This window comes from Sorangium sp. So ce1504, assembly GCF_051521635.1.
GTDB classification, from domain to species: Bacteria; Myxococcota_A; Polyangia; order Polyangiales; family Polyangiaceae; genus Sorangium; species Sorangium cellulosum_B.
Genome location: NZ_CP150365.1, coordinates 8,093,112 through 8,208,454, shown reverse-complemented (window position 1 = coordinate 8,208,454; position 115,343 = coordinate 8,093,112). Strand labels below are relative to the sequence as shown.

General features: G+C 71.3%; 93 protein-coding genes (2 of these 93 cut by a window edge). 44 read left to right on the top strand and 49 right to left on the bottom strand.

From position 1 onward, the window contains the following. On the top strand, positions 1 to 1,773 hold the 3' portion of the coding sequence (locus WMF39_RS30735) for a protein kinase domain-containing protein (RefSeq protein ID WP_437740056.1). The gene continues 444 nt to the left of window position 1, outside the view; only the last 1,773 of its 2,217 coding nucleotides appear in the window; the start codon falls outside the window, past its left edge; the stop codon is at positions 1,771 to 1,773. Between the two features lie 65 nt (positions 1,774 to 1,838). Here the strand turns inward: WMF39_RS30735 and WMF39_RS30730 are convergent, their stop codons facing one another. The 4 genes from WMF39_RS30730 to WMF39_RS30715 form a co-directional block, all read right to left on the bottom strand. Further along, on the bottom strand, positions 1,839 to 2,414 hold the full coding sequence (locus WMF39_RS30730; RefSeq protein ID WP_437740055.1) for an HPF/RaiA family ribosome-associated protein: 576 nt from the start codon (positions 2,412 to 2,414) through the stop codon (positions 1,839 to 1,841). A 76-nt stretch (positions 2,415 to 2,490) separates the two neighbouring features. Beyond that, positions 2,491 to 2,790 (bottom strand): hypothetical protein, encoded by a 300-nt coding sequence (locus tag WMF39_RS30725; protein ID WP_437740054.1) that lies wholly within the window; start codon positions 2,788 to 2,790, stop codon positions 2,491 to 2,493. 671 nt (positions 2,791 to 3,461) lie between these two features. After that, complete coding sequence (locus WMF39_RS30720) at positions 3,462 to 4,520, bottom strand: hypothetical protein (protein ID WP_437740053.1); 1,059 nt, start codon at positions 4,518 to 4,520, stop codon at positions 3,462 to 3,464. 54 nt (positions 4,521 to 4,574) lie between these two features. Further along, the gene (locus tag WMF39_RS30715) at positions 4,575 to 6,188 is read right to left on the bottom strand and encodes a DUF4215 domain-containing protein (protein ID WP_437740052.1); all 1,614 of its coding nucleotides are present in this window, start codon (positions 6,186 to 6,188) and stop codon (positions 4,575 to 4,577) included. Between the two features lie 292 nt (positions 6,189 to 6,480). On the opposite strand from WMF39_RS30715, the gene WMF39_RS30710 reads away from it, so the two are divergent. Further along, positions 6,481 to 7,449, top strand: a complete 969-nt coding sequence (locus WMF39_RS30710; RefSeq protein ID WP_437740051.1) for an ornithine cyclodeaminase family protein — start codon at positions 6,481 to 6,483, stop codon at positions 7,447 to 7,449. Positions 7,450 to 7,458: 9 nt separating this feature from the next. On the opposite strand, the gene WMF39_RS30705 is transcribed toward WMF39_RS30710, so the two are convergent. From WMF39_RS30705 to WMF39_RS30680, 6 genes are all read right to left on the bottom strand, one after another. Then, positions 7,459 to 8,667, bottom strand: a complete 1,209-nt coding sequence (locus WMF39_RS30705; RefSeq protein WP_437740050.1) for a formylglycine-generating enzyme family protein — start codon at positions 8,665 to 8,667, stop codon at positions 7,459 to 7,461. An 875-nt stretch (positions 8,668 to 9,542) separates the two neighbouring features. Further along, on the bottom strand, positions 9,543 to 9,845 hold the full coding sequence (locus WMF39_RS30700; RefSeq protein WP_437740049.1) for a hypothetical protein: 303 nt from the start codon (positions 9,843 to 9,845) through the stop codon (positions 9,543 to 9,545). 85 nt (positions 9,846 to 9,930) lie between these two features. After that, positions 9,931 to 10,995, bottom strand: a complete 1,065-nt coding sequence (locus WMF39_RS30695; protein WP_437740048.1) for a hypothetical protein — start codon at positions 10,993 to 10,995, stop codon at positions 9,931 to 9,933. Positions 10,996 to 11,255: 260 nt separating this feature from the next. Further along, the gene (locus WMF39_RS30690; protein WP_437740047.1) at positions 11,256 to 12,860 is read right to left on the bottom strand and encodes a serine/threonine-protein kinase; all 1,605 of its coding nucleotides are present in this window, start codon (positions 12,858 to 12,860) and stop codon (positions 11,256 to 11,258) included. 31 nt (positions 12,861 to 12,891) lie between these two features. After that, positions 12,892 to 13,038: a hypothetical protein gene (locus WMF39_RS30685; RefSeq protein WP_437740046.1), complete on the bottom strand. Its 147-nt coding sequence runs from the start codon at positions 13,036 to 13,038 to the stop codon at positions 12,892 to 12,894. Positions 13,039 to 13,210: 172 nt separating this feature from the next. Next, complete coding sequence (locus tag WMF39_RS30680) at positions 13,211 to 13,954, bottom strand: formylglycine-generating enzyme family protein (RefSeq protein ID WP_437740045.1); 744 nt, start codon at positions 13,952 to 13,954, stop codon at positions 13,211 to 13,213. A 1,192-nt stretch (positions 13,955 to 15,146) separates the two neighbouring features. On the opposite strand from WMF39_RS30680, the gene WMF39_RS30675 reads away from it, so the two are divergent. Continuing rightward, positions 15,147 to 16,100, top strand: a complete 954-nt coding sequence (locus WMF39_RS30675; RefSeq protein WP_437740044.1) for a hypothetical protein — start codon at positions 15,147 to 15,149, stop codon at positions 16,098 to 16,100. Positions 16,101 to 16,480: 380 nt separating this feature from the next. Here the strand turns inward: WMF39_RS30675 and urtE are convergent, their stop codons facing one another. The 5 genes from urtE to urtA form a co-directional block, all read right to left on the bottom strand. Continuing rightward, positions 16,481 to 17,182, bottom strand: coding sequence for an urea ABC transporter ATP-binding subunit UrtE (gene urtE / locus WMF39_RS30670; RefSeq protein ID WP_437740043.1), 702 nt, complete (start codon positions 17,180 to 17,182; stop codon positions 16,481 to 16,483). A 5-nt stretch (positions 17,183 to 17,187) separates the two neighbouring features. Next, positions 17,188 to 18,015, bottom strand: coding sequence for an urea ABC transporter ATP-binding protein UrtD (gene urtD / locus WMF39_RS30665; protein ID WP_437740042.1), 828 nt, complete (start codon positions 18,013 to 18,015; stop codon positions 17,188 to 17,190). Positions 18,016 to 18,096: 81 nt separating this feature from the next. After that, complete coding sequence (gene urtC, locus WMF39_RS30660; RefSeq protein ID WP_437740041.1) at positions 18,097 to 19,230, bottom strand: urea ABC transporter permease subunit UrtC; 1,134 nt, start codon at positions 19,228 to 19,230, stop codon at positions 18,097 to 18,099. A gap of 14 nt (positions 19,231 to 19,244) precedes the next feature. Then, the gene (urtB, locus tag WMF39_RS30655) at positions 19,245 to 20,141 is read right to left on the bottom strand and encodes an urea ABC transporter permease subunit UrtB (protein ID WP_437740040.1); all 897 of its coding nucleotides are present in this window, start codon (positions 20,139 to 20,141) and stop codon (positions 19,245 to 19,247) included. A 134-nt stretch (positions 20,142 to 20,275) separates the two neighbouring features. Further along, positions 20,276 to 21,502, bottom strand: coding sequence for an urea ABC transporter substrate-binding protein (gene urtA / locus WMF39_RS30650; RefSeq protein WP_437740039.1), 1,227 nt, complete (start codon positions 21,500 to 21,502; stop codon positions 20,276 to 20,278). Between the two features lie 856 nt (positions 21,503 to 22,358). Here urtA and WMF39_RS30645 point away from each other — a divergent pair. Together WMF39_RS30645 and WMF39_RS30640 are read left to right on the top strand one after the other, a co-directional pair. Then, the gene (locus WMF39_RS30645; protein WP_437740038.1) at positions 22,359 to 23,021 is read left to right on the top strand and encodes a hypothetical protein; all 663 of its coding nucleotides are present in this window, start codon (positions 22,359 to 22,361) and stop codon (positions 23,019 to 23,021) included. A 491-nt stretch (positions 23,022 to 23,512) separates the two neighbouring features. Next, positions 23,513 to 24,043: a hypothetical protein gene (locus WMF39_RS30640; RefSeq protein ID WP_437740037.1), complete on the top strand. Its 531-nt coding sequence runs from the start codon at positions 23,513 to 23,515 to the stop codon at positions 24,041 to 24,043. Positions 24,044 to 24,249: 206 nt separating this feature from the next. Here the strand turns inward: WMF39_RS30640 and WMF39_RS30635 are convergent, their stop codons facing one another. The 3 genes from WMF39_RS30635 to WMF39_RS30625 are packed head-to-tail and all read right to left on the bottom strand — an operon-like array spanning position 24,250 to position 28,929. Continuing rightward, a complete protein-coding gene (locus WMF39_RS30635) occupies positions 24,250 to 26,061 on the bottom strand; it encodes a hypothetical protein (RefSeq protein ID WP_437740036.1) in 1,812 nt (603 codons plus the stop codon). 1 nt (position 26,062) lies between these two features. After that, positions 26,063 to 27,304: a tetratricopeptide repeat protein gene (locus tag WMF39_RS30630; protein WP_437740035.1), complete on the bottom strand. Its 1,242-nt coding sequence runs from the start codon at positions 27,302 to 27,304 to the stop codon at positions 26,063 to 26,065. Between the two features lie 5 nt (positions 27,305 to 27,309). Continuing rightward, a complete protein-coding gene (locus tag WMF39_RS30625) occupies positions 27,310 to 28,929 on the bottom strand; it encodes a protein kinase domain-containing protein (protein ID WP_437740034.1) in 1,620 nt (539 codons plus the stop codon). A 361-nt stretch (positions 28,930 to 29,290) separates the two neighbouring features. On the opposite strand from WMF39_RS30625, the gene WMF39_RS30620 reads away from it, so the two are divergent. From WMF39_RS30620 to WMF39_RS30585, 8 genes are all read left to right on the top strand, one after another. Then, the gene (locus WMF39_RS30620) at positions 29,291 to 30,226 is read left to right on the top strand and encodes an ATP-binding cassette domain-containing protein (RefSeq protein WP_437740033.1); all 936 of its coding nucleotides are present in this window, start codon (positions 29,291 to 29,293) and stop codon (positions 30,224 to 30,226) included. Continuing rightward, on the top strand, positions 30,226 to 31,284 hold the full coding sequence (locus WMF39_RS30615; protein WP_437740032.1) for an ABC transporter permease: 1,059 nt from the start codon (positions 30,226 to 30,228) through the stop codon (positions 31,282 to 31,284). Before WMF39_RS30620 ends, WMF39_RS30615 begins: the two co-directional genes overlap by 1 nt. A gap of 321 nt (positions 31,285 to 31,605) precedes the next feature. Further along, positions 31,606 to 32,313, top strand: a complete 708-nt coding sequence (locus WMF39_RS30610) for a hypothetical protein (protein ID WP_437740031.1) — start codon at positions 31,606 to 31,608, stop codon at positions 32,311 to 32,313. Beyond that, positions 32,310 to 33,530 carry an ATP-binding protein gene (locus WMF39_RS30605; protein WP_437740030.1) on the top strand — a complete coding sequence of 407 codons (1,221 nt, stop codon included), beginning with the start codon at positions 32,310 to 32,312 and terminating at the stop codon, positions 33,528 to 33,530. Before WMF39_RS30610 ends, WMF39_RS30605 begins: the two co-directional genes overlap by 4 nt. Before the next feature lie 90 nt (positions 33,531 to 33,620). Beyond that, positions 33,621 to 33,800 (top strand): response regulator, encoded by a 180-nt coding sequence (locus WMF39_RS30600; RefSeq protein WP_437740029.1) that lies wholly within the window; start codon positions 33,621 to 33,623, stop codon positions 33,798 to 33,800. Next, positions 33,800 to 33,967, top strand: a complete 168-nt coding sequence (locus tag WMF39_RS30595) for a hypothetical protein (RefSeq protein WP_437740028.1) — start codon at positions 33,800 to 33,802, stop codon at positions 33,965 to 33,967. Before WMF39_RS30600 ends, WMF39_RS30595 begins: the two co-directional genes overlap by 1 nt. Positions 33,968 to 34,216: 249 nt before the next feature. Continuing rightward, entirely contained in the window at positions 34,217 to 36,970 is a 2,754-nt protein-coding gene (locus tag WMF39_RS30590; protein WP_437740027.1) for a beta-propeller fold lactonase family protein, read from the top strand. A gap of 316 nt (positions 36,971 to 37,286) precedes the next feature. Then, positions 37,287 to 38,645 carry an LLM class flavin-dependent oxidoreductase gene (locus WMF39_RS30585; protein WP_437740026.1) on the top strand — a complete coding sequence of 453 codons (1,359 nt, stop codon included), beginning with the start codon at positions 37,287 to 37,289 and terminating at the stop codon, positions 38,643 to 38,645. Between the two features lie 65 nt (positions 38,646 to 38,710). Here WMF39_RS30585 and WMF39_RS30580 read toward each other — a convergent pair whose 3' ends face one another. After that, the gene (locus WMF39_RS30580) at positions 38,711 to 39,370 is read right to left on the bottom strand and encodes a TetR/AcrR family transcriptional regulator (protein WP_437740025.1); all 660 of its coding nucleotides are present in this window, start codon (positions 39,368 to 39,370) and stop codon (positions 38,711 to 38,713) included. A gap of 47 nt (positions 39,371 to 39,417) precedes the next feature. Between WMF39_RS30580 and WMF39_RS30575 the strand changes: the two genes are divergently transcribed. Together WMF39_RS30575 and WMF39_RS30570 are read left to right on the top strand one after the other, a co-directional pair. Next, positions 39,418 to 40,299 carry a CPBP family intramembrane glutamic endopeptidase gene (locus tag WMF39_RS30575; RefSeq protein WP_437740024.1) on the top strand — a complete coding sequence of 294 codons (882 nt, stop codon included), beginning with the start codon at positions 39,418 to 39,420 and terminating at the stop codon, positions 40,297 to 40,299. A 139-nt stretch (positions 40,300 to 40,438) separates the two neighbouring features. Then, positions 40,439 to 41,698 carry an AAA family ATPase gene (locus WMF39_RS30570; RefSeq protein ID WP_437740023.1) on the top strand — a complete coding sequence of 420 codons (1,260 nt, stop codon included), beginning with the start codon at positions 40,439 to 40,441 and terminating at the stop codon, positions 41,696 to 41,698. Between the two features lie 54 nt (positions 41,699 to 41,752). Here WMF39_RS30570 and lysA read toward each other — a convergent pair whose 3' ends face one another. From lysA to WMF39_RS30535, 7 genes are all read right to left on the bottom strand, one after another. Then, complete coding sequence (lysA, locus tag WMF39_RS30565) at positions 41,753 to 43,060, bottom strand: diaminopimelate decarboxylase (protein WP_437740022.1); 1,308 nt, start codon at positions 43,058 to 43,060, stop codon at positions 41,753 to 41,755. Between the two features lie 193 nt (positions 43,061 to 43,253). Further along, positions 43,254 to 44,810, bottom strand: a complete 1,557-nt coding sequence (locus tag WMF39_RS30560; RefSeq protein WP_437740021.1) for a phospholipase D-like domain-containing protein — start codon at positions 44,808 to 44,810, stop codon at positions 43,254 to 43,256. 13 nt (positions 44,811 to 44,823) lie between these two features. Beyond that, entirely contained in the window at positions 44,824 to 45,045 is a 222-nt protein-coding gene (locus tag WMF39_RS30555) for a hypothetical protein (RefSeq protein ID WP_437740020.1), read from the bottom strand. Positions 45,046 to 45,321: 276 nt separating this feature from the next. Further along, on the bottom strand, positions 45,322 to 46,332 hold the full coding sequence (locus tag WMF39_RS30550; protein ID WP_437740019.1) for a hypothetical protein: 1,011 nt from the start codon (positions 46,330 to 46,332) through the stop codon (positions 45,322 to 45,324). Positions 46,333 to 46,689: 357 nt separating this feature from the next. Then, positions 46,690 to 47,466, bottom strand: coding sequence for a hypothetical protein (locus tag WMF39_RS30545; protein WP_437740018.1), 777 nt, complete (start codon positions 47,464 to 47,466; stop codon positions 46,690 to 46,692). A gap of 546 nt (positions 47,467 to 48,012) precedes the next feature. After that, positions 48,013 to 49,218 (bottom strand): glycoside hydrolase family 11 protein, encoded by a 1,206-nt coding sequence (locus WMF39_RS30540; RefSeq protein WP_437740017.1) that lies wholly within the window; start codon positions 49,216 to 49,218, stop codon positions 48,013 to 48,015. Between the two features lie 834 nt (positions 49,219 to 50,052). Further along, the gene (locus WMF39_RS30535; RefSeq protein ID WP_437740016.1) at positions 50,053 to 51,420 is read right to left on the bottom strand and encodes a sigma-54 interaction domain-containing protein; all 1,368 of its coding nucleotides are present in this window, start codon (positions 51,418 to 51,420) and stop codon (positions 50,053 to 50,055) included. Between the two features lie 179 nt (positions 51,421 to 51,599). Here WMF39_RS30535 and WMF39_RS30530 point away from each other — a divergent pair, with 179 nt between their 5' ends. The 4 genes from WMF39_RS30530 (at position 51,600) to WMF39_RS30515 (ending at position 54,015) form a co-directional block, all read left to right on the top strand. Beyond that, the gene (locus tag WMF39_RS30530) at positions 51,600 to 51,923 is read left to right on the top strand and encodes a 4Fe-4S dicluster domain-containing protein (protein WP_012238179.1); all 324 of its coding nucleotides are present in this window, start codon (positions 51,600 to 51,602) and stop codon (positions 51,921 to 51,923) included. Between the two features lie 109 nt (positions 51,924 to 52,032). Next, complete coding sequence (locus WMF39_RS30525) at positions 52,033 to 52,728, top strand: hypothetical protein (protein ID WP_437740015.1); 696 nt, start codon at positions 52,033 to 52,035, stop codon at positions 52,726 to 52,728. Then, a complete protein-coding gene (locus WMF39_RS30520) occupies positions 52,725 to 53,267 on the top strand; it encodes a hypothetical protein (RefSeq protein WP_437740014.1) in 543 nt (180 codons plus the stop codon). Before WMF39_RS30525 ends, WMF39_RS30520 begins: the two co-directional genes overlap by 4 nt. Before the next feature lie 70 nt (positions 53,268 to 53,337). Then, a complete protein-coding gene (locus WMF39_RS30515; RefSeq protein ID WP_437740013.1) occupies positions 53,338 to 54,015 on the top strand; it encodes a hypothetical protein in 678 nt (225 codons plus the stop codon). On the opposite strand, the gene WMF39_RS30510 is transcribed toward WMF39_RS30515, so the two are convergent. Next, on the bottom strand, positions 54,016 to 54,492 hold the full coding sequence (locus WMF39_RS30510; RefSeq protein WP_437740012.1) for a helix-turn-helix domain-containing protein: 477 nt from the start codon (positions 54,490 to 54,492) through the stop codon (positions 54,016 to 54,018). It abuts the gene before it with no gap. 268 nt (positions 54,493 to 54,760) lie between these two features. Between WMF39_RS30510 and WMF39_RS30505 the strand changes: the two genes are divergently transcribed. Both WMF39_RS30505 and WMF39_RS30500 read left to right on the top strand, forming a co-directional pair. Continuing rightward, complete coding sequence (locus WMF39_RS30505) at positions 54,761 to 55,417, top strand: FMN-binding negative transcriptional regulator (RefSeq protein ID WP_437740011.1); 657 nt, start codon at positions 54,761 to 54,763, stop codon at positions 55,415 to 55,417. Positions 55,418 to 55,471: 54 nt separating this feature from the next. Further along, on the top strand, positions 55,472 to 55,777 hold the full coding sequence (locus WMF39_RS30500) for a hypothetical protein (protein WP_437740010.1): 306 nt from the start codon (positions 55,472 to 55,474) through the stop codon (positions 55,775 to 55,777). Between the two features lie 573 nt (positions 55,778 to 56,350). On the opposite strand, the gene WMF39_RS30495 is transcribed toward WMF39_RS30500, so the two are convergent. Beyond that, positions 56,351 to 57,670, bottom strand: a complete 1,320-nt coding sequence (locus tag WMF39_RS30495) for a hypothetical protein (RefSeq protein ID WP_437740009.1) — start codon at positions 57,668 to 57,670, stop codon at positions 56,351 to 56,353. On the opposite strand from WMF39_RS30495, the gene WMF39_RS30490 reads away from it, so the two are divergent. Further along, entirely contained in the window at positions 57,657 to 58,868 is a 1,212-nt protein-coding gene (locus WMF39_RS30490; protein WP_437740008.1) for an AraC family transcriptional regulator ligand-binding domain-containing protein, read from the top strand. The genes WMF39_RS30495 and WMF39_RS30490 overlap by 14 nt on opposite strands. Next, on the top strand, positions 58,852 to 58,989 hold the full coding sequence (locus WMF39_RS30485; protein WP_437740007.1) for a hypothetical protein: 138 nt from the start codon (positions 58,852 to 58,854) through the stop codon (positions 58,987 to 58,989). The genes WMF39_RS30490 and WMF39_RS30485 overlap by 17 nt, the downstream gene beginning before the upstream one ends. Positions 58,990 to 59,495: 506 nt before the next feature. Here WMF39_RS30485 and WMF39_RS30480 read toward each other — a convergent pair. Next, a complete protein-coding gene (locus WMF39_RS30480; protein WP_437740006.1) occupies positions 59,496 to 59,768 on the bottom strand; it encodes a hypothetical protein in 273 nt (90 codons plus the stop codon). Between the two features lie 58 nt (positions 59,769 to 59,826). On the opposite strand from WMF39_RS30480, the gene WMF39_RS30475 reads away from it, so the two are divergent. Continuing rightward, positions 59,827 to 59,976, top strand: a complete 150-nt coding sequence (locus tag WMF39_RS30475; RefSeq protein ID WP_437740005.1) for a hypothetical protein — start codon at positions 59,827 to 59,829, stop codon at positions 59,974 to 59,976. A gap of 116 nt (positions 59,977 to 60,092) precedes the next feature. Here the strand turns inward: WMF39_RS30475 and WMF39_RS30470 are convergent, their stop codons facing one another. Then, positions 60,093 to 61,994 (bottom strand): DUF4215 domain-containing protein, encoded by a 1,902-nt coding sequence (locus tag WMF39_RS30470; RefSeq protein ID WP_437740004.1) that lies wholly within the window; start codon positions 61,992 to 61,994, stop codon positions 60,093 to 60,095. 670 nt (positions 61,995 to 62,664) lie between these two features. Between WMF39_RS30470 and WMF39_RS30465 the strand changes: the two genes are divergently transcribed. From WMF39_RS30465 to WMF39_RS30440, 6 genes are all read left to right on the top strand, one after another. After that, positions 62,665 to 63,951 (top strand): ABC transporter substrate-binding protein, encoded by a 1,287-nt coding sequence (locus WMF39_RS30465; RefSeq protein WP_437740003.1) that lies wholly within the window; start codon positions 62,665 to 62,667, stop codon positions 63,949 to 63,951. Positions 63,952 to 63,962: 11 nt separating this feature from the next. Beyond that, entirely contained in the window at positions 63,963 to 64,859 is an 897-nt protein-coding gene (locus tag WMF39_RS30460; protein ID WP_434045986.1) for a carbohydrate ABC transporter permease, read from the top strand. A 116-nt stretch (positions 64,860 to 64,975) separates the two neighbouring features. Continuing rightward, a complete protein-coding gene (locus tag WMF39_RS30455; RefSeq protein WP_434048845.1) occupies positions 64,976 to 65,743 on the top strand; it encodes a carbohydrate ABC transporter permease in 768 nt (255 codons plus the stop codon). Next, complete coding sequence (yicI, locus tag WMF39_RS30450; RefSeq protein ID WP_437740002.1) at positions 65,740 to 68,094, top strand: alpha-xylosidase; 2,355 nt, start codon at positions 65,740 to 65,742, stop codon at positions 68,092 to 68,094. Before WMF39_RS30455 ends, yicI begins: the two co-directional genes overlap by 4 nt. After that, entirely contained in the window at positions 68,091 to 71,066 is a 2,976-nt protein-coding gene (locus WMF39_RS30445; protein WP_437740001.1) for a glycoside hydrolase family 3 C-terminal domain-containing protein, read from the top strand. The genes yicI and WMF39_RS30445 overlap by 4 nt, the downstream gene beginning before the upstream one ends. A gap of 363 nt (positions 71,067 to 71,429) precedes the next feature. Further along, positions 71,430 to 72,392 (top strand): helix-turn-helix domain-containing protein, encoded by a 963-nt coding sequence (locus WMF39_RS30440; RefSeq protein ID WP_437740000.1) that lies wholly within the window; start codon positions 71,430 to 71,432, stop codon positions 72,390 to 72,392. Positions 72,393 to 72,666: 274 nt separating this feature from the next. Here the strand turns inward: WMF39_RS30440 and WMF39_RS30435 are convergent, their stop codons facing one another. The 4 genes from WMF39_RS30435 to WMF39_RS30420 form a co-directional block, all read right to left on the bottom strand. Further along, positions 72,667 to 72,816, bottom strand: coding sequence for a hypothetical protein (locus WMF39_RS30435; protein WP_437739999.1), 150 nt, complete (start codon positions 72,814 to 72,816; stop codon positions 72,667 to 72,669). A gap of 68 nt (positions 72,817 to 72,884) precedes the next feature. Continuing rightward, positions 72,885 to 73,889 (bottom strand): VOC family protein, encoded by a 1,005-nt coding sequence (locus WMF39_RS30430; RefSeq protein WP_437739998.1) that lies wholly within the window; start codon positions 73,887 to 73,889, stop codon positions 72,885 to 72,887. A gap of 329 nt (positions 73,890 to 74,218) precedes the next feature. Then, positions 74,219 to 75,049, bottom strand: coding sequence for an NAD(P)H-binding protein (locus WMF39_RS30425; RefSeq protein WP_437748051.1), 831 nt, complete (start codon positions 75,047 to 75,049; stop codon positions 74,219 to 74,221). A 223-nt stretch (positions 75,050 to 75,272) separates the two neighbouring features. Continuing rightward, positions 75,273 to 75,974 (bottom strand): helix-turn-helix transcriptional regulator, encoded by a 702-nt coding sequence (locus tag WMF39_RS30420; protein ID WP_437739997.1) that lies wholly within the window; start codon positions 75,972 to 75,974, stop codon positions 75,273 to 75,275. Between the two features lie 496 nt (positions 75,975 to 76,470). Between WMF39_RS30420 and WMF39_RS30415 the strand changes: the two genes are divergently transcribed. After that, a complete protein-coding gene (locus tag WMF39_RS30415) occupies positions 76,471 to 76,650 on the top strand; it encodes a hypothetical protein (RefSeq protein WP_437739996.1) in 180 nt (59 codons plus the stop codon). 619 nt (positions 76,651 to 77,269) lie between these two features. On the opposite strand, the gene WMF39_RS30410 is transcribed toward WMF39_RS30415, so the two are convergent. Next, positions 77,270 to 78,763: a serine/threonine-protein kinase gene (locus WMF39_RS30410; RefSeq protein WP_437739995.1), complete on the bottom strand. Its 1,494-nt coding sequence runs from the start codon at positions 78,761 to 78,763 to the stop codon at positions 77,270 to 77,272. 112 nt (positions 78,764 to 78,875) lie between these two features. Between WMF39_RS30410 and WMF39_RS30405 the strand changes: the two genes are divergently transcribed. Beyond that, a complete protein-coding gene (locus WMF39_RS30405; RefSeq protein ID WP_437739994.1) occupies positions 78,876 to 82,898 on the top strand; it encodes a protein kinase domain-containing protein in 4,023 nt (1,340 codons plus the stop codon). Positions 82,899 to 83,099: 201 nt separating this feature from the next. Continuing rightward, complete coding sequence (locus WMF39_RS30400) at positions 83,100 to 83,975, top strand: hypothetical protein (protein ID WP_437739993.1); 876 nt, start codon at positions 83,100 to 83,102, stop codon at positions 83,973 to 83,975. Between the two features lie 80 nt (positions 83,976 to 84,055). Here the strand turns inward: WMF39_RS30400 and WMF39_RS30395 are convergent, their stop codons facing one another. Further along, entirely contained in the window at positions 84,056 to 85,144 is a 1,089-nt protein-coding gene (locus tag WMF39_RS30395) for a TolB family protein (protein WP_437739992.1), read from the bottom strand. A 406-nt stretch (positions 85,145 to 85,550) separates the two neighbouring features. Between WMF39_RS30395 and WMF39_RS30390 the strand changes: the two genes are divergently transcribed. The 3 genes from WMF39_RS30390 (at position 85,551) to WMF39_RS30380 (ending at position 89,137) form a co-directional block, all read left to right on the top strand. Next, complete coding sequence (locus WMF39_RS30390; RefSeq protein ID WP_437739991.1) at positions 85,551 to 86,183, top strand: hypothetical protein; 633 nt, start codon at positions 85,551 to 85,553, stop codon at positions 86,181 to 86,183. Positions 86,184 to 86,323: 140 nt separating this feature from the next. Continuing rightward, positions 86,324 to 87,910: an SNF2-related protein gene (locus WMF39_RS30385; RefSeq protein WP_437739990.1), complete on the top strand. Its 1,587-nt coding sequence runs from the start codon at positions 86,324 to 86,326 to the stop codon at positions 87,908 to 87,910. Between the two features lie 312 nt (positions 87,911 to 88,222). Next, entirely contained in the window at positions 88,223 to 89,137 is a 915-nt protein-coding gene (locus WMF39_RS30380; RefSeq protein WP_437739989.1) for a hypothetical protein, read from the top strand. Positions 89,138 to 89,266: 129 nt separating this feature from the next. On the opposite strand, the gene WMF39_RS30375 is transcribed toward WMF39_RS30380, so the two are convergent. After that, positions 89,267 to 90,646 (bottom strand): cytochrome P450, encoded by a 1,380-nt coding sequence (locus WMF39_RS30375; RefSeq protein WP_437739988.1) that lies wholly within the window; start codon positions 90,644 to 90,646, stop codon positions 89,267 to 89,269. A 67-nt stretch (positions 90,647 to 90,713) separates the two neighbouring features. Next, positions 90,714 to 92,171 (bottom strand): hypothetical protein, encoded by a 1,458-nt coding sequence (locus WMF39_RS30370; protein WP_437739987.1) that lies wholly within the window; start codon positions 92,169 to 92,171, stop codon positions 90,714 to 90,716. 523 nt (positions 92,172 to 92,694) lie between these two features. Between WMF39_RS30370 and WMF39_RS30365 the strand changes: the two genes are divergently transcribed. Next, the gene (locus WMF39_RS30365; RefSeq protein ID WP_437739986.1) at positions 92,695 to 93,885 is read left to right on the top strand and encodes a hypothetical protein; all 1,191 of its coding nucleotides are present in this window, start codon (positions 92,695 to 92,697) and stop codon (positions 93,883 to 93,885) included. A 27-nt stretch (positions 93,886 to 93,912) separates the two neighbouring features. On the opposite strand, the gene WMF39_RS30360 is transcribed toward WMF39_RS30365, so the two are convergent. Beyond that, positions 93,913 to 94,452 carry a hypothetical protein gene (locus WMF39_RS30360; RefSeq protein ID WP_437739985.1) on the bottom strand — a complete coding sequence of 180 codons (540 nt, stop codon included), beginning with the start codon at positions 94,450 to 94,452 and terminating at the stop codon, positions 93,913 to 93,915. A 281-nt stretch (positions 94,453 to 94,733) separates the two neighbouring features. Between WMF39_RS30360 and WMF39_RS30355 the strand changes: the two genes are divergently transcribed. Further along, on the top strand, positions 94,734 to 95,357 hold the full coding sequence (locus WMF39_RS30355) for a hypothetical protein (protein WP_437739984.1): 624 nt from the start codon (positions 94,734 to 94,736) through the stop codon (positions 95,355 to 95,357). A gap of 158 nt (positions 95,358 to 95,515) precedes the next feature. Here the strand turns inward: WMF39_RS30355 and WMF39_RS30350 are convergent, their stop codons facing one another. From WMF39_RS30350 to WMF39_RS30335, 4 genes are all read right to left on the bottom strand, one after another. Next, positions 95,516 to 96,946, bottom strand: coding sequence for a B12-binding domain-containing radical SAM protein (locus WMF39_RS30350; RefSeq protein WP_437739983.1), 1,431 nt, complete (start codon positions 96,944 to 96,946; stop codon positions 95,516 to 95,518). 258 nt (positions 96,947 to 97,204) lie between these two features. Beyond that, the gene (locus WMF39_RS30345) at positions 97,205 to 99,229 is read right to left on the bottom strand and encodes a CocE/NonD family hydrolase (RefSeq protein ID WP_437739982.1); all 2,025 of its coding nucleotides are present in this window, start codon (positions 99,227 to 99,229) and stop codon (positions 97,205 to 97,207) included. Positions 99,230 to 99,354: 125 nt separating this feature from the next. Next, a complete protein-coding gene (locus WMF39_RS30340; RefSeq protein WP_437739981.1) occupies positions 99,355 to 100,677 on the bottom strand; it encodes a restriction endonuclease subunit S in 1,323 nt (440 codons plus the stop codon). Then, entirely contained in the window at positions 100,674 to 102,137 is a 1,464-nt protein-coding gene (locus WMF39_RS30335; protein WP_437739980.1) for an N-6 DNA methylase, read from the bottom strand. The genes WMF39_RS30340 and WMF39_RS30335 overlap by 4 nt, the downstream gene beginning before the upstream one ends. 143 nt (positions 102,138 to 102,280) lie before the next feature. On the opposite strand from WMF39_RS30335, the gene WMF39_RS30330 reads away from it, so the two are divergent. The 3 genes from WMF39_RS30330 to WMF39_RS30320 are packed head-to-tail and all read left to right on the top strand — an operon-like array spanning position 102,281 to position 104,283. Then, on the top strand, positions 102,281 to 102,967 hold the full coding sequence (locus WMF39_RS30330) for a hypothetical protein (RefSeq protein WP_437739979.1): 687 nt from the start codon (positions 102,281 to 102,283) through the stop codon (positions 102,965 to 102,967). Then, positions 102,964 to 103,854 carry a DUF4159 domain-containing protein gene (locus WMF39_RS30325; protein WP_437739978.1) on the top strand — a complete coding sequence of 297 codons (891 nt, stop codon included), beginning with the start codon at positions 102,964 to 102,966 and terminating at the stop codon, positions 103,852 to 103,854. Before WMF39_RS30330 ends, WMF39_RS30325 begins: the two co-directional genes overlap by 4 nt. A gap of 6 nt (positions 103,855 to 103,860) precedes the next feature. Beyond that, a complete protein-coding gene (locus WMF39_RS30320; RefSeq protein ID WP_437739977.1) occupies positions 103,861 to 104,283 on the top strand; it encodes a hypothetical protein in 423 nt (140 codons plus the stop codon). A 34-nt stretch (positions 104,284 to 104,317) separates the two neighbouring features. Here the strand turns inward: WMF39_RS30320 and WMF39_RS30315 are convergent, their stop codons facing one another. After that, entirely contained in the window at positions 104,318 to 105,631 is a 1,314-nt protein-coding gene (locus tag WMF39_RS30315; protein WP_437748050.1) for a PAS domain-containing protein, read from the bottom strand. Positions 105,632 to 105,878: 247 nt separating this feature from the next. Between WMF39_RS30315 and WMF39_RS30310 the strand changes: the two genes are divergently transcribed. Further along, the gene (locus WMF39_RS30310) at positions 105,879 to 108,269 is read left to right on the top strand and encodes a glutamine amidotransferase (protein WP_437739976.1); all 2,391 of its coding nucleotides are present in this window, start codon (positions 105,879 to 105,881) and stop codon (positions 108,267 to 108,269) included. 33 nt (positions 108,270 to 108,302) lie between these two features. Here WMF39_RS30310 and WMF39_RS30305 read toward each other — a convergent pair whose 3' ends face one another. From WMF39_RS30305 to WMF39_RS30285, 5 genes are all read right to left on the bottom strand, one after another. Further along, entirely contained in the window at positions 108,303 to 109,388 is a 1,086-nt protein-coding gene (locus tag WMF39_RS30305; RefSeq protein ID WP_437739975.1) for an SMP-30/gluconolactonase/LRE family protein, read from the bottom strand. Between the two features lie 547 nt (positions 109,389 to 109,935). Beyond that, complete coding sequence (locus WMF39_RS30300) at positions 109,936 to 111,471, bottom strand: hypothetical protein (RefSeq protein ID WP_437739974.1); 1,536 nt, start codon at positions 111,469 to 111,471, stop codon at positions 109,936 to 109,938. 132 nt (positions 111,472 to 111,603) lie between these two features. Further along, entirely contained in the window at positions 111,604 to 112,686 is a 1,083-nt protein-coding gene (locus tag WMF39_RS30295; protein ID WP_437739973.1) for an ABC transporter substrate-binding protein, read from the bottom strand. Further along, a complete protein-coding gene (locus WMF39_RS30290; RefSeq protein WP_437739972.1) occupies positions 112,686 to 113,468 on the bottom strand; it encodes an ABC transporter permease in 783 nt (260 codons plus the stop codon). Before WMF39_RS30290 ends, WMF39_RS30295 begins: the two co-directional genes overlap by 1 nt. 177 nt (positions 113,469 to 113,645) lie before the next feature. After that, positions 113,646 to 113,777, bottom strand: a complete 132-nt coding sequence (locus WMF39_RS30285; RefSeq protein ID WP_437739971.1) for a hypothetical protein — start codon at positions 113,775 to 113,777, stop codon at positions 113,646 to 113,648. 445 nt (positions 113,778 to 114,222) lie between these two features. On the opposite strand from WMF39_RS30285, the gene WMF39_RS30280 reads away from it, so the two are divergent. Then, positions 114,223 to 114,864 (top strand): HAD family hydrolase, encoded by a 642-nt coding sequence (locus WMF39_RS30280; RefSeq protein WP_437739970.1) that lies wholly within the window; start codon positions 114,223 to 114,225, stop codon positions 114,862 to 114,864. 161 nt (positions 114,865 to 115,025) lie between these two features. Continuing rightward, positions 115,026 to 115,343: the 5' portion of a hypothetical protein gene (locus WMF39_RS30275; RefSeq protein ID WP_437739969.1), read on the top strand. Its footprint extends 645 nt past the window's final position; only the first 318 of its 963 coding nucleotides appear in the window; its start codon is at positions 115,026 to 115,028; its stop codon lies beyond the right edge, outside the window.

The following is a 115,343-nucleotide window of genomic DNA, read 5'->3' as shown; positions in this document are numbered from 1 at the left end:
GATCTGAAGCCGGAGAACATCATGGTGATCGACGACGAGCTCGCCCCCGGGGGCAGCCGCGTCAAGATCCTCGATTTCGGCATCGCGAAGGTCCTCTGGGGCGGCCTCCCCGAGGTGCTGGAGCTGGACGCGAGGGGCTCCCTCGCGCCAGCGTCCGTGCCCCCGCTCCGCACCGAGCTCTCTGCGCCGACGGCGCCGACGGTGGGGATGGCGCCCGACCCCGAGAGCGCCGCCGGCTGGGCGGGGATCGCGAGCGGCCCTGCGAGCGACGCGCGCACGACGGCGGAGCGCGAAGAGAGCTCGACGGCGGAGAGCGACCCGCGCGAGGACGACGCGCTCCGGAGCCTTCCTCGCGTGAGCCTCGAGAGGCCTGCGATCCAGGTCTTCCCCGCGCCGGTCGAGATCCCGCCCGGGGTGGTCTCTTCTGCTGCAGGGCGCGTGTCCATCGAGCCCGCCGGGCCCGCGTCGAGCGGCGGGGGCGCGGGACAGCCCACGATGCCGTTCACGCAGGAAGGCGCGTGGGGCCTCGGGACGAGGAGCTACATGGCGCCGGAGCAGGAGCGCCACTCCGGGAGCGTCGACGTCAAGGCGGACGTCTACTCCCTCGGCGTCATCCTCTACGAGCTGCTCGAGGGGCAGACGCCCGACGCGCCGCGCGGCGCGTGGCCGCCCCCGATGAGCGCCGCCACGCCGCCCGATCTCGTCGCCCTCGTCCACCGGGTGCTGTCGTTCGACCCCGATGCGCGGCCGCGCATGGCGGAGGTGGCGACGGCGCTGCACCGGCTCGGCCGGGCGAAGAAGGAGCTCGACGAGGCGCTCTCGAGGTGGGTCGCGAGCGGCAGGGCGCCGAGGCTCCTGCCGCGCGGAAAGGCGCTGCACGAGCTGTCCGCGTGGGCCCGGGACATCGACGACCTCTCGGGCCTGGAGCGCAGCTTCCTCGACGCGGCCCTCGGCGCGGAGGCCCGCCGCGAGCGGCTCACGCGGGTGCTCCTTGCGCTCGGCGTGGTCTTCCTGATGGGCATGGTCGCGACGACCACGGTGTTCTGGGTGCAAGCGACGCGGGCGCGGGCAACGGCCGAGGCCGCCGAGCGCGCCGCGCGGGAGCACAGCCGCCTCGAGGCGGCCGCGAACTCCTCCGCGCAGGAGGCCCTCGCGAAGATGACCGAGGCGCAGCGCGCCACCGAGGAGGCGCTCGCGCTCGCGATGAGGGCGAGCGACGACGCGAAGAGCGCCAACTCCGCCAGGGACTCGATGACCGAGGCGAAGCGCCTGGCCGAGAGCGCCGAGCTCCGCGCGAGGCGCGCGGCGCAAGCCGCGGCCGCCGCGAAGGCAGAGGCGGACGAGCGCTACGAGCAGTCGAGGAGCGCCATGGAGCGCGAGATCGCCGGGCTCGAGGGCGACCGCGAGCGCCTGTCGGCGCGGCTCGGACAGGCCGAGGACGAGCGCGAGAGGGTGAGGGCCGCCCTCGGCTCGAGAGAGCACGAGCTCAGGGCTGCCCTGTCGGAGCTGAGGCGCGAGTCCACGCGCGTGGGCTTGCTCGAGCGCAGGCTCGACGAGGCCTCCGCGCAGATCGACGCGCTGGAGAGGCAGAACGAGGAGTGCGCCCTGCGGCAGCGCAGGGCGCAGCCGCAGCCAGAGCCTCCCGCCGACGAGGACATGCCCCCTGCGAAGGAGGAGAGAGAGGAGAGCGCGACGCCGCCGGCCGAGCCTCCGGCGGACTCGAGGCCTCGGCCGGCGCCCCGCTGGCGGTGGCGACGCGATACGACGATATAGCCGCCGCCTCGGCGGACAGCGGGAGGCGGGGCTCGCGCCGCGCGCCCGAGCCCCGCGCGTTCGGGCTAGCTGAGCGTAGGTATCTCCTCGCTGCCACGGTTGCCGCCGCGCGCGTCCACGACGCGCACGCTGCTCGCCTGAGGCCCCTCGTTGCCGTCCTCCTCGGTGTAGGCGACGCCCATGCCGACCCTCAGCTCGGAGAACGGAGCCGATACGATGCTTCGCTCGTGGAAATAGATCTCCCGACCATCGATCGTCGTGATGAACCCGTAGTCGTTGAACAGCTTCGCGATGACGCCGGCCGTGTCCTGCGCCGGGTGTGCCTTCACCTCGCTCCGGTGCTCGTCCGCGAGCTTCTTGAGCTGGCGACCGGCGCGCTGGAACACGTCGCGCACCGCCGCCGGCAGCAGGTTCCTCGCGGCCCGCTCCTCGCTCACGATCTCGTGCTTGCCGGCCACGTGGAGGTCGACGCGCACGCGGTACTCTCCGCCCGTGCCCATGCTCGCGTGGTCGCGCTCGACCACCACCGCGCAGCTGTTGATGTGGTCGTTGAAGCGCTCGATCTTGTTCGCTTGCTCCCGGATCAGCTCCTCGAGCGAGGGGCTTTTGCCGATGTGTCGGAAGGTGAGCTCCACTTGCATGCTCTCTCCTTTCATCCTGCGTCGCTGGGACGCCTCACTGCAGTCGCTATGGGTCGCTGATCCGTATCAGCCGATTTCAGCACGTGGGTGGGAGTTCCGGTCCAGGCGCCGGGCGCTGCCCCGGCCTCGCGGCTCTCCGCGCGATCGCTCGGAGAGCGCGCCGCTCCGGGGCTGCCCGATCGACGGCGTCGCGCGGCAGCCGGGCCTCCTCAGGCAAGACCGGGATCTCCCGGAGATCGGCCGAGGCGACGCCCCGCAGCCGACGCGTCGGCTCCTCGATGTCCTGCGCGCGCTTCACGCCGGGATCCAGGGGGGAGGGCCCGCCCCCGAGGTCCTGCCCGCCCACGTGGCTCGGCTTCATATCACGCTGTAGCATCGTCGGTATGCGTCTGCTTCGCCGGAGGCGCAGGCTCGGAGGGATTGGCCCTGCGACCGTGAACACCTCGCGCGTGCTCGGCGTGATCAGGTAGCAAGTTCGCTGCCATGGCCGCTCAACCGAGCAACAGCCGCGCGGCGCGCTCCTTCACGGTCGAGCGCGCCAGGCGCGCGCGCGGAGGCGCAGGCTCTGCGCGGAGCGAGCCAGTTCTTGCGTCCCTCGTGCATCTCCAGGGTGGCAAGGGGGTGTGGCATGAAGCGACGGGGCGCCCTCTCCTGGGGCAGTTTGCGACGTGCGGCGCGCTTCACGTCGTTCCATGGCGTCTCGTCGGCGCTCCATGCGTGTCGGGTCCGGGAGCGGTGCCGCCCGCTCCTGACGAGCTCTGCCACCAGGGGGCGCCGCGAGGGGCGGCGGCCACGACGGGCCCTCACGGAGCGCGGAGCGACGCGAAGGCCCGCCCGCCGTGCCGATCGGGAGCACGTGCGCACGGCGCGTCGTTGTGTCGTCGTGCGGCGCAGGAGCAGCGACAGGATGGCGTGCACGAGGGCGAGCGCCCGCGCCGCGAACGTCGCTGCACAGCCGGCTCGCGCTCCTCCGCTCGGCCTGCCACGTGCGCCCGAGCTCGCCTTCGTGCTCGCCGTTGGCTCGAGCTCGCTCCTCGGCGCGCCGCTTCAGCGGATCTCGAAGACGTAATCCGTGTCGTAGGTGCGGACGAAGAGCTTGCCGTCCTTCTCGACGAGGAACTCGGGGCCGCTCTTCAGCGGCAACTTCGAGACGACCTTGCCGGTGGCGCGCTCGAGGATATAGAGGAAATCCGGCTCGGCCGTGAAGCCGTATCCGCAGAGGAGGTGATCTCCATGCAAGACGAAATTCTCGGCGTTGCAGACGAGCGGCGCGCTCTGCCAGAGGAGCTGTCCCGAGGCGAGCTCGATGGCCGACAGGTAGGCGTTTTTGCCCTTCGATGAGGCCGCATACGTCCTGTGCCCCGACGAGACGTAGAGCACGCCGTCCTCGACCGCGGCCCAGCCGATGCTGCCCTTCACGAAGTCGGCTTCCTTGGGATCGAACTCAGGCGGCATGAGGAAGCTCTCGAAGTCGAAGAAGGCGACGATCGAGTGCGCCGCGTCGAGGATCGCGGCGAAGCGCGCCTCGGCGAAGTTCGGGCCGTAGAGCAGCGCGCTGTGGTCCCCGTGGCCGATCGCCTTGACGAGCGCTTGATCGCGGTAGCGCTCGGGAGCGAAGGAAGGGAAGGTGTCGCTCGCCCCGCGCGCGTCCGCGCTCGGCGCCGGCGTGATCATCGGCAGCGCGAGGCCGTTCGTGGTGAACCATGCCGCCTCGTCCGTGATCTGGTTCTTCTTCTCGGCGACCTTCACGAGGCGCGGCGCGGCGGAGCTTCCGGTCGGCGCGCGCCGGAAGAGCGCCGCGCCGAACGGCGGCGGCGGGAGCCTCACCGGCGACCGGCTATCGAGCGACGCGCCGTCGCCCGCGGCCACCAGCGCCGGCTGCCCGTTGCCGCCGCGGGGGGGCGGCGCGGGCCGCGGCGGCGGGGCGCCGTCGTGAGGCGCCGACGTCGCGGCGCTGGCGCTGGCCGCGCCGGGGGGCGCCGCGGCGTCCTGGGAGGCGCGGGCGGGGGGCGCCGAGGCCGGCTGGCACGCGCCTACGGCGAGCAACGCGGCGGCGAGCCAGCGCGCGGGGCGAGGTGGCTGAGGCGGAGGCGGGGCGGCGAGCACGCGCGCAGCGTACCGCATCCGCCCCGGCGAGAGGGCGCTCCCAGGCGCGGGAGCTCAGCCGGCGGGCGTGAAGGAGAGGTTGAGCGTGTAGGGGCCGGCGTCCGGCGAGTTGTACGGCTCGACGAAGATGAACAGCGGCACGCCGCCGTCGACAGTGATATCGGTCCTCTCGTCGCGGCCTTTGATCTGCTCCTCCATGCACGCCAGCTGGCGGCCCGTGCAGCCCGCCCGTACGTAGAAGCCCTGGTCGGTCTCGGAGGACAGCACCACCCTGAGCCTGCCAGCGCTCGGCGGCGTGACCGCGTGGATCCCCTCCCGCATCCCGGGCCTGGTGCAGGTGCCGTCGAACACCATCGTCCCGCTCGTCGTGTCGCCCCGGTTCTCGCCCAGGACGGCCACGGGCGCGTCCGCGCAGATGTCGTCGAGCTCCCAGGTGCACTCGGCGGAGCAGCCGTCGCTGCTGACGGTGTTGCCGTCGTCGCACTCCTCGGGCCGGCTGACGGTGCCGTCCCCGCAGGTGGCCGGAGAGAACGAGAGCTCCAGCGTGTACGGCCCTGCGCCAGCGGACGTGACGGCGTCGACGAAGATCGGCACCTCCTGGTCCTTGCTCACGACGATCGCGATTTCAGGCCCGGCACCCGAGGGGGCGATCTTGTCCTGGCAGGCGAGCTCGGTGGATCCGTCCGCACACGCCGTGCGGGCGTAGAGGACGTGATCCCCCGCTCCTGACTGGAGCACGACGCGGAGCGTGCCCGACTGCCCAGCGGGGGGCGTGAACAGGTGGACCTCCTCGGGCCCCACGCCCCCGCAGGTGCCTTCGAACACGCGCGTGCCCAGCGACGTATCGCCCTCGATCGTCGCCGTCGTCGCCGGCGCCGCGTCCGCGCAGGCTGCGTCGACGAGCGGGCGGCAGGTCGCGGTGCAGTCGCTGTCCGCGCAGTCGACGCGCTCGTCGCCCTCGTCGTCCTCGCCGTCGGAGCAGTCCGTCTCGCCGAGCTTGCAGAGGCCATCCAGCGTGTCGCACACGCCGAGCGTCCGGCACTGCGAGTTCTCGGTGCACCCAGGGATGCACGCGGTGAGCTCGCCCCTGATCTCGCCGCACCGGTAGCCGTCGCGGCAATCGTCCGGCCCGCTGCACAGAAGGAGGCACAACCCCAGGCCCTCGCCGAAATCTTCACAGAAGCCGCCGTTGGGACAGTCTCCCACGGCGGGATCGCACTGGCCCGCGCAGGCTCCGGACGGCCATCCCCACTCGCGCTCGGTGATGCAGTAGTCCTCGGGGCAGGCCGCATCGGAGGTGCACGCCGCTCCATAGGGCGTGGGGCTCGCTCCGCCGGAGCCGCCGGTGCCCGTGGGCTCGGCGCCACCCGCGCCGCCGGTGCCCGTGGGCTCGGCGCCACCCGATCCGCCGGTGCCCGTGGGCTCGGCGCCACCCGCGCCGCCGGTGCCCGTGGGCTCGGCGCCGCCGCTGCCGCCCGAGCCCGCGGGCTCGGCGCCACCGCTGCCGCCCGTGCCGGTCGCGCCCGACGCACCGGCGCCGCTGCCCGTGGGCTCGGCGCCGCCGGAGCCGCCGGCGCCACCTTCGCCACGTTCGCCGTCATCGCCGCCGCACCCAGCGGTCGTCGAGAGCGCGAGCACAAATAGACCTGCAACGAGTCGTACGTTCATCCACCCGCTCCACCAGAAGAGAGATTGTCGAGACGTGAGATGCACTCCACCCCACGGCGCAGCGCCGCACCATCTTCAGTGCAACGGCTTCGCCTGCCAACCCCTGGTTCACGGCATCCGTGTTCGTTGGCGCGCTGCGTTTGCCGCGGGCTCGTCATGCGCGATCCGCGCCGGACAGCGGGCCGTTTCGCGGAAAGAAGGCGTACCGAGGCGGCGCGCGTAGCATGCGAGCCCACCGGCCCGCCGCCGGAACACGTGCGTTCGGTGGCACCCTCGCGTACGGTCGCGTCCGATGAAGCCCGAAAAGACACTGCTCCTCTCCCAGTCCGATGTGGCCTCTCTCCTCGCCATGGAGGCGGCCGTCGCCGCGGTGGAGGCGGCGTTTGCGGCGCATGGCCGCGGCGAGGCTGCGATGCCGCCGAAGGTCTATCTGGGGCTCCCGGCCCACGACGGTGATCTCCGTGCGATGCCGGCCTACGCCGACGGCGCGGCTGGTGTGAAGTGGGTCAACTCGCACCCGAAGAATCCTGCGCGCTTCGGTTTACCGTCCGTGATGGGGCTCTACATCCTGAGCGATCCGGCCACAGCGGTGCCCCTCGCCGTGATGGATGCGACGCGCCTCACGGCGGTGCGGACGGGCGCGGCGGCGGCGATCGCGTCGAAGCACCTCGCGGGGCCGAACCCGAGGACGCTCGGCTTCATCGGTTGCGGCGTGCAGGCGCGCTTCCTGGTCGACGCCCACCGCGCCGTCTACGGCGATCGGCTCGAGGTGCTCACCGCGGACGTGTCGCGCGAGGCGAGCGAGCGGTTCGCGGCCGAGTCGGGCGGGCGCGCGGTCTCGGTGGAGGAGGCCTCCGGCTGCGACATCCTCTGCACGTCCACGCCCGCCCGCGCGCCGGTCGTGCAGCGCGCGTGGGTCCTTCCGGGGGCGCACATCAACGCGATGGGCGCCGACGCGCCCGGCAAGCAGGAGCTCGATCCGGGCATCCTCCGGGACGCGCGCGTGATCATCGACGACTGGCACCAAGCGACGGAGAGCGGCGAGATCAACGTGCCGCTGCATGCGGGCGTCCTGCGCCGCGAGCACATCCAGGGGACGCTCGGCGAGGTCGTCGCGGGTAAGCTGAACGGGCGCGGCGACGCGGCCATCACCGTGTTCGACTCGACCGGGCTTGCGATCCAGGACGTCGCGCTCGCGCGGGTCATCTACGCCGCCGCGCGCGAACGGGGCGCCGGGACGGCGTTCGACTTCTTCGGCTGAGCGCGGCCGCTACGGCGTCCTCGCGCACCGCACGCCGAGGCTGTAATAGGGCGCCGACGGCGCGACGCTGACCCGCTCCGACGTCAGCAGATAGCTCGGCGTGCCGAAGCTGCTCCCGCCGCGGACCACCCGCTTCGAGGTGTCCGTCAGGCTGGCGCAGTCGACGCATTCTGCCGGATAGGTCCCGTACCCATCCAGCACCCACTCCCGCATGCTCCCGCCGAGATCCGCCTGCGTCCACCGCCCGTCGCCCTTCGGCGAGCGGGACCCGACGTGCGCGATGTCGCTGAAGTCGCTCTGGAATGTGCAGCCGGGCGCCGCGCTCTCCCTGCAATCGTAGGAGGCGTAGCTCGCGTCGATGGTCGTCGACTCCGGCGGATTCGACCACGGATACTGCCGCTGCTCGCCCCCGCCGGCCGCCGCGTAGTTCCACTCGGCTTCTGTCGGGAACCGGCCCCCGTCCCACGCGCAGAACGCGAAGGCGACATACCAGCTCACGCAGTTCATCGGCAGGTGCTCCTGGGCGCCCGCCTCCTCCGTCCACGTCCGCATGTCCGCGTTGTCCGGATTGCACATCACCGCTGCTCGCAGCGCCGCCGCGTCCGGGGGCAGCTCGTTGTTCCAGGCCGGGTTCCACCCGCTCCCCTGGATGCCCGGGCGCGCTCCCGCGTCGGCCGCGGGCTGGCTGCCGGGGTACGCCTCGACGAACTTCCGGAACCTCCCCACCGTCACCTCGAAGCGATCCAGGCGGAAGTCGCTCACCGTCGCTGGATATGCAGCATCGTTGCCGCGGTCGAATGTCCCCCCGGGCACCACCGCGCTCGCGCAGCAGCTCTCGCTTTCGCCCGGCCCGCACGTCGATGGCAGCCCTTCGCAGCTCGGGGGCGTCGTGCACGTCCCTCCGCTGCACACGGGCGCCTCCGCAGGACACGGCTCCGGGGCGTCCCACTGACCGCGGTCGTTGCACCGCTCTAGCCGGTTGTCCGAGCACCGCGCGTCGCCGCGCGTGCACTCGCCGGCGCCGGCGCCGCCGCCGCCGCTGCCATTGCCGGCGCCGCCGCCGCCCGAGCTTGCGTCGCCTCCGCCGGAGACGGTGTCGCCGCCTGCGCCTTCGAACGGGTGATAGTCCTTGTCCAGCCCCAGTATCGCCGTGCAGCCGCTTGCCATGAAGGCCGATGCCGCCCACCACCACCACCGACGCGTGCGCTTGCTCTTCATATCTCCTCTTTGGCCGCTCTCCCCGCGCTGTCCACCGCGGCGCGCGCCCGCGATCTTACCCGGCGACGCGCGCGGCTGCGCCGCCTCCAGCGGTATGGCCGCGCTCGACGCTCTTCACTCTTTTGGAACGAGCGGGTCGGCGTGACGACGGCCGCCCTTTGCGGCCGACCTGCAGCCTCCCCGCTGAGGGATCCCTCACATCTGTGGCGGAGTTTAACGGTTGGGCGTCACGGAGATCGAGATCTTGAGCTTCAAGTAGGCTCGAAGCGAGAAATTATGCCTGTCGAGTGAGTGGTCGTCGTCGCTGACCGGAGTTGTCTCGGTAGGAGGCGACCAGCGAGCCTAGCGCGTTTCCCGTTGGTCGGAGCGACATCATGACGACGCGCGCGACGAATTCGATCAAGCTTGCCCCTCACGAGAGCCAGCCCCGGCGCTGTCGACGCAGACCGAAGGATCTGCGTTTCGGTATGGGGCTTTCGGCCACGCACATCCATGATGCCCAGCGGCGTGATCGCTTGCTGCTCGCTGCCATCGCGAACGCACTTCCGACGTTGCTTGGGGCTGCTGCCGAGGAGGCGGATCTCGACCGGTTTCTCAGGGTGAACACGGTGAAGCGTCGCACCATTCACGCTTCCGCCAGGGGGCCTACGGGTACGGCTGCATCCCGACGATGCGAGAAGAGTGGCTGCGTCCACTCCTGATCGGCGCCAGGAGCCTGCTGGCGGTAGCGTTTCCCAGCTCCGTTCACGTTCGCCAGCGTCAGCAGCTCCCTTGCGCGCCGAGGACTGCCCCCGCCGGCCCTGCCCCCAGCACGCCTGCGCTGATCCACCGCCGGCTCGATCCGGCTGCCGGGCCGGCTCCGGGGCGGCGTGGGTTCAGACGGGCGCTGGGCCGCCGCCGTCCTGCGCCGAAGCCGCCGGCGGCGCCGCGGCGGGCGCGGGTGCAGGCGAGGCTTCGGGCGCAGCGGCCGGCGGCGCGGGGGCGGTTTGGGGCTGGCGCGCGGATGTGCCGCGCTCGGCGGAGACGGCCGGGAAGCGCTCCGCGGCGGCGGGGTCGTCCCGCTCCAGGTAGCGGCCGAGGTGGAGGAGCTCGACGTAGGCAGAGAGCCAGTAGGTATACGCCCGCTGCCGGAGCGCTGACGGACGCCGGGTGGGCCGCGGGAGGCGGCGCCGTTCCACAACGTGCGCCAGTCCGGCTGGCCTGTGGACGAAGAGGCAGTCCAGTTCCCCAGGAACTGCTCTTACGAAGGCGCTATCGTCGGCGTCAGAAGCGCCCTCGCGCGCCGAACATGGCCCCTTTTGGCCCTGCCTCCAGCACGCCTGCGCTGATCCACCTCGGGCTCGCGGTGACCGCCGGTGGCGCGGTCTTCGGCTCGGTGAGGTACAGGACGAGCGCCGTCCCGGCCCCGACCAGGCCCACCGCGAACCCGATCGTGCTCACCGTGGCCAGCATGTTCGCGCTGTCCCCGGCGTCGCGCCCTGTCGTGTCGCATGCCTTCGGGTCCGCGGCCTGGATCCCGCTGCCGCAGTGCTCGTCGATGGTGTCCTTCTTGCCGAGCACGATCGCGCCGGTGATGCCGCCCAGCACGAGGCCTGCCGCGCCGAGCCCGCCCGCCAGATAGAGAGCCGTTCGGCGGCCTGCGGGAACCTCCGGCGCGCCCGGCGGGGCCGGCGCGGGCGCCGGCACGATCGCGGGTGCCGGGGATGTCGGAGGGGACGCGGGGGCCTGGGCGGCCGGCGCGTCCTTCAGCGCCAGCGTGAGCTCCTTCGTCTCGCCCGCCGCGATCGTGACGTGTTGTTCCCGGACGGGCCCTCCCGGCGCCTGGATCGACACCCGGTGATCTCCGGGGTCGACCGGCAGCGCGACGCCCAGCGCGGCCTCGCCCAGCACGGACCCGTCGCGCCGGACCACGGTGCCTGCCGGCGCACCCGGCGGCAAGGAGAGCGCGAGCCTCGGAATCTGGGGCGAGAGCCGGTCGCGCTCCTCCATCGCGAGCTTCGGCCGCTCGCCTTGACGGGCCTGCTCGGCCGGCTTCATCCGATCGAAACGCGCCAGGTAGTCCTTGAAGCGCGCGACCGCCGTGGCGATGCGGCCCCATCGGGCCTCGCAGGACGCCAGCGTGAAGAGCGTGCCGGGCTGAGGGTCGATGCGCTCGCTCTCGGCGAGGGCCTTGCAGCCCGTCTCGTAACGGCCTGCCTGCATGTCGGCGAGCCCCCGCTCGAAGAGCGCCTCGGCAGCGGCGATGTCCTGCGCCGCCGCAGGAGCCGAGAGGGAGAGCACGCCGAGGGCGGCGAGGAGAGGGGCGGAGCGGCGGAGACGAGGGGGCATGCGCTGGCACTCGGCGGGTGAGGAGAGAGCGGGAGACGCGCCGTCACGAGCGCGGTGGGCGGGCGGATTGGAGCACGACGGCGGAGAGGTGGGAAGGAGGGGAAGGAGAGGGGAACGGGGCGCTGTGCCGTGCCTTCATGACGGCGCTTGAACCGCTCGCAGACGAGGACACGCTCGGCCCGCAGGGGGCGAGCCGGCGTTGCCACCGAGGCGGAGCTCGGCGCGCAGGGGGCGAGCCGGCGCTGCCACGGAGGTGCAGCTCAATACCGGCCGTACGGGGAGGGGGAGGTGGATGTCGTTTGCTGCGGCGCGGGCGGCTTCTTGTCGCCCGAGGGCGGCCTGGGGCCCGATGCCGATGGCTTGGCCGCGGGCTCCCGTGGCGGCGCGCCCGGGCGGAGCGTTGTCGGCGCGGGGGCCGTGGAGGCTCGCACCACCGCCGTGGACGGCGCGCGCGGCGCCGTCGCCGGGGGGCGAGGAGGCGTCGCTGCGGCGGTCGGTTCCGGCGCCGCGGGGGCCGGCTCGGGCGCCTGCGCGAGGGCCGGCTCGGGCGTCTGCGCGAGGGCCGGCTCGGGCGCCGACGCGGGCGCCGGGACCAGGGTCGGCTCGGGCGCTGCCGCCGTCGACTCCGGCGCCGCCGCAGCCGTCGTGACGGCTGCCGCGGCTGGCTCGACGCCACGGCTGGCGCGCAGCACGAGCCAGCCGCCGCCCAGCAGCACGAGGAGCCCCAGCCCCGAGAGCCCCGCAACGAGCGGGGCGCGGCTCGGTGTCAACGACCTGGACAGCATGCCGGACACCGCGGCGCCGGTCGAGCTCCCCACGTGCGCCGGACCGGACGAGCGCGCGTCGCGCTCCGGGCCCGCGCTCGTCCTCGTCGCCGCCACCGGCTCGGCCGTGAAGAGGGCGGGGGCCACCGCCGCGGTGGCGGGGGCGGTTCCGGGCCAGGACGGCGCGCTCGGGAACGTCGCCCGGCTGCCGCCCGCCGGGACGCCGAGCACGTCGCCGAGGGCCCGCACCGCCTCCGTGGCCCGCTGGAACCGCGCCGCGGGATCGACCGCCGTGGCCCGGGCGAACCACGCGTCGAAGGCCGGCGGCAGCGCCACGCCCATCGCGCGCGCCCGCTGGACCGGCGGCTCCTGCGGGCCGCGGACGGCGATCATCGCGAACGCGAACACGCCGTCGACGCTGCTCGCCTCGGGATCCCAGTACGAGGCGCCCACGAGCAGCGTATAGGCCATCATGCCGAGCGCGAAGACGTCCGCGGCGCCGGTGAGCCTCGCGCGGCCGTGGAACTGCTCGGGGGGCATGTAGAGCGGCGTGCCGAGGCTGCTCGTGGTGCCCGCCGCGGTCGCGCCCTCGGCGACGAGCTTGGCGATGCCGAAGTCGAGGATCTTCACGCGGACCGAGCCGTCCTCGCGCTGCGACAGGAAGAGGTTCGCGGGCTTGAGGTCGCGGTGCACGATGCTCGCCGCGTGGGTACGGTCGAGGGCCAGCGCGGTCTGGTAGAGGTAGGTGACGGCCTCGGCGGGCGGCAGGCGGCCGGCGCGCTTGATGCGCTCGCCGAGCTCCTCGCCGCGGAGCAGCTCCATGACCAGGAACGGCATGCCGGTCGCCTCGTCGACGCCCGCGTCGAAGACATCGACGATGTGCTCGCTCTCGACCTTGGCCGCGATGCGCGCCTCTTGCTTGAAGCGGGCGCGCATCTGCTCGCTCTGGAAGAGGTGAGCGTGCATGACCTTGAGCGCGCGGCGGCGCTCGGTCTCGAGGTGAATCACCTCGTGGACGGCCCCCATCGCGCCGGCGGCGATGAGGCGCTCGACGCGGTAGCGGCGCGCGAAGACCGTCCCCTCCGCAAGGATGACCGACACGAGAGGAGGCTCACGCGCCGGGCGGGCGGCGTCAAGGGGACGGGAGCCGGTACGAGGCCTCGACGAGGTGCTCGGTGACGTCGAGGCAGGCATGGAGGAGGCGGTCGCCGACCGTGAAGCGGTGATCGCGGGGGAACTTGGCGACCCGCTCGGCCATCCAGGCGAGGAGCGATTCCATCCGGGCCGCGATCACCGGCGCTGCTGCCGGGCCGGGGCTCCGCCCCCGGACCCCCGGCTTCCCGCGCTACGGCTGCCATCGCCCGACATCGGCGGGGATCCGTGCTCGAACAAGGGTTCAAGGATCAAATTTCAATGGAAGTGATACATTAAGCAATATCTGTGTCATTGTCCTACGGTGTCTTCGCGCACCGGGCCCCGGTGCCTTCGCTGCGGTCCGACGGGAGGCGGCTGTTGCGGCTGGAAGAGAGCGGGTGCGATGGGGGGTCGCTCCAGCTCCCGCCCCGGATCACCCGGACCGAGGCTGTGGTGAGATTCGCGCAATCGTTGCATTCGCCTGGTGGGTACGGACTCGCGAACCCATCCAAGACCCACTCCCACAGGTTCCCGGACAGGTCTGCCTGACCCCACTTCCCATCCCCCTTCGGCGACCGCGAGCCGACCAGCTGGAAGTCGCTGAACGCGCATGACCGCGGCATGACCGCATCTCCCATGCAGTCATATACCGCGTGGCTCGCATCGATGGTGGTGTCGCTGGCTGACGTCGACCACGGATACGGCCTCTGCTCGCCTCCTCCCGCCGCCGCGTAGTTCCATTCCGCCTCCGTCGGCAGCCGACCCCCATCCCACGCGCAGAACGCGAACGCCACGTACCAGCTCAGGCAGCTCATCGGGAGGTGCTCGTTCGCTCCGGAGTCATCCGTCCATGTCTGGTAGGTCGACTCGCACTTCACCCCGGCCTTCAATGCCGCCGTATCCGCGGGCAGGCTGCTGTCCCACGCTGCGTCCCACCCGCTCGCCGCGATCTTCGGGTGCTCTCCTGCTCCTGCTGCCGGCTTGCTCCCGGGATATGCTTCCACGAACTTGCGGAACCGGCCCACCGTCACCTCGTACCTATCCAGCAAGAACCCGCTCACCGTCGCTGGATACCTCGTATCGTTGCCACGGTTGAACGTCCCTCCTTCGACCGCCGCTCCCGTCGCGCAGCAGCTCTCGTCGCCCCCAGGACCGCACGTCTCCGGCAGACCGACGCAGCTCCGTGGTACGCACTTCCCTTGGTCGCACGCTGGCGCTGCCGCTCCACACGGCGCCGCATCCTCCCATTCCCCGCGCTCATCGCAGCGCTGTGGCCGGTTCTCCGAGCAGCGCACGTCCTCCGGGCCGCACTCCCCGACGCACTTGCCCTCTACACACGTCTGATTCGCGCACGCCTTCCCCTCGGGCGTGCACTCGTCCCCGCCTCCAGCTCCCCTGGCGCCTCCCATCCCGCCTCCAGCCGCCCCTCCGGCGCCGGCTTCTCCGCCAGCTCCGCTCCCGCCGCTGCCTTCTTTTTGCACGTAATAACCGTCCTCCAGCCCCGCCACCAGCCCACAGCCGCCCGCCGTCGCCGCCCACGCCGCCCACAGCCATTTCGCGCCCGTCCTCTTCGCCATGGCTCGTCGTACCGCCGCCGCGTGCCCGATGTCCACCGCCGCGCGTGCTCGGCCTCACGCCCTGCTGCGCGAGCCGCATGCGTGCGCCTCGCGGCGCATGCCCCCGCGGCTCGCGGAGATGCCACGGCATCTTCGTCTCGAGCGAGCCGAGCGCCCAGATGGATTGCGTCAGGCAATCCGGAGCCCCGCCGGCGGCGAGCCGCTCGATCAGCACGGCATCGAGGCTCACGCAATTACGCGCGACCTGTCAGAATGATGTCTCTATTTCTCCCGAGCAGCGCGGTCACTTCGCGGGTCGCCGGAGCGCGACATGCGCTGAACTTGGCCGCGTGCGCGCCCCCGTGACAGCCACGCCGCGATGCCCTCCATGGCCCATGAGGTCCTCGTGGGTCTCCGCGCCGTGCGCTCCCTGGCTCCCGTTGAGGTGTTCCCGCTGCGCAGTGCCGTGGCCGGCTCGACGGCGTGCGCCTCATCGAGGCCTACCGTCGCGCTGCTCTCGGGCGCTGTCGCTCCGCGGCCGCTCCGACCGAGCGTGACGTGTCGCCCGCGGCGCCGGGGTCGGGTCACCCGCTCTCACGCGCTTGCGCACAGGGTTGCGAATTCATCTCTCTTTATCTGCCGTGCAGATCGCTTATTTGAAGTGCGTCGCCGCCGGTGAGTTGATATCAAGACCGCCGTGGGCAAGCTTGACGGGTTCGCGAAGCTGACCTTCGCCGAGGACACCCCGCGCGTCACCGACGGCTCCGCCGCATGGCACCGGCCGCCCGAGGTGCGACTCGAGCGCGTTCAGGCCGACGGTTACCTCCGTGTGCTGCGGCCTGACGGCCTCGCTCGTCTCGCCGCGCCCTGGCCGGCGGCGTGCGACCATGACGAGGTGCTCGTCGAGATCAAGATGGCCGGCGACCACGTCGACATCGGGGAGATCAAGCGCGCGACGCTGCGCAGGCTGGCGCGCGAGATCGAGCGCATCTACGCGTGCGAGCCGCTCTGGATGGGCGAAGAGCCCCTCTGGGTCGTCGCTCCCCGCTTGCCGTCGTGGCTGTACGTTGCGCGGGCGCCGGAGCGGTTCTCTCCTGGCTGCTACCGCGTCGGGCCGTCGCCGTTTCAGTTTCTCTGGATCGCCGCCAACGAGCTACCGCTGTGCGATGAGCTCGTGCCGTTCCTGGTGGCTCGCTCCGGACAGGCCCTTGACGAGTTCGCCCGGTGGGTGGCACCGCGGCGGGAGGTGGAATGGGTGATCTCTATGCTAGAGTACCTGCCGATGTCACCGCAGACCCGTGAGGACTTGCTGCGACGCTTCGCTCGCTCCGACGACCCGGAGATCGAGGCGCGCAGGCAGTGGATCCTTCGCGCCTTGCTCGCCGATAGCCCGGAGGTCAAGGCACAGCTCATCCAGGAGGGGATCGAGCAAGGGATCGAGCAAGGGCTCGAGAAGGGCCTCGAGAAGGGCCAGGAGCAAGGCCGGCTGACGGAAGCGCGCGCGGCGCTCCGCAGGGTCCTGGCGCGGCGTGGGCTTGCGCTCAGCGCGGCGCTAGAGGCCCAGATCGACGCCTGCTCGGAGCCGGCCGCGCTGGAGCGGTGGCTTGACCAGGCGGTGACCGCGACGAGCGCCGAGCAAGCGCTGGCGTAGCCTCGTGCTCGCGGCTGGCTCCGCATCGACCGCCCCTGGCGAGCACCTCCACGCCTCCCGGGGGAGCACCTCGACCTCCACGTAGGACAGCTGGATGAGCTCGCGACGCCCGCGTTCTCGGAGGAGAGGACGCGCGACGCTCTGCCGGCTCGCGCGCGAGAGGCCGCCTCGGTGCCGCTGTGCCCGACCTCGACGATGCGCAGTTTCATCCCGTTCAGACAGTGCGGATCCATGGCGTCCTGCCACCGGGCGCGGATCTGCTTGCGGATCTCGCCCCCGCGTCTCGTTCGGCGTGCGCCCGATCTCGTCGTCGAGCTCCGCCACGCCCTCGGCTGCACCCTCCCTCCATGTCGCCTCCGCTCGTGGACTCGAAGGGGCCCTCACACCGCCAGAAACTCCCTCGCGATCTCGTCGTCGAACTCCGCCACGCTCCCCCGCCGCACGATCCCGCCGTTATCCATGATGAAGTACTCGCTCGCCGTCGAGAGCGCGAAGTCCAGGAACTGCTCCACGAGCAGGATCGCCATATCCCCCTTCTGTCCGAGCCCCTTTATCACCTCCCCGATCTCCTGCATGATCGACGGCTGGATCCCCTCCGTCGGCTCGTCGAGCAAGAGCAGCTTCGGCTTCCTCAGCAGCACGCGCGCGAGGGAGAGCTGCTGTTGCTGCCCGCCGCTCAGCGTCCCTGCCGCCCGCGCGTGAAACTTCCTGAGGATGGGGAACATCTCCATCATCTCTTCCAGCGCCGCCGGGCTAGGCGTCGGATCGCTCTTCGCCTCGAAGCCCATGAGCAGGTTCTCTCGCACCGTCAGGTAGGGGAAGATCCCTCGCCCCTGCGGCACATAGCCTATCCCCGCGCGCGCCCTGTCGCTCGGCGACCTCGCCGTGAGGTCCGCCCCGTCGAGCGTCACCTTGCCGCGCCTTGGCTTCAGCACGCCCATGATCGCCTTGAGCAACGTCGTCTTGCCGACCCCGTTGCGGCCCAGCAGGCACGACACCCGCCCTGGCGCGACGTCCAGGCTGACCTGCGACAGGATGCAGCTCTCCTCGTAATAGACCGCGAGATCCTCGACAACCAGCATGCTCGCTACCGCTCCTCCGCCTGAGCCTCGGCCGGCTCCTTGGCCCCGCCCCGCGCGCGCCCCGCGTCGTGCGCCCGCCCGAGGTAGACCTCGATCACCTGCGCGTTGCCCTGGACCTCCTCGACCGGCCCCTCGCACAGCCGCCTGCCGGCGTGCAGCACCGTCACCGTGCTCGCGTAGCGCCGCACGAACTCCATGTCGTGCTCCACCACCAGCACCGACCGCTGCTTCGCGATCTCCTGGACGAGCTCCCCCGTGCGGTCGCGCTCGCGCCGGGTCATCCCCGCGACCGGCTCGTCGAGCAGGAGCAGCTTCGGCTGCTGCACGAGCAGCATGCCGATCTCCAGCCATTGCCGCTCCCCGTGCGCGAGCACCGCGGCCCGCACGTCCGCGCGCCGCCGGAGCCCGACGCGATCGAGCGTCTCGGCGATCTCCCTCTCTTGCGGCGCTGACAGCCCGCGGAGCAGCCCCGGCGCGCTCTCCCGGAAGCCCATCGCCGCCTCCAGGTTCTCGAGCACCGTGAGGCTCCCGAACACCGCCGGCGTCTGGAACTTCCGCCCGATCCCGAGCCGCACAAGGGCGTGCTCCGGCAGGCGATTCACCTCCACGGCCTCCTGTCCGGACTCCCCACCTCCGTGGAACACCACACGTCCGCTCGACGGCTTCGTCTTGCCGGTCAGGATGTCGAGCAGCGTCGTCTTCCCCGCGCCGTTCGGCCCGATCAGGAACCGGAGCTCCCCGCGCTGGATGGAAAAGTCGAGCTCGTCCAGCACCTTGAAGCCGTCGAAGCTCACCGTCACCCGCTGGACCTCGACGATGTTGCCGCGGCTCATCGCGCTGCTCCTCTCCTCGTTTCCGCGTTCGATTCCGCGCTCGTTTCCGTGCTCGCTTCCGCTCATCTCCGCGCCTCCCCCTCAGCGACCGGTCGTCGCCGGCGCCTCTGGGCCCGCCGCCGAATCGACCTCATCCCCGCTCGCCGGCCCCGCCGCGCCGCCCGTGTCGCGGCGCGAGAGCTTCGCGGCGTGCCGCTGCAGGAAGCCCGAGACGCCCTTCGGGAGCAGCATGACCGACGCCGCGAAGAGCGCGCCGAAGCCGAGCTGCCACACCTCGGGGTACGACTCGCTCAGCGCGCTCTTGCCCAGGCTGACCAGGATCGCCCCGACGACCGCGCCGATCAGCGTGCCGCGCCCGCCGACAGCCACCCAGGTCACCATCTCGACGGACGGGATCACGCCCATCGAGGAGGGCGAGATGAGGCCGACCTGGCAGACGAACAGCGCGCCCGCGATGCCCGCCATGCCCGCCGACAGCGCGAACACCAGCGTCTTCAGCGTGACCGGGTTGTAGCCGAGGAAGCGCACCCGGTTCTCGTCGTCCCGCATCGCCACGAGCAGGCGCCCGAAGCGCGACTGGGTGAGCTTCCGGCACAGGAGATAGAGCGCCCCGAGGCAGAAGAGCGTCACGAAATAGAGCACCGTCTGCGTCCCGGCTGCCCCCCGCGCGAAGCCGAAGATCGTCTTCAGGTTCGTGATCCCGTTCGTGCCGCCCGTCACCGCCTGCTGGCCGATGAAGAGGATCGACGCGATCAGCGTCAGCCCCTGGGTGATCAGCGAGAAATATACCCCCTGGACGCGGCTCCGGAAGACGAGATAACCCACCGCGGACGCGACCGCCATCGGCAGGAGGACGACCGCGCAGAGGGCCACGACCGGCGAGCGGAACGGCTCCCAGAAGATCGGCAGCGCCTCGAGGCCGCTCCAGCTCATGAAATCGGGCAGGCGCGAGCCGGACGTCTCCAGCTTCAGGTACATCGCCATCGCGTAGCCGCCGAGGCCGAAGAAGAGCCCCTGCCCGAGGCTCAGCATCCCGCCATAGCCCCAGATGAGATCGAGCCCCAGGGCGACGATGGCGTACGTGAGGAACTTGCCGAGCAGGTTCAGGCGGAAGTCGGAGAGCGCGAGCGGCGCGACGAGGAGCGGCAGCGCCACGGCGAGCGGCGCTCCCCAGGTCCAGACGAAATTGCGAAGGGCAGAGTCTCGAGGGGCCATGTCCGTGTCCTCTCCTATCGTGTGCGCAGGGCGAGCAGGCCTGTCGGACGCCACTGCAAGAAGGCGATCACCAGCGCGAACACGAGCGCCTTGCCGAGCGACGCCGTCGTCGAGAGCTCGAGCAGCGTGTTCGCGACGCCGATCACGAGCGCGGCCACCACCGTGCCAGGCAGCCGCCCGAGGCCCCCGAGGATGACCACCATGAAGGCGTCGACGATGTAGTTCGTCCCGAGCGACGGCCCGATCGAGCCGAGCTGCGTCAGCGCGCACCCGGCGATCCCGGCGAGCCCGGCGCCGAGCGCGAACGTCGCGGCGTCGACCCGGCGCGCGCGGACGCCGAGGCACGAGGCCATCTCGCGGTTCTGCATGACGGCCCGCAGCCGCCTGCCGCCCGCGGAGCGGTGCAGGTACGTGTAGACCGCGGCGATGCACGCGATCACGAGCGCGATGAGGAAGACCCGCTTGTAAGGCAGCTGCGCGCCGCCCGAGAGCGCCACGCCGCCGCTCAGCCACGACGGGCTCGAGACCTGCACGTTGGACGCGCCGAACAGGCTCCGCGCCGCCTGCTGCAGCACGAGCCCGACACCCCACGTGGCGAGGAGCGTGTCGAGCGGCCTGCCGTACAGGAAGCGAACGATCGAGAGCTCGAGCACGAGCCCGAGCACGCCGGCCACGAGGAACGAGGCCGGCAGCGCGAGCAGGAACCAGAGCCCGGCCTCGGTCCCCCCGACGAGCGGCGCGACGTGGTGCCCGATGACGTACGTCGTGTAGGCCCCCGCCATGATGAACTCGCCGTGGGCCATGTTGATCACGTTCATGAGCCCGAAGGAGAACGCGAGGCCCATCGAGATGAGCAGGAGGATCGAGCCCAGGCTCAGGCCATTGAAGGCGTGGAGGAGAACTTCGTTCATTCTAGAGCACCCAACCGATCGAGACGCCGCGCACAGTGAGGTTCGGGCCGCGGAGGCGCGGAGGGCATCCTGACGAGGCCCCGCGCCCTCCGCGGCTCCGTGGTCCGGGCTTCAGGCTTCGCGCTCGCGCCCCGCTACTTCGCGGCCAGCTCCTTCGCCCAGGGATACGCGCTCAGGTACGGATCCGGCTGGACCGGCTTGCCCGAGCTCCACACCTCGTCGATGAGGCCGTCCTTCCGGACAGCGCCGATGCGGACCGTCTTCCAGGTGTGCTGGTTCTTCCCGTCGAGCCGGACCAGGCCCTCGGGCGCGTTGTACTCGATGCCTCCGGCCTTCACGGCCTCCTTCACCTTGGCGACCTCGGTCGACTTCGCCTTCTCGACGGCCATCTTCCACAGGTAGACCCCGAAGTAGCCCGCCTCGATGGGGTCGTCCGTGACGCGCGCGGCGCCGTATTTGGCCTTGTACGCGTCGACGAACTTCTTGTTCTCTGGGGTGTCCGTGGTCTGGTAGTAGTTCCACGAGACGAGGTGTCCGGCGATGTTCTCGGCGCCGATGCCGCGCACCTCCTCCTCGGCGACGCTCACCGAGAGGACCGGCAGCTTGTCGGCGGTGTAGCCGGCGTCCTTGAACTGCTTGAAGAACGCCACGTTGCTGTCGCCGTTCAGCGTGTTGAAGATCGCGTCCGGCTTGGCCGCGCTGATCTTGGTGATGATCGTGCTGACCTCGGTCCCGCCGAGCGGCAGGTACTCCTCGCCGGCGAGCTCACCGCCCTTCGCCGCGAGCTGCGCCTTGATGATCTTGTTGGCCGTGCGCGGAAAGACGTAGTCGGAGCCGAGCAGGTAAATGCGCTTCTTGCCCTTCTCGAGCAGGTAGTCGACCGCGGGGACGATCTGCTGGCTCGGCTCGGCGCCGGTGTAGAAGATGTTGGGCGACTGCTCCAGCCCCTCGTACTGGACCGGGTAGAAGAGCAGGCCGTTCAGCTCCTCGAACGAGGGCAGCATCGCCTTGCGGCTGGCGCTGGTCCAGCCGCCGAACACGACCGCCACGGCGTCCTGCTGCACGAGCTTCCTGGCCTTCTCGTTGAACGTGGGCCAGTCGCTGGCGCCGTCCTCGACCACGGGCACGAGCTGCTTGCCGAGCACGCCGCCCGCCTTGTTGATCTCCTCGATGGCGAGCAGCGTCGCGTCCTTCACGGCCACCTCGCTGATCGACATGGTGCCGCTCAGCGAGTGGAGCACGCCGACCTTGATGGAGCCGCTGTCCGAGGCGGGCGCCACGGGCGCCGTCCCGGGCGCCGGAGCCTCGTCGTTCGCCTTGCCGCAGGCAGAGAGCAGGGCCGCGCCGGCGAGCGCCGCCATCGCGACGCAGAGCGTACGACGCCGAGAGGTGCCCGCCGCCGGCCGATCCTCAACGTCCAACCCAGACGTGTACATATTCAACGCATCCTCCTTGGGTGCCGAGGGCGCGTCCAATGCCCTGCATCGACGCGGCGCGGCGATTCGACTGCACAAGAGCCGTTGGGAGTTCGGGAGCCGGCCAGTGAAGACTCCCGGCTGGACACACCCGATGGCCGCCCTGCACAGCAGAACGCGGTCCCCGGACAAGGGCCAGCCACACGACGTCGTGGTGAAAGGCCTTATGCCGAGTGCCATGTTTCGTAGAGGTTTCGTCGACGTGAAATGTCGCCCGGCCGGCAGGCGCCGTGCGTTTTCCGCAGGCCGTTTGGATTTCTGGCCACAAAGCGCGTCGAGCGATCCATCGTTGTTCTCGTTCCGCTCGAGTTTTCGCCCCGGTTACGGCTCCGCTGTGATGCACCGCACGCGAGGGCGAGGCGCGCGGGGCGTCGAGCGTGGGGTCGTTGGGCGCGCACGCGCGGCCTCGCCCGGGGTCGTCACGCCCGATGTCGCTTGAGCCGACACGGTGTGGGGGACTCTGGCCGCTGCGCGCACGAGCGCTGCGAGCTCCGGCGCTGTGGCGAGCTGTTGCGATGAGGTGTGCTCTCCAGTGCAGTAAAAAACTTGTATCAAGAGCGGTAAATGGCGAGTACACTGATAGATGCTGTCTGCGCCCTGTGCTCGGTCGACACGGAAGGCAGGCGGGGTGGAGCCTATGAGAAGCACGGATCATTTGCCCGGCGAGACGGATGGCCGATCCACGAGCGGCGGAGCGGCGCCGGACGGCGTCGCAGCCGAGCCGCGGGACGAGAATTCGGTGGTGATCTCCCTGAGCGCGCTGCTCGCGGTGGAGAAGGACGCCTCCACCAAGAGCGGCGCGCGGGCCGATCGCGGCGCGAGGAGCTCCGGGATGGAGGATACCCACGGGTCCCCCGCAGGCGACGGAGAGCGCAGCAGCTATCTCGAGATCTTTCCGTTCGGCGTGCCTTCCGAGCTGCCGGCGTTCAGGCCGCCGGATCTCACGCCCGTGCCCTCCGAGGTCCCGATCGACCTGCGCCCGCCGCGCGCGCGGCGGGCCGCGGGCGTGCGCTACGGAATCGCGGGCGTCCTCGGGGCGGCGGTCGTCGCCAGCGCGGTGTGGCTCGGCGCCCCGCGCGAGACGCTCCAGGCGGCTGCGCAGCCCGGCGTGCGGCACGCGGCGAGCGCGGCGCTGGCGCAGCTGCCGAAGGTGGAGGCCAAGGCCGCGGCCGCGCCCGCCGAGGCGCCTCCGGCCAAGAAGAAGGGCGACAAGGCGCGCGAGCGCGGGGCGAAGGCCCCACCCGCCGCCGCAGCCGGGGGCAAGGCGTCGGCGAAGCGCGCCGCGGAGAGCAGTGGACCGGCGACCGCCGCGCCGCCGGCGAGCCCGGGCGGCGCGCGTACAGCGGGCGACCCCTGCAAAGGCGACCTCGACTGCGCCATGCGGCGCGCCGCGGGCGGCTCGTAACACCGCCCGCGCAAGCAAAAGGGCTGAGAGCTCGCCGCCGCTCCATCGAGATCTCGATCGTTCGGAGCGCGACAGCCCACCAGCGAGCTCTGGTGGGCGCCTCCTGTCTCACCTCTGCCGTTGAGGTCGCCCGCGTGCCCAGCGCGTTCCCCTGGAGCAGGTTATCCACGCGGAGCCGCTTGATCTCCCGCACCTGCCCTGTGCTAGGGTCTGCTCCTGTTGCACAAAACTGCTGACAACCGATCTGTCCCGGTGGATTGCGCGCACATTGTGCAGAGACATGCGTGCTCCTCGCGCGACCGCTTGGGGCGCAGAGGCGCAGCTGTAGGCACGAAGCAGATACCATCACGTAAAATTCTGGTGTAGGAACAGCGCCCGGCGCCGACGGTGGCGTTGAAGTGCACAGGAAGCGTGGCCCGGCGACGTCGCTCGACGTGTAGTGCCGAGTTACGAGCCGCGCGGCGCGACCCTACTCGTCTGGAGGTGGATTCATGAAAGCTTTCGGTTTCGCAGCGATCCTGATCAGCGTGGGTATGATGGCGGCCTGTACGGTCACGAGCGGTGATGGCGACACGAGCGGCGACGGCGGCTCGGGCGCCTCGGGCTCGACCACCACCACGTCGTCGGCCACCACGGGCGAGGGCGGATCAGGCGGGACAGGCGAGGGCGGCTCGGGCACGGGCGGGGCCGAGGAGTGCTCCGACGCCGGGACCGAGAACGAGTGCTTGGACTGCTGTGATGAGACGTACGCGGAAGGGCTGGAGGCCCTCGGGATTCACGGGTTCGAGGCGTGCGGTTGCACGGCTGACGCCACGTGCGCCAGCGTGTGCGATACCACCGATGCCACGACCGACGTCTGCAACGATGACGGCACCATCAACCTGGATGCGAACAACGCCGACTGCGTGGCGTGCCTGAATGAGCTCGCCGAGGACGATGCCTGCATCGAGGCCGCCGCGGCCGCCTGCGAAGACGATGCGGAGTGCCTCCCGTACCTCGAGTGCCTGGGCACCTGCCAGTGATGGCTCTCAGGCGCCGAGCCGGCGTCGTGCGCCATCGATCCTGAGGTGATCCGAGCCGGCCGGACAGAACAGGCGATCTCGACGAGATCGCCTGTCCTGTTTTGTCGCATACCGTCCTGCCGGCGACCATCGAGGGGCGCGCGTCGAGCGGCCCCCTGCGATGAGCGGTCTTGCCGGGTGCGAACCTGCCAGGGATCGCCGGCGCCCTACGGCGAGAGCCGCACCACCAGGATGTCGGCCGCTGTCGACTGCGCCGTGGCGCCGTCGAGGTCCACGCTGCCCTCCACGGTCCCGGCGAGCAGGGCGTGGCCGCGCTCCACGAACGACGCGACCCCCGCCGCGGACCGGCGCCCGCCGCTGCTCCCGGCGCCCGGGCCGAGCCGCTTGCTCCAGACGTGGCGCCCCCCGGCGTCGAACCGCGCCACGACGATGTCGCCGCCGCCGCCGGCGCCGTCGAGCGGCCCCCCGCCGAGGTCGGTCGGGCCATCGACGTCGCCCGCCAGGACGAGCCCGCCGTCCGCCTCGAGCGCGAGGCGCGGCGGCCGCTCCGCGGGGTAGGCCCGGCTGAAGCGGTGCTCTCGCGCAGGCCCGAGCTCGGCCACGAACGCCGACATCCCCTCCGAGAACAGCTCGCCGCCGCCCAGATCGAGGATCCCGTCGAAGGTCCCGCTCAGCGCGATCTCGCCGCCCGGCCCGATCTCGATGTCGCCGCCGCGCTGCAGGCGGCCGTCTCCGAAGGCCAGCGACGCGACGTGCTCGCCGCCCTCGTCGAGCTTGGCCAGGAACACGTCGCTCATCCCCCTGGACAGGAGCCGGGGCGCCTCGTCGCCGAGCTGGAGCTCGCCGTCGAAGGTCCCTGTCATGACCACATCCCCGCGCGGGTCCACCGCCACACCCGTCGGCTCCTGGTTCCCCGCGCCGCGGAACTCCCGCCTCCAGAGGAGCTCGCCCGACGTGTCGAGCTTGGCCACCGCCACGTCGGTCCCGCCGGGGTCCATCAGCGTCGACACGACCACGAACTCGCCCCGCGCCGAGGCCGCGATGTCCTGCGGCCTGCCGAGGATCATCGCGCTCCACTGCGGCTCGCCCAGGTCGTCCAGCTTGATCACGAACCCCAGCGGCGCGTCGGCCGTGAGCCCCACGTCGTTCATCTTCCCCACGAGCTCGCCCGTGATCGCGACATGGCCGTCGAGATCCACCGCGAGCGCCTGCAGCGAGCCTCGCCCCTCGGTGACGAACCGACGTATCCACGCCACGGTGCCGCCCGGATCGAGCCGCGCGACGAAGATGTCCTGCTCGGCGCCGGTCGCGAACTGCCCTGCGCCGAGATCGAGGGAGCCCGCGAACTCGCCGCCCAGGATCGCGGAGCCCCCGGGGCCCGCCGCGAGCGCGCGCGCCCGCTCCTGGCCTGCGCCGCCGAGGAGGGCGCCGAGCGGTCCGCCGGGGAGCACCGCGCCGCAGTCCCATCCGCCGTTGCAGTCCTCGTCGGCCGGCGTGCTGCAGTCCTCGACCCGCGGCGTGACCTCGCCGGCGCAGGCGCCCCACCGGCTGTCGAGCCCGCACGTCCGCCGGCCGGCGCGGCACGCGCCGACGCCCACGGTGCCCGGCGGTCCTCCGTACGGGCACGGCTCGACGGTCCCGGGGGCGCAGGCGCAGACGGCGCTGCCGCCGTCGGCCGCGGGATCCTCTGGCCGGCCGCCGTCGCCGTCCGCCTCGTCGATCGCGCCGTCGCAGTCGTCGTCGGCCGCGTTGCCGCAGCGCTCCGGCGCAGGCGTCACCTCGCCCTCGCAGGGGCCGTAGCCGTCGCCGGCGGCGTTGCACCGCATGAGGCCGGTCTGGCAGGCGCCGACCCCCTCGGTCGCCGGCGGCCCGCTGTAGCAGGCGATGGTCGAGAGCGGCGCGCAGCCCTCCTCCACGAGGATGCCGTCCTCGAGCCCGAGCAGCGCGTTGCAGCCGGCGCAGCCGAGCGCCACGAGGGTGAACCGCAGGCCGAGCCCGGTCGTGCTGCGCGCGCCCACGTCAATAACTCCCGCCCACGACGAGGGAGAACCCGCCGGGGCCGGCGGCGGCCGCCGCCGTGGCGCGGCGCGAGGGCGGGCCGGCGGCGCTGGGCGGGGCCGTCCAGAGGAGCAGGCCGGCCGCGAGCAGCGCGGCGGTGCCGGTCGAGAACGCGATCGTCGAGGCGGTGCCGGCCTCCTGCGCGTCCTCGCGCAGCGAGACCCCGACGGCGTCGCAGCGGCTCCGGGCGTCGCAGTGGCCGCGGTTCGAGGCGTCCCTGCGGGCGATCGCCTCGGCGCCGAACACGGCGCCAAGGCCGAGCCCGACGAGGCCGGCGCCGCCGGTCACGAGCGCGATCACGCGCTGCGCGCGCCCGGCGCCGCCTCCGCGGTCGTCGAGCGGCAGGACGGGAGGCGCCTGCGTCCTCTGGCCTTTCGGCGCGGCGGCGAGCGCGCGCGGGGGCGGCTCTTGCGCCAGGAGGAGGGGCACGTCGATGACGACGCCCGCGCCGTCGGGTGGGACGACGCGCTCGACCGACCAGCGCTTCCTGCCGGGCGCCTGCGCCTCGATCGTGTGCGTCCCCGGGTCGACCGGGAGCGCCTGTCCCCACTGGGAGGGCAGGAGCAGCACGCCGTTGCGGCGGATCTCGAGCCCCGGCGCGGCGCTCCCGGGGGGCACGGCGATCGCCATCCGCGAGAGCCGCGGCTCGAGCGCCGCCGCGAGCGCGGTCGCGCGCGCGGCGCGGGGGTCTCCCGCGCTCTTCGCGATGGCCGCGGTCTCGCTGAAGACGTTCCAGGCGCCCGCGGTCCTGCCTGTGCGCGCGAGGCACTCGCCGAGCCGCAGAAGGAGGTTGAGGGCGGTTGGATCGAGCGTCCGGCCCTGCTCGAGCATGGCACACGCCTCGGCGATGCGGCCCGCCTCGAGCAGGCGCGTCGCGGCCTGATAGAGCGCGAGCACCTGCTCCTTGTGTCCGCCCGGCTGTCCCGGGTTGGGGTTGGGCTGTCCCAGGTTGGGCAGGTTGGGCTGTCCCGGGTTGGGCTGTCCCGGGTTGGGCTGTCCCAGCCGTCCCGGGTTGGGGTTGGGCTGTCCCAGGTTGGGCTGTGCCAGGTTGGGGCTCGTCTGTGCCGTGTCGGACTGCGCCGGACCGGGCTCGCCGGCCTGGCCGCCCGCCGGCGCGAGCGACAGCGACACGGCCGCGAGGGCGGAAGCGAGCCCGCGCGGGCGCGAGCAGCAGGGGATCTTCGGCAGGGCTCCTCGGGGCATGGCGATCACCACGGGCTGTCCGGCGCGCCCGCCGGCGTCGCCGCTTCAGCGCCGCTGCCGGGCGCTGCCACGAGGGACGGCGCGCCCGCCGCCGCGCCCCGGACGGGCGCCGGCGCATCCGCCGCCGTCCGCACCGCGGCGCCAGCGGCGGGCGCCGGTGAGGACCCGGACGTGTGCACCCCGCGCGCCAGCGCGCGCTGCGGACTCCCCGCGTTCGCCCGCGCGGGCGGCGCGGCCCTCGTGGACAGGACGGCGCCGGCTCCGCTGTGCGCGGCCGGGCGCGCGGCTCTGGCGTCGGCCTGGGGCGCGTCGCACGCGCTGGCAGCGCCGTCGTGCAGCGCACCTTCGGCCGCGTCATCGGGCCCCTGGAACGACCTGGCTGCCACCGCGTTCCCCTTCGGCTCCGCGGCGAGCCCCTGCGGCACGCCCGCGAGGTGCTGGGCACCGGCGCCGTCGGCCCAGGTCAATCCCGCTGCTCGCGGCCACCCGGGCGACAGCAGGATCGCGGCCAGCGTGGCGCTCGCGGAGACCGCGCCGGCCGTGGCCGCCAGCCAGGTTCGCCTGGGGCGGCGGCCCTCGCGCCTCGTCTCGGCCGGCCCGGAGGACGTCGTGGGCGGCCGAACGGAGGTCGCGGCCGGCCGAGCGGAGGCCGTGGGCGGCCGCGCGGCGGTCGTGGGCGGCCCATCGTCCAGCCACGTGAACGTCGGTTGGCTCCGGTGCACCCCTGTGGGCAGCGTCGCGTCGGGCGCTCCGCGCAGCGCGAACGGCGCGAGCGCGGCGGCGAGCTCGCGGGCCGAGGCCGGGCGGCGCGTCCGGTCCTTCTCGAGGCAGCGCATCACGATCTCCTCGAACCCCTCGGGCAGATCGGCGCACGCGTTCCGGAGCGGCCGGGGCGCCTTCTCCGACACGACCAGCACGAACTGCTCCAGCGTCTCCGCGCCGAACGGCAGCGTGCCGCTCACGAGCTGGTACAGCACGACCCCGAGCGCCCACAGATCCGCGCGCAGATCGATGTCCTTGGGCGTCAGCATCTGCTCTGGCGCCATGTAGCGGCGGGAGCCCATGACCGACCGCGCCGTCGTCATCTCGAGCCCGTCGTGCTCCGGCTTCGCGCTCATGAACTTCGCGACGCCGAAGTCGAGCACCTTGAGGAGCGGCGTGCCGTCGGTCCGGTACGTCAGGAACAGGTTCGCGGGCTTGAGGTCCCGGTGCACCATCCCGAGCGCGTGCGCCTCCGTCAGGGCAACGCAGGCCTGACGGACGTACTCCGCCGCCTCCTCGACCGGCAGCCGCCCGCGGCGCTCCAGGATCGAGCGGAGATCGTTGCCCGACAGGTGCTCCATCACGATGTACGGCACCGGCAGCGCGATCCCCGGCCTCGGGGCGAGCGCGCCCAGGTCGTAGATCCGCGGCACGTGCTCCGTCTTCATCCGGAACATCCCGCGCGCCTCGCGCTGGAACCGCCTCAGCAGCGCCGCGTTGCCGCAGTGCTCCGGCCGCATGAATTTGACGGCCACCAGCTCGCCCAGCGACAGGTGCCGCGCCGCGACGACGGCCCCCATCCCGCCGATGCCAAGAGGCCGCTCGACCCGGTAGCGGTCTGCGATGACCTCGCCGCAGTGCACGGGCACCACTCCCTCTTCATCGCTCACCACGCGCCCCCCCACTCCGTCGCTCTGAGCTTGCAGACCGGCGAGCCACGATTCCGGACCGGATGGTTCCTTGCAGGGCCACGCTCGACGCGCTCGCCGCAGGTGTCTGGTGAGATTCGATTCTCCGGAGAGGCGATACGTCGCGTCGTCTGTCGAATTTTCCGGCGCTCCTGTGGGCGCGTGGAGGTGCGCTTCATCTGCTGAGGGCGATCCGAGGGCGCCTCCGCCCTGCACGCGTCGTCGCGCCGGAGGCCGTGATGGGTCGCGCCGAAGGCCGCGTTGGGATTGAAGTGTCCCGGTTCCTTTCTGCCGTCCTCCGCGATACAGACGTGCCGTGTCTGCCTCTCCCGCCCTGGTCTGCCGCGGCCTGGTCAAGCGTTATGGGGACGTCGTGGCCGTGAACGGGCTCGACCTCGAGGTCCAGCGCGGCGAGTGTTTCGGCCTGCTCGGCCCGAACGGCGCGGGCAAGACGACCACGGTGGAGATCCTCGAGGGGCTGACCCGCCCCGACGCCGGCGAGGTCGAGGTGCTGGGCGAGCGCTGGGTGGGGGACGGCATCGCGCTGCGCGCCCGGCTCGGCATCCAGCTCCAGGAGACGCGCTTCCCGGACAAGCTCCGGGTCGGCGAGGTGATCGCGCTGTTCCGCAGCTTCTACCCGCGCGGCATCGAGCCGGAGCAGGCGCTGCGCCGCGTGGCCTTGCAGGAAAAGTCGAGCGCGTTCGTGCGCACGCTGTCGGGCGGGCAGAAGCAGCGGCTGTCGCTCGCCTGCGCGCTCGCGGGCGATCCGGAGGTGCTGTTCCTCGACGAGCCGAGCACCGGCCTCGACCCCGCGTCGCGCCGTCAGATATGGGCCATCGTCGAGGATCTGAAGGCCCGCGGCCGCACGATCCTCCTGACCACGCACTACATGGAGGAGGCCGCGCGCCTCTGCGACCGCGTGGGGATCGTCGATCGCGGGCGGCTGCTCTCGCTCGGCACGCCGGCGGCGCTCGTCGCCTCGCTCGGCGCCGAGCACGTCGTGGAGGTCGAGGTGGACGCGGAGATCGCCGAGGAGGAGCTCATGGGGCTGCCGGGCGTGGAGGCCGTGCGCTTCGCGCAGGGGGCGCTCCGGCTGACGGTGCGCGACGTCGCGCGCGTGCTCCCGCCGCTGCTCGCGCTCTGCGCGGCGCGCGGGGCCACGCCGAAGCGGCTCGCGACGCACCACGCGAGCCTGGAGGACGTGTTCATGGCGCTCGCCGGGCGGACGCTCGCGGACGACGAGGCCGCGTGATGGCGCGCTGGCTCCGCTCCCTGCGCGCCTCGTCGCTCGCGCTCCTCATCCGGGCGCGGGTCGTGGAGTTCCTGCGCGAGCCCGAGGCGATCTTCTGGATGTTCGTGTTCCCGATCCTGCTCTCGTCGGCGCTGGCCGTCGCGTTCAGGGACCAGCCCGCGGAGCCCGTGCGGGTGAGCGTCGAGGAGGGCGCCGGGGCCGAGCCGCGGCGCGCGGCGCTCGATGCGTCGGGGCAGGTCGTCCCGCGGGTGGTCCCGCGGGCGCAGGCGCAGCAGGAGCTCCGGACGGGCAAGGTCGCGCTGGTCGTGCTCGCCACCGATCCGCCCACGTACTGGTTCGATCCGGCGCGGCCGGAGAGCCGCCTCGCCCGGCTCGAGGTGGACCAGGCGCTCCAGCGCGCGGCCGGGCGCGCCGACGCCTTCCGCCCGGCCGCGCTCGAGGTGACCGAGGCCGAGAGGGGCTCCCGCTACGTCGATTTCCTGGTGCCCGGGCTGCTCGGCATGAACGTGATGTTGACCGGGATCTGGGGGATCGGGGTCGCGATCGTGCAGCAGCGCATCGGCAAGCTCCTGAAGCTGTTCGTCGCGGCGCCCATGCCGCGGTGGCAGCTCCTCGCGTCGCACCTCGGCGCGCGGCTCGTGTTCCTGGTGCTCGAGGTCGTGGCCCTGCTCCTGTTCGCGACCCTCGTGCTCGGCGTGCCGATCGCCGGCTCGCTCGCTGCGCTCGCGCTGGTCGCCGTGGTCGGCGCGCTGGCGTTCGCCGGGGTCGGCCTGCTCATCGCGGCGCGGCCGCGGACCCTCGAGGGCATCTCGGGCCTGGGCAACCTCGTCACGTTCCCGATGTGGATCTGCTCCGGCGTCTTCTTCTCGGCCGATCGCTTCCCCGACGCGATCCAGCCTTTCGTCCAGGCCTTGCCCCTCACCGCGCTGAACGACGCGCTCCGGGGCGTGATGCTCGAGGGGGCGCCGCTCGCCGCGATCGCGCCCGAGCTCGCGCTGCTCGCCGTCTGGGGCGTCGCGACCTTCGCGCTCGCCCTCAAGCTCTTCCGCTGGGAGTAGCCGCCGCGCCGCGGCCAGCGCCAACGGGCCACGGTGCGTGAGCTCACCGGCGCACGCTGTGCGCCAATCGCTCCATCGCTCCGCGAGCATGTCAGTCAACCTGCGTCGTGGTGGCGGCGCAGTCCTCGTCAAGCTCGCATGCTCCTACCGTGTGTCCATATTTTCTGTTCAGGACATTGACCTTCCAAAGTGGCGCGGTCCTGTATTCGTGTACGATGACCGCATGAATGAACGGGGGAGCGGAGCGGCCAACGCCCTCGCACCGCGCCGAGTCTGTCCTTCTGGGTCGCGGGGCCGCTGGCCGTCGCGCTGCTCGTGTTCGTGGGTCCGGGGCTGTGGATCGCGGCGTGGGCCATCGAGGGCGCGATCCTGAAGAACGAGCTGGGCGTCCTCGCGCGGACGCATGACGAGTGGACCCGCCGCATGAACGACCGCCTGATCCAGGCGGAGGCGAGCGTCGCGCGGTACGGCCGCATGCTCACCTCGGCGTTGCATGAAGTCGAGGGAGAGACCCCACAGAAGTTCGACGCCCTCGTCGGGCCGTCGCGCGACGGCGGCATGGTGTCGCGCAACGCGGGCTTCGAGCCCAGGCGAGACGCCATCGTCTGGCTGCCCGCGGGGTACCCGCTCGACGGCCGGGAGAAGGTCTTTCTCCTGGAGTTGAAGCGCATGACCGAGCTGTACTCGGCGGGGGCGCCGGGGGAGCCCATCAACACCTGGCTCATCCCCAGGCGGAACGGGCTCGTGATGTACTGGCCCAGCCACACGAGCTACATCGATCAGGTCGACACGACCGTCGATTTCGTCAACTCGGAGTGGACGACGCTCGCGCTCCCGGCGAACAACCCGGAAGGAAAGCCGCGCTGGACGCCGACGAGCTACGACCCGGGGGCGCGCGAGTGGATGGTGAGCGTCGTGGTGCCGTTCTTCCGCGACGGGGTGTTCGCGGGGAGCGCCGGGCACGATGTCACGGTCAACGCGGTGATGGACAGCTTCCGGGAGCTCTCGCTGTATCCCCGTCGTTCTTGAACGCGACGGCCGAGATCTGCCGGATCCGCGCGGAGCAGAAGGGGATCGCGTTCGTGTTCAAGCCCGGCCCCACGCTGCCCGAGGGGGTGCGCGCCGACCAGCGGCGCCTGCGTCAGATCCTGCTCAATCTGCTCGGCAACGCCATCAAGTTCACCGAGAACGGGAGCGTCACCTTCACGGTCGCGGAGGTGCCCGGCGGGCCACACGGCGCGCGCAAGGATCTCCCGGAGGACGGCGCGAGCCCCGAATCGCGGACCAAGACGCACAGGATACGCTTCGAGATCGAGGACACGGGGACCGGCATCGGCGCCGAACACCTGGACCAGATATTCCTGCCCTTCAAGCAGGTCGGAGACAAGAGTCGTCACCGCGAGGGCACCGGGCTCGGGCTGGCGATCAGCCAGCGCATCGTCACGCTGATGGGCAGCTCCATCCAGGTCAGGAGCGAGCTCGGGAAGGGCAGCGTCTTCTGGATGGACCTGGCGCTCGCCGAGGCGCCCGACTGGACGGACACCGTGAGGCGCACGGAGCAGGGGCAGATCGTCGGCTACAAGGGCTCGCGACGGAGGCTCCTCGTGGTGGACGACAAGCCGGAGAACCGCGCCGTGGTCATCAGCATGCTCGCGACCCTCGGGTTCGAGCTGGCGGAGGCGAACGACGGCCAGGAGGGCCTGGACAGGACGGCGAGCGAGAGGTTCGATCTGATCATCACCGATCTCGCGATGCCCGTGCTCGACGGCTGGGAGATGATGCGCCGCATGCGCAAGGCGCCCGAGCTTGCAGGGACGATGATCATCGCGTCTTCCGCAAGCGCGTTCATCACCGACCAGGACAAGAGCCTGGAAGCGGGCGCTGACGATTTCCTGGCCAAGCCGCTGCAGATGGATGAGCTGCTCGAGAAGCTCCAGCGACACCTCAAGCTGGAGTGGATCTACGAGCGGCAGGACGGCGCCAGCGAGGAGACGGAGCCGAGCCCCAGCTCGGGTGTGACCAGCATCCGCGATGTCGTCCTGCCCCCGGACGAGGACCTCAAGGCCTTGCGCGATCTCGCGCGCAAGGGGCTCGTCAATCACATCCAGAAATACGCGGACAAGCTCGAGCTGGGCGACCCTCGGCTCGCGCCCTTCGCCAAGCACCTGCGCGAGCTCTCCGAGGACTTCCGGCTGGAGTCGATAGAAGAGCTCGTCGGCGGGCGTATCGACGGTGGCGCCCGATGAGGGCGTCGGGTTGAGATCTGTTGTGAGCGCAGTCATCCTCATGCAGCGTCGCTGGCGCGAAGGGTGAGGTCATCCGCTGGAGAGGGCAGTGTGACGAACGTGAGTGATACCGGAACGGTCCTGATCGTCGACGACGAGCCGCGAAACCTGAGGTTGCTCCGCGACAACCTCTCGGGCTGGGGGTTCGAGATCGCGGCCGCGACGAACGGCCTGCGAGCCATCCAGCTCGCGAAGGAAGTGGCGCCGGATCTCATCTTGCTGGACGTCTGATGGGCACGGCGGCGGCGCTTCGGCTGCTCGGCGCGACGACGGTGATCACCGGCCTGCGTCCCGAGCTGGCGCAAACGCTCGTCTCGCTCGAGATCGATCTCAGCACCGTGGTCACCCGGGGGACGCTCCGGAGCGGCATCGACTACGCGCTGCGACAGGTCCGCTGACGCCGTCTTGCCAGCGCGCCTGCGGGGCCGCGCGGGTGAGTCGGCGTACGGCGGCGCACGATGAATCGAACTCATGACAGTCACTCTGTGCGACCACGTAGCCAGGGCACCGCCAGCGAGTTGGCCATGACGGCGCGACCGCTCGACCGCTTTTTTGTTGTTAATCGTATTTATTTTACATAGCTTGAAAGCGTGCTGCCATCATGCTGTCTGCGCCGTTTCCTGGCTGTCAGCGCAGGTGCTACGGCCATGTCCCTCGCCGCCGCTCTCCCCGCGGCGGCCGCCACGCCGTTCACGACATTTGAATCGGGCCAGGTCCGCCCCCTGGCCCTGTCGGCGAACGGCAAGCTGCTCTTCGCGGTGAACACGCCCGACAACCGGCTGGAGATCTTCCGCGTCGAAGCCCATCGCTTGCAGCTCAAGGCGTCTGTGCCCGTGGGGCTCGAGCCGGTCGCCGTGGCTGCCCGGGGCGACGATGAAGTCTGGGTGGTGAACCACCTGTCCGATAGCGTGAGCGTGGTCGACGTTCGGGACCCCGCCCGGGCGCGCGTCGTCCGCACGCTGCTCGTGGGCGATGAGCCGCGCGACATCGTATTCGCCGGGCCGCAGCGCTCGCGGGCCTTCATCACCGCGGCCCACCGCGGGCAGAACGCCCCCTTCGATCCGCAGCTCTTGACGCCCGGCGTGGGGCGCGCGGACGTCTGGGTGTTCGACGCGAGGCGGCCCGGGACGTCGCTCGGCGGCACGCCGCTCTCCATCGTGACGCTCTTCAGCGACACGCCGCGCGCGCTCGCGGTGACGCCGGACGGCAGCCGGGTCTACGCCGCCGCCTTCCACTCGGGCAACCGCACGACCGTCATCGACGAGAGCCTCGTGCCGAACGGCGGGGAGGCCGCGGGCGGACTGCCCGGGCCCGACACCAACTTCGAGGGAGTCCCCCGGCCGGAGGTCGGGCTCATTCTCAAGTTCGACGGGGCCCACTGGGTCGACGAGCTGGGTCGCCCCTGGGACGACGCGGTGCGCCTCTCGCTGCCCGACAAGGACGTCTTCGTCATCGACGCGCTCGCCAACCCGCCGCGCCAGGTGGACGGGCCAGGCGGCTTCTTCACGGGCGTTGGGACCGTCCTGTTCAACATGGTCGTGAACCCGGTGAACGGGAAGGTCTATGTGTCCAACACCGACGCCCGGAACGAGGAGCGCTTCGAGGGGCCGGGCATCTTCGCCGGCCACAGCGTGCGCGGCCACCTGCACGAGAGCAGGATCACCGTGCTCGATCCGGGCGGCGTCGCCCCGAGGCACCTCAACAAACACATCGATTACAGCACCTGCTGCGCGCCGGTGCCGAACGACGAGAGCAAGAAGAGCCTGGCGCAACCGCTGCAGATGGCCGTGACGCGCAACGGCGCGACCCTCTATGTCGCGGCGCTCGGCTCGGACAAGATCGGCGTCTTCGACACCGCGAAGCTCGAGAACGACACGTTCGTGCCCAGCGCCGCGAACCAGATCCGCGTCCCTGGAGGCGGGCCGACCGGCCTCGTCCTCGATGAAGACAGGCAGCGGCTCTACGTGCTCGCGCGCTTCGATAACGCGATCTCGGTCATCGACACCCGGACCCGCCGCGAGGTCGCGCACGTGCCGATGCACAACCCGGAGCCTCCGAGCGTCGTCCGGGGGCGCCGCGTCCTCTATGACGCGTCGCGGAGCTCGAGCCACGGCGACTCGTCCTGCGCGAGCTGCCATATCTTCGGCGATTTCGACAGCCTCTCCTGGGACCTCGGGAACCCGGACGGCACCGCGCTGGAGAACCCGGGGCCGTTCTGTACCGATCTCTTCGGCCAGGATACGAGCTTGCACCCGATGAAGGGGCCGATGACGACCCAGAGCCTGCGCGGCATGGCGAACCACGGGCCGATGCACTGGCGCGGCGACCGCACGGGCGGCCATGATGCGCCCACGTCCCAGCCGGACAGCGGGGTCTTCGATGAGCGGGCGGCGTTCAAGAAATTCAGCGTATCGTTCGTCGATCTGCTCGGGCGAGACGAGACGATCCCGGAGGAGGAGATGGACGATTTCACGGACTTCATCCTCCAGGTCACGTATCCACCCAACCCCATCCGCGCGCTCGACGACTCGCTCACGCCCGATCAGAGCGCGGGGCGCGACTTCTTCGGGGGGCCCGTGTCGAGCATCCTCGGCGCCTCGTGCATCGGGTGCCACGCCGTCGATCCCGACGCCAACCCCGACGACTTCGCGCCGGGCTTCTTCGGCAGCGACGGCGGATCGGCCAACGCCAACGAGACCCAGCTCTTCAAGGTCCCGCACCTGCGCAATCAGTACCAGAAGGTCGGGATGTTCGGCATGGCGGAGTCGTTCGTGTTCCCGTTCGGCGGCTCCAACGCGCACATGGGCGACCAGGTCCGCGGCTTTGGCTTTCTCCACGACGGCGCCGTCGATACGCTCGTCCGCTTCAACGCGTTCTCCGATTTCGTCCAGACGCCGGAGAACCCCGGCGGCTTCCCCGTCGACCCCGAGGGGGAGCTCCTGAAGCGTCAGGTGGCGGAGTACATGCTGGCGCTGGAGTCGAACCTGAAGCCCATCGTGGGCCAGCAGATCACGCTCACGCCGTCGAACGCGGCGGTGGCCGGCCCGCGCGTCGATCTGCTCGTGGCGCGCGCCGACGCCGGCGACTGTGATCTCGTGGTCAAGGGCTGGTCACATGGGGACGAGCTGGGCTTTCTGTACACCGGCAATGGCCGTTTCGACGCCGACCGCGCGCGCGCGCCGCGGCGGTGGGACGGCGAGCTCCGCTGGCTGGCCACGAGAGGCGGCGGCGAGCTGACCTATACCTGCGTGCCGCGCGGGTCGGGCGAGCGCATCGGCGTCGACCGCGACGGCGACGGCTTCCGCGACGGTGACGAGCGGGACGCCGGCAGCGACCCGGCCGACCCGGAGAGCGTTCCGCGACGGGGACCGCACGGACCGTCCCCGTGGCCGCATCGCTGAGCGGAACGATCGCGCCTGCGCGCTCACCGCCCATCGACCGGTGAGCTACCGCGGACAGGTGCTTCCCTGACAGCAATGCTTCCGCAGCGCTGGTGATCCGTTGCTGCCCTCGCAGCACGTCGCGGGGCAGGGGAGGGGCGGCGCTTCGATCTCCGCCGCTGCGCCCGTGGCTCCGGCGCCGGGCACGGCGCTTGCGCTCTGGGCGTGGAGATCGCGCGTGGAGATCGCGCGTGATGAGCGCGTGGTGATCGCGTGCGGCGGTCGCGCGGCGACGTGCCCGCGCGCGCACGTGAAGGACCGAGACCGAGGACACCCCATGAGCGACAATCAGCGGAAGATCCGTTTGGGCGCCTTTTTGCCTGGCGCAGGACACCACGTGGCGGCCTGGCGGCACCCGCAGGCGCAGGCGGACGGAGGCATCAACTTCGCGCATTACAAGCGCATTGCGCAGGCGGCGGAGCGGGCCAAGTTCGACGCCGTGTTCCTGGCGGACGGGCTCGCCTTGCAGAACCGGCCCGGAGCGCAGGGGCGCACCGCTTATGGGGCCAGCTTCGAGCCGGTCACCTTGTTCTCCGCGCTCGCGGTCGTCACCGAGCGCATCGGCTTCATCGCCACCGCGTCCACCACGTACGAGGAGCCTTACCTGCTGGCCCGCAAGTTCGCCTCGCTCGACCATATCAGCCAGGGGCGGGCAGGCTGGAACGTGGTCACCACCGGCGGGGGCGAGGCGGCGGGGAACTTCGGGCTCGACGCCCACCCCGACCACGCGCAGCGCTACGTCCGGGCGCGCGAGTTCGTCGACGTGGTCACCGGCCTGTGGGACAGCTGGGAGGACGACGCCTTCCTCCGCGACAAGGCGTCCGGGGCTTACTACGATCCGGCAAAGCTGCACACGCTCGATCACAAGGGGAAGTTCTTCTCCGTTCGAGGGCCGCTCAACATCCCGCGTCCACCGCAGGGACACCCGGTGATCGTGCAGGCGGGATCGTCGGAGGCGGGCAGGGAGCTCGCGGCCGAGACCGCCGAGGTGATCTTCACGGCGCAGCAGACGTTGGAAGACGCGCAGGCCTTCTACGCCGACGTCAAAGGCCGGATGGCCAAGTATGGGCGGCACCCCGACCAGCTGAAGATCATGCCGGGGGTGTTCCCCGTGGTCGCCAGGACGGAGTCGGAGGCCAGGGCGAAGTACCAGGAGCTGCAGGACCTCATCCTGCCGGAGGTCGGGCTGTCGCTGCTCTCGGGCCTGTCGGGCGGGGTCGATCTGTCCGCGTATCCTGTGGACGGGCCGCTCCCCGAGCTGCCCGAGACCAACAACAACAAGAGCCGGCAAGCGCTGATGTTCGACATCGCGCGCAAGCGCAATCTCTCCATCCGGGAGCTCTACCTCTGGGTGGCTGGGGCGCGCGGGCACTGGACGATCGTGGGCTCGGTGGAGCAGATCGCGGATCAGCTGGAGGCGTGGTTCACCCAGGGCGGCGCCGACGGGTTCAACGTGATGCCGCCGTGGCTCCCGGGCGGGCTGGACGACTTCGTCGAGCTGGTGATCCCGGAGCTGCGGCGGCGGGGGTTGTTCCGAACGGAGTACGAGGGCCGCACGCTGCGGGAGAACCTTGGGCTGGCGCGGCCGGTGAACCGCCACGCGGCCAGCGCGAAGCCGCGGGCGTCGGCGGCCTGAAGGCGCCGCTTCCGTCCCGAGGGGGCGCCTGACCGCGCGACACCGCGCCGGCGCGCCTCACCGCGTCACGCGCTCTCCCCCGGCCGGCACGGCGGCTCGATGTACGGCGCGAGGTAGCGACAGACCGCCTTCTTCGCCTCCTCGACGTAGAGCGCGCCCTGCTGCTCGTCCCGCTGAGCGGCGAGGGCGAGCAGCGTCGAGGCCATATACAGCGCGCTCTGCGCAACGACGCGCCGCTCGGCGGGCGCGAGCGCGGGCGTCAGCGGCGAGAGGATCGCCTCGACGCGCGCCGAGAACTCGTCCCCCCACGCCGCGGCCGTCGAGAGCAGCGCGCCGGACAGCTGCACGCCGAACCACAGCTCCCGGTAGCCGGGCTCCGTCCGGTAGAACGCCGCGAGCGCGTCGAGCCAGCGCTCGGTGAGCTCCCGCCACGAGCCCGGCGGCGCCTCCGCGAGCGCCGCCTCGGTGCGCGCCCGTAGCCGCTCCAGATAACGCCCCGTCAGCGCGTGGAGCACGGCCTCCTTGTTCGGGAAGAACTCGTAGACCGAGCCGATGGACGTCCGCGCCCGCGCCGCGATGGCGTTCGTGGTGACCGCGTCGAGCCCGCGCGACGCGAGCAGCGCCGCCGTCGCGTCGAGGATCCGCTCCTTGCGCCGCTGGCTCCTCGCCTGAAGCGGCACCCGGCGGGGCGCGGTCGACGGCGGCTTCTTGCGCTTCGTGGCCATGCGCCGAGCGTACTTGACAACCTGAGCAAAAGCTCGACTATATCCGAGTGAAAGCTCAACTTCTGGAGCGCCTCGACCAGATCGGGCAGATCGAGCCGCCTCGCGCGGCGCCGGCCGGCGTTACGCCGGTCGTTGAGACCGCCGGGCGAGCGGGCGCGCCTCGCCTTGGCTGGCCGGGGCTCGCCGCGGTCTCCGCAGCGACGCTCGCCTACGCCGCGTACCCGCTTGCTGCGGCGGATCGCGCCCTCGGCCTCGCCTGCTTCGGCGTCGGGCTCGCCTCCCTGCTCGCCGTGGCGCGCGCGCCGGACCGGGCGGCGCTCCACGCCCCGCTCCTCGCGGTGCTCACGCTCGCGCCCGCGGCGGTGGGGCTCGCCGCGCCGTGGCCGCTCTCCCTGGCCGCCCCGCTCGTCGTGCTCGCGCTACTCGCGCGCGCCGTGCCGGCGCTCCGGTCGTCGATGCCGCCGCTGCGGCGCGGAGCGTTCGGGCCCGCGGTCCTCGGCTGGATCGCGGCGGTCGTCCTCGTCTCCGCGCTCGCGCTCGTGCTCTGGGTCCGGCTGATGCGGCCCGATCTGTCGCAGATGCGGGCCCTGCTCCCGCCCGTCTCGCTGCCGCTGTTGCTCCTCGGCGGCCTGGGGTTCGCGCTCTTCAACGCGCTCCTCGAGGAGGCGGTCTTCCGCCTGGTGTTCCTCGGATCGCTGGACGCCGTGACGACCTCCGGCTGGACGGCAGTGCTCGTCCAGGCGGTTGCCTTCGGGCTCCTCCACCTGAGCGGCTTCCCGAGCGGGGTCGTCGGCGTCGGCCTGGCGGCGATCTACGCCGTGATGCTCGGCGTGCTCCGGCGCCGCGCGGGCGGCCTCCTCGCGCCGTACGTGGCGCACGTCGCCGCCGATCTCACCATCTTCGCGCTGCTGCTGACCTGGACGCGGTGACCCGCGGCTCCGTCGCTCCGCCGGCGGGTGCGGCGGAGAAGCAGGACGCCTGGCTGCCTGCTCAGGCCGTTCGGAGCCCTTGCCGCTGACGGGCGGCGGAGTAGCGTCCGTGAGGGCACGCCGCCCTGCCCGAGGCACCATGAGCATCCAGGTCCCCATCGGCATCGACGACTTCCGCCGGCTCCGCGAGCTGGGGCTCGAGTATGTCGACAAGTCGCACCTGATCCAGGAGCTCGTCGACAGGCCGGGCACCGAGGTCGTCCTGCTCCCGCGCCCGCGGCGCTTCGGCAAGACGCTCAACCTTTCCATGCTGCGCTGTTTCTTTGAGCGGCACGCGCAGGATCTCTCACCGCTGTTTCGTGATCTTCGGATCTGGCAGGCCGGCGAACAGTACCGCACGCACTTCCAGCGCTACCCGGTGCTCCACCTGACCTTCAAGGGTGTGAAGGCCGAGAGCTTCGATGCGTTCTGGGAGGGGGTGCAAGACAGGATCGCGCGCCTCTTCGACGAGCACCGTGACCTGCTCGGCAGCGGCGCGCTGAGCGAGCGTGAGGCCCGGCGGTATCGCGAAGTCCTCGACGGCACGGCCGGCAGGATCGCGTACGAGACAGCGCTGCTCGACCTGTCGAGCTATCTCCACCGCTCCCACGGTGAGCGCGTGGTCATCCTCCTCGACGAGTATGACGAGCCCCTCCACGCCGGGTATCTCCACGGCTACGCCGCGCAGGTCATCGGCTTCTTCCGCGCGTTCCTTACCGAGGGCCTCAAGGGCAATCCGCACCTGTTCAAGGCGGTGCTCACGGGCGTGGCCAGGGAGAGCATCTTTTCAGGTCTCAACAACGTGGCTGTCTACTCGCTGCTCGCGCCGGAGTTCGACACCTGCTTCGGGTTCACGGAGCCCGAGGTCGAGTCGCTGCTCACGAGGTCTGGCCGGCTCGAGCGGCTCCCGTCGCTGCGCGCCTGGTACAACGGGTATCTCTTCGGCGACACCGTCGTCTACAACCCGTGGAGCGTCCTGAACTTCCTCTCCCGCGAAGACGGCGCGCCGCAGCCCTACTGGGTGAACACGAGCTCGAACGATCTGGTGCGGGAGCAGCTCGAGCGGCGCGCGCTCGCGCTCGAGCCGGCGTTCGCGACGCTGCTCGACGGCGGCAGCATCGAGCGCGTGCTCGACGAGAGCGTGCCGCTCGGGGAGCTCGACCGGAGCGACGAGGTGCTGTGGAGCCTCCTCGTCCTCACGGGGTATCTCAGGGCCGAGAAGCGCTCGCGGGGACCAATGGAGCAGCCTTCGCACCTGCTCTCGATCCCGAACCGCGAGGTCCGGGGCGTGTACACGACGATCTTCCGGCGGTGCGTTGAGCTGCGTGCGGCGAGCGTCCCTTTCGCCGTGTCGCCATGAAGCTCAGGTGCGCTGGAGCAGGGCGCACCTTCGTGCGCCCCAGCGATGTTCAGCTCACCCGCAGCCGCTCGCGCCGGCCGGCTCTCCCGCCGCCGCGCGCAGGCGCTCCTTGATGTCGTCGGACAGGCACATCCGCGAGACCATGTCCTCGAACGTGTCGCGCCGCCGGATCAGCCGGCTCTTCCCGCCGTCGACGAGCACCTCGGCCGGCCGCAGCCGGCCGTTGTAGTCGTAGCTCATCACGTGGCCATACGCGCCCGCGTCCATCAGGACGACCACGTCCCCCTCGGCGACGTCCGCGGGGAACTCGCGCTCCGCGATCCACATATCCGTGTTCTCACAGACCTGGCCCGTCATCGCCATCGGGGCCGTCTGGCCGCGGCGGCCGTTGATCCGGACCTCGTGGTAAGCGCCGTACATCACCGGGCGCGCCATCGTGTTCATCGAGATGTCCGTGCCGATGATCGTCTTGTATCCCTGCTTGATCGAGATCACCCGCCCGAGCACGTAGCCCGCGTCCCCGACGAAGTAGCGCCCCGGCTCCATGACGAGGCGCGGCTCCTTCAGGCCGTGCTCCGCGCACTTCTTCCGGACCATCGCGGCGATCCCGCGGGCGACGGCCTCCACGTCGAGCGGCGGCTGCTCCCGCCGGTAGGGGATGCCGAGCCCGCCGCCGATGTCCACGAACGCGAGGTCGAAGCCGAGCTTCCGGGCCACCGGGCCGATCAGGTCGAGCAGCTTGCCCGTGACGTGCGCGAAGTTCTCCGGCTTGTTCGCCTGCGAGTGAGGCATCATGTGCACCCCGAGCCGCTCGACCCCGTTCTCGAGCGCGGTGCGATAGGCCTCCTCCACGTGGCGCGGGTGGATCCCGAACTTCGCGGACGGGCCCGCGAACGGCTTCAGATCGGGGGTCGCGATGTCCTCGCCGCTCGGGTTGATCCGGAACGACATACAGCGCGGCTTCCCGAGCGAGAACAGGCGCTTCAGGATGCCGTGATCGTCCACGTTGAAGTTCACCCCGGCGCGCAGCCCCGCGGCCAGGTCCTCGTCCGAGAGGCTGTTGCCCGTGTAGATGATCCGCTCGCCCGACAGCCCGAGCGCCTGCGCCAGGCGGATCTCGTTCGGGCTCGCGGCGTCCACGCCCGAGCCCTCGTCGACCAGGAGCTTCGCTATCTCCAGGTTGTTGCACGCCTTGATGGCATAGAAGACGGACACCTCCGGGTAATTGCCGCGCAGCGCCCGCGTGAGTCGACGGAAGTTCTCCCGGATGCGCTCGGCATCGTAGGCATAGAGCGGTGTTCCGTATTGCTCCGCGAGGTCGCGGACCGAAATGCCCCCGATCTTGATCTCTGCCTCTTGCATACTCCTCGTGGCGTCAACGCTTCAACTTTGAGAGACAACCTGAAGAAACCGTTCGCAATTCCGCGGCACAGCCTACCATGTGCCCCTGGCGGCCGGAAGGGGCGCGCCCTGCCTCGGGGTCCAGGAAGGCCGCCGGTACCCGCGCCCGCGCCGCGCCTCCCAGGCGCGCTCGCCCGGAGCGCCTCGCGCGCGGCTACTTCGCGGGGTCCCGGCTGGTGAACAGGTGCCGCCAGAGCGCGCCGAGCCCGCCCACGAAGAGCGAGCCCTGGCGCTGGTCGATGTCCTCGACAGCGGCGGGGTCGAACGGCAGCTGGTCCGGGTCGATCACCTCGAGCAGGGCGCGCTCGTCCGCCGTGGGCGAGGGGTGGAGCCGCAACCGGCACGAGCTCCCAGGCGTGCGCGGCCCGGTCGCCGGGCTCGCCAGCGCGTCGAGGCAAGCGACGAGGTCGTCCACCCGATCGAAGTCGGCGTCCCCCAGGTGCTCGCCGATGAGCGACGCGCGCACCGCGCGGATCGAGCGGCCCAGCGCGTCGTCGGGGTCGTCGGTCTCGACCGAGGCGTTGATCTCCGTGTCGATCGAGAGGCTGCGGTTCGTCAGGTTGGCGGAGCCCACGGTGAGGAAGCGGTCGTCGACGATCATCACCTTCGAGTGGATGTACGTGGCGCGCTCGGCGGTCTCGTCCTCGCCGCACGCCGGCAGGGTGTAGTAGACGCCGAGGCGATGGCCTGTCTCGGCCGCCACGTCGCGCAGCCCGCCGAGCACCTTGGCCTGGGAGAGGCCGACGGCGATCTGCTCCTTCATCGTCTCGGCCTCCATGTTGAGCACGAGCACAACGTCGAGGAGCGGCCGGCCCTCAGCGCGCATCCGCCGCGCGAACGCCTCCGCGATGACGTGAGAGCTGAAGTACTGGGTCTCGATGTAGATGAAGCGCTCCGCGGCGTCGATGGCGTCGAGGAAGAGGTCGCGTATCTCCGTGCGGTGCGGGACGCCGGTGGGGGCGCCGTGCGGATCGGTGCGGCTCAGCGTGACGCGCGCCGTCGCGAGCGGGATGCCGCCCTCGGGCCGGTAGTCGGGGAACGTCGCCTCGACCTCGTCGAGGTCCGGCAGCGTCATGTCCACGCCGCCCGCGCGCCGCCAGCGATCCGTGAAGATCTCGGTCAGCGCCCGCGCCACCGCGCGGCCGCGCAGGTAGGCTTGTACGTCGTGAAACGGCTTGTGCGGCTCTCCTCGGCTGACGCGGAGCGGGTTCTTGTTGGCGTGGCTGCGGTCGTCCCAGCGGTGGTCGCAGAGGTCGAGGCCGCCGAGGAACGAGAGCTCGCCGTCCACCACCACGAACTTCTGGTGGTGCGAGGCGCGCTCGACGTGGGTGGCGTCGAAGAGGAAGCGCAGGCGATGGTTCGTCCACTCGAAGACGAGCTGCTGGAGCCACTCGCGCTCGAGCGCGAACACGAGGTGGAAGTCCCACGCGAGGATGAAGATCTGGAGATCGGGGCTCTGCTCGCAGAGGTGGTTCAGGAACTTGAGCAGCGTGATCGGGCTCGACACCTGCTCCTCCCTCCCGCCCCGGAGCAGGGCGACGTCGCTGTCGAACTGCCAGCCGGCGAGGAGCAAATACCGCCGCGCCCTGGCCGCGACCCGGTAGAACTCGGGGTAATACTCGTCGGCGTCGACCAGCAGGCCGATGTCGTCCACCGGGGTGTCGCACCACGTGTGGCGGCGAGGATCGATGATCTTCCGTGCGCTCCTCATCGCGATCGCGCGCCTACGGCTTCAGGTGCTCCTCGATGAGCCGCTTCAGGCCCGCGACGTCGGGCCGGCTCCCGCTCGCTTCGCCGATGACGGCGAGCCGCTCCGCCTCGTCGCGCGAGAGAGCGGGGCATATCCACTCCAGCAACGCTGCCCAGTCCGGCGCGCCGTCGCAGCTATAGCAGTCATCGGGGATCGGCGTATTGTCGGGGAAATTCCGGAAAACCAGGTACGGCATCACATCTACCTTCGTGCCGGGATCGCGGTCGCGTCGTCCTTGCATCGTCACCGCGGCGCGCGCTCGCGCGCGTCCGCCGAGCGCTCGCCACCCCGGCTATGGCGCCGGCGGAGCCAGGGAGCAAGCGTGCCCGGGGCCGCTCCGCCGGCGGGCCGCGCCCCGAGTGGGGGGGCGGTGTGCGTTCAGGGGAGAAGCAGGAGGGAGGCCACGTGGCGCGCGCGATGGCGGTCATGTCATCGCGCTGCCATAACGCGCGCGCCGGCGTTCGGCCGCGTATCAGGGGGCGCAGCCGATCCGATCCGGCGCGACCGCCACGTCGTCATACCACATCGTCCGCGCCGGGCCGTGGAAGCCGAGGTAGCCGAAGCTGAACGTCTTGTAGTTGAGCGTCTTCACGCCGGTCTTGTCGATGATCTTGGTGCCGTTGGCGTAGACCTGGACGCCGCCCTTGGCGCCGTCGAAGTAGGCCTCCATGCAGTGCCACTGGTCCTTGGGGAGCTTCACACCGTTGCTCCCGCACCGGGTCTCGCCGCCCGTGGACAGGGTGACCTCGTCGTGCAGGTTCAGCACGAGCTGGCAGTACTGCTCGGCGATCTCCATGTTGTCGCCCAGGTTCGGTTCGCCGTCGCCCGTCATGGCCTGGAAGTAGGCGTTGTGCTCGGACTGCCCGAGATCGACGCTGCTGCGCACGTAGAGCCGGACCCAGAACGTCGAGCCGGGCGACGGGACGGAGAGCATCCTCCAGTCGTAGCCGCTGGCCCCCGGGTTCACGCGCAGCGCGCGCGAGCCGGCGTGGAAGACCGAGGTGTCGATCGCCATGTTCTTCAGCGCATCTTGCGCCTGGTACGAGGGGCGGTAGGTCGCGCCCTCGGGTAGCCCGTCGCCCTCGAAGTCGGAGCAGAACGTCGCGCTCGCCGGGCACCCGCCCGTCGGCGTCCCGCTGCCGGTGCTCGACGTGGCGCTCGTCTCGGGCGTCCCGGTGCTCGTGGTGCTGGTGCTGGTGTCGCCGCCGCCGCCGCTGCTGCTGCTGCTGGTGCTGCCGTTGCTGGTGGTGCTGCCGTTGCTGGTGCTGCCGTTGCTGGTGCTGCCGTTGCTGCTGCTCGCGGCGGGATTGCCCGTGCCCGAGCTCACGCTCGAGGCGCCGCCGGTCCCCGCGCCGCTGCCGCCCGCGCCCCCCGTTTCCGAGGAGTCGCCTGCGCCGTCCGAGCAGCCCGCCGCTGCAGCGGACAGGGCCAGACAGGAGATCCCAACCCAGGTGAAGCGTGCGATTTCGCGATCGAAAGTCATGTTGATGCCCGAAAGGTGATAGGCCCGTTCGCCGGAGCTGTGCGCTGCCGCAGCGCGGCACGTCTGCCGGTGATCCTTAAGAAACTGCCGCTGCGCCGAGGCGCGACCTGCGCTCGACGCGGCTCACAGCTCTAGCAGAATTCGCCGCACGTCGGGAGGCGTTCTTCCGGGTCCAGATGGACCGTAAACTTCTCAGCGGGGCGGCGGGCGCGGACGGCCCGGCGCGGACCGCGGGATCCTGGGCGTGACCGAGCTGTTCGGCCGCCAGCACCGCGGCGAGCGTCTCGCCGACGCAGTCCTCGCGCACGGCCCTCGCGGCGAAGGCGGCGAGGTCCGCGCTCACCGCCACCGCGCCCGTCACAGCGGGAGACAACGTGGATGCACGGAGCGCACATACTCGTCGGCGTCGCCGGTGATCTGAACGACGGCGCTCCCCATCGGGCATTTGACCCCGAAACCCGTGCTGTGCACGTTGCCGATGCCGGGGCCGACATTGATGTTGCCGTCGCCCGTCTTCCACGCCTCGACCGTCTGGCACAGCAGCTCGACCCGGTAAACGTAAGTGTCGACCCAGATGTTGATCCCGACCAGGACCTGGCTCGCAGGGCAGATCACGCTGCCCGGCCCGCCTCCGTTGCCGCCGGCGGTCACGGTCTGGAAGGCGGTGCCCAGGGTGCCGTCGCTGGCGAGCGGCGCGCAGATCAGGCCGATTTGATCGATCGAGCCGCCGCTCCGGCCGTGGACGCCCACAGCCACGTTGCCGCTCCCACAGGCGATGTCGTAAGAGATGTCGCTGCCCGTGCCGCCAGCGCCGCCCGTGCCGCCAGCGCCGCCCGTGCCGCCAGCGCCGCCCGTGCTGCCAGCGCCGCCGGTGCCGCCAGCGCCGCCGGTGCCGCCAGCGCCGCCCATGCCGCCGCCGTCGCTGCCGGCCGTCCCGCCGCCCGCGCCGCCGCCGTCGCTGCCGGCCGTCCCGCCGCCCGCGCCGCCGCCCGTCGCGCCGGCGGAGCCCGAGAAGTCGAGATCGTCGACCCCGGAGATCGCGTTGCATGCCGCGCTCCAGCACACGAAGGCGAGCGCCGCGGCCATGACCGTCACGAGAGGCTTCGTCGTCCGGACTGCTGCGTGTTCTCTCATCAGAAGCTCCCGTGGCGGATGAGCTGGCCGGGCCCGAAGCTCGTCTGGAGGGCCGACGAGGCCGGGGGGCCGAGGCGCGCGGCGGGATCAACCAGGGGGGGTTGGGTTGGCGGCATGAGGTCTCCCCTTCGGGATCGAGGTCTCGGTGCGGGCGATGGTCTGCTTTGCCGAGGCCTGGCTGACCCGGAGGGGGCGGTCGCCGTGCCGGGCGGTCAGCGGCGAGGGCAGCCAGGACGTCCGGCGTGACCATACCTGCGAGAATGGCCGGAAGGAACCTGAACGTCGCCCCGAAGGCCTTTGCGAAAGCGTTGCCGGCGGGCGGCCGGCCCTTGCCGGGGAGGCAAGGGCCGGGGCGTGCGCGGGCGACGCCCCTCTCGCCGCGGATGCATGGCGGCGCCATGGCGGATCTGCGACGGCGCGGGGAGCGCCGGGACGTGTCTGTCAGATGGGTGGGGAGTCGTGCCTGGGACTGAAGAAGCCCGGGCGCGTGGCGCGCGGGATGGCCATCCCGCGCGCGTTCATCATGCGATGCTCAAGGCCGAGCGCTCACTTCATCGACACGTTCACGCTGGCGCTCCCGCTGCTCTGATAGCCCTCCACGACCATCGAGACCTCGTACAGGTTCCCCAGCTTCATCCCCAGGCGATCCCACGCGTTGAAGTGGTTGGCGACGGAGATGGTTCCGCTCGTGCGCTTCTGCTGCCGGACGCTCCAGAACTGATAGAAGGTCTTGGTGCCTTCGATGGACGGCTGGTTGACTCGCTCGGTCCGATAGATGTCATAGGTGCCTCCGTCGCTGGTGACGGTGCCCATGAATCCCTGGCCGCCCGGCGGACGCCAGGTGCCCCAGCTGTCGATGATGTAATACTCGATGAGCGGGCCCTTCGTCCACCCGTAGACGCCCAGGTACGAGTTGCCGTTCGGCCGGTAGTCGGCCGAGTAGGTCACGATCTGGTTCTTCGACCCGGGCCTCAGGCCTTTACGGCCCAGCAGGTTGTTGATGTTGCTCCACTCGACGTTGTAGCCAGTCGCCGTGTTGGTCTGGCATCCGCTCCCGTTGTCCTTCCAGTACTCGAAGGTGTAGCCGCAGTGGGTGCCCGTCTGATTGGCGCAGACCTGCTGGTTGGGTGACGTGCACGTGCTGCCGCCGCCGGAGCCGCCCGACCCGCCGGAGCCGCCCGACCCGCCGGAGCCGCCGGAGCCGCCGGCTCCTCCCCCGCCCGAGCTGCTGCTGGACGAGCTCGAGCTGCTGCTGGAAGAGCTCGAGCTGCTGGACGAGCTCGAGCTGCTGCTCGACGACGAGGCCGAGCTCGAGCCGGTGATCGTGCCGCCGGAGCCGGTGACCGAGGCGATCGTGGGCCGCCCGCTGCCGTTCGCGCAGAAGCCCCACTGCGTCGAGGTGCCAATGCCGACCGCGCCGTTGTGGTCCACGTTCGTGGCGCTGAACTGGCCGTTCGACTCCGTGAACTTCACGTTCCACGGGTTGGGCTTCGTCGAGCCGTTGAGCGCGACGACGACGTTCCAGCCGGTGGTCGCCGGGCTGCGGGAGTTGTTCTTCACCGTCACGTTCGCGCAGTAGCCGCTTCCCCAGTCCGAGGTGACGGCGACGCTCGCCGACATCGAGCGGTCCGCGCTGTCCAGCGCGCCCTCCTGAGCCTCGATGTCCTCGTCGACGATGTTCTCGACGCTGCACGCCAGAAGGCCGCACGCGATCGAAGCGGATAGGTAGCCAAGTAAGGGAACGATGCGCATTTAAGATTCTCCATGATCGGATCGGCGGAGTCGCGGGCCTCTGCTCGAGATGGATCTATGAACCACCGAGACAGACGCGAGCCCTCCGAGCCATTGGTTAAAGTTCAAAATTTCCGGCCAACGTGCTCGTGATCCGGAGATCACCGATGCGCCCGCGGGCCTGCGCCGACCACATGCCTGGCAATCACGATGTTTGTCGGACAGATGCTCACATGCGAACACCCCGTGTGACGGGGCCGGGCATCAACTCGGAAAAAGCAAGAGCAACTCGAACGCGTAGCCGCAAGAAGCAAGTAGCCCCGGCAGGTTCACCCGGAGTCCTCCCCTGTACGATCCTGCAACCGACTGCGGCCCCCGGCCGAGAGCGGTCCGGATGGTCAAGAAGGATTAGAATATTCACACAAACAGGAGGGCAAAGTCAAGACTCTTTTCTAAGTCGCGTTCGCTTTTCCACGGCCCGGCCAGCTGCTTCTTCTTGGCGTGCTGTGGTTGTCTCGCGAGAGCGAGATCCAGTCACGTTGCGCGCGTAGGTCCGAAGATGGAACCTAGATTTGTTCACCCTCCTGGAAAAGAGACGAACACTCGAAAAGCCGGCCTCCGGTTGATCTGACTCATCCGATCTCGTCTCGCGGTGAAACTCCACGAGGAACAGGGCCTGACCGTCGTGGTCGAACTGATGCAGCACCTCTGGCGCGACGATCCTGGGGCGCTCCGGATCCAGCGGCGACTCTCGACCGCCGAGCCCGTCGGTGCGAGAGCGGAGCCGCCTGGAGACCATGTGGAACACACCCCCACACCGGGTCTGGCCGCGTGGTTTGACGAGCCTCTCGGCCGTCAGCCCTTCTCTCCGTCCTTCCGGATCCCGAGCTTCCGCATCTTGCTTTGCAGCGTCGTCGGCTTCAGCCCAAGCGCCGCCGCGGCCCCGTCCTCGCCGTAGATCTTCCCGCCTGCGGCCCGCAGCGCGTCCTCGATGCAGCGCTGAGCGGCCTCTCGGTACGTCATCACGCGCCCTGTCGCGCCGGGCGCCGCGGAGAGCGGCGCTGACAGGATGAGCTCGTCTCCGGTCGACATCACCATCGACCGCTCGATCACGTTCTCCAGCTCCCGCACGTTGCCCGGCCAGCCGTGCGCCCAGAGCCGCGCCATCGACTCCGCGCTCACCCGCGGCGGCGTCCGGCCGAAGCTCGCCGCCACCTTCTCCACGATGACGCGCGTGAGCGGCTCCAGGTCCTCTGGCCGCTCCCGCAGCGGGGGGACGATGATCGGGAATACCTGCAGCCGATAATAGAGGTCCTCGCGGAACGCTCCGCTCGCCACCATGTCCTCGAGCGGCCGGTGCGTCGCGGCGATCACGCGCACCGAGACGCGCACCGCGCCCTCGCCGCCGACGCGCTCGATCTCGCCCTCCTGGAGCACGCGCAGGAGCTTCGCTTGCGCCGCCCTGGGCAGCTCGCCGACCTCGTCGAGCAGCAGCGTCCCGCCGCTCGCGCGCTCGAACAGCCCGAGGTGCCGCGCCGCGGCGCCCGTGAACGCGCCGCGCTCGTGTCCGAACAGGGCGCTCTCGACGAGCCCCTCGGGCAGCGCTCCGCAGTTGACCGCGAGGAACGGCCGCTCCGCGCGGCGCGACAGCGCGTGGATGCGGCGCGCGATCACCTCCTTGCCCGTGCCCGTCTCGCCGCGCACCAGCACGGTCGTGTCCTGCCGCGCGACGAGCGGCACCATCTGCTGGAAGATCGCCCGCATCGCCGGGCCCACCGCGACCACCTCCCTCGGCAGGGCGACGCGATCGAGCTCCTCCTTGAGCGTCCGCTTCTCCCCCTGCGCGCGGCGCGCGATGGCCGCGACGCGCCCGAGGACCTGCACCTGACGCAGCGCCACGGCGAGCAGGCGACCGATCGCCTCGAGCAGGGCGGGCGAGACGTCGAGCGCCGCGCCGCCGCCGAGCGCCATCGTGGCGCAGCCGACGGCGCCCTCCGCGTCGCGGAGCGCGAAGACGGCGAGCGTCTCGCCGCCCGCGCCGCGCCGGACCTCCGGCGCGCCCGGCGCGGCCGCGCCGCGGCGCAGATCGAGCCGCCGCAGCGGGAGATGGCGCGAGAGCGCGGCGCTCACCGCGGGGACGAGCGTCGCCTCGGTGTGCGCGCGGGCCGAGGCCTCGCCGAGGTCGGCGAGCAGGAGAAGGGCGTGATCGGCGGAGGCGGTCATCGTGCGCGGAGCGAGGCCGACGAAATGGCGTTGCGCGGCACCGTAGGGGCGTTGCCTGGACCGCACAAGGCCGGCGAAAGCCCGGGAAAAGCCGCTCGGGCCGCGGGCACGCGCCCTGCTCCCTGCCGGAGGAGGGAGAGGAGAGCGCGCGGACGACCGCGCCACGGAAAGGAACCCTCATGGCCTACGTCATCGCCGAGCCCTGCGTCGCCACGTGTGATACCGCCTGTGTCCCTGTCTGCCCCGTGGACTGCATCCACGGCCCGCTCGCGGCGGACGAGATCTCGCGCATCCCCGAGGGAGAGCGGAAGACACGCCTCGCCGGTCTCCAGCTCTACATCGATCCCGAGTCGTGCATCTGCTGCGGCGCCTGCGAGAACGAGTGCCCGGTGGGCGCCATCTTCGATGAAGACGAGCTGCCGGCCGAGTGGCAGCGCTACCGGGAGATCAACGCGCGCTTCTTCGACGACCGCGCGAAGGAGCGCGCTCCGGAGGAGACCTGAGCGCGGGCCGGGAGCGGCCGATAGCGACGAGCGACGCGAGGAGAGGCGGAGGTGGCCGCGGGGCATTGACAGCCCAGAGTCGCCGCGATGTCATGCGCCTCTCTTCCACGTGCTCCGCCCACCGGTCAGCTTCCAGGCGCGCGCGATGTGCATCGGGCTCTGCTGTGCGGCGCTCGCGTGCATGGCGCCGCCCGGCCCGAAGGGCGTGCTTCCCTTTCTCGCGTCTCCGGCGGGGCTGGGCGTCGCTGCGCTGGCGCTCATGGCGCTGGGGACGTCGATCGAGGACCTCGGCAGGATCCGGCGCATCCGCGCCGGCGTGGGCCTCTGTGTCGTGGCCGCCGCGCTCGTCGCGGCCGGCGCGCTGTGGGGCGCCGCGCTGCCCGCGCTCAAGCCGTCGCTCGCCTGGTTCGCCTGGCTTCTTTATGGCGCCGGCGCGATCGGCGTCGCCCTCGCGCTCCGGCGCGATATCGCCGTCTTCCGCGATCCGCGTCACGGTCAAGCCGTCCGCCTGGAGTCGATCTCGGCCGATGCCGTTCGTCTCACCGCCAACGGGGCTCCGGTAACCATCCCCGCCGCTCAGATCCGCAGCGTGAGCCTCGGCGCCAGCCTTGAAGGGCGGGGCGTCTTCGTCCTCGTCGGCAGCCGGGACAAGGTGATCGGCGACGCGCGCGCGCTGCCCTGGGTCGCCGCCCATCGGGACGGCGATACCTTCGTCTTGACCGAGCACCAGGCGGCGCTCGACGCAGAGGTCCTGGCCGTGCGGCTGCACGAGGCAGCTTCCGCCAGCGGAGGGGATTATCGATGAAGGCGAGCGAACACGCGGCGGACGGCGCTCTCGAGATCCCGCTCCGCCGTCCCTACCTGGAGCTCCTCCTGAGCGCCTTCTTCTTTGCGGTCTGCGCGGCGGTCCTCACCCATCGGGCACAGACGAACGACCGCGGCCTGATCCTGAACGGGATCCTCCATTTCGAGCCTGGAGGCGCCGACGTGTTCTACGCGGTGCTGGCGACCCTGTCAGGGGCCTTCTGCGCGCTCGGCGTCCTCGTCGCCGCGCGGTTTGCGGCGCTCAAGGAGTTCCGGATCGTCCTTGGCCCTCGATCGATCACCTTGCCGTCGATGCATCCGCTCCGTGGCGCGCGGGAGGTCACCGTGCCGCTCGATCGCGTCGAGTCCGTGGAGCTGCAGCCGCCGGCCAAGCCGATCACGCTGGTGATCCGCGAGGACGATCGCTCCCATAACATCCCGCAGCGCTGGCTCACCAAGGGCTGGCCGGCCGAGGAGGTCGCCGGCGCGATCATCGCGCGCGTGCGGGGGTCGCAAGCGGGGCAGCGCGCCGGCGGGTAGCGCGCTGCATATCGTCGGATCTCGGCCGCGACGCGGTAGTAGGATGGCGCCCGATCACGAGGAGGCACTCATGAAGGCCGCGGCCGCGCTGGTGAAGGACATTCGCGAAGAGCTCCGGAGCATCGACGATCAGCTGAGGGCTCACCCCTATCCGGACGCCATCGAGCTGGGAGAGGTCACCGTCGAGGGATTGAGGGCCTTCCCGGGCCACCAGCACCACGTGGTGCTCAGCGACCTGCGCTCGATGGCGATGATGCTCCAGCGCTTCGGGGACACGCCCTGGCGCGATTTCTGGAGCGGTGTCCTCCAGGGCGAGCTCGTGGCGCCGGACGGGATCGCTGCCATGGGCCGGAAGCTCGGCATGACGAAGGACGACCTGGATCGGTACGAGGTCACCGCGGAGGGGTTCGCGTATGCCGTCCAGATGGCCTGGGCGGCGGCCAACGCCTCGGCGGCCGAGATCGCGTGCGCCCTGCTCATCAACTTCCCTGCCTGGGGGTTCAACTGCGGCAGGATGGGGAAGGCGCTCCGCGACCGGTACGGCTTCGGCCCGGAGCACACCGCCTTCCTGGACGCGTTCGCGGCCCTGCCATCGTTCGAGGACACCGCGGTCGCCATCATTCAGGACGGGCTCGACCGCGGCGTGGAGCCCCGCGCGATCCGCCGCACGACCAGGCTATTTCAGGCGTATGAGAAGATGTTCTGGGACGCGATGATGGCGCTGGGAGCGCAGAAGGCGAGCGGCTAGCTAGCGCCGCCCTTCCTCGCGCTCACACCCGTACTTCTCGCGGATCTCCGCCGCCATCCTGTGAATCACCGCGCCGGCGTCGGCGCGCACGTGCAGCTCCAGCCCCGGCATCAGCTCCACGCGCCGCCACGCCCGGCCGAGCTCCTCCGTATCCGCGCGCTCTCCCGCGCCCGGCGCTGCGCTCTCGGGTGGCTCCGGCGGCAGCACCTCCTTCGCCAGCTCCTCGAGCGAGATCGCGGCGAGCTTCCGCTTGATCTCCGGGAGCAGCAGGTTGTGCTCGCGCAGCTTCTTGATCGCGAGCGCCCGCACGAGGTGCTCGCGGCCGTACGTCGTGCGGCGGCCGTGGAACGCGGGCTTGTCCATCAGACCCTCCGCGAACCAGTGCTTGATCGTGCCGGTGCTGACACCGGCCGCGCGCGCCAGCTCGACGGCGCTGTAGCCGCGCGGGGCGACAGGGGGCGTGGGGACCAGGGGCATCGAGATATCCTAGCCAAAAAACAAGACAAAAGTCGACAGAATCTAGATAATTGTTTCTGGTTTCCAGGTGGATGGACGCTCCAACGAGAGATTAACCATAGAAATCTAGCTAATATCAAGCATGAACCAAAGAATACTCTCAAAAAACCAGGATGATGCGCCCTGAATCCAGAGAAGCGGCTCAAGGATCGAGCGAATCGAGTCGCCCCGATCGTGCTGGTCGGGTCGACGAGGGCGGCCGGCGCGGGCGGTGGTACACCCTGCCGTCATGACGACGACGGGCGCGCCGCAATCCATCTACCTCCCCAGGGTCTACGAGGCACCCGACCTCGCGGACCTCCACGATCTCATCGACGCGCACTCCTTCGGCATGCTCATCGCGCCCGGGGAGGACGGCGTGCCCATGATCGCGCACCTGCCGTTCCTTCTGGAGCGCGACAGCGGCCCTCACGGCACCTTGCTCGCGCACGTCGCGCGGGCCAACCCGATCCGGCGCGCGCTCGACGGGAGCACGCCGGTCCTGGCCGTCTTCCGCGGGTCGCACGGGTACATCTCGCCCGGGTGGTACGCCTCGCGCGACGACGTGCCGACCTGGAACTACGCCGTCGTCCACGCGCACGGCGCGCCGCGGGCCATCGAGGACCACGACGCGCTCCTCGCGCTGCTCGCGCGCCTCTCCGACGTGAACGAGCGCGGGCAGCCCGAGCCCTGGAGCGTCGCGGAGCTCTCGCCGGAGAAGCGATCCACGCTGCTCCCCGCGATCGTCGGCTTCTCGATGGAGATCACGCGGATCGAGGGCAAGCTCAAGCTCTCGCAGAACCGCCGCCCCGAGGATCGCGACGGCGCCATCGCCGGGCTGCGCGCGCGGGGCACGCCCGACGACCGCGCGCTCGCGCAGGCGATGGAGCGCGCCCGCCGCCGCTGAGCCGTCCGCCTTCGCGCGCTCGCGACCTCCACGATCCCCGCGACCGGACAGGGAATGACGAAGCAGTACGTCGATGCAGTGATCCAAGGGGACTTTCAGGATGCCCAGCGCATCTTCGAGCGGCTTCCACAGGAGGGGCGCCTGCGCTCGCTTGATCCCGGGCAGATCCTGGTCGAGCACAGGGCCAACCATCACGATCGTGTACTTACCTGGCTTGGCGTCGAGGGAATGAAAGGCGCTTGGCGTGCTGCAGTGAACGGGAGGTGGGTCCTCTACGGTTTCGACGATAACATCGTCTTGAGCCGATGCGTCTCCGCTGATGACCAGCAGGCTTTGGCGCGCCACGGGTTTGTGGACTGATGAGTCAGGAACGTCTTCCCGTGTGGCAGTCGTCCGTCTGACCCCCTCCTGCCCCGAGCGCGAGCCCCCAGCGGACCTTCGCTCACGTGTCCGGTTGCGCGCCACGATCGGCATCGGCGGGGCCCGCTCCCCGCCGCCGTTCCAGTCGAGCGCCGGGGGGCCGCGGGGCGCCGCGCTCACGGCGGAGCGGCGCTTCCTCGGAGCGCGCCGGGGCAGTCCACACGCCGGAGGGGAGAGAAAGGTCGCGCCGACGGTAGCAAGCCGCATTGATGACGCGCCCGGATACAACAGGTGCGGAGATCCGCGGAGACCGAACCGTATTGCCCCTGGCCGGCACTGTCGGAGATGGCGGCCGAGGTGGCACAGGACCGGAGCAGGCGAGAACCAGCGCCAGCAGGCCGAAAGCGAGCCAGACGATGAGAGGATAGCCCGCGCAAATCCGTTCCGACCCGTCAAGAATTCCCCGCCGACGACCGGCAGTTGACATAACGTACAAAACGTGCCGATCCGCTGAACCGCCTAGGTCCTTCTGCGCTCGCGCTCGTGCCGGCAAAGCTCGGGCCCGACCGCCCGTCAGCGGATCGTCGCGTAAAGGAGGTTGAAGCACATCTCATCGTTCGAACCCTCACCATACTTCGTCGTCTCCGTACGGCTCCGCGTGTCGAAGCCGCATGTGATGCTGAGGATGTCGGCGCCCTTCAATTCGAGCGGCGCCTCGTACCACCACAGGTTCTGCCAGTGGAAGTTCCAGCGGTCGACGTCCGTGAAGCACACATCCACGCCATCCACCTTCGCCACAGTCCGCTGGGTCTGACCGATATAGTGCATGTGGGGTAGTGCGCCCCAGATTCGAAGTCCCTTGAAGGCGGGATCGGCGAAGCTCGGGTGCATCGCCGACAAGGCAAGCTCGCGCTTCACCTCGACAAGCTGCTGGCCGGGCGGCAACGAGATGTCCTCGGCGGCGATGTCGATATAGAATCCCGTTGTCAGCGCTGCATCCCCGCTCAATTGAAGCTGGATCTTCGAACGATCCACGAACGGGCCGCCACCCGGTGGGACATTGTAGTGCATCTGTACGACCAGCTTGCGACCCGCCGCGTAGCGGATCCCCGTCCCCTCGGGGAACGCGTTCGCGCCGGCTCCTGGAACCCAGATTGCCAAGAGCTCAACCCGGTCGACGCCAACCCCACCGAAGCACGTGTACCCGGGCCCCGCCTCGGCTGCGTCCAGAGCGGCCGCCTCCGCCTCCGCCTCGCCGTCCGCCAGCTCGAAGAGCGCCACGTGGTGAACGACGCGCGATTCGCCTGGCTGGATATCGTAACCGGTGATGAACGTGTCCGCGTGAATCCCGGGATCGACCATGAAGCAATGGTAATCGTCCAGCTCGCCCGGATGAGGCTGAGGCGTGTAGTCGACGCCGATATCGAGCTGCGCGAGCTCCCCCGTGAGCTTGAGCGTGTTGTCCTCAGGCGGCGGCGCGGCAGCCCGATCGCCGAGCGGAGCGCCAGCTGCGGACCAGCGTCGGAACAGGTCAATCTCTTCGTCGCTCAGCCAGTGGGCGTTCTTGTAGGTGTTGCACGTTCCGTCGTTGCTGACCGGCATCGGCGGCATTCGCCGAGCCTCCGTGGCGGCCGCCGCGGCCCCGGCCATCTGCTGCGCGACCGTCGGGTCTGAGAGAGAGAAGCGCCCAATACCGCCCACCCGATGGCAGCCGGCGCACTCCCTGTTCACCAGTGGGGCGATGTCCTCGTAATAGGTAGGCTCGTTCCCGCCGACGGGGCTCGGTGTTGGAACGTCCCGTCCTGAGACGTCCTCGCCGCCGCAACCGGCGCCCCCTAGGAGCGCGAACAGCGTCAGCATCGCGATGCTGTAAAATTTCATGCCGTCCTCCACGGCGTGGATTTTGGGCACTCCCGTGTCACCCTTGAAGGACCCGATGCGACATTCTACGGACAGTTCGCGACAGGACGCCGACCGAACGCCCGCGGAAGAGCCGCACACGTCGAGCTCGATGGACACACGCGGCCCCCGAAAGCGGGCAGTTCGGCTGGACGCCACGCTGCCGTCCGTGGAGACGATATACGCGAGCCGAATCTCGCCCTTCGTGCGGTATGCGTCACGCGCTGGCTGGTCCGAGGACGCGCTCGCTGAGATGTGCCGCCGCCACGGCGTCAGCCGCGCCGCGCTCGACAGCCTCACGGCCCGCGTCCCAGCAGACGGCGCGTTCGCGCTCGTTCAGGAGATCTGCGCCGCCAGCGAGGACGACAACCTCGGACTCCACCTCGCCCTCGAGGCGAGCGCGAGCTGGATGTCCATCCTCGGTGTCCTCGGGATGAGCCTCACGAACCTCCGCGAGGCGCTCGAGGTCTGTTGCGGGTACGCTGGCCGCATGAACACCAGCGCCGCCATGAACATTTTTGTGAATGAAAGCGGCCAGGCCCATATTCGATGCAACCCCGCGCTGCACGAGCCGCGTCATTTCGCCGAGGCGAACCTGGGTGCCACCCTCACGATACTCTGCCGCTTCACAGGCACGACGATCAAGGCCCATCGGGTGTGCTTCCGCCATGCGGCGCCCGCGGCCCTGACCGACCATGTCTCGCTCTTCGGGACGACCGACCTGCGCTTCCGAGCGCCTATCAGTGAGCTCGTACTCCCGGCGTACGCGCTCGAACTCCCGCTCCGCAACGCTGATCCAGCCCTGGCGGCGTACCTGCGCAGCCAGGTAGATACGCTGCTCGAAGCGATGGGTGGAGACGATATCGCCGGCGCGGTCCGGCGATGTCTGCGCGACGCCCTCGAGCGGGGCGCAAAGCCGTCGATCGGCGGCGTGGCGCGCAGCTTCAAGACGACGAGCCGCACCTTGCAACGACGCCTCGCCGACGCCGGGGTCCAGTTCTCCGCCCTCCTGGAGCACGTCCGCTGCGAGCAGGCCATGACGCTCCTACAGCGCCCGCAGGCCAATCTCGACGATGTCGCCGAGCGCGTCGGCTTCTCCGACGTGCGCTCGTTCCGCCGCGCCTTGAAGCGCCTGACCGGCCGGACGCCGTCAGAGCTCCGTCGGTACGATCACGATGACGCCGCGCCGTGACTGCCCAGCGCTGTGCGCTCCCGACGAGCATGACGTCGAGGAGCACCTCGTCGCCGATCTTCACCCGCTGTCGGTGATCATCGCGTCCCGCGTAGGGCCGGTGAAGACCGCGGCCCCATGATCGCCAGCGTTCACCGTTCACCGCCGGCACCCTGAACCGCGCCGTCGCCCTTGGGGATGAGGAGGCGGCGCGGATCATTCACGAGGCGATCGGTCGACTGCTCGGCCTGGTGCCAGCACGGGAGGGGAGAGAAAGGTCGCGCCGACCGTAGCAAGCCGCAGCATTGACGAGGCGCCCGGATAGGACAGGTGCGGAGATCCGCGGAAACCGAACCGTCTTGGCCTTGGCCGGCACCGTCGGAGATGGCGGCCGCGGTGGCACAGGACCGGAGCAGGCGAGAACCTGCGCTGGCAGCACGATGGCGAGCCAGAGCAGGTTCTCGTGCCAATCCTTGCTCTCGCAGGGCCTCGTTACGGCAACGGTCACGCTGCTCGCGAGCTGACGGCTGCCGCGTAGGCGATCGCGCTCTGCAGGCGCTTCCGGCCGCCGGCGGCGCTCACGACGACGTCGCGAATCCCGGCTTCGCGATCTTCCTGCAGAGCTTGATGGCGCCCTGAGGGCCGCGCTCACCTCAGCGTGAGTGTTGCGGTCGCCAGCGTGGTGCCCTCGGCGGTGCGCACGACGCCCGAAAGCGTGCGTGGACAGCTCGAGAAAGACTTCACCAGCACGGAGGCGGTGTAGCGCGTGGGCTCGCCGGGGTTTCCCGGTCGGAACGAGGTCATGTAGTGGGCCAGTCCCTCGAACTCGAGGAGACCCGCTGGGTGCGTCCCCCCGTGGCCGAATGTCAGGACCTGACCGTCCGCGACGAGCTCGACGATCAGACCGAAAGTGCGGCTCATCGTCGGAAGGCATGGGCCCAACCCGGGCCCAAGCGTCATGCCCTGGGGGGAGCTCGCCGTGATCGAGACGTCGCGTCGGGCCGGGGTGATCGCCTCGCTCGCCAGCACCCTGAGCCGCGCCGTCGCCCTCGGGGACGAGGCGGCGGCCCGGGTCGTTCACGAGGCGATCGGTCGGCTGCTCGGGCTGCCGGTGGCACCGGAGGGGTGACCGAGCTTAGGCCGAACGTCGAACCCCGCGCTCGCGAACACCACCCGCACGAAAAGGCAGCCTGAACTCCTGCCAATCGGGTCCCACGGTGAGCGCCCGCGAGGGCAGCGTCGACCTCAGGGAGCGGGGGTGAAGGCGACGGTGAGCGTGTAGGGGCCGCTGTTGATCGACGTGTAGGTGTCGACGATGACGAACAGGGGCTCGCCGCCGGTGACCTCGATCACGAGCGTCTCGTCATGGCCGCGGCCTTCTTCGTCGACGCACGCGAGCTCGGAGCCGAAGTCCGCGCAGCTCTCGCGCAGGTAGATGCCCAGGTCGGTCTCGGCGGACAGCGTCAGCGTGAGCGTGCCGTCGCTCGGCGGCGTGAACGTGTGGATCGTCTCCGGCACGTCCCATCCGAGGCAGCTGCCCTCGAACACCGAGGTGCCGGTCGCCGTGTTGCCCGTGTTCTCGCCGATCACGAGCTCGACCGCGTTCTCGCACAGCACGTCGGGCTCGTAGGTGCACGTGGCGGAGCAGCCATCGCCGCTCATGGTGTTGCCGTCGTCGCACTGCTCGGCCGAGCCGACGGCGCCGTCGCCGCAGACGATCGGCGTGAAGCTGACGTTCAGCGTGTAGGGACCGGCCTCCCCCGGCTCATAGGAGTCGACGACGATCGGCACGGTCTGGCCGTCGCTCACGTGGATCTCGATCCGCTCTTCGTCGGGCAAACCATCGTAGGGGTAGTTCTCGTCGGAGCAGTCGATCTCGGAGAGCATGTCCGCGCACGAGCTACGGGCGTAGACGCTATGCTCGGTCGGCGACTCGAGCTCGACCACGAGCGTGCCCGACTGCCCGGCGGGCGGCGTGAACAGGTGGATCTCTTCCGGTCCGTGCCCCGCGTTGCCGAGGTAGCAGGTCCCTTCCAGCCCCCTCGTGCCCCCCGACGTGTCGCCGTGGATCGTCGTCGAGACGATCGGTGTCGCGCTCGCGCAGGCGGCCTCGGCGATCGGGGTGCAGGTCGCGGCGCAGTCGGTGTCCGCGCAGTCGTAGGACCCGTCCCCGTCGTCGTCCTCGTGGTTCGCGCAGTCCGTCTCGCCTGGCGTGCAGGCGCCGCTCAGGGGGTCGCACACGCCGAGCGAGGGGCACTGCGCGTTCGATGTGCACCTCGGGACGCAGGCCCGGATGCCGCCGCCGATGTCCTCGCAGGCATAACCGTCGCGGCACTCCGACGACGCGCTGCAGAGCGCCAGGCACGCGCCCACGCCATCGAAGAGATCAAGACAGACCCCGCCGTCGCACTCTCCGCCCGGCGTTGGCTCGGCCGCGGGCTCACACAGGTCCGAGCAGAGCCCGGACGGGTACCCAAGTTCCTCCTCGGAGAGGCAGATGTCCCCGGTGCACGCATCGTCCGTCGCGCAGGCCTCGTACAGCGCGCCCGCCGGCCCGCCGCCGCCGCCGGTTGGCTCGGCGCCGCCGCCGCCTCCGCCGCCACCGGTGCCGGTGGGCTCGGCGCCGCCGCCGCCGCCGGTGGGCTCGGCGCCGCCAGCACCGCCACCGCCGGCGGGCTCGGCGCCGCCGCCGCCGCCTCCGCCGCCACCGGTGCCGCCGCCGCCGCCTCCGCCGCCACCGGCGCCGGTGCCGGTGGGCTCGGCGCCGCCGCCACCGCCGGTGGGCTCGGCGCCGCCGCCGCCGCCGGTGGGCTCGGCGCCGCCGCCGCCGCCTCCGCCGCCGGTGCCGGCTGGCTCGGCGCCGCCGCCGGTGCCGGTGGGCTCGGCGCCGCCGCCGGTGCCGGTGGGCTCGGCGCCGCCGCCGCCGCCGGTGGGCTCGGCGCCGCCGCCGGTGCCGGTGGGCTCGGCGCCGCCGCCACCGCCTCCGCCGGTGCCAGTTGCGGTGCTCGTGGCGTCGACGCCGCCGCCACCGCCAGCGCCGCCGGCGCCGCCATTGCCGCCGGCGCCGCCCTGGCCGTCATCGTCTCCGCAGCCCGCGGCAGCCGACAGCGCCAGCACGAAAAGACCTGCAACGAGTCGTACGTTCATCCACCTGCTCCAACGCAAGAGAGAGAGCTGTCGTGACGCGACGTGGGCCTCACCCCACGGCGCAGCGTGATGCCATCTTCGGCACAACCGATCCGCCTGGCAAACCCCCTTTCATGAAGGCCGCCTGCCTCCGCCGCGCGCCAGTGCGCGCGGCCGCCGGATCCGGGCGTGGCTGCGCATCGCACGGAGAATCGCGCGCGGAGCGCACAATGCGCCTGGATCGTCTGCTGAGAGGGCTGCTCTTCTTTCATCAAACGCTCCGGACTCGCCCTCCGACAGTACGCGAATTGAGGGTCGGTGCTTCAGGCACATTGGCACGGAGGGCTCCGCCGCCAGCGGAGTGACCTCCTGGGGTAGCTGGTGTTGATCAGGAACCTCGTATCCGAAAAACCTGCCGCGAATACCTGGGCAAGAGCAGGATCGGGATCCGAGTCAAGCGGCCAGGCGCGGGGCCCTATGCGCTGTCGAGCATGATGGACGCGAGCTTCATGGCCGCTGCCTCCAGGTGCGCCTGGCGGCGACGTCACCCACACTCTGCCAGGTGAACGCGTGACCAGCATTTTGCTTGGTTTCCTTGTTGTGTGAACGTTCACATGTGGTTTATCATCTCGGCACTCGAAGCGCTCCGAAAAGGAGGGCCGATGCCCGATTCTTGCCCCGGAGGAAATTTATGATCAGAAGAGTCACCGGCGCAGCGCTGCTCGCCGTGCTCGCCGCAGGGTCCCTGACGCTGGCCGCGTGCGGTCGCAGCGACGACGGCGAGTCCGGCGGCAAGGAGCTGCGCATCTGGCACTACGAGGCTCCCGAGAGCGCCATGGGCGTGGCCTGGAACGAGGCCATCAAGGAGTTCGAGGCCACTCATCCGGGCGTGAAGGTCAAGCTCGAGGAGAAGGGCTTCGAGCAGATCCAGAAGACCGCGCCCATGATCATGAACTCCAAGAGCGCCCCCGACGTCATGGAGTACAACAAGGGCAACGCGACCGCCGGGCTGCTGTCCAAGCAGGGCCTGCTCGAGGACCTCACGCCCGAGGTCACCAAGCGCGGCTGGGACAAGCTGATCAGCTCGAACGTGCAGGCCGTCGCCAGGTACGACGAAAAGGGCATCATGGGCGGCGGCAAGTGGTACGGAGTCCCCAACTACGCCGAGTACACACAGGTCTACTACAACAAGGACCTGTTCAAGAAGTACGACGTCAAGGTCCCGACCACGTTCGACGAATTCACCAAGGCGATGGACGCGTTCGTCGCCAATGGCGTCACGCCGCTGGCGAACGCCGGCGCCGAGTACATGGCGCAGCAGTACGTCTACCAGCTCGCGCTGGACAAGGCCGACCAGCCGTGGGTGAACTCGTTCCAGCGCTACACCGGCAAAACCGACTTCACCGACCCGGCATGGACGTACGGGGCGACCACGTTCGCCGACTGGGTGACGAAGGGCTACATCGCCAAGAACTCAGTCAGCGCCAAGGCCGAGGATGCCGGGGTGGCGTTCATGAGCGGCAAGTTCCCGATGATGTTCTCCGGGAGCTGGTGGTTCGGCCGCGTGGCCAAGGAGGCCAAATTCGACTGGGGTACCTCCGTGTGGCCCGGCGCCAAGATGACCCTCGGATCGGGCGGAAATCTGTGGGTCGTGCCGGCAGGATCGAAGAACAAGCAGCTCGCCTACGACTTCATCGACATCACGCTGAAGAAGAAGATCCAGAACATTCTCGGCAACGCGGGCGCGGTGCCGGTGGCGGCCGACAGCTCGGCCATCACCGAGCCCAGGGCCAAGAAGCTCAACGACGACTTCAACACCCTCGCCCAGTCGAGCGGCCTGGCGTACTACCCGGACTGGCCGGTCGCGGGCTTCTACGATCAGTGGGTCTCGCATACCCAGAAGCTCATGAACGGCGATTCGCCGCAGTCGGTGCTCAGCGGAATCCAGAGATCCTACGACAGCGGCCTGCCCAAGTGACGACACGCAGCTTGACGGGGCGTGACCGGCTCGCCTACCTGCCCTACCTGATCCCCGGGCTGCTGCTGTTCGCCGGGGTCATCGGGGCGCCGTTCCTGATGAACCTCGCGACCAGCTTCACCGAGTGGGCCGGCGTCGGCACCCCGACGTGGGTGGGGCTGGACAACTACCGGGAGCTGGCGACGGACGGCGAGTTCTGGGCGTCGTTCCGGCACAACGCCCTGGTCATCGTCGGGATGGCGATCATCCCGACGATGATCGGGCTCGTGCTGGCCTCCGCCCTGACCGACCTGATCGACCGGCACTTCGGGCCGCGCACCGCCAGCGCCCTGCGCGCCTGCATCTACCTGCCGCAGGTCCTGCCGATCGTCATCGCGGGCATCGTCTGGAGCTGGCTGCTCGCCCCCGAGAACGGCGCGGTCAACGACCTTCTGGACGCGATCGGGCTCGGCTCGCTCGCGCACGACTGGCTCGGCGATCCCGCCACCGCGCTGTGGAGCGTCATGGGGGTCATGGTCTGGATCCAGATCGGATTCCCCCTCGTGATCTTCATGTCCGGGCTGCAGCGCGTGGACCCCTCGCTGTACGAGGCGGCCGAGATCGACGGGGCCTCGTGGGCGCAGCGCTTCTGGCACGTCGCGATCCCGCAGATCAGGCCCGAGATCTTCGTGGTGCTGCTGTGGACGACGATCGCCGCGCTCAAGGCGTTCCCGCACATCTTCGTGCTCACCAGGGGCGGCCCGGGGGGCGCGACCAGCGTGCCGTCCTACTACTCCTACGTCAATTTCTTCGAGAAGACCGACGTCGGCTACGGCTCCGCGATCGCCACCGTGCTGACGCTGATCATCATCGCGCTCACCATCGCCTTCCTGCGGCTGCAGGGCCGTGAGCTGGGGGAGGAGCGGTGACCGTGACGCTGGCCGAGAGCCCGGTGAGCGCACCGGCGCGGAGCCGGCCGCGGCGGCGCCGCCGGGGTCCGTCGGCTTACGTGGTGCTGGCGGCGCTGGCCGCGCTGGCCGGGATCATGCTGATCCCCTTCGCGGTGGTGGTCTTCAACGCGCTGAAGACGCCGGAGGAGTACACCGCCAACGGCCCGCTCGCCCCGCCGGAGGGATTCCATCTCGAGGGGATCAGGGTCTTCTGGGAGCGCGTCGGCTTCGGCCACGTCCTGTTCAACAGCCTGCTCATCAGCGGCTCGGTGGCCGTGCTGGCGGTCGTGCTGTCGGTGCTGAACGCCTACGCGCTGGGCATCGGCCGGATCAAGGGACGGATGTGGGTGCTGGTCCTGCTGCTGATGGCCAACACGCTGCCGCAGGAGTCGCTGGTCTACCCGCTGTACTACCTGGCCAACAAGCTCGGGCTCTACGACACCCGGATCAGCGTGATCATCGTGTTCGCCGTCGTCCAGAGCGCGTTCGGCACCTACCTGCTGTCGTCGGTGATGTCCGCGTTCCCCCGGCCGCTGCTGGACGCGGCGCGGATCGACGGCGCCAGCCGGTGGCAGATCCTGTGGCGGGTGGTCGTGCCGGTCGTGCGGCCCACGCTGGCAGTGATGCTCGTCTTCTTCTTCATCTGGACGTGGAACGAGTTCCTGATCCCCCTCGTCTTCCTCATCTCCAACGACAACCAGACGGTCTCGGTCGCGCTCGGCGTGCTGCAGGGGCAGCGGCTGATGGACGCCACCATGTCCAGCGCCGCCGCGCTGCTCGGCCTGCTGCCGACCATCGTCTTCTTCCTCATCTTCCAGCGCACGCTATCGCGCGGACTCACAGCAGGAGCGATTAAGGAATGAAGTTCAGCGACGGTTACTGGATGATGCGCAAGGGCGTGCGCGCGGTCCACCCGGTGGAGGTACTCGACATCGACGCCGGGCCGGCGTCGTTCGTCGTGTACGCGCCCGTCCAGCGGATACGGCACCGCGGCGACCTGCTCAAGGGCCCGATGGTGACCGTCACCTGCGCGTCCCCGATGCCGGACGTCATCGGTGTCACCATCTCGCACTTCGCGGGCGAGCGGCCCCGCGGCCCGGCGTTCGAGCTGGCCATCGACCCGACCGGGGCGGTGACGTTGGACGAGGAGGCGGCCACGCTGACCTCCGGCGCGCTGTCGGTGCGGGTCGGGCGCGGCGAGGGGTGGAGGCTGGACTTCCTGGCCCGGGGCCGCCGCCTCACCGGCAGCGCGCAGAAGGCGATGGCGATCATCGACACCGACGACGGCCGCCACTACGTGCGCGAGCAGCTCGACCTCGGCGTGGACCACTTCGTGTACGGGCTCGGCGAGCGGTTCGGGCCGCTGGTCAAGAACGGCCAGGCTGTGGACATCTGGAACGCCGACGGCGGCACGTCCAGCGAGCAGGCGTACAAGAACGCGCCGTTCTTCCTCACCAACGCGGGCTACGGCGTGTTCGTCGACCATCCCGGGCGCGCGTCGTTCGAGGTGGCCTCCGAGGCGATGGCGCGGACGCAGTTCAGCGTCGAGGGCCAGTCGATGCGCTACTTCCTCATCTACGGGCCGACGCCGAGGGAGATCCTGCGCAAGTACACCGCGCTCACCGGGCGGCCCGCGCGGGTGCCGGGCTGGTCGTACGGGCTGTGGCTGTCCACCTCGTTCACCACCGATTACGACGAGGCGACCGTCACCTCGTTCATCGACGGGATGGCCGAGCGGGGCCTGCCGCTCAGCGTGTTCCACTTCGACTGCTTCTGGATGCGCGAGTTCCGGTGGTGCGATTTCGAGTGGGATCCGCGCGTGTTCCCCGACCCTCCCGGGATGCTGCGCCGGCTCAGGGGGCGCGGCCTGCGCATCTGCGTCTGGATCAACCCCTACATCGGGCAGCGCTCGCCGCTGTTCGAGGAGGGCAGGGCGCGCGGCTACCTGCTGCGCCGCCCGAACGGCGATGTGTGGCAGTGGGACCTGTGGCAGCCGGGCCTGGCCGTGGTCGACTTCACCAACCCCGAGGCCCGCGCGTGGTACGCCGCCAAGCTCGACGCGTTGCTCGACATGGGCGTGGACTGCTTCAAGACCGACTTCGGCGAGCGCATCCCCACCGACGTCGTCTACCACGACGGGTCCGACCCGGAACGCGCGCACAACTACTACGCCTACCTCTACAACCAGACGGTGTTCGAGCTCTTGCGCAAGCGGCGCGGCGAGGGCGAGGCGATCGTGTTCGCCCGCTCGGCCACGGCGGGCGGGCAGCAGTTCCCGGTGCACTGGGGCGGCGACTGCGAGTCGACGTTCGAGGGCATGGGGGAGAGCCTGCGGGGCGGCCTGTCGCTGGGCATGTCGGGCTTCGGCTTCTGGAGCCACGACATCGGCGGATTCGAGGGCACCCCCGACCCGGCGCTGTTCAAACGATGGATCGCGTTCGGGCTGCTATCGTCGCACAGCCGGCTGCACGGAAGCCGCTCCTACCGGGTGCCATGGCTGTTCGATGAGGAGTCGGTGGAGGTCCTGCGGCGCTTCAGCCGGCTGAAGATGCGGCTGATGCCCTACCTGGCCGGGGCCGCGCGGCAGGCGTACGGCGAGGGCCTGCCGATGATGCGCGCGATGGTCGTCGAGTTCCCGGACGACCCGGCCTGCACGCATCTGGAGCGGCAGTACATGCTGGGCGACGACCTGCTCGTGGCGCCTGTCTTCTCCGCCGACGGGGAGCTCTCCTACTATGTGCCGTGCGGCGTTTGGACGCACTACCTCACCGGGGAGCGCGTCGAGGGCGGCCGCTGGGTGCGCGAGCGCCACGGGTTCGACAGCGTGCCGCTGCTCGTCCGGCCGGGGGCGGTGATCCCCGAGGGCGCGGTGGAGGACCGTCCCGATTACGACCACGCGGACGGGGTAACGCTGCGCGTGTACGAGCCGGCGGACGGCGCCCGCGTCACCACCGTGATCCCGGGCGCGGACGGGGACGCGGTCACGACGTTCACCACGTCCCGGGACGGCCCGGTGGTGCGGGTGGAGGCCGCGGGCGCCCCAGGTGCCTGGAGCGTTCTCCTCGTCAACCGCCGCGTCGCGGCCTTTGAAGGCGGGGAGAGCGCGGAGCACCCGCGGGGAGCGCTGGTCAGGGCGACCGGCGGCCAGCTGGTCATCACGCTGGAAGAGAAGGGCAGAACCACGGCGCCCGGTCCCAAAGGAGACGACCGATGAAGATATCTCGCTCAATCGCTGCTTCCGTTCCGTTCGTCCTCGCGCTTTCGTTTCACCCCTCGGACTCGAGCGCGAGTGACATGCTGCCGTTCCAGGATCCCGGTCTGGGGATCGAGATCCGCGTCCGCGACCTCCTCGGCCGGCTCACGCTCGACGAGAAGATCTCGCTCCTGCATCAGTTTCAGCCTGCCATTCCGCGGCTCGGCATTCCGGACTTCAAGGCTGGCACCGAGGCGCTGCACGGAGTGGCCTGGTCGACCGATCGCGACAACGGAGGCGCCGTCGTGACGGCGACCGGCACGGTGTTCCCGCAGGCGATCGGCCTGGCGACGACCTGGAACACGGATCTCATCCGGCAGGTCGGCGAGGCTGTCGGAGACGAAGCTCGCGGCCATCACGCGCTCGCCCCTCGCATCTGGGGTCTGCAGGTGTGGGCGCCCGTGGTCAACCTCCTGCGCGACCCGCGCTGGGGGCGCAACGAGGAGGGCTACTCCGAGGACCCGCTCCTCTCCGGTGCGATCGCCACCGCATACGGGCGCGGCCTCGAAGGGGACGACCCGCTCTACCTGAAGACCGCGCCGGTCATCAAGCACTATCTCGCCAACAACAACGAGATTCATCGTGACACCACGTCATCGAATCTGCGCCCCCGCGTGAAGCACGAGTATGACGAGCTGGCCTTCAAGATACCCATCGCCGCCGACGCCGTGACCGGCGTCATGACGTCCTACAACCTGGTCAACGGCAGGCCGTGCACCGTCAACCCGGATGTCGGCGACGTCGTGCGGAGCTGGACGGAGAAGACGCTCTACAACGTGTCCGACGCCTGGGCCCCCAACAACTTGAGCGCCTCGCAGAAGTACTTCGCCACGAGCGAGGAGGCCTTCGCGGCCACGCTCCTGGCCGGAGTGGACAGCTTCACCGTCGACGACGCCAACAGCGCGCGCACCATCGAGATTCTCCACTCGGCGCTCGCGCAAGGGCTCCTCACCGAGGAGGACATCGACGCCTCCGTCGAGCACGTCCTTTCCGTCCGCCTCCGGCTCGGTGATTTCGACCTGGATGGGGGCCCCTACGCCGACATCGGGCCCGAGGTCATCGACAGCCCGGAGCACCGCCAGCTGGCCCGCCGGGCCGCCGACGAGGCCATGGTGCTGCTCGAGAACAGGCGTCGCCTCCTGCCGCTGAACCCGGCGGCCACGCGGCGGATCGCGGTCGTCGGGCCTCTCTCGGACACGCTCTACACGGACTGGTACTCCGGGGCGCTCCCGTACCGGGTCACGCCCCTGGACGGCATCCGCGAGCGGCTCCCCGACGCCACCGTCCTCTCCAGCGAGGCCGTGGACCGGATCGTGCTGCGCGACGTCGCGAGCGGCCGCTACGTGACCGCCGGCGCGGACGAGGACGGGGACATCCTGCGCGTCAGCGCGGCCAGCGCGGGTCCCACCGAGGAGTTCGACGTGTTCGACTGGGGGCAAGGCATCGTCACGTTGCGCAGCGCGGCCAACGGCAAGGTCGTCGACCGCTTCAACTTCGGCCCCAACTTCGCGAACCGCGCCGCCCAGCCGTACGGCTGGTTCGTCCAGCAGCAGTTCGTCCTCGAGCCGCAGAGCGACGGCACGCACGTCATCCGCTACGCCGGATACGAGAAGGCATTCGACTGGGCCGGACCCGAGGTCTACCTGACGATCGCCGAGGACGGCGCGCTCGCCCTGACCGCGACCGAGGCGGCCAACGCGGCTCACTTCGCGGTCGACGTGGTCCGGAGCGGCGTCGACGAGGCCGTGCGCGCGGCGACAGGCGCCGACGCCGCCGTGGTCATCGTTGGCAGCATGCCGTTCATCAACGGGCGGGAGGATCACGACCGCACGTCGATGGCGCTGGCCGAGCGGCAGTCCGCCCTGGTACGGGCGGTGCTCGCCGCCAATCCGCGCACCATCCTCGTGCTCGAGACGAGCTATCCGATGACCATCCCGTGGGAGAAGCTCCGCGTCCCTGCCATCCTGTGGACCACCCATGCGGGCCAGGAAACCGGCAATGCCATCTCCGACGTCCTCTTCGGCGACCACAATCCTGCCGGGCGACTGACCCAGACCTGGTACCGCTCGGCGGGCGACCTGCCGGATGTCCTCGAGTACGACATCATCAAGGCCCGGCGGACCTATCTCTACTTCGACGGTGATCCGCTCTATCCGTTCGGATACGGGCTGTCGTACTCGACCTTTGGGTACGACAACCTCCAGCTGAGCGCCCGGTCGGTCCAGGCCGGCGACCAGATCTCGGTGCGCGTCGACGTCACGAACACGAGCCTGCGAGCCGGCGACGAGGTCGTTCAGCTCTACAGCCGCCAGCCATCGTCGCGCGATCCGCAGCCCGTCAAGCAGCTGCGGGCGTTTCGGCGGATCCACCTCGCGCCGGGCGAGAAGCGGACGGTCGAGCTCGCTTTCGCCGCCTCCGACCTTGCCCACTGGGACGTGACCCGGGGCCGCTGGGTCCTCGAGGCGGCTGGCGTCGAGCTGATGGTCGGCTCCTCCTCGGCCGACGTCCGCCGGAGCGCGGTCGTGCGCGTGCACGGCGAGCGCATCCCGGCGCGCGACCTCGCCCGCGAGACGCGAGCGCTCGACTTCGACGACTACGCCGGCATCGAGCTGGTCGACGAGAGCATGGAGTGGGGCGACGCCGTGGGCGCCACCGCGGGCGACTGGCTCCGGTTCTCCGATGTGGAGCTGGGCCGCGGTGCCAGCCACTTCAGCGGCGGGTTCGCCCGCGCCGAGGCGGGCGACGCGCTCGTCGAGATCCGGCTCGACGATCCGGTCCGCGGCAAGGTGGTTGGGACCGCCGTCGTGCCGAGCACCGGCGACGTGTACGCATACACGACCGTGGCCGCCGAGCTCGACGGCGCTTACGGGCGACACGAGGTCTACCTCGTGTTCCGTGGAGCCGCCCGCCTGTCGACCTTCGCGATCGACTGAGGGGCCTTCGACGTAGGTCTCTTGCAACCCCGTCTCCGTGCCGGTTTATCACCGCGCACCCACGTTCCCATGATGCCTTCCCCCTGCGGGGCTTCATGCGGCCGGTGAAGCGGATGAACCTATAGAAGTTCACGCGCCGCCCTTCTGGCATACATGGTGAGTCTTCGCTGAGAGCTTGCGCCCGGGACGACGTAAGCGACGAGGCGCGCGCCGGGTGCGGTCTCCTCCTGGCTCACCTGGTGCCTTGCGAAGAAGAGGTGAGCGGCGCCCTTGGGCGTCAGTTCTCCTGCTACCAGCGATGTCTCCCGGGCTCAGCGCAGCGCGCGCAGATCCTCCTTGGTGAGGGTGAGCGAGCGGGCGGCCATGTTCTCTTCCAGGTGCGCGACCGACCCCGTGCCGGGGATCGTCAGCGTGGTCGGCCAGGTGCCCGTCGCGGGGCGCGCCCTCCCCGTCGAGCGCTTCCCCGACGGGACGATGACCCTCCTCTTTCGCGTCACCGCGCCGGGCCAGGGCGACCTGAGCGTCGCCGGTCCGCGCACGCGCGCCCTCTTCAAGGAGGTTCCGCCCCTCCCACGCTACATCAAGATCCAGTTCAAGCCAGGCGGCGCCGCCCCGCTCCTGGGGATTGCCCCGAGCGAGCTCGTCGATCGCGTCGTCCTGCTCGAGGAGCTCTGGGGTGCGGAGGGCAGGGACCTCTGCGAGAGGCTGCTCGCCGCGCGCGACGCCGCGGAGGTCGTCGAACAACTCCAGCACGCCCTCTGGTCGCGCGGCAGCAGGACCTTCGAGTCCGCGTCAGCGCGCCTCGCGCGCCGCGCCGTCCGGCTCCTCGGCGAGCACCACGATCTCGGCATCGACGCCCTCGCCGAAAGGCTGGGTGTCACCGCGCGCCACCTGCGCCGCGCATTCATCGAGAGCGTCGGCGTCGGGCCCAAGCAGTTCGCGCGCATGGTCCGCTTGCAGCGAGCGATGCGCGCAGCGTCCACGTCCTCGGACTGGGCGCGCATCGCCAAAGGCGCCGGCTACTACGATCAAGCGCACCTGATCACGGACTTTCAGGAGCTCGTCGGCGTGACCCCGAGCGCCTTCCTCCGCCACGCCGCCAAGCGCGCGCTCCGCTTCGCATCGAAAGAGTGCGCAGAGGCAAACGGAGCGACGCACGAGACCGTACCGCTGCCCCACGAGGTCAAGGCGATGCTCGCGGCGGGGGCGCTCGATCCGAACGACGTTGACGATCACACCGAAGGGATCGTCGATGCGGCGCTCGCCGCCGCGCGTGCCGCCGCGGCGGTGGAGCAAGAGCACGTCGCAGATCTGACGGGTGGTTGAGTCGCCGTCGCAGCGCGGAGCCGCGCGCGACGCGCCGGTGCGGCGCCTGCTGATGACCGACGTGACGTGCCCCCGTCTACAGGGGGGGACGCGCACTCGTGCGCGAACGATGTGCCGGCGGCACTCACGCGCGCGCGACTACACGAACTTCAGGCGTTCGCGGGACGGGCCAGGGCGAGGACTTACGCATTCGCGCTGCAGCCGGTGCGTAGGACGTCGGTCCGCACTACGGCGTGCGCTGACCCGATGATCTGAGCTCCGGGCGATCGCCTCGTCAGTACTCGTCCGGGAGCAGCACGGTCGTCGCGGTCCGGTCTGCGTCGGTGATGATCCAGAACCTCGTGCCGTCCGACGTCGAGTACGCGGAGAGGATCCTGGCGCCGCTCGTCAGAGCGTTGTCGTTCGCCCTCTTGTCGTCGTCCACATCGCCCCAGTCACCGGCTGCATGACGAGCGAGGGCGGACAGGATCTCGTCGTCGACGGTTGCACGGTTCAGCCCGCTTTTACACCCTCGACCTCCCGGAACACGATCGCGGCGCCGAGCGCCGCCGCGGCCGGAACGAAGAGGTCGCCGGAGGCCGATACCCTCAGCGGGAACCCGTTCTCTTCCAGGATCTTCCGCGCGGCGGAGGCGTCGCGCACCGCGACCGCATAGGCGACGAAGGCCGGGAGCGCGGGGGCCCGCTCGCCCGGCAGGATCGCCTTGAGATCGGTGTCGGCGACGAGGGTGACGCGGGAGCCGTCGAGATCGAAGACGCGCGCCGGTCCATCGGCGCGCGCCGGGCGGCCGAGGTACGTCGCGTAGCGGCGCTCGACGTCCGGCAGCGCCGCCCGGGCGACGCAGAGCACGGCGTCGACGAGGTCCACCGCGCCGTTCGGATGATCCATGTGAAGCCGCGCCTCGAGCAGCTCCGCGGTCGGGTTCTCCGCGATCGCCAGCCTCCCCTCGGGCGCGTGGCCCGACCCGACGCCCTCCGGAGCGCCGCTGTCGAGCTCCACGAAGCGGAGCGCCTCCACCCGAGGTCCCTGGGCGGTGTCCACCGGCCGCCGGACCGCGCTGACGCCCCCGTGGCGGACGCCCTCCGCGCTCAGCCTGCCGGCGGCGGCATCGGCATCGGGGGTCTTGAACACGAGGATGTGCAGGCCCTGGAAGCGCGCGAGGCACGCGGCGATCTTGGCGACGGTGCTGCGGATGGCCTCGGTCAGCCGCGGCAGGTGCTCGGGCGGCGCCTGGATGGGGATGAGCTTGGCGTCGCTCGGGATCCGTTCGGGGTCGCCGTCCCGGACGCAGCTCACGAGCTCGACGAAGTTGCGTCGGAAGTTGGCGTGGGTGTTCGCCGCGCCGAACGGCCGGGGAGGCTCACCCTCCCTGGGCGACAGCATGGGGTAGGCGGGCGGCGTTATGCGGAAGCCGAGCCGGCGGTAGAGCTCCAGCCCTTCGTTCATGTCGCTCACGACATGGCCGACGTGGTGCAGATGATCGATGTCACGACCCATTCAGGTCACCTCCGCCTCCTTCGGGCCAGGGGATCGGGACCGCCGCAGAAGGCATCGGCGGTACGCCCACGGAGTATAACGGACGGCGCGGCGACCCAAGCCGTGGTCGGCAAGGTGAATCTGTGCCACGGCACAATCGAGCTCACTTGTCGTGGCGCTTTGTGGCACGCTTGCGTTCGCGGCCGGCGCGCCGGTGACGGTCGCGTGGCACGGCCGTCTCGCCGAATCGATTCCTGTGGTCGCCAGCTGCGTCGATCCTTCGATCGGCGACGACTACGAGACGTGAGGCCGCCTTGCGCTGGCCGGCGACGGAGCCCACGAGCTGGAGCTCACGGTCTACCTGTCGCGAACGCTGCCGCGTGCTCTGCCGCCCACTGCGCGAACGTACGGGCCGGCCGCCCGGTCACCTGCTCCACGGTCGGGACGACGGTGTAGCCGATTGTCGGCGTGTTTCCGTAGATTTCCACGAAGAACTCGATCGCTTCGGGCGGGAACCCCGCCGCCGCCCACCGCTCGCGCGCCTCCTGCTCCGTCAGCTCGACGAGCTTGATCTCACGCCCGGCGGCGGCTGCGATGAGGTCGATCTTCTGGCGCAGGCTGAGCACCTCCGGCCCGGTGAGGGTGTACGTCTTGCTTGCGTGGCCGTCCTGGGTCAGCGCCGCGACCGCGACCGCGGCGATGTCCGCCTCATGGACCACCGCGCTGAGCCGGTCGCAGAACGGCTCGCGGACCAGCCCCTCGCTGCGGATCGACGCCGCCCATTCGAGGTGATTCGCCATGAACTCCACCGGCTGAAGGAACGTCCAGCCGATGCCGCCGGCGGCGACCGCCGCGTCGAGCGGGGTGGGCGAGCCGCCGAGCAGCACCGTGATCCGCCGCACCCCGGCCTGCCTGGCGAGCGCGACGATCTGCTCCCCGGTCTGCAGCGGCGCGTAATCGTCGCCGCCGAAGTTGATCAGGTGCAGCGCCTCGACGCCCTCGAAGGCGGCCGCAAGTGTCTCCGGCGCGGCCAGATCGCCGGCCACCGCCTCGACGCCTGCGGGAAACTTCGCCCTGCCCGGATTGCGGCTCAGCGCGCGGACGTGGTGACCACCCTCGGCGAGCTGCTTGACGATCTCGCGACCGACGGTGCCGGTCGCGCCTGCGACAAGGATTTTCATGGATTTTTCCTGTAATTCTGCAAGAGCCGACGGGGTTCCGGCGGCCTCTCGACGGTTGTGTTCGGGGTCTTGAAGCGAGGAATTCAGCGCCTGGAGCCGGTGAACGGGGTCCGGACCACCGTGGGCTCCTTGCCGGCGGCTGCACCCGAGAGCCTGCGCCACCCCTCCTGACAACTCGTGGCAGCAGCGAGCGGGACGCGACCGCGCCGCGCCCTCGCCGGTCTCACGCCGGCGCGCCGCCCTCGCGCTCCCAGGCCTGGCGCCACTCCTTCGTCAGCGTCCGGCGCAGCTTGCCGTACGGCTGCGCGGTGAGCGCGAGGCCGGCGATGCGATCGGCGCGGAAGTGCCGGAACGACGCGCGCAGGCAGCACCACGCCGCGATGATCTGCTTGCCCTCGTAGTACGCGATCTGCACCGGCCAGACGTGGCGCTCGGTGCTGCTCCCCGACTCGCTCCGATAGCGCATGGCGAGCGCGCGCTCCGTTCGCATCGCCTGCCGCACGAGCCCGAGCACGGGCTGCGGCGCGGCGCCGGCCCCCTGGAGCACGACGGGCCAGAGCCCCGTGTCGTCGATGCGACCGCGGAGGTCGTCGGGAGAGGCGGCCGCGATCTTGGCCACCGCGTTCTCCGCGGCGTCCGCGAGGCCCTCGTCGGCCTGCGAGCCGACCCAGCGCGCGCCGAGGACGAGCGCCTCGAGCTCCTCCGCGGTGAACATCAGCGGGGGCAGGAAGAAGCCGGGCCGCAGCACGTAGCCGACGCCCGCCTCTCCAGCGATCGGCGCACCGAGCCTGATCAGCGTCTGTACGTCGCGGTAGATCGTGCGCACCGAGACGCTCTGCTCCTCCGCGAGCTGCCCCGCGGTGACCGGACGCCGGTGGCGTCGGAGCGCGTCCATGAGCGCGAAGAGGCGCTCGGTCCTGTCCATCGCCGGCAACGATCGCAGGACGAGCGGCCCGCGTCGAGCGCCGGCGCGACGGCGCAGCGCCGCGTTGCGCGCCATCGTCTCGCCGGCGCCGCTCCCGTCGGTCCGCCCGCTGGGCCCATGCCGCTCCCGTCGCCATCGCTTCCGCCGGCGGGCGCGGCTGGAAGACCGTGGAGCCCGGCGATTTCCCCCGCGCCGATCGTTCGATGTCGCGCCGCATTGCGAGGGCTCTTTGCTGGTTTGACGAGAAAGGGAGCCACAGAGACACAGAGGACGCAGAGGAGAGAACAAGAACATATGCTTGCTGCGCCTCCGTGATTCAGATTCTCGGCGCCGCACGAGCTCCATGAACGGGGACCACGCCGAGCAGCGCACGGCGGCCGGCAGGCGCCGCACAACGAAACGGGTACGCGCTTGCCCCCGAAGGAATGAGTCGATCTTCGCCCGCACTGGCTGCGTCGCGCAACGCCCGTTCCCCGGGCACCACTCGGGGGAATCCTTGCCATCGACGCCCCAGCCGAGGCCGCCGAACTGGTTCTGGCCCCAGCAGAACAGCTGGTGGATGCCGTCGATGCCGCAGGTGAAGTCGTGGCTCGCGGCGAGCTGCACGAAGCCGACCAGGGCGTCGCGCGTGATCGGCCTGGACGCGACGTCCAGGCTCGTGCTCAGCCCGAGCTGACCCACGCCGTTGTCGCCATAACAAACGACGTTGCTCACCGGATCCTGCCCACATCGCGAGGCCGCCGATGGCGAGCTCCACCACGCCGTCGAGGTCGGGGATCCAGGTCGGGGTCGAGTGATCCACGAAGCTCCCCATCCCGAGCTGCTCCGTCTCGGCGCTGCCCCAGCATGCGACGTGACCGTGAATGCCCACGACGCAGGTGTTGTCGCCGCCGGCCACGAGACGCATTTCTTGCGGGGGAAACGGGGCGGTCTCACCGTCCGGCTCGGGCTCGGGTTCTGGCTCGGGCTCGGTGACCGTCGCGCCAGCATCACCGGGATCAGTGATGGGCGAGAATCCACCATCGCCGGTGGGGGGCGATCCGCCGTCGACCAGCGGCGGATCGCCGGCCCCGAGCTCGACCGTGGTGCCACACGAGGCCGCGCTCAGGACGAGCGTGGTAGCGACCGAAATGAAGGCGAATGACGAGGTGCTCATCCTCGCGACGATGCCGCTCGATCGGCGCGCTGGACCTTAATCCGGGTGCGCCAGCGCTTCGCTGCGTCCCGCGCCGCCGCCCGCCGGGGGCGCCGTGTCGGGTCCGCCTCGGCGCGGGCGCCGAAGGTTACGCCCGCTGCTAAGGCTCCAGCACCCGGAGCAGCGCGCTCGACCCCGGCGAGACGGGCGCGGGGTGCGCGGTGACGCCGAGCCCGTCGAGCAGGGCGGGCGATGCGAAGAGCCCCTCCGCCGCTCCCTCGGGCACCCACCCGGAGAGCTCCAGCAAGTCGCCGCCCGTCAGCGTGCCATCGCCGCTCGCCTGGAGCTCGCCGACGTGCGCGCAGAGGCGGACATGCACCCGCCGGTCGCGCCCCGCGCGCGCCTCCAGCCGCCGCTTCAGCGACAGCGCCGCGCCGAGCGCATCGCGGCGCGCGGCCTCGTCGCGCGCCGGATCGAGGGGCCGGTCGGTCGTGACCAGCGCGGTCGTGCCCGTCTCGACCGCGGTCGAGAACCCCGCCTTCGTGAGCTCGGACAGCGCGAAGGGCAGGACGGACTCGAAGTCGTCGAGCAGCTCCGGCGTCGGCTCATCGAGCGCGCCCGGGTCGGCCTGCACCTCCACGTGGATGCCGATGGCCGATCGCCGCGGCGCCGCGGCCGCCCCGCCCGCCGCCCGCGGCGCCGCGGCGGCCTCGCGCAGCTCGGTGAGCAGCTGCCCCGCCGACGGCTGGCGCTCCGCCGGGTCCTTGCTGAGCGCCCGCAGCACCACGTCGTCGAGCGACGGGCTCACGCGCGCCTGCGCGCTCGGGCGGGGCGGGCTCGCGAAGAGGTGGAGCTGGCGCAGCACCGGGAACGACGCGCCGGCGAACGGCGGCTCTCCCGTGAGCATCGCGTACGCCAGCGCGCCGAGCGCGTAGACGTCCGTCCGCGCGTCGACGGGGCGGCCCGTGAGCTGCTCGGGCGACATGCTGGAGGGCGAGCCCAGGACGTGCCGCGACGTGGTCAGCGCGGGCCCCGGCGCGTCGAGCAGCTTCGCCACACCGAAATCGAGCAGGACCACGCGGGGGCCGCGTTTCTGCATGTCGCCCGAGCACAGGAAGACGTTGGACGGCTTCACGTCGCGGTGCACGATCGCCCGCGCGTGAGCCGCGTCGAGCGCGCTGCAGAGCGGCTCCAGGAGGGCGAGCGCCTCCTCCAGCGGGAGCCGGCCGCGGGCCTCGAGGTGCCTCTCCAGGCTGACGCCGTCGAGCAGCTCCATGACGAAGTAGGGGCGGCCATCCTCGAGCCTGCCGACGTCCAGCACCTCGACCACGTTCGGGTGCCGCACCCGCTGCATCACCACGACCTCGCGCTCGAAGCGGAGGCACACGTCAGGGTGCAGCGCGAGCTCGGCGTGCAGGACCTTGATCGCCGCCTTCGTGCGGCGCGTCGCGTGCTCGCCGCGGTAGACGACGCCGAAGCCGCCCTCGCCGAGGACGCTCTGGAGCACATAGTCTCCGGCGCGCGAGGGCACCTCGGCGCTGCGCCGGCCACCCGCGGTGGATTCCTCCCCGGCCGAGAGGGTGACCGTCTCGTCGGTGGGGCTCACCACCCCGCGCGGCGCGCTGGGGATGGTGTCGTCATCGACGTGTACCATGCTGACCCGCGACGATAGCATAGGCGTGGTGCGCGCTCGCGCGCGCGCCTGCGTTAGCGCGCCTGCGTGCCTGCGTTAGCGCGCCTGCGCGCCTGCGTTAGAGAGAGGCCGAGTGCATCGCTGTCCTTTGTGTCACCGGCGTCGCGAGGGCGCGGCGCCGTGCCCCTTCGACGGATGGACGCCGCCGCCCGGCGAGCCCTCCGCGCCCGCTCCGCCGCGCGTCCCCGGTGTCTCGCTCGGCGAGCGCCTGGGGCAGGGCGGCTTCGCCATCGTGTGGGCGGGGGTCTCGGACGATGACGGCGCCCCGGTCGCCGTCAAGGTCGGCATGTCCACCTCGCCGATGCTGGAGGAGCGCTTCCGCCGGGAGGCCGACGCGCTCGAGCGCATCGGCCCGCCGCACGTGGCGCGGCTCCACAGGTGCGGCCGGCTCGACGATGGTCGCCCCTACCTCGTGATGGAGCGGCTCTTCGGCCGCACCCTCGCCTCGGAGCTCGCCGCCCTCGCCGCCCCGCCCGATCCGGGCTGGGTCGCGGCGCGGGCCGACGCCGTGCTCGCCGCGCTCGAGGCCGCTCACGACAGGGGCGCGATCCACAGGGATCTGAAGCCGGAGAACCTCTTCATCGAGCGCCGCTCCGGGGCGGCGGACGAGCGGGTCGTGCTGCTCGACTTCGGGCTCACGAAGCGCTCCGAGCGCACGCCCGGCGATGCGGCGCGCGAGGAGCTGCTCACCCGCAGCGGCGTGGTCCTGGGGACGCCCGAGTACATGGCGCCGGAGCAGTTCCGCGGCGAGGCGGTCGACGTGCGCGCCGACGTCTACGCGTTCGGCGTCATCCTCTTCGAGCTGCTCACCCTGCGGCTGCCCTTCGCGGGCGACGGCGCCTCGCTCGAGCATGCGCACCTCGCGCTGCGCCCGGAGCGCCCGGGCGAGCTCGCGCCGGTGCCCGCCGCGCTCGAGGAGCTCACGCTGGCGTGCCTCGCCAAGGATCGCGAGCGCCGCCCGGCGGACGCGCCCTCGCTGCGGCGCGCGCTCGCCGCGGCGCGCGCCACCTTCGCGCGCCGCGGCGAGGGCGCGCCGGCCGAGCCGGGCGCGCCGCGTGACCGCGCCGCAGCGCCGGCGGACTCGACGAGCGCCAGGCTGATCGCCGGGGGGCGGAGCTCGGTCGTGCTGCTCGTCGCCGACACGACGGCCGCGGCGTCGCCCGTCATCGCCTCCGTGACCGGCCGCAAGGGGTTCATCACACGGCAGCGCGGCAGCCGCTACGTGGCGGTCTTCTCCGGCAAGGACGCCGATCACCCGGCGCAGGCCGCGCTCGCCGCCGCGCGCGAGCTCGCCGGGAAGCACGGGGCGCGCGCGGCGCTGCACCTCGCGTCGGTCACCCTCCGCCGCAGGGCGCGGGGCGCCGTCTCGGCGTACGGCGCCGCCGTCGAGCGACCCGAGACCTGGTTGCCGCCAGAGCCGTGGTCGGGCGTCGCCCTCTCCGCCGAGATCGAGCGCGCCCTGCCGGCGCGCGAGGACAGCGACGGCCGGCCCGCCTCGACCGAGGCCGAGCCGTCCGTCGAGATCGAGGTCCCGCTCGCCGGCCGCGACGACGTCCTCGCGGCGATCGCGGAGAGCGCGCGCGCGGCCTTCGACGGCACGTGCCCGGGTCTGTTCACGCTGATCGGCGATACAGGGCTCGGGAAGAGCCGCCTCGCGGCGGAGGCCGCCTCGGCGGCGCTCCGCTGCGACGCCGGGGCGCTCGTGGTCTCGCTCCGCGCGGCGCAGCCGCTGCTCGGCGACGCGGCGCGCGACGCGGCCGAGCTCCTCGGCCGTGTCCTCGACGCGCCCGCGGAGGCGCCGCCGGACGTCGCCGCGTTCTGCCGCGAGCGGCTCGGCGCCGCGCTCGGCGAGGCGACGTGGCCGTCGGTCGCGGCGGCGCTCGGCTGGTCGCCGCTGCCCGCGCGCGGCGCGCCCGCTTCGCTCCACCACGGCGTGGTCCAGGCGCTCGGCGAGGCGCTGCGCCGGCGCGCCCAGCGCGGGCCGGTGGCGGTGATCGTCGACGACGCGCACTGGGCCGACGACGCGCTGGTCGACGCGCTCGAGTACGCCACGCTCGACGGCTCCGGCGTCGCGCTGTGGGTGCTCGTCGCCGCGCACCCCCGCTTCGAGCAGGTGCGCCGCGCCTGGGGCGCGCGCACCCAGCGGCACGACCGCGCGGCGCTCGCGCCGCTCGACGACGCGGCGGCGATGGCGCTCGCCGCCGAGCTGCTGCGCCCGGCGGAGTACCCCCCTGCCGAGACGCTGCGCCGGCTCGCGCGCTGGGCGGGCAACAACCCGGCGTGCCTCGTCGAGCTCGTGCGCTCGCTCAAGCGGGCCGGCCTCGTGAAGCGCCGCGTGAACGCCGGCAGCCACTACGTCGCCACGGCCGAGCTCGACAACCTCCCCCCGTCGCCCGCGTGGCAATGGCTCGCGGAGCGGCGGCTCGACGCGCTCTCGCCGGAGCTCGCGGCGTGCGTCCGGGTCTGCGCGGTGCTCGGCGACTCGTTCGCCCGGGCGGAGCTCGAGCAGATCCTGGACTCGATCGCCCGGGCGGGGGAGGCCGGCACGCCCATCGACGCGGGCTACGGCCTGAGCGCCCTCGTCGAGCACAGGATCCTGGAGCGCGGCGCGGGCGAGCGAACCTCGTTCCAGAGCGCCGTCTTCCAGGACGCGGTGGTCGAGCTGCTCGACCCGGCGGAGCGCGCGCAGATCCACCGGCGCGCGCTCGCGTACTTCACGGCCAGGGTGGAGGCGGAGGGGCCTCGCCCGGAGCTCCTCGCGCCGCTCGCGCGGCACGCCGGCGGGTGCGGGGCGCGGGAGGCCGCGGCGGACGCGTGCCTCACGCTCGCCGATCTCGCGTTCGCGCGGCACCGCCACGTCGAGGCGGACCGGCACTACACTGCGGCGCTCTCGTTCGCGACGGCGGACGACGCCCGCCGGCGGGCGCGCGCGCTGGCGGGGCGGGGCAAGAGCCGCTACCGCGTCGACCGGACGCGCGAGGCCACGGACGACCTCGCGGCCGCGCGGGCGCTGGCCGCGGAGCTCGGCGACGACGCCTCCCTCGCGGACGTGCTGCTCGAGGAGGCGGCCGCGCTCGACTGGGCGGGCGAGTTCGAGCGCTCGGCCGAGCGCGTCGGGGAGGCGCGCGCGCTCGTCGAGCGGCTCGACGTGGGCGCGCTCGACGACCGGTTCGGCGCGCGCGCGCTCGAGGGCCGCGCGCTCGTCGCGGAGGGGCGCACCTGCTTCCGGCGCGGCCGGGTCGCCGAGGCCGTCGAGCTGCTCACGCGAGGCGCCGCCAGCGCGGAGGCCGAGGGCGATTACGGGACCAGGATCGTCGCGCTCCTCCTGCTGTCGCCGGCCTTGATGTGGCTGGGAGAGCTCGACCTCTCGAACGCCCGCTTCGACGAGACGTTCGCCCTGGCGTCGTCCGCCGAGGACTGGCCTCACCTCTGCGCCGCCTGCACGTGCCGCATCCCGCTGAGGGCGATGCGGCGCGAGCTCGACCTCGCCATGGCGGACATGCGCCACGCCATCGCGCTGGCGCGCGAGCTCGGAAACCCCGTCCTGGAGCGCCACGTGACGCTGAACGCGGCGGAGCTGCTCCACGCCAGCGACCACGGGGAGGAGGCGCTGGAGCTGGCCCGCCGCGCGCACGTGCTCGAGCGGCGGTTCTTCGAGCACGCCGCGCCCGAGTGCTCCCTGCTCCTTGCGCGCATCCTCGTCTCGAGGCGCTGCCACGACGAGGCGAGCCGCCACCTCTCGTGGATCGAGCGGAGCTGCCCGCCCGACCCCTCGGCGCCCTCGCTGTGGGCGTTCTCCCGCGCGCTCCACCTGGTGCTCTGCGAGCAGGGCCTCCGCGCGCGCGAGCCGTCCGCGAGCGCCGATCCGTGGGAGGACGTGCTGTCGCGGTGCCGGGGCGGTCTCCTGGCGATCGAGCTCGTCGAGCTGCTCTCGATGCGCGCCGAGATGGCGATCGCCGGCGGGCGGCCACGGGAGGCGGCCTGCGCTCTCCAGGAAGCGGCGGCGCAGCTCGACGACGCGCCGGGCTTCCGCGCCCGGCTGGCGCGGCTCGCGGCTCAGCTGGATCGGATGGCGGCTCCGGGCATCAGCGGGTGAGGGGCAGCGCCTCCATCCGACCCGATGCCCCCTGGCGCCCGCCTCCGCGCCGGAGCCAGATCGTAAATATTGGATATAATTAGTGATTTTTGTGAGAGAGTGCGCGCCGACGTCCCGTGCGGGAGGGGGGCGGCCGCCTGGCACGAAAACTGGACATAGCCGGTCAGAACGCGCCGCACGGCGTCGCCTCAGGAGAAGATCATGTCGAGCTTGGGAGCCCCGGTTACAGCGCTGCTCGGTACGTGCCTGTTCGCGCTTGGATGCGTGGTGACGCCGGCGCCGGCGGACGACAACGAGGAGGACATCGCAGCCGAGGGCGATGTGGCGTCGGTCGAGCAGGCGTATGTCTTTCCCAACGGCGACGATCCGGAGTTCCTCTGGGAGCCGCGGACGATACAGATGCTCCAGCGGCTCGCCCTGGCGCCGCTCGCGGACGGCGCTGGCAAGCTCGCCAGCACGCCGCTCCTGGAGACAGAGCAGGGCCGCAAGCTCCTCCACTATGTCGTGGGCTGCGCGCTCCGCCCGGACATGACCGTGAAGGGGGTGGTGGGCGCGTCCTCCTACGTGTACAAGGGGGCGCTCGGCCTCGCGGCGTCGTGGAGGAGTCAGGCCATGACCGCCATGTCTCCGCAGCGCTGGGTGACGGCGTGCATCCTCCAGACCTTGAACGGCTTCCTGGAGGAGGTGCCGATCCGCATGGTGGGCAAGCACCCGGGCCTCGCGGACGCGCCGTGGATGAGCCCTGCGCAGTACACGTTCCCGGACGCGACCATGTTCGGCAACATCTTCGTCGCGGGCCAGGAAGTCGCTTATGCCTGCGCGGATGAGGGCGCGCAGCTCGCGTGCGGCGATATATGGAGCCAGTTCGCGAAGCTGCGGATCTGCGACTCGTCGCCGACGTGCAAGCTCACCCTCCTCGGACCGTGCAAGGGCTCGCTCCCGAACGAGACGGACTGCACGACGAACGCCGCTGGCCAGCCGACGTGCCACGCGGACGGTGTGTCGTACCCGGAGTCGATCTCGTCGAAGCTCGACGCGGAGGGCGTCTTCAACCTCTACCCGAGCTGCGGGAACTGAGGCGCGGCGACCCTCGTCGACCAGGAGCATCGCCACGGCCCGAGCAGCCGGCGCAGCGCTGTCGTCGAAGGGGCGTCTGTCTACGGAACGGGGCTCCACGAGGCGCCGCGGCCGTAGGCGATGAACGCGGGCACGGCCTTGGCGTCCCGGGTGTCGATGACGACGACGCTTCGAATCGTCGGCTCGCAGCCAGCGTAAGGGCATAACGAGAGCGTGAAGGCGAGGTGGCGATCGTCGGGCGCCCAGGCAGGCTCGTAGGCGCTGTAGAAGGGGCGCGGAAACGCGCTGGTGAGCGGGCGGTCGGCGCCGCCGTTCGCGTCGAGCAGCGTGAGCTCGTTCCAGTAATCCGCGCCGAACCCTCCCACGCGGACGGACCACGCGACGGCGATCTTCGAGCCCTTCGGCGAGACCTCCGGGCGCATCGAGCCCGAGACCCAGAACGAGCCGAGCCCCTTGATCCCGGTGCCGTCGAGGGCCGTCGTGTAGAGCCGCGACCGCTGGCAGCAGAGAGCCCCTGTCTCGCTCGCCGAGAAGAGCAGGCGATCGCCGAGAAAGCGGGCGGCGCTGAACATGTGGTTGCCCGCGTCCGGCAAGCGCCTGACACGCCTCGTCGCGACCTCCACCGAGAGGAGGTGCTCCGCGTCGAACTCGCCTGCGACGCAATGAACCGCGTCGCCGCCCGGCGAGAACGTGCATTGGCTCAGCGTCGCCGGCTGGCCGATGCGCTGGTCGTCGCCGCTCGCGACCTCGACGAGGTGAAGCTCTTCCAGGCCTTCGTCCGCCGGCGCTCGCGCCCTGGCGACGTAGGCGACGCGGGCGCCGTCCGGCGAGATGGCGAACGAGGGCTCGCCGTACCATGCGGAGAATTTGCCGGTGATCGGCCGCTGCTCCGTGCCGTCCGCGTTCATGAGGAAGACGCGCCAGGCCATCCCGTCGCGGTTGCTGAGAAAGGCGATCCGCCGGCCGTCGCCGAGGAAGGTGGGCGCGACGTTGCGCTGCGTCTTTCGCGTGAGCTGCGCCTCGACGCCCGTCGCGAGGTCCATCGCGAAGACGTCGCCAGAGCGCACGAAGGTGATGCGCCCGGACGCGAGCGCGAGCTCCCTGGCGCGGCGGAGCCGCGGAGGCCTCTTCTCCGCCTCGGGCTCACCGAGCCCCGCGTACGCCTTCACCCAGTCGTCGAACGTGCCGATCGTCTTGCGCGGGGCCGGGCCCGTCGATTCCGCGGTTGGCTCGGGGGGCGGCTGGTAGGGAGCCGTCGGAGGCTCCGCGCTCGGGGCTGGCGACGTCGCGACGGCAGGGGGGGCGGTCGGAGCCGGGTCGGCGCACTGGAGCGGGGCCGCCGCGCTCGAGGCGCTGGGCGGGGGAGGGGGCTCGCCGTCGCTCGCCGGCCTGGGCGTGCACGCGGCGAGCAGGAGCCACGCGAGCGCGGTGCGTGGCGTTCGTTCGTTCGTGCATGGTCGTGGGAGAACGCCGCGGCAGGGGGGCGCTCATCCCGTTCTCGGAGCGCTGCGCCGCGAGCCGCTCGAAGGATAGGGCTCCTTCTGGCGCCCACGCGAGGGGTGGTAGGCTCGCGCGATGAGCGCCGCCGCGCCGCCCACCCTCGACGAGGTTCTCCACCGCCCCCTCGTCCGCGCGCGCTCGCCCGCGGGGCGCGTCCTCGGAGTCGCGACGATGGCCGCCGCGCTCGTGTCTCCGGCCGCGGCGAGCGCCTCGGACTCGGCGCCCGCGTTCACCGGTATGGGCTCCGCTGTCGTCGAGGCCCTCAATGAGCTCCGCTTCTGGGGCCAGGCCCAGATAGGCGCCACAGGCGCGATCAGCGATTGGGAGGAGCCGGGCGGGGTGGGCCTGCGCGCCTCGATGAGCGTGCGCGGAATCGGGCTCGCCGGCGCGCTCCGCTATGAGCAGGTGGAGGGCCGCGGCGGCGGCGTGCTCGCGCTGGGCGGCCAGCTCCGGCCGCTCGCCTTCGCCCAGATGACGGCCTATGAGCGGATCGATCCCTTTCTGAGCCTGGGCGGTGAGGTCGGCGGCGAGCGAGACGCGCTTCGCGCCGACCTCTACGCGGGCGCAGGCCTCGATTTCGTGCTCTTCCCCGAGGAGGACGCGCAGCCTGCGCTCGTCCTCGAATACCAGCTCCGCCCCCTCCGCACGCCCTCGGACACGCCGCTCCAGATCCTGCACCTCGGCGCCGCCATGCGCGGCGTCTTCTAGCGCGGGCGCGCGTCCGCGCTGGTATCAGGGTCGTCATGACGACGATGCGTGCCAAGCGAACGGTGTCGGCCCCGCGTAGAGCTTCCAGAGCGGCCCCTCCAGCGGCCCCCGCTCCGCGTGCGGCGCCGGAGCGAGCCCATGTGCTCGACGTCCCGTTCGCGATGCGCGCGGTCGCGTCCGCGAGCGGCGCGCGCTGGGACGCGGAGCACGGCGTGTTCGTCGTTCGCGCAGAGACGCTCCCGCCGGCCCTCGCGCCGTTCCGCGCCGCGCCGTACTCGTGGGAGCGACGCATCGAGCACGAGCTCAACGATGACCCCGCGCCCGCGCCGGCCGCCCCCGCCGGGGCGATGATCCTCCGCCCGCACCAGCTGGACGGCGTGCGGGCCATCGCCGCCGCGAAGGCCGCCAGGCGCGCCGGGTTCCTCCTCGCCGACGACGTCGGCCTCGGCAAGACGATCACCGCCTGGGCAGCGGTCCTCCAGATGCCGGACGTCACGACGGTGCTGATCGTCTGTCCGCTCGCCGTCGTCGCGCACTGGCGCCGCACGGTCCAGGCCATGGGCGACGCAGGCAAAGAGATCGTGATCATCAACTATGATCGGCTGGGCAAGCTCTTCGAGGTGACCCCGGAGGCGCGGCGAAGGATTCGATCGAAGAAGGGCCTCGCGCGCGCCGGCAGCGCCGCGGAGTTCGACGTGGTGATCTGGGACGAGAGCCATCGCTGCAAGAACCCGGCGGCGGCGCGCTCCAAGCTCGCGGTCAAGCTCAACGCACGCGCACGGTTCGTGCTGTGGCTCTCGGCCACCGCGGGGCAGAACCCGCTGGAGCTATCGTATCTCGCGCCGCTCCTGGCGAGCGCAACCGGGAGCCGCTCCGCGGATCTGAAGGACTTCGAGCAGTGGTGCGCCGACCAGGGGCTCGGGGTTGCGCGCGGCGCGTTCGGCAGGTGGGACTGGCGCGGCGATCCGGCGGACTGCGGGAAGGTGCGTGCCCTCCTGTTCGACGGCCGTCCGGCGGTCGGGGTGCGGCGTCGCCCGGAGGACGTGGCCGGCTGGCCCGAGATCAACCGCATCCTCACCCCGCTCGAGCTCGACGCCTCCGCGCGCGAGCTCTACGCGCAGGCGTGGACCGCGTTCCGCCGGGAGATGGATCTCCTGCCCAAGGGCGCGAACCCGAAGTCGGCGCTCGCCGCGACGTTGCGCCTGCGACAGAAGAGCTCGCTCATCCGCGTGGCCAGCACCGTGGAGCTGGTGCGTGAGCTGCTCGACAACGGGCATCAGGTCGCGGTCTCCGTCGCCTTCATGGAGACGCTCGAGGCCGTGGAGGCCGCGCTGGCCCGGGAGCGCGTCCCGTGCGCGCTGATCCACGGCGCGCTGCCGGCCGGCGAGAAGGAGGCCGAGCGCCTCCGCTTCCAGCGCGGCGAGCCGCGCGTGGTGCTCTTCACCGTGGAAGAGGGGATCTCGCTCCATCAGGGCGAGCACAACGAGGTGCCGCGCTCGGCGGTGATCCACGATCTGCGGTGGTCGGCGATCCAGATGGCGCAGATCGAGGGCCGCTGCCACCGCGATGGACGCTTTGCGCAGGTCTACTGGGCGTATGCCGACGATACCGTCGAAGACAAGATCGCTGCGATCGTGTGCCGCAGGATCGGGTCGATGAAGGCGATGGTCGGCGATGACGTCGAGACGATGCACGAGATCGAGCGGTTGCTCACCGGAGCCGAGTGAGAGGCGCGCCACGCACCGTGGCCATGATCGTCGCCTGCGAGCCAGAGACGAACACTTCAGATCTGGTCCGGCGGCTTCGGTTGACCAATCGACGGATAGCAGGGCCGGCAGGACGTTGCGCGGCAGGGGGCTGAGTCGATATGTTGTTCGGGGATCGGCAGGACTTCGCCATCTCGTTGGGCCGGGCTGCCATGGAGGGTTGCGTCGTGGCTGCCCCCATCCGCCATGGCGCCGCCACCCCCTGAGGTGGATCTCTCCTCGCGTTTTCCCGTCGTTTCGTGTCGGCACGGGGTGTGCTCGAGGCCGAGCGTCATGCCGACGCTCGAGCACAACGCCCTCGTCGAGATGTTCCGCGAGCACCCCGAGCTCGCGCCCCACTGGCTCGCGACGCTCTTCCGCCTCGAGGTGCCGCCACACACCTCGGTCGGGGTCGTCGAATCGTCGCTCGACCAGCTCATCCCGGTCGAGTTCCGCGCTGATCTGGTGCTCGAGCTTCGAGACGCGAGCGGCGCGCTGGTGCTTGCGATCGTCATCGAGATCCAGCGCGACATGGATCCGGACAAGAAGTTCTCGTGGCCGACGTACGTCACGGTCGTGCGTGCCAAGAAGCGCTGCGGCACGGTCGTCCTCGTGATCGCATCGGACGCCGGCGTGGCCGCCTGGGCGGCGGAGAACATCGACCTCGGCCTGGGCCTCGGCCACGTCGAGCCGCTGGTGCTCGGTCCGGCCGTCGTCCCCGAGATCACCGACCCAGCCGAGGCGGAGAAGGACGCCGAGCTGGCCGTGCTCTCGGCGGTGGCGCACGGCAATGGGCCGAACGGGCTCACCGTGGTCAAGGCCGCGCTCGTTGCGCTGGGCCGGCTCGACCAGGAGCACGCGATGGTCTACTTTCAGGTCATCTGGAGCGGGTTGCGTGAGCCCATGCGGCGGGCTCTGGAGGCGTTGGTCATGGAACGGCAGATCGAAGACGAGGCGAGGTTTCCGTTCGTGCGGGAGCTGATGGATCGCAGCAAGCTCGCGGGCCTACGTGAGGGCGAGCTCAAGGGTCTACGTGAGGGCAAGCTCGAGGGCAAGAGGGACACGCTGCTGCGGCTGCTGGCGCGTGCAGACATCGCGCTCACCGAGAGCGAGAGCGCTCGCATCCAGGCGTGTACGGACATTGCGACCCTCGACCGCTGGATCGATAACGTCCTTGCGGCGAAGAACGCCGCCGAAGTGCTCTCCTGATGGTCAACAGATGCGGCCCGACAAGGCGATGAATCAGATGGGCTTTGCCAGCTGATCATCGCGGCCTATACAATCGCGCCATCAACCGCGCGACGGACCGCTTGTCATGGTGTCGCCGGACGCGGCGCTTCAGCCGTCGAATCGGACGCGCGTGCCCCCCGAGGGCCGGAGCACCGGGAGGTAGCGCGAGGCGGGGAATCCGCCCTGGAGCCTGGGGCCCGAGGCCGGGAGCTCCCGCCCGAGCGCGACGAGGAACTGGACGATCTCCATCCACGCGAGGTGATAGCCGAGGCAGAAGTGCGCGCCGCCGCCGAACTGGGCGATCTCGAGCGGCGAGAGCGCCTCCTTGCGGCCGAGCCAGCGCTCGGGGCGGTAGCTGTCCGGATCCGGGTAAAGCTCGGGATCGCGCGAGAGCAGGACCAGCGGGATCGCCACGTGGGTCCCTGCGGGGACGGCGCGGCCGTCGAGCTCGAAATCGGCGACGGCGCGGCGGGCGTCGTGCGCCACCGGCGGGTGGAGGCGGAGCGCCTCGCGGAACACGGCCTCGGCGTAGGGGAAGCGGCGGAGATCCGCGGGCGAGCGCGGGAGATCCGGCGCGCTCGACGCCTCCTCGCGGAGCGCGCGCCAGACCGCGGGGCTCTCGGCGAGGTGGGCGACGCACCAGGCCATGACCGAGGCCGAGGTCTCGTGGCCGGCGAGGAGGAGCAGGCGGAGGTTGCCCACGAGATCCTGCTCCGAGAGTGGCTCGCCCTGCTCGTCGCGGGCCGTGAGCAGCGCCGGCAGGAGGCCCTTCGCGTCGCCGCGGGCGCGCACGCCGGTGAGGATCCGGCCGATGCGCTCGTCGAGCCAGGCGCGGGCGCGGAGCCCGCGGCGCCGCGGCGAGCCCGGCACGTCGAAGGGCAGGCCGAGGATCACGAGCATCAGATCCTCGTAATAGTGGCGCCACTCGGGCAGCTCGTCGTCCTCGACGCCGGTGATCTTGAACATCACCTCCAGGGCCAGCTCGCGGGTCTCGCGCAGCAGCTGGACGTCGCGCCGGCCGAGCCACGAGCGGACCTTGCGCTCGACGCTGGTCGCGACGATCGCGCCGACCTCCGCGGCGTCGAGGCCCTTCGGCGAGAAGGGCCCGTTCATCGCGGTGCGGAGGCGGCGGTGCGAGGCGCCGTCGTGGGCCATCAGCGTCTGACCGAAGAGGTGGCCGACGCCGCCCTCGGTCAGATACGAGGAGTCGACGGCCTTGCTCTTGAAGAGCGAGAAGGCCTCGTTCGAGGCGTAGATGAGCTGCCAGGCGTCGACGCCAGGAGCCCAGAAGAAGAGGGAGCCGAAGCGGCGCTGGCCCTCGCGGAGCAGACCGAGCTCGTCGACGGCGATCGCCGGCATGTGGCCCACGACCGGGAAGCGGCCGGGGAGGATGGGGAATCCATGCCGCGTCTCGATGCGGCGGGCGAGGGGGTTGCGGCCCTGAAGGAGCGGGAGATCGGCGAAGGAAGCGGGGAGGGCGGTGGTCATGGCGCGTGCGACCTCCACTTGTATCATCACGCCGGCGCGGCCTGGGCGCCCGGCGAGAGGCGCGCTGTCATCTCCGGATCTCGGACACGAGGACGAGCCGCCCGCCGTCGACTCGGGCGCACACATGGTAGTCGGGGTCGGTCCCGGGGCCCTGCTCGAGCGCACGTGCGATCACGCCGAGCAGGTTTGGCCATGTGCCGGCGGCGGCGACCAGGTAGGCAGACCAGCCCGCCTCCTCGAACGCGGTGACGACCTTCTTCGGGTCGTCGAAGCCCTTCCCCGGATCGCCGACCGCCGCGCGGAGCGCCGGCAAGAGCTCCGTGACCGCCGCGTCGCCGGCGGCGCATCGCTCGGCGGCGAACGCCCTCTCGACGCCGGCGCGCGAGGCGTCCGTCAGGGCCCACGACGCGACGAAGCGGCTCTGCTTGCCCTGCACGGTGACCCCGAGGGTGCCGTCGCTGGCGAGCCTGCGCGCCGGCGCGGCGAGCCAGAGGTTCTGCCGGGCCTCGGCGAAGCTCTGGGCGGCGATCGTCGGGATCACCCTTGGATCGACGTGGCCTCCGGAGAGCGCCCTCGCGATCTTGCCGTAGCCGTCCGTCGCGCCCAGCTCGCCCATCCGCTCGGGATCGAGGCACACCGACACAACGGGGCTCGCGTCGAACCTGGAGCACCGGCCCTCCGGGCCCCCGACCTCTTCGCTGAACGCGACGAGCTCCTTCAGGACGGCCGGATCGCCGCCGGACCCGAAGAGCGACATCACCACGTCGAGCCGGAGGTCGGCGCCGTCCGCGTAGATCGCGACGGCGGCGAGCCCGCCCTGCGCCACGCCGAGCGGCGCCCGGGCGCCGAAGCCGGCGCAGCGCGCGGCGCCCGGGCACGCCTCCAGCGGGGCGCCGCCCGCGAGGACGTCCACCACGCCCGCCAGCGCGCGCCGCGGGTCCGCCCCGCTCACGAGCGGAACGAGGAGCCGCACCCGCGTCACGTCCGCCGCGTGCCCGCGGACGACCTTCTCGAGCGCCTTGCCCGAGGCCCCCTTGGCCATGGCGTCGACGACCGCGCGCGCGCTCTTCTCGGACGCGGGCACCACGGCGCCCAGGATCGGCCTTCGCGGATCGACGCCGGCCTTCGCGAGCGTCACGTCCGGCGGATCCTGGCTGCCGAGCGCGCGGTTCGCCTCGATCAGGACCTCGGCGATCTGGGGCACGTACTGGACGGCGACGTCGAGGGCGCTGTTGCGAAGCGAGGCGTAGATCGCGGCGCCCGGCGGGAGGCGCGCGATCTGCTCGGCCGACGGGGGCGGCGGCTCGGGCGCGGCTCCCCCGGGCGCGGCCGGGTCGCTCGCCGCCGGTTGCGCCGCCGCCGCCGCGGAGGCGCTCGCCGGTGCGCCTGGTCGCGCCGGTTGCGCGGCGGCGCTCGACGGGCTCGCGCCGGTCGAGCCTTGTCGCGCGGCGCAGGCCGCGCTCCCCGCACCGAGCGCGATTCCTGCGCCGAGGAGGACGATGGGGAGGAGCTCTCGAAGGGGCATGAGCGGGCTTCATGCCCGCGCGGTCGCCGCGCCACAAGCCATGTGGTGATACGCTCGGCGCGAGGACGACTGGAGCTCGTCGCTCGTCGTCCGCCGGAGCGGGGAGCAGCGCGCGCTGCGCATCCTCGGCGCCCACCACAGGCACCCCGCCAGGCTCGCCGTGGACGCGGACGCCGTGTACATCCTCGAGGTGGGCACGAAAGCGGGGCCCAGATCGCGCGCCTCGGGCCAGGAGCGCTTCCATTGCTGCAGCATCTGGGCGGCGCCGCTGTGACGAGCGCGCGCGCCGGGGTCGTTTCTGGCAGGCCCTTGTCCTCTGGCAGGCGACAGTCCCGCCGCCGCGTGTGACGCCCAGACCACCGGCGACCCCCTTCTCCATCAGAGAACCCTCGAAAGCCCGCAGCAGCTCGCACGCCCGGCGTCTGGCCCGCGCGCTGCAATGAGCCCCCGCGCCGCCACGAAGCTGCGCGCCGCGAGAGAGGGCGCGCACCCCAGTCCCTGTTTCACCCCGAGAGGTCTCCCCATGTCGACGCTCAAGAATGGCATCTTGGCTGTGATCGTGTCCTCCTTCGCCTCGCTCGCCGCCACGGTCGGGGTCGGCTGTGTTGCGGACACGCAGGATCCCGAGGTTGCGGACCTCTCCAAAGAGGACACCGCCAGCGCCGAGGCGGCGATGCTCTCCAGCTCGACCACGCAGGGCTTCGGCTGGGTATGGTCGACCCTGCTCGGCGCGGGCACCATCAACGCCAACGGCTCGTATTCCTACAATTCGGCGGGCGGCACCAACACCATCACCAACACGAGCACGGGCGTCTATTCCGTCGATTTCCCGAACCTCGCCGGCGCCGGCGGCAATGTGCAAGTCACGAGCTACGGCAGCGGCAGCGACCGCTGCAAGGTGGCGTCGTGGGGCACCGGCGCCCTCGCCACCACGCTCCGCGTGAACGTCCGCTGCCACACGGCGGGCGGCGCCCCGGTGAACACGTATTTCGTCGCCCTCTATTCGCGCGAGAACAACAGCTATGGCGGCGCGTACCTCTGGAACGACCAGGCGTCCGCCCCGCTCAACGTGCCGTACACGCCCTCGACGACGTACCAGTACACGAGCGGCAGCCAGTACAGCACCATCACCCACATGAACACCGGCCGGTACACCGTCCGCGTCCCGGGCATGTCCGCCACCGGCGGCACCGTGCATGTCACCGCGTACGGCGGCGGTCTGGAGTACTGCAACGTCTCGGGCTGGACCCAGAGCGGCGCCGACGCCCTCATCGACGTGGGCTGCTGGGGCGCGGCGGGCGCATCGGCCGACAGCCTGTTCAGCCTCAGCTATCACCTCGGCATGCCGAGCACCGGCCGCGTGGGCGGCTTCGCCTGGGCCAGCGACCCGGTGTCGTCGTCGTACACCCCGCCCGCGAGCTACACGGGTCTGTACAACACGCTGCATCCTTGCTACTTCGGCCCGGGCATCAGCGCGGGGCACAATGCGCCCGTCGGCTCGCATTTCGTCCGGTACCCGAACATGCTGTCGTACAACTCGACCGCGATGGTGACGGCGTACGGCTATGGCAACCAGGTTTGCAAGGTCTCGAACTGGACCGGCGTCGGCTCGGATACCCAGGTGAACGTGCAGTGCTACGACTATCTCGGCAACCCAATCGACAGCCAGTTCACGAATATGTATCTCGGCGCCGAGATGTTCACGCCCTGCTGAGCGAGCGCTGATACAGAGGGGCCGAGATCACTCGCCCGTGTCGAACTCGCACGCGGCGACCTGCGGCGCACACTCGCCCTCCACCTCGGCGGCCACAGAGGCGAGGCAGTCGTCGCACTCGGCGCTCCGCCCCTCGCCGGCGCCGCACGCGCCATAGCAGGGCAATTCCTCCACCAGGCCGCAGGCAACGCAGAGACAGTCCATGAGCACCTCGTAAATCTCGGCCGACTCCGCGCACAGGTCCGCCGGATCGTCGGTGTCGTAAGGCGGCAACGAGCAGGTCGCGCACTCGGCGCTGCCACCGGCTCCGCCCGTGGCGCCGACCTCGCCGCCCGCGCCAGCGCCCGCCTCGCCTCCCGTCGAGCTGCCGCCCGCGCTGCCGCCGGCCTCGCCTCCCGTCGAGCCGCCGCCGGTCCCGCCTCCCGTCGAGCCGCCGCCGGTCCCGCCGCCTCCGCCCACCAGATGGTAGCTTTCGTCCAACCCCGCCAGCGCCGTACACCCGCCGGCCGCCGTAAGCCCGATCAGCGCCATCGCCAGGGACGCGTTCACCCGCTTCGAGCCCGCCATGGCGCCGGAGCATCACTCGCTTACGCCTCCGGCGTCAAGTGACCGTGCGGCTGGTTCGACCTGGGGCCGTGGTTCGATGCACGCACGACACGCGTGCTCGTCAAATCTGTTACAATCGTAGCAATCGCATGTTCATGGACGCCGGCACGCAGGACCGCCGCCCCCGAACTCGGCCTGATCGCCCTGCCGTGCGCTGCCACGTCGTGGCTCGCCATGGCACAGAAAACCAGCGTGGTTCTCTCGTGCCGGAGCGGGCATGTCCCGTGCTCGACGCGGCGGCCATGACACACAAGTGCTTTCTCTGGTTGGCTCGTGGTCCCTTCATTGCGTGGGCGACGCTGGGCGGCGCGGCGTGCGGCGAAGATGACCATGGACCTGCGAGCGCGGAATCCACCAGCACCAGCGGAGCGGGCGCGAGCGGCAGCGCCGGCGCTGGCGGCTCCGGGGGCGGCGGCGGCAGCGCCGCCAGCGGCGGAGCCGGCGGCTCCGGGGGCGGAGGTGGCAGCGCCGCGAGCGCCGGCGCTGGTGGCTCCGGGGGCGGCGGCGGCAGCGCCGCCAGCGGCGGGGCCGGCGGCTCCGGGGGCGGGAGCAGCCATGGCCTGACGTGCCGCGAGTCGAGCTTTCCGGCGTTCAGCAAGGCCTGCGAACAGGCGAGCGACTGCGTCGTGCTGCCGCACGTCACGACCTGCTGCGGAGACATCCTGTTCGTCGGCGTGGACGCGGACGACAAGGAAGCGTTCGAGGCCGCCGAGGCGGCGTGCCTCGCAGGCTCGCCGCTGTGCGATTGCCCGTCGCGTCCGTCTCTCGCGGAGGACGGCCGGCGGCTCGAGAGAGAGAGCGAGCAGGCGGTCGCGGCGCGCTGCGACGAGGGCTCGTGCACGTCGGAGATCAGAGATCTGCCCTAGCTCGACCGTCGTTCGCGGGGACACGAGGTGCTGGCGTCACTCCAGATCCCGGGTGTCGTGCGGTACATCGCGAACGGCGCGACCGCCGCGGGGTGCCCCTACCTCGCGATGGAGTGGCTCGACGGCGAGACGCTTGGTGAGCGTTCGCCCCGGCGCGGCTACGCCGTGCGTTCCACCGAGCTGTCGGCCGCGCTCGCGGACCGCTTCAGGCCGAGGCGCGAGAGCCGGGCCGGGGCGTCCCCGGGCGCGGGGTGCCGGATCGTCCCTCTCGGATCGAGCGGCGGCGCGGCCGGTTCGTTGCCGGTGAGCTGCTTGAGGCCGTAAAAGCCGTTCATCGCCGCCGAAAGCATCATGGCGCCGCGGCTCAGCGACCGCGCGCCGCGCGCGAGGCGCTCGACCACCGCCGCGGGGCCGAAGGCGCGATTCCACATCTGGCGGTGGGCGGCGAGGAGCTGCTCGGGGGACATGCGCGCCGGCCGGAAGGCGACGCCGTAGCCGCTGTAATGGGGCCAGTCACGCTCTTCCAGGATGCGCCCGTCTCGCCGGTGCTCGTCGTACAGCGGCGTGCCCCGGAACGGCGTGAGGATGCTGAGGAACGGGACGTCGACGCCGATCTCGTTCAGCCGATCGGCCGTGGAGGCGATGACCTCCGGCGTCTGATCGTCGAAGCCCGAGATGAAGCCCGCCATCACGCAGATCCCGCGATCGTGCAGCTTGCGGATGGCCTCGCGGTACTCGCGCGCGCGGTTCTGGCGCTTGTCGACGCTCTTGAGATCGGCCTCGTCGAGGCTCTCGATGCCGAGGAAGATGCCGATACAGCCGGACCGCTCCATCGCGTCGAGCAGCTCCCGGTCCTTGACGATATCGATGGATGCCTGCGTGAGCCACCAGCGATCGAGCCCGGCGAGCTCGCGCAGGAGCTCCTTGGCCCAGCGGCGCTGGACGAGCAGGTTGTCGTCCCAGAACCACGCGACCTTCTCCTGCCAGAAGCGGGGGAAATGCGTGGTGGCGACGTCGCGGATCACCTCGTCGACGGGGCGCACGCGGAAGCCGGGGTTGAGGTCGGGCACCGTGCAGAAGCTGCACGTGAACGGGCAGCCGCGCGTCGCCTGGAGCACGCGGGGGACCAGGAAGCGCTCTTCGAGCAGATCGTAACGAGGGGTCGGCAGCCCCGCGAGCGACGCCGGTTCGCCGTGATAGACGCGGCGCTGCGTGCCTCGCGCGAGATCGCGCAGGACCGAGGGCCAGACCGCCTCGGCCTCCCCGGTGACCACCACGTCCACGTGCTGGAGCGCCTCCTCGATCCAGTACGAGACATGCGGCCCGCCGGCGACGACGCGCACGCCGAGGGCGCGGTAGCGATCGGCGAGCGTGTACGCGCGGCGCGCGAAGCCGGAGAAGAACGAGAGCGCGACAACGTCCGGCGAGGCGTCGACGGGGACGGGGCGCACCTGCTCGTGGAAGAGCTCGACCTCGTGCTCCGGCGGGGTGATCGCCGCGAGGTGGATCCCGGTGACCGGCGGGACGAAATGGAAGCGGTGGCCCCGGCGATAGCGGGGGACGTAACTCACGACGATCCTCACCTTCATCAGCGCCTCCTCGGGATCATGGGTCTCATCGGATCGGACCCGCGATGACGGCGTGGATCCGATGGCGGAAGGCGATCCGATGAGAGACGCCGAGAATAACGGAAGGCGGCCGGTGTCGATTCCAGAAGGGAGAGGAGCTACCGTGGAGGGACGGTGGTGGATGCGTGCGGGGGCGGAGGAAGCGAGAGCCTCATGGGGCCCCCTTCCGGCCGCGCCTCGGCCGCCGGCGCCGCTTCCTCCTCCGCTCCCGGTTGAGCCTCAGATCAGATCCCGCTTGATCTTCTCCCGCCATTCACGGCTGGCGAAGCGGGTGTCGTCCTCGAAGGCGTCGAGCTCGCCGCTGATATAGAAATGGTCGCGGTCGGCGTGGAGCCTGGTCGCCACCTCGATGCGGATGTCCCAGCCCGGCCGCGACTGCACATACGTCTGCCGGCAGGTGAAGGAAGCGTGAAGCGGATCGTCCGGCGCGATGCGGAGCTCGCGGCGGAGTTGGTGCAGCACCTCGGTGCCGATCTCGTCGAGGCGCTGACGCCCTTCTCCGAAGACGCCCACTGTATCCGTCACGGTCGTGACCGCACCCGAGGTGATGTCGAAGGTCACCGAGCGCGTGACGCTGCCCGGGTTCACCTGGGTGATCGACGTCGCTCGCGCCGCTTCCGGCTTCAGGAAGGGTTCACCGCCGTCGGCCGCTTGCGGTCTTCGATGCGGCAGCATGAGGCGGCTGGCGCCGGTGATGATGCCGAGCGTCGCCCGCTCGGGCGCCGGCCAGATCAGCGGCCAGTAGGCGCTGGAGAGCGATATCCGCAGGCGATGGCCGGCAGCAAAGCGATGCGCGCAGGCATTCAATACCAGCTTCAGCCTGTAGCGCTTGCCGGGTTCGAGCGGGGTCGGCTCCGCGTGGCTGTCGCGGTGGGTGAGGTTGATGACCTGGAAGCTGACCCGCAGCGCCTCGCCATCGGGCGCCACGTCGCACAGCCTGGCACAGAGCTGCGCCACCGGCTTATCGCTGATGAGCTCCAGCTCCAGCTCCGGGGCGCCGACGACCTGCATCGCCTCCTCGAGCGGCGCGGTGTCGAAGGTGAGCGAGCCGAAATCGTCGATCCGCTGGTCGCCGGGCAGCTCCCCGACGCAGCCGGCCCCCATCCACTCCCCGCCCTGAAGGCCGACATGCTGGGGCGAGCGCAGCGCCAAGACATCCTCGGCGCCGCTCACCGGGGCGAGGCCGTCCTTGTCGAGATAGAGATGACAGGGTTGGATATCCGGCGACGGCCAGCTCTGCTCGGCCACCCAGTGTCCAGGATGGTGACTTCGTGTCGTTTCCGGCGCCGTGTAGTCCTGCAGCCAGGCGCGCAGCATCGGCTCCTCGTCGACGCCGTTCTCGATGCCGTTCAGCCAGCGATCCCACCAGGCGATGGCCTCCTGCAGGAAGCCGATCGCCGGGCCCGGCGTTCCGTCGTGCGGGTAGACGTGCGCCCAGGGCCCGATGATGCCCTTCCGCGGCACCTTGAGGTGCTCCAGCATCCTCGGCACCGTGTTGGTATAGGCATCGACCCAGCCGCCGATCAGGCAGACAGGCACCTGGATAGCGTTCCAATCCTCGCAGATCGACCCGTGCCGCCAGTAATCGTCGCGCCGCTGATGGGCCATCGCAAGCGCCGGCCAGAACGGCATCTGCTCCAGCCGTTCCCGCCAGTTGTCGCGCCAGCTTTCGCCGAAGAGCTCCGGGTCGGCGGGGCGGGCCTGATAGACCAGCATGATGGTGCCCCACCACAGGTTGTCGTTGAGCAGGCACCCGCCCATGTAATGGATGTCGTCGACGTAGCGGTCGTCGGTCGAGCAAACCGAGAGCACCGCCTTCAAGGCCGGCGGCCTGAGCGCCGCCACCTGCAGGCAGTTGAACCCGCCCCAGGACTTGCCCATCATGCCGACATGGCCGTTGCACCAGGGCTGTGCCGCCATCCAGGCGATCACTTCGAGGGCATCGTCCTGTTCCTGCTTCAGGTACTCGTCCCACATCAGCCCGTCGCTCTCGCCGGATCCACGCATGTCGACCCGCAGCACGGCATAGCCGTGGCCGGCGAAATAGCCATGCATCGGCTCGTCACGGGCGCGGGTTCCGTCCCGCTTGCGATAGGGGATGTATTCCAAGATGGCCGGCGCCGGCTTTCTTCGCGCTCCTTCTGGCAGCCATAGGCGCGCCGCGAGACGGCAGCCATCCCTCAAGGTGATCCAGAGATGCTCGGTAATCTCGACCTTCAGGGGCGTTTCAACCGCGGCCGCCATGGTTCACTCACTGGTTCGCGACCTTCCTCTTGGCAAGGAGGTTCGTCCGCCAGTCGGGATCAGTTCCGGGACCGACAACAACAGGAGTTCAGTAGAGGCGGGGTATGGGGGGCGGAGCTGGCCGCTCACCCCATCCCCCGGACGCGGCGCAGCAGCGCGTCCGCCGGCTCGTAGCCCCGCCCCTCCGCGCGAGCCTGCGCCGCCTCGGTGGGGACGAGCTCTCCGGAGAACGCCCTGGCGAGGATCGTGTGCGGGAGCCTGTCGGCCCGGGCCGCGGCGCGGGCCACGCGCTCCTCGACCTCGCTGGCGAGCGCGAAGAGCGCCTGTGCGCGGCGGACGATCTCCGCCTGCTCCTCCGCCGGCGGCACCGACACGGGGATGCCGTTGAGCGCCGCCTGCGTGAGCTTCGGCTGGGCCGAGCCGGTCACGTGGTGCTGCAGGTCGAGCGCGTTCAGGAGCAGCTCGAGGTACCCGAGGACCACGCCGGCCTTCGGTTGGACCACATGAGCATGGTTGTTCACCCAGAACCTCCCGCTCGCGGCGAACGCCACCCGGGTGTTCCTCGACAGGAGGTTCGCGCCGTCCTCGGCGATCAGCAGGTAATCGCCGTCGAACAGGTAGCCATCGATCGAGTCGATGACCCCCGACGCGCCGTAATACGGATATGGCCCCCGGCGCCTCGCTCGAGCCGCGGAGCTCACGGGGACGCGTCGGCCATCGTGGTTGTCCACCAGGGCGCCGAACGGGCAGCGGACCCAGGACGGCGGCAGGGGACGCTCCGGACCGTCGCTGCTCGCCCCGGGCGCGGCCGGCGCCGACGTCGAGCAGCGCGGCGGGGGCTCCGCCGGTCCCGCGGGCGGCGCGGCGGCGCCCGGCGCGCGCAGGTCCTCGGTGAGCCTCCCCGAGCACGCCGCCCCCAGCACGGCCTGCCGGAGCCGCCGGAGGAGCAGCGACGACCTCGCCAGCCGGGCCTTCGCCGCGTCCACCTCGCCGAGCAGGGCTTCGGCCTTCGCGACGATGCGGCGCTGCTCGGGGAGGGGAGGCAGGGAGAAGGGCCGCTCGAACGTCTCGCGCACCTTCACGAACGGCTGCGCGGAGCCGCCCTTCACCCAGAATCCCTCGTCGTTGAGGTGGAGGAACAGGTAACCGACGTCGATGGCCCGCTCATTCGGCCAGACCACATGGGTGTTCGCGATCGCCGACCACCGCCCGCGCGCCTTGAACGCCTTCCCGCACCGCGTCCCCACGGCGGAGACCACGATCGCCTCGCCCTCGTGCTCCCAGCCGTCGCACCACACGTCGGGGCCGGCGGCGCTGAACCCCTGGTAGCGCCCTGGCCGCTGCTCGGCGTGGAGCTTCCCCTTGATGAGCTTCGAGCTCCCGCTCCGGTGCGAGCAGATCGACGCGAGCGTCGTCTCGGCCCACCCCTCGGGCAGCGGCCCGCTCACGCCTCCGCCGCCTTCGCCCCGCCCTCGAGCAGCGCGAGCACGCGGTTCAGCGCGGCGACCGCCTCCGTCAGCTCCTGGAGGGCGTCGGTCGCAAGCTCCTCCGGCTCGGGCGGCTCGCCGGCCTCGTCGAGCGACTCCTCCTTGAGCCACCTCAGCCCGTCGAGCTTGAACTCTCGCTCCTTCACCTCGCGGAGCTCGAAGCTGCGGAATCGACCCTCGCTGGAGCTCGCCGCCTCCCGCACGCCGCGCCCGTCGGGGTCGCCGCCGTAGCACCGCTCGAACTCCGCGAAGTGCGCCGGGGAGAGCGGCCGGCCCTTCTTGGTGATCGACGGGACGCCCGTCCGGGCGTCGTAGATCCAGACCCTCTCCGTCGCGCGGCCCTTCGTGAAGAAGACGACGTTGGCCTTCACCCCGGCGCTGTACGGCGTGAAGGTCCCGTGCGGCAGGCGGAGCACCGTGTGCAGGTCGCAGCCCCTGGCGAGGATCTCCAGCACCGCGCCTGCCTGGTCGGCGAACAGGCAATGGTCCGGCAGGACCATCGCCGCCCGGCCGCCCGGCGTCAGGATCGTCAGCACGTGCTGGATGAAGTTGAGCTGCTTGTTCGCGGTCGCGATCGCGAAATCCTCGCGGCGCGGCGTCTCGTGGGCCCCCTTCGTGCCGAACGGCGGGTTCGTCAGGATCACGTCGAACCGATCGTCCGGCGGCGGGGCGTCGAGCGAGTCGCCGAGGGTGATCCTCGGCTCGATCCCGTGGAGGACCAGGTTCATCAGGGCGAGCCGGCGGGGGCGCGCGACGAGCTCCTGGCCGAAGAACGCCCCGGCCTTGATCCGGCGCGCCGCCTCCCGGTCGAGCGCCCCCCGCGCCTCGGCCTCGATCCACTCCCAGGCGGCGACAAGGAAGCCCCCGGTGCCGCACGCCGGGTCGCACAGGGCGAAGCCCGGCTTCCCCTGCGGATCGGGCCTGATGCACCGCACGATCGACTGGATCAGGGCGCGGGGCGTGAAGTACTGCCCCGCGCCCTTCTTGCCCTCGGCGGCGGCCTTCTCCAGGAGGCCCTCGTACGCCGCGGCCTGGATGTCCACGCCGAGGCGCGTCCACTCGATCTCGTCGATGAGGTCGACGAGCTTCCCGAGGCTCGCGGGGCTCTTGAAGCGCGGCTGCGAGCCCGCGTAGATCTCCCCGAGGACGCCGGGGGCTCCGTCGAGGGATCGGAGGACGTCGGCGTAGCGGTCGAGCAGCGCTTGACCGCTGCGCGCGCGCAGCGCGGGCCAGGAGCAGTCTGTCGCGTCGACCTCGCCGCGGGGCGTCCTGTGCTCGACGCGCGAGAGATCGATGCCTCGCTCGGCGGCCATCTTCAGGAAGAGCAGGTAGGTGATCTGCTCGATGTAGTCCCCGTGGTCGATGCCGTCGTGGCGGAGCGTGTGGCAGAACCCCCAGAGCTTTCCAACAACGTCGGTCATGCGGCGGCGGCTTCGTTCGGGTCGTGGAGCGGGAAGGCGAGGCGCGGGAGGAGCCGGCTTACCACGGCCGGGCGCCTCACGGCGGCCGCCGCGCTCGTCCATGGCGCTGGGACGCGCCGCCGCCGATGTACTAGGCTCGTCCCGTGCCGCGCGCCCTCACCTCGCTGCTCGCGCTTTTCTTGCCGCGATTGCCCCGATCGCCGCGGCTGCCGCTGCCGCTCCTGTCGCTCTTGCCGCTGTCCGGCCTCGCCTGCGCGTCGTCCTCGCTCCCCGATCCCAAGGAGGCGGTGCAGGTCTACGCCGACGCGGCGGCGCGCGGCGACGCCGACGCCATCTACGGCATGCTGAGCGACAAGAGCCGCACCGCGATGTCGCGCGACGAGGTGCGGCGGCGCGTCGCCGAGGCGCGCGCCGAGCTCGCGGAGCAGGCGCGCAGCGTCACGGCGCCCGGGGTCGTGGTCAAGACCCGCGCCCGCGTCCGCTACCCGGACGGCGAGATCGCGACCCTCGAGCTCGACGAGCGCGAGCGCGCCTTCCGGATCTCGGCCGCCGACGCGCTGCCTGCGGGCGGCCGCACCCCCGAGCAGGCCCTCGAGCAGCTCCGCCGCGTCCTCGCGCGCCGTAGCTACGCCGGCCTGCTGCGCGTCCTCACGCCGGCCACGCGCGCCGCCATCGAGAGCGACCTCCGCTCGCTCGTCGAGGGGCTCGCTCAGCCCGAGGGGCTCGAGGTCCGGATTGCCGGCGACTCCGCGACGGTGCAGATCCCGGGTGGGCACGAGGTGAAGCTCCGGCGCGAGGCGGGCGTATGGCGGGTCGAGGACTTCGATTGAGACGATGGCTCGGCCGGCTCGGCGCTCGCCGGCCGCGCGGCCGGGGCGGTGAGACGGCGCTGCCGCCCTCGCGCCCCGCCGCCTCGGCCCGGCCGCGGCGCCTCGCGGCCGCGGCGCTGGTGCTCGTCTCCGCGCTGCTCCTCCTCGCGGTGCCGCGCCCCGTGCGCGCCTTCGGCGAGGAGGGGGCGTGGAACCCGCGGCCGCTGCTGACGGGCGACGCGCGATGGGAGGGGGTGCGCGCCACCGCCCCCGCGCGCTGGTCGTTCGAGCTGGAGCGGCGGACGAGCGCGCCGGCGCGCCGCAACCCGACAACGGTCCGCGCCGACGACCCGGCGCTGCTCGCCGAGCCGTTCGCGCTCTGGGGCGGCGAGGGCGATCTCCCGCCGCTCACCGAGCGCGAGGTCTTCGGCCTGCGCCGCTTCCTCGCGCTCGGCGGCGTGCTCCTCGTCGACGACTTCGCCCCGGGCAGCGGCGCGTTCGGCCGCGCCGCGCGGCGCGAGCTCGCCCGCGTCCTGCCGGAGGGCTCTCCCATCCCGATCGGCACGGAGAACGTCGTCTTCCGCTCCTTCTATCTCCTCCCGCGCGCCGTCGGCCGCGTCGAGGGCCCGCCGAAGCTCTCCGCGATCGTGCGCGGCGGCATGCCGCAGGTGATCTTCTCCGACCACGACCTCGCCGGCGCCCTGGCGCGCTCGGAGGGCGGGGGGCCGAGCGTCGAGGTCACGCCCGGGGGCGAGGCGCAGCGGGAGCGCGCGTTCCGCCTGGCCGTGAACATCGCGATGTACGTGCTCTGCTCGAACTACAAGGACGACCAGGTGCACGCGCCGTTCCTGATGCGCCGCCGCGCCATCGACGACAACCGACCCCGCTCCGCGCCTGCGCGGCCGTGAGGCGCGATGACATCGGGTCGCCTCGCCGCTGCGCCGAAGCTGGTCTGGCAGGACGACCACTTCACCGTGCTGTTCGACGCGTCCCTGCGCGTCGTCTGGACCGTCCGCAGCTCCAGGCCGTTCGTGTCGCTGGAGGAGATCGAGGCCGTGATGGGAGAGCTCATCCGCGTCCTCGACCGGCTGGGCCGCTCCCATCACGCCCTCTTCGTCGACGTCCGCGCCGTCCCCGGCAGGAACGATCCGTCGTTCGAGGCGACGATGAAGCGCTTCCGACCGCACTGGCTGCGGGGCTTCCGGCGGGTCGGCGTGCTCGTGCAGAGCGTCGTCGGCGCGCTCCAGATCCAGCGCTTCGCGAGGGATGACGGCATCGAGCGGCTGATCACGAGCGATGAAGCCGCGCTCCTCCAGTACCTCACGCAGGAGGGCTGAGCGGCCAGGAGCTCCGGCGTCTGGCCGCGCTCAGCTACCGTCTGGCGTGGCGGAGGGCGTGCGCGATGCCGCTTTGCAGCGTGCTCAGCGTCGTGATCCCGGAGAGATCCACGCCGAGCGTGACGAGCGTCTGCGCCACCTCCGGGCGGACGCCGGTGAGCACCACGCGGGTGCCGAGCAGCTGGGCGGCGCGCGCGGTGCGCGTCAGCGCGTCCGCGACGTGCGTATCGACGGCGCGCACGCCCGTGATGTCCAGGATCGCCGTGTGGGCGCCCTGGCTGCTGATGCCGGAGAGCAACGTCTCCATGATCTGCTCCGCGCGCCCGCTGTCGATCGTCCCGACGAGCGGCATCGCGACCACCCGGTCGGCGAGCGGGATGAGCGGCGTGGACAGCTCCCGGAGGGCGGCCTGCTGCGCGAAGATGATCTCCTCCTGCAGCGCGGCCCGCTCCGCCTCCGCGCGCTTCAGCGACGTGATCTCGGTCACGATGCCGCCCATGCCTATCGGCGTCCCGCGCTCGTCGTGGATCGGGAATTTGACCGTGAAGAAGTGGTGTTGAACGCCGCCTATCGGCACCACCTCCTCGAACTGCATGACCTGCCCGCCGGTGAGCACCTCTCGCTCCTTCGCCACGATCGCCGCGCTGGCCGCGGGGTCCAGGGCGCCCAGCTCGAACTCATCCCGGCCGATGAGCTCGAGGACGTGCCTCTGCATCATCTGCGCATGGATGCGGTTGGCCAGGACGTAGCGCCCCGCGGTGTCCTTGACGAAGATGGAGCTGCGCGCGTTGTCCACCAGCTGCAGGAGCAGCTGGTATCGCCCCTGCACCGTCTTCTCCCTCCGCTGCCGGTCGCTGGTGTCATCGACGAGCGCCGCGATCTCGTGCGCGTCGCCTCGGCCGTCGCGCAGCACGGCGTAGGTCCATCGGCAGAGGAACGCGTGACCTCCCTTCGTCCTGCACTCGCTCGTGGTCGCGGCGAAGCGGCTCTCCTCCCGGGCGAAGTCGAACGCCCGCGCCGCGGCGGCGGACACGGGGACCGCGCCCACGAGGTCGGCCAGCCGGCGGCCGACGGCCTCGCTCGCGCTCCAGCCGAAGAGGCGCTCGGCGCTGTCGTTCCAGTACGTCACCGCGCCGTCCAGGCGCCACTGGATCACCGCCGGCACCGCCGTGGGCAGCCCCTCGAGCGCGTCGAGGGCCTCCACGTCTGCCGTGCCTTCCGGCGCGGCTGCGCTCTGTGCGTGACCGTTGGAGCGCTCCGCCAGCGCCTTCTCCAGCGCCTCGACGCGCGCGCGCAGCGCCGTGTTCTCTGCCCTGAGCCGCCCGGCCTCGTCCAGCTCTTCGCGCATCGTCACGAGGGTTCGAGCCTACGCGCGGCGTACCCGGCGTTTCAAGGTGGCTCACCGTTGTTCGAGGTCGCCCGAGAGGTCGCAGCAACGGCGCCGGGCTGGGACACTCCGCCCCGATGTACTAGGCTCCGCGCGTGCCACGCGCCCTCGACTCGCTGCCCGCGCTGTCGCTCTCCCACGCCGGCGCTGCGAGCGGGACTCCCTCTTCTCGCGCGCTTCCCGCGCTTCTCTCGCTCCCGGAGCGGCCGTGACCCGGAGCTTCGCGCCCTCGGGCGACCTGTCGTCGCCGGTCGTCGCTGTCGCCTGCGTCGTCGCGGCCCTGAGCTTCGGCCTGCTCGTGCTCGAGCTCGTCCGCGCGCGCGGACGCGCCGCCGGGGCGGTGGGCGCCGCGCCCGCGCGCGCGGCGCTCGGCACGGCGCTCACGGGCGCGCTCGCCGTGCTCGGCCTGCTCGCCGCCATCCTCCGCCCGGTCGCGGTCACGTCGCGCGGGAGCCTCGTCGGCCCCAAGGTCGTGGTGCTGGTCGACGGCTCCCGATCCATGGACCTGCCGGGCGTCGCGGGGACCCGCCGCGACAGCGCCGAGCGCGCGCTCGAGGAGCTCGGGAAGCGCGCCGACGTCCGGCTCGCCCGCTACGTGTTCGGCGAAGGGGCGCCGCTGCCGGCCGACGGGCAGGCAGGCGAAGGCGCTGGCGCCGCGCCGGCGCCGGGCGGGAGCGCTGGCGCCGCGCCGGCGCCCGACAGGGACGCGGGCGCGGGGGCGCCGGCCGCCGCCCCCGGGTCGGCCGCGGCGCCCGCGTCGCCCGCGCGAGGCCGGCCGCAGCGCCGCTCGGACCTCAGCGCCGCGCTCGAGGCGCTCGCCCGCGCCGCCGACGAGCGGCCGTCGGCGTTCGTCGTCGTCTCCGATGGCCGGCTCGACCGCCCGGGCCCCGACGACACCGCCGCGGCGACGCGGGCCGCGCTCGAGGGGCTCGACGTCCCGGTGCACACGGTCGCGGTGGCGACCGAGTCCGTGCGCGACGCCGGCGTCCGCGCGGTCCGGACCTCCGGCGCCGCGGTCGCCCACCAGCCGCTCTCGCTCCGCATCGACATCGGCTGCAGCGGCGGCCTCGCGTGCGACGCCGTCCCTGTCGTGGCCCGCGAGCTGCGCGAGCAGGGCGCGCCCACGACGCTCGCCACGGGCACGGCGCACGTCGAGGGCGGCGTCGGCACGGTCGAGCTCGGCGTGACGCTCGACCGCGCCGGCACCCGCATCCTGGAGGTGTCGATCAAGGCGCCGGACGGCGACGAGCTCCCCGAGAACGACGTCCGGTACATCACGCTCGACGTCGCGCGCGACCGCATCCGGGTGCTCCACGTGGCGGGCCGGCCGACGTACGACGTGCGCGCGCTCCGGATGTGGCTCAAGGCCGACGCCTCGGTCGACGTCGTGGCCTTCTTCATCCTGCGCACGCCCGGCGACGAGGTGAACGCGTCGTCGGACGAGCTCGCGCTGATCCCGTTCCCGGTCGACGAGCTCTTCAGCGTCCACCTCTCGAGCTTCGATGCGGTCGTCCTGCAGGACTTCGACGCCGCGCCGTACGGCCTGACCAAGCACCTCCCGGCGCTTGCCCAGTATGTCGACAAGGGCGGCGGGCTCATCATGGTGGGCGGCCCGAACGCCTTCGTGTCGGGCAACTATGCGCGCACGCGGCTCGCCCGCGTCCTGCCGGTGGATCTCGACATCGGCCGCGCGCCCAAGGTGGATCTCGGCGCCTTCGTGCCGCGCATCACCGCCGCGGGCCGCGCGGCGCCGGTGCTCGCGCCGCTGCTCGCGCTGATCGGCGACGAGATGCCGGAGATGCCGGGGACCAACGTCGTCGGCGATCCGCTCCCCGGGGCGACGGTGCTCATGACGCACCCGACCCGCACGACGGCCTCGGGCGCGCCGATGCCGGTGCTCTCGCTGGGCGAGCACGAGAGCGGCCGGACGATCGCGCTGACGCTCGACGGCAGCCACCGCCTGCTCTTCAGCGCGTTCGCCTCGAGCTCCGCGGGCCGCGCGCACGGCGCGTTCTGGGACGCCCTTCTCGGCTGGCTCATGCGCGATCCGCGCTTCGAGCCTGCCGCGATCGAGCCGCGCGGCGGCTGCCTCGCGGGCGAGGAGACGGCGCTCGTGCTGCGCCCCCTCGCCGGGCAGCGCGGCGAGGCCAGGGTGACCATCGCGCGCCTCGGCAGCGGCGCGGTCGTGAAGACGTTGACCGCGCCGATCGGCGAGGGCGGCGAGCCGGTCGAGCTCGCCGCCGGTCGCCTCGAGTCCGGGGGTTATTCGGCCACGGTGGAGATCGTCCCGGAAGGCGCCGCTGGCGACGGGGGTGACCAGAAGCGGGCGACGACGCGGCGCGACTTCGCGTGCGAGCGCGGCGGCGACGAGTGGGCCGATCCCCGCCCCGACGTCGCCCGCCTGGAGGAGATCGCCCGCGCGACGGGCGGCGCGTCGGTGCTCCCGTCGGGCGCCGGCTCGCTGTCGCTGCCTGCGGCGACGCAGGTGGCGGCCGAGCGCCACGTCGCGCCGCTCCTGCCCCCCTGGGCCTGGACGCTGGCGGCGGCCGCGGCGCTCGGCGCGCACTGGATCGTGCGCCGGCGCGGGGGCCTCGCCTGAGGCGAGGGCGCCGACCGGAACCCTGGTCTCGTCTCAAGGGAGCGACGGCTTCTCGAGCGGATCGGCCTTGTCGCCGACCCAGACCCTCAGCACCCCGAAGTGCGCGGGGTTCCTGGTGAAGCTCGCGTGATTCACGATGAGCAGCGTCTGCGCCGGGTCGTTGAAGGCCACGTTGGCGGGGGCGTCGAGGGGAATCTCCTCCCCTGGTGCGCTCTCGATGCGCGATTCCTCGACCCCGTCCTCGTCGAGCACCGAGATTGCGTTGGCCGCCGCGAGCGTGACATAGAGCTTCCCCGACTTGCCGAACGCGAACCCGTCGGGCGCCTCGCCAGCATCGTAGTCGTGGACCAGCTCCAGATCGGCCTCTTCGGGGGCTTCGACCAGGGGGAGCCGGTAGATGGACCCCAGGCTCGTGTCCGACGGGGAGAACGTCACCGAGAAATAGACGTGCTCCCGCTCCGGATCGAGCCGGATCCCGTTCACGCCGATCGGCAGGTCGCCGCTGCCGACGAGGGCGGAGCTCTGGAACCAGATCTCCGGCGCGCCGCCCCCGGGCGGGTAGCGGAAGATCGTCGCCTGCAGCGAGTCGGTCACATACGCGTAACCCTCCTCGTCGAAGGCGATATCGTTCGGTATCGGCGGCGTCGGGAAGGGCGTCGGCGAGCACGCCTCTCCCGGCGCGGCCATCACGCACGCCGGCAGATCCGGCAGCGGATCGCCGTAGCTCTCCTGAACATATCCGTGTCCAGTCTTCGTGAAGCGCAGGAGGCCGAGCTGCGTGCTGAGCGCGTAGACCCGGCCATCGTCGTCGACGGCGATGCAGCTCAGCGCATGCTCGTCGGCGAGCGCCTCGCCCGCCACCTCGATCGTGTTCTTGTGGACTTTGCTGTCCCTGTCGAATACGTCGATGGTCGACGGGCCTTGACCTGCCGTGCCGAACGTCGCTGGGCCGGAGACGTAGACCCGATTCCCATGGACCGCGATGCCTTCGGGGAACCCCGGAGCCGCCGGAACCGTCGCGAACGTCTTGATCTCGCCGTAGCATCCCCCCTGCGCCAGCGCCGGACCCGGTATCAGCGGCGACACCGCGGAGAGGAGCGCCAGCGTGCCGCAAGCCAACCATTTTCCGTTAGGGTGCGATAATTTTGACGTGACGGATTGCGACATGTGACCTCCAGGGGTCCATGGTTGCCGGACCGGAGTTGTCGAAATAGGTCGCGTCCAGAAGCCAAAGTGCAAATTGCCTGGCTTTGTCAGGCTGAGGACGCGGCCATGATAGCTGGAGTATATGCGGTTGAGCTGATTGGCTGTCGAGTCGAAATTCTTCGGTTCATGAAATATCAGGGAGGCAGCTGCCTGGCTGACCGGTCCCGCGTCGCCCGCGTCGCCCGCGTCATGTTTCACATGTGTGTCCGCGTAGTTGCGCGCTTGCGCCCTGCCTGCACAGCGCGGTCACGTCAGTCCACGTTGGTTCACGTCAGTCCACGTCGGTTCACGTCAGTCCACGTCAATCCACGTCATTTACGTAGTGCACGTGGCGACAGATGTGTGCAACGGGCGGAGAACGCGTCCTGGCCGCATGTCGGTGAATGCTGCCGAATGTTCCCGAAGGCCATTCAGCATCTGGCGCGCGGCGGTCCCCGCTCCCCGCGGTCGAGGTGTCGCGCTAAGGCTGCGTCGGCCAGGCGACGCGCGTCGGCACGAGCCGGGGCTCGACGGTCCCGTCGCCCAGCTCGCCGTTCCTGTTGTCACCCCAGCAGAGCATCTCGCCCGTGCGCTTGAGCGCGCAGCTGTGGTCATCGCCGAGGGCCAGCTCGACCACGTCGGTCAGCGCGAGCGGCTCCGGAAGGAGCCCCGGATCCTGCGTGCCGTTGCCGAGCTGCCCCTTCGCGTTGTCGCCCCACATGAGCACCTCGCCGCCCGCCAGCACCGCGCCGGAGTGCCTCGCGCCGAGCGAGATCCGGGTCACGTCCACGAGGTCCGAGATCTTCCGGGGATTCGCCTCAGGGTTCACGACGCCAGTCCCGAGGCGGAACTGCTCTCCCTTGCCCCAGCAGGAGGCCACGCCGCGCGCCGGCGCGGCGCACGTGTGCAAGGCGCCCGCGGCCGTGAGCGCGACGCTGGTGAGACCCGCGACGGGCTGCGGGGTGCTCTGCTGGTTGAAGTTGCCGAGGCCGAGCTGGCCGCTCTCGTTGTGGCCCCAGCAGTTCATCGTGCGCTCGCCCATCCGCTCGATCATGCCCGCGCAGGTGTGCGAGAGGCCGGCGCTCACGGAGTCCACGCCGTCCAGCATCACGGTGGGCTCGACCCGATCGACCTCGTCGCCGTAGCCCAGCTGGCCGGAGCTGCCCTCGCCCCAGCAATAGAGCTCGTGCGACGCCGTCACCGCGCAGGTATGGGTCCCGCCGACGGCGACCTGGATCGCGCCCGCGAGCTCCTTGGCGCGCACGGCGGAAGGGGAGTTCGTCGCCTCGCCGTCGCCGAGCTGTCCGCTGTTGCCCGCGCCCCAGCACGCCACCGCGCCGTCGGTCAGCACCGCGCAGGTGTGCGCGCGCCCCGACGAGATGCTCGCCGCGACCCTGGCGGCGCCGCTGAGGCCCATGACCGGCCTCGGGATCGGTCGATCCTGCTGCAGCGTCCCGTCGCCGAGGTTGCCCCAGGTGTTCCTGCCCCAGCACCAGACCGAGCTGTCGCTGAGCACCGCGCACGTGTAATCCGTGCCGGCCGCGATGTGTGTGGGCACGACGCAAACGCCCCGTACGCACTGGCCGCCGCAGGGCTTGTCGCACCTGCCGCAGTGCGCGGTGCTCGTGAGGAGGTCCACCTCGCAGGCGTTCTCGGGGTCCTTGTCGCAGTTGCCGCGGTTCTCCTCGCACGCTGGCGACTGGCAGACCCCGTCCTGGCAGGTCGGCTCGCCGCCGAAGTTCGGGCAGGCGACGTCGCACGCGCCGCAGTGCTGCGCGTCCGTCATCGGGTCGACGCATGCGTCACCGCAGACCATGCCGCCTCCAGGACACCCACCGCCGCTCCCGCCGCTCCCGCCGCCGGTGCTCGAGCTCGTCGACGCGTCGGGCGGGCGCGCCGTGAACTCGTCGCCGCACGCGGCCAGGGCGATGGCGACGGCGGCAGGCATGTACGCCGCCGCGAGGGGCAGCGAGGCGAACGGGAGCCGGCTGGCCCGAGGTCGATGCGTGGAAGCCATGGAGGGCGTTCTTCCCTTGCGTTGAGGCGCGGCTGCGCCACGAGGCGCGGCGTGCGACATTCTAGACGAAGTCGCGCGCAGAGATCTCTCGCCGCGCGCCGCGCCTGTCGCGCCGCGCGCCCGTCGCGCCGCTCAGCGCGTCGCGACGAGCACCTCGTCGATCGGCGGCGCCTTCTCGAGCACGCCGAGGTCCACGAGCTGCTTCGCGAGCGTCTCCCAGCGCTCGCTGGTCATCACGCCGAGGCCCTTCTCCTTGGTCTCGGTGGTCTCGATCAGCGGCCGCTGCGCCTCGGCCGCGGCGACGAAGGTCTCCGCGTCCATCGAGGTGTTGAGCTTGGCCATGATCTCGTTGGACCGCGTCGGATCTTGGAGGTATGTGCGCCAGCCCTCGCGCGTCGCGCGGACGAACGCGCGGACGCGCTCGGGGTTCTCCTTCCAGAGGGCTGCGCGCGTGATCACGACCACGACGTACGGGTTGAACCCCTCGCTGGCCACCAGGAACGCGGCGGGATCGCTCCCCTTGCGCTTGGCCGCGATCGGCTCGGCGGTGATGAAGCACTGCTGGGAGAAGTCCTTGTCGGCGACGAAGCGGGCGACGCCGCCGTCGTACGGCACGACCTTCACCTTGTTGAACCCGTACTTCTTCTTGAGGTACGCGGCGTAAGGCAGCCCCGGCTCGATCGCGAGCGTGCCCGACTTGAGGATATCGGCGATGCTCTTCGCGCCGCGGCTCTCGTGGGTCATGATGGCCTGCGGCGAGGTCTGGAACACGGCGAAGAGGGGGAGCACGTCCGCGCCGCGGGCGCGGGCGGTGAGCACCTCGTCGGCGCCGGAGATGCCGAAATCCACCTGCCCGCCGGCCACCATCTGGACGACCGGCACGCCGGCGCCGCCGCCGAGGATCTCGACATCGAGCCCCTCCTTGGCGAACGCGCCCGACTCGCGCGCGGCGTAGAACCCGCCGAACTCGGGCTCCGGGACCCAGTTGAGGGCGAGCTTCACCTTCGCGGCCGGCGCATCGGGGGCAGCCGCGGCGGGCGCGGCCGGCGCGCTCTGCGAAGGCGCGGCCGGCGCGCTTCCTTGCGGGGACGCGGACGAGGCGCGCCCGTCGCCTTCCGGCGACGGCGAGCGCGAGCACGCGGGGGCGAGGAGGGGGACGGCGGCGAGGGAGGCGAGGCGTCGCAGGAACAACCGGCGGCTGTCGGGGAAGTGCATCAGCGATTGATCTCCGAAGGATGCCAGCGCCGCAAGAGCCGCCTGCCGGCGAGGTCGACGGCGCCGAACAGCGCGAGGCCGAGCCCGGAGGCGAGCAGCACGGCGGCGAAGAGCAGATCCGTGCGCAGCTGGCGGTAGGCGGAGAGGACCAGGATGCCCAGGCCGGCGGCGTCCTCCGAGAAGCCGGCGACGAACTCCCCGACGATCGCGCCGATGACGGCGAGGCCCGCCGCGATCCGGAGCCCCGTCACGAGGTGGGGGAGCGCCGAGGGCAGCTCGAGCTTGCGGAGCGTGGCGAAGCGGCCCGCCCCGTAGAGCCGGAAGAGATCCCGCAGCGCGGGCTCGACGGAGCGCAGGCCCGCGAGCGTGTTCGCGATGACCGGGAACACGGAGACGATGAACGCCGAGACCGCGACCGCGCGCAGGCCGGGGCCGCACCAGAGCACGAGCAGCGGGGCAATGGCGACGATCGGGACGGTCTGCAGGAAGACGGTATAGGGATAGAGCGCCCTCTCGAGCGGGCGCGACGAGGCGAGCGTGATGGCGGCGAGCACGCCGACCGCGGCGCTGAGGAAGAAGCCCGCGAGCGCGGCCTTCGCCGTCGTGACGGTGCCGGCGAGCAGGGTGGCGGCGTTCACCGCGCCCGCCCGCGCCACGTCCGAGGGGGGCGGCAGGAGGTAGGCAGGGACGCTGAGCGCTCGGGCGAGCGCCTCCCAGAGCGCGAGAAGGATCACGAGCGCGGCGAGCGGCGGCGCGACGGCTTGGAGCGGGGTGGGTCGCACGGCTCGGCCTTCTCTAGCGCGAGGCCGCCGCGCCAGGAAGATGCTGCGGTGGAAGAAATCAGGCTCGTCCGTGGCCCGGCGCCGAGCGACGCGCGCGCCGAGCCACGGGAGAGGCGCGTGGGGAGCTTTGTCGAAGCGGGGTGTGAACCGCGCCGAGCGCGGCCCCGCTCGGTCCGGCTACTTGCCCTTCTTGGCGGGCGCGGCCGGAGCAGGCGACGCCTTGGCGGTCGCGGCTGCCTTCTTCTGGTTCTTATCCGCCGTGTCCTGCTTCTTCTGTCGCTCTTTGGCCTTCGGAGATTTGTCACCCATGGGAGCACCGCCTCGGTGGATGTGTTGGTGTCATCCGCCTTGACCGAGGCTAGCACCATCTCTCGTGGCGCAGTCACGAACTTTGTACTTCGCGAGCGCTTATGTCTCGGCTTCTCCGCGTCTCGTCTGGTCTCGTCTCGCCGCCTCGTCGGTTTGTCTCTCGGTCGCCTCTGGGTTGCCTCCCCCACCGACAGGCGGGGAAACCGTCGACGCGTTCGGCTGGGACCCTTGCTGGTTCCGGCGGATGGGTGGCCGCTGCGGGCGTCCACGACGTGAATCGCGCCGGCCTGGCGCTCGCGTGCGCGCGTCCTTCCGATGAGAGGCCGAGCGTGGCGCCGGCCTGGCGCTCGCGTGCGCGCGTCCTTCCGATGAGAGGCCGAGCGTGGCGCCCGCTGCCGCCGGGCTCGCTTGCCGGCATCGAGGGGCGGCGCTACGAAGGCGCCGCGTGTTCAAGGCCATCCTCTGGGACAACGATGGAGTCCTCGTCGACACCGAAGGGCTTTACTTCCAGGCAACGCGCGAGACGATTGCGTCGGCCGGCGTCGATCTCACCATCGACGACTATCGCCAGCTGTTCCTCGTCGAGGCGCGCGGCGCCTGGCACCTCGCCAGCGCTCGCGGGGTCGACGAGGCGGGCGTGCGGCGGCTGGCCGACGAGCGGGATCGCCGGTACCTCGAGCTCGTCGCGGGCGGAGACACGCTGTTGCCGGGCGTGCGAGAGGTCGTCACGGAGCTCGCCGCGCGCTTTCGCATGGCGATCGTCACGAGCAGCAAGCCCGAGCCGTTCCACCGAGCGCACGCGGCGACGGGCCTCCTGCGGTGGTTCGAGTTCGCGCTCACGCGGGATCAGTACGCGCGCGCCAAGCCGGATCCCGAGCCGTACCGGATCGCCTGCGAGCGGCTGGGGCTCGCGGCGCGCGATGTCCTCGTGATCGAGGACTCCGAGCGCGGGCTCCGGTCGGCCAAGGCCGCGGGCCTGACGTGCTGGGTCGTCCCGTCGCCGCTCACGGCGCCGTCGGACTTCACCGGCGCGGACGCGGAGCTCGGATCGCTGCGCGAGGTGCTCGCTCGCCTCCGAGGAGCGTGAGCGCGACCTCACGTTCGCGCGATGAGGTAGCTCACCGCGCCTGTGTGTGCGCGCCGCCACCGCGCTGCGTCGCCCCCTCCCCTGGATTTTTGCACGCTGCACATCTGCTGGGTGCATGACCATCTGGCGGTTCACGAACGGTTCGTGGCACCTTCGGGCCCGTGGCTTCCGGTGACGGCATCTCGCTCATCGAGCTCGTCGTCCTCGGCTGGTCCTCGGCCACCGCGGCGCCGGCGCCGATCCCCATTCGCATCGACTTCGATGCCCCGGCGGACTGCTCGACCGCCGACCAGTTCTACGAGGGCCTCCGTGCCCGGTCGGACCGCGTGCGCCTCGCGGCTGACGGAGAGGACGGCTGGGGTGTCCGCGTCCGGCTGAGCCGCGGTGGGGCCGGGGTCCACGGCGAGCTGCGCGTCGTTCACGCAGGCGGCGAGACCGACACGCGGATCGTCGATGCCACGTCGTGCGACGTCGTGGTC

What these genes read in the sequence shown, in the direction of transcription:
- urtE (WP_437740043.1), bottom strand. Translation starts at nt 17,182, where the DNA reads ATGCTGGTTGTCGAGGATCTCGCGGTCTATTACGAGGAGAGCTGCATC.
- WMF39_RS30550 (WP_437740019.1), bottom strand. Translation starts at nt 46,332, where the DNA reads ATGACTTTCGATCGCGAAATCGCACGCTTCACCTGGGTTGGGATCTCC.
- WMF39_RS30465 (WP_437740003.1), top strand. Translation starts at nt 62,665, where the DNA reads ATGATCAGAAGAGTCACCGGCGCAGCGCTGCTCGCCGTGCTCGCCGCA.
- WMF39_RS30485 (WP_437740007.1), top strand. Translation starts at nt 58,852, where the DNA reads ATGACGCCGCGCCGTGACTGCCCAGCGCTGTGCGCTCCCGACGAGCAT.
- WMF39_RS30500 (WP_437740010.1), top strand. Translation starts at nt 55,472, where the DNA reads ATGACGAAGCAGTACGTCGATGCAGTGATCCAAGGGGACTTTCAGGAT.
- WMF39_RS30420 (WP_437739997.1), bottom strand. Translation starts at nt 75,974, where the DNA reads ATGGACAGGACCGAGCGCCTCTTCGCGCTCATGGACGCGCTCCGACGC.
- WMF39_RS30530 (WP_012238179.1), top strand. Translation starts at nt 51,600, where the DNA reads ATGGCCTACGTCATCGCCGAGCCCTGCGTCGCCACGTGTGATACCGCC.
- WMF39_RS30570 (WP_437740023.1), top strand. Translation starts at nt 40,439, where the DNA reads ATGAGCATCCAGGTCCCCATCGGCATCGACGACTTCCGCCGGCTCCGC.
- WMF39_RS30715 (WP_437740052.1), bottom strand. Translation starts at nt 6,188, where the DNA reads ATGAACGTACGACTCGTTGCAGGTCTATTTGTGCTCGCGCTCTCGACG.
- WMF39_RS30410 (WP_437739995.1), bottom strand. Translation starts at nt 78,763, where the DNA reads ATGGTACACGTCGATGACGACACCATCCCCAGCGCGCCGCGCGGGGTG.
- WMF39_RS30425 (WP_437748051.1), bottom strand. Translation starts at nt 75,049, where the DNA reads ATGAAAATCCTTGTCGCAGGCGCGACCGGCACCGTCGGTCGCGAGATC.
- WMF39_RS30440 (WP_437740000.1), top strand. Translation starts at nt 71,430, where the DNA reads ATGTTCTCTTCCAGGTGCGCGACCGACCCCGTGCCGGGGATCGTCAGC.
- WMF39_RS30370 (WP_437739987.1), bottom strand. Translation starts at nt 92,171, where the DNA reads ATGCCCCTTCGAGAGCTCCTCCCCATCGTCCTCCTCGGCGCAGGAATC.
- WMF39_RS30400 (WP_437739993.1), top strand. Translation starts at nt 83,100, where the DNA reads ATGTCGAGCTTGGGAGCCCCGGTTACAGCGCTGCTCGGTACGTGCCTG.
- WMF39_RS30345 (WP_437739982.1), bottom strand. Translation starts at nt 99,229, where the DNA reads ATGGCGGCCGCGGTTGAAACGCCCCTGAAGGTCGAGATTACCGAGCAT.
- WMF39_RS30360 (WP_437739985.1), bottom strand. Translation starts at nt 94,452, where the DNA reads ATGGCGGGCTCGAAGCGGGTGAACGCGTCCCTGGCGATGGCGCTGATC.
- WMF39_RS30595 (WP_437740028.1), top strand. Translation starts at nt 33,800, where the DNA reads ATGGGCACGGCGGCGGCGCTTCGGCTGCTCGGCGCGACGACGGTGATC.
- WMF39_RS30630 (WP_437740035.1), bottom strand. Translation starts at nt 27,304, where the DNA reads ATGCCCCGAGGAGCCCTGCCGAAGATCCCCTGCTGCTCGCGCCCGCGC.
- WMF39_RS30490 (WP_437740008.1), top strand. Translation starts at nt 57,657, where the DNA reads ATGCCGTCCTCCACGGCGTGGATTTTGGGCACTCCCGTGTCACCCTTG.
- WMF39_RS30350 (WP_437739983.1), bottom strand. Translation starts at nt 96,946, where the DNA reads ATGAAGGTGAGGATCGTCGTGAGTTACGTCCCCCGCTATCGCCGGGGC.
- lysA (WP_437740022.1), bottom strand. Translation starts at nt 43,060, where the DNA reads ATGCAAGAGGCAGAGATCAAGATCGGGGGCATTTCGGTCCGCGACCTC.
- WMF39_RS30380 (WP_437739989.1), top strand. Translation starts at nt 88,223, where the DNA reads ATGCCGACGCTCGAGCACAACGCCCTCGTCGAGATGTTCCGCGAGCAC.
- urtD (WP_437740042.1), bottom strand. Translation starts at nt 18,015, where the DNA reads ATGAGCCGCGGCAACATCGTCGAGGTCCAGCGGGTGACGGTGAGCTTC.
- WMF39_RS30545 (WP_437740018.1), bottom strand. Translation starts at nt 47,466, where the DNA reads ATGAGAGAACACGCAGCAGTCCGGACGACGAAGCCTCTCGTGACGGTC.
- WMF39_RS30375 (WP_437739988.1), bottom strand. Translation starts at nt 90,646, where the DNA reads ATGACCACCGCCCTCCCCGCTTCCTTCGCCGATCTCCCGCTCCTTCAG.
- WMF39_RS30640 (WP_437740037.1), top strand. Translation starts at nt 23,513, where the DNA reads ATGAAAGCTTTCGGTTTCGCAGCGATCCTGATCAGCGTGGGTATGATG.
- WMF39_RS30555 (WP_437740020.1), bottom strand. Translation starts at nt 45,045, where the DNA reads ATGCCGTACCTGGTTTTCCGGAATTTCCCCGACAATACGCCGATCCCC.
- WMF39_RS30315 (WP_437748050.1), bottom strand. Translation starts at nt 105,631, where the DNA reads ATGCGCGAAGAGCTGGACGAGGCCGGGCGGCTCAGGGCAGAGAACACG.
- WMF39_RS30295 (WP_437739973.1), bottom strand. Translation starts at nt 112,686, where the DNA reads ATGCACTTCCCCGACAGCCGCCGGTTGTTCCTGCGACGCCTCGCCTCC.
- WMF39_RS30515 (WP_437740013.1), top strand. Translation starts at nt 53,338, where the DNA reads ATGAAGGCCGCGGCCGCGCTGGTGAAGGACATTCGCGAAGAGCTCCGG.
- WMF39_RS30590 (WP_437740027.1), top strand. Translation starts at nt 34,217, where the DNA reads ATGTCCCTCGCCGCCGCTCTCCCCGCGGCGGCCGCCACGCCGTTCACG.
- WMF39_RS30730 (WP_437740055.1), bottom strand. Translation starts at nt 2,414, where the DNA reads ATGCAAGTGGAGCTCACCTTCCGACACATCGGCAAAAGCCCCTCGCTC.
- WMF39_RS30300 (WP_437739974.1), bottom strand. Translation starts at nt 111,471, where the DNA reads ATGGCTTCCACGCATCGACCTCGGGCCAGCCGGCTCCCGTTCGCCTCG.
- WMF39_RS30685 (WP_437740046.1), bottom strand. Translation starts at nt 13,038, where the DNA reads ATGGAATCGCTCCTCGCCTGGATGGCCGAGCGGGTCGCCAAGTTCCCC.
- WMF39_RS30695 (WP_437740048.1), bottom strand. Translation starts at nt 10,995, where the DNA reads ATGCCCCCTCGTCTCCGCCGCTCCGCCCCTCTCCTCGCCGCCCTCGGC.
- WMF39_RS30470 (WP_437740004.1), bottom strand. Translation starts at nt 61,994, where the DNA reads ATGAACGTACGACTCGTTGCAGGTCTTTTCGTGCTGGCGCTGTCGGCT.
- WMF39_RS30510 (WP_437740012.1), bottom strand. Translation starts at nt 54,492, where the DNA reads ATGCCCCTGGTCCCCACGCCCCCTGTCGCCCCGCGCGGCTACAGCGCC.
- WMF39_RS30455 (WP_434048845.1), top strand. Translation starts at nt 64,976, where the DNA reads ATGCTGATCCCCTTCGCGGTGGTGGTCTTCAACGCGCTGAAGACGCCG.
- urtB (WP_437740040.1), bottom strand. Translation starts at nt 20,141, where the DNA reads ATGAACGAAGTTCTCCTCCACGCCTTCAATGGCCTGAGCCTGGGCTCG.
- WMF39_RS30585 (WP_437740026.1), top strand. Translation starts at nt 37,287, where the DNA reads ATGAGCGACAATCAGCGGAAGATCCGTTTGGGCGCCTTTTTGCCTGGC.
- WMF39_RS30615 (WP_437740032.1), top strand. Translation starts at nt 30,226, where the DNA reads ATGGCGCGCTGGCTCCGCTCCCTGCGCGCCTCGTCGCTCGCGCTCCTC.
- WMF39_RS30535 (WP_437740016.1), bottom strand. Translation starts at nt 51,420, where the DNA reads ATGACCGCCTCCGCCGATCACGCCCTTCTCCTGCTCGCCGACCTCGGC.
- WMF39_RS30320 (WP_437739977.1), top strand. Translation starts at nt 103,861, where the DNA reads ATGACATCGGGTCGCCTCGCCGCTGCGCCGAAGCTGGTCTGGCAGGAC.
- WMF39_RS30505 (WP_437740011.1), top strand. Translation starts at nt 54,761, where the DNA reads ATGACGACGACGGGCGCGCCGCAATCCATCTACCTCCCCAGGGTCTAC.
- WMF39_RS30705 (WP_437740050.1), bottom strand. Translation starts at nt 8,667, where the DNA reads ATGAAGAGCAAGCGCACGCGTCGGTGGTGGTGGTGGGCGGCATCGGCC.
- urtC (WP_437740041.1), bottom strand. Translation starts at nt 19,230, where the DNA reads ATGGCCCCTCGAGACTCTGCCCTTCGCAATTTCGTCTGGACCTGGGGA.
- WMF39_RS30365 (WP_437739986.1), top strand. Translation starts at nt 92,695, where the DNA reads ATGTCGACGCTCAAGAATGGCATCTTGGCTGTGATCGTGTCCTCCTTC.
- WMF39_RS30335 (WP_437739980.1), bottom strand. Translation starts at nt 102,137, where the DNA reads ATGACCGACGTTGTTGGAAAGCTCTGGGGGTTCTGCCACACGCTCCGC.
- WMF39_RS30725 (WP_437740054.1), bottom strand. Translation starts at nt 2,790, where the DNA reads ATGCTACAGCGTGATATGAAGCCGAGCCACGTGGGCGGGCAGGACCTC.
- WMF39_RS30480 (WP_437740006.1), bottom strand. Translation starts at nt 59,768, where the DNA reads ATGAGCCGCACTTTCGGTCTGATCGTCGAGCTCGTCGCGGACGGTCAG.
- WMF39_RS30430 (WP_437739998.1), bottom strand. Translation starts at nt 73,889, where the DNA reads ATGGGTCGTGACATCGATCATCTGCACCACGTCGGCCATGTCGTGAGC.
- WMF39_RS30580 (WP_437740025.1), bottom strand. Translation starts at nt 39,370, where the DNA reads ATGGCCACGAAGCGCAAGAAGCCGCCGTCGACCGCGCCCCGCCGGGTG.
- WMF39_RS30445 (WP_437740001.1), top strand. Translation starts at nt 68,091, where the DNA reads ATGAAGATATCTCGCTCAATCGCTGCTTCCGTTCCGTTCGTCCTCGCG.
- WMF39_RS30540 (WP_437740017.1), bottom strand. Translation starts at nt 49,218, where the DNA reads ATGCGCATCGTTCCCTTACTTGGCTACCTATCCGCTTCGATCGCGTGC.
- WMF39_RS30285 (WP_437739971.1), bottom strand. Translation starts at nt 113,777, where the DNA reads ATGGGTGACAAATCTCCGAAGGCCAAAGAGCGACAGAAGAAGCAGGAC.
- WMF39_RS30355 (WP_437739984.1), top strand. Translation starts at nt 94,734, where the DNA reads ATGACACACAAGTGCTTTCTCTGGTTGGCTCGTGGTCCCTTCATTGCG.
- WMF39_RS30710 (WP_437740051.1), top strand. Translation starts at nt 6,481, where the DNA reads ATGAAGCCCGAAAAGACACTGCTCCTCTCCCAGTCCGATGTGGCCTCT.
- WMF39_RS30520 (WP_437740014.1), top strand. Translation starts at nt 52,725, where the DNA reads ATGAAGGCGAGCGAACACGCGGCGGACGGCGCTCTCGAGATCCCGCTC.
- yicI (WP_437740002.1), top strand. Translation starts at nt 65,740, where the DNA reads ATGAAGTTCAGCGACGGTTACTGGATGATGCGCAAGGGCGTGCGCGCG.
- WMF39_RS30390 (WP_437739991.1), top strand. Translation starts at nt 85,551, where the DNA reads ATGAGCGCCGCCGCGCCGCCCACCCTCGACGAGGTTCTCCACCGCCCC.
- urtA (WP_437740039.1), bottom strand. Translation starts at nt 21,502, where the DNA reads ATGGCGGCGCTCGCCGGCGCGGCCCTGCTCTCTGCCTGCGGCAAGGCG.
- WMF39_RS30560 (WP_437740021.1), bottom strand. Translation starts at nt 44,810, where the DNA reads ATGAGGAGCGCACGGAAGATCATCGATCCTCGCCGCCACACGTGGTGC.